Origin of the sequence: Streptomyces sp. Ru62 (assembly GCF_002920615.1) — a bacterium.
Taxonomy (GTDB): Bacteria; Actinomycetota; Actinomycetes; order Streptomycetales; family Streptomycetaceae; genus Streptomyces.
Window position 1 is genome coordinate 1 of record NZ_PQSU01000034.1, and the last position, 96,260, is coordinate 96,260.

The 96,260-nt window shown below is 73.1% G+C and carries 94 protein-coding genes and 1 pseudogene; 47 read left to right on the top strand and 48 right to left on the bottom strand.

What is annotated here, in order from left to right; all coding sequences use genetic code 11:
• The 4 genes from C3492_RS34835 to C3492_RS34850 all read left to right on the top strand — a co-directional run.
• Nucleotides 1–438: alpha-glucosidase C-terminal domain-containing protein (locus C3492_RS34835; protein WP_181140702.1), on the top strand; the 438-nt coding region annotated here is incomplete at its 5' end.
• A 31-nt stretch (nucleotides 439–469) separates the two neighbouring features.
• Complete coding sequence (locus C3492_RS34840) at nucleotides 470–1,834, top strand: maltokinase (protein WP_103816639.1); 1,365 nt, start codon at nucleotides 470–472, stop codon at nucleotides 1,832–1,834.
• A gap of 3 nt (nucleotides 1,835–1,837) precedes the next feature.
• Complete coding sequence (glgB, locus tag C3492_RS34845; RefSeq protein WP_103816640.1) at nucleotides 1,838–4,039, top strand: 1,4-alpha-glucan branching enzyme; 2,202 nt, start codon at nucleotides 1,838–1,840, stop codon at nucleotides 4,037–4,039.
• Between the two features lie 92 nt (nucleotides 4,040–4,131).
• Complete coding sequence (locus tag C3492_RS34850; protein ID WP_103816641.1) at nucleotides 4,132–5,220, top strand: glutamate--cysteine ligase; 1,089 nt, start codon at nucleotides 4,132–4,134, stop codon at nucleotides 5,218–5,220.
• Between the two features lie 9 nt (nucleotides 5,221–5,229).
• Here the strand turns inward: C3492_RS34850 and C3492_RS34855 are convergent, their stop codons facing one another.
• Nucleotides 5,230–5,463 carry a DUF6480 family protein gene (locus tag C3492_RS34855; protein ID WP_031099563.1) on the bottom strand — a complete coding sequence of 78 codons (234 nt, stop codon included), beginning with the start codon at nucleotides 5,461–5,463 and terminating at the stop codon, nucleotides 5,230–5,232.
• 149 nt (nucleotides 5,464–5,612) lie between these two features.
• Here C3492_RS34855 and C3492_RS34860 point away from each other — a divergent pair, with 149 nt between their 5' ends.
• The 5 genes from C3492_RS34860 (at nucleotide 5,613) to C3492_RS34880 (ending at nucleotide 12,326) form a co-directional block, all read left to right on the top strand.
• Entirely contained in the window at nucleotides 5,613–7,511 is a 1,899-nt protein-coding gene (locus tag C3492_RS34860) for a long-chain fatty acid--CoA ligase (protein WP_103816642.1), read from the top strand.
• A 163-nt stretch (nucleotides 7,512–7,674) separates the two neighbouring features.
• Nucleotides 7,675–8,109 carry an ATP-binding protein gene (locus C3492_RS34865; protein ID WP_103816643.1) on the top strand — a complete coding sequence of 145 codons (435 nt, stop codon included), beginning with the start codon at nucleotides 7,675–7,677 and terminating at the stop codon, nucleotides 8,107–8,109.
• A 216-nt stretch (nucleotides 8,110–8,325) separates the two neighbouring features.
• Nucleotides 8,326–9,702 (top strand): NAD(P)/FAD-dependent oxidoreductase, encoded by a 1,377-nt coding sequence (locus C3492_RS34870; protein ID WP_181140703.1) that lies wholly within the window; start codon nucleotides 8,326–8,328, stop codon nucleotides 9,700–9,702.
• A gap of 95 nt (nucleotides 9,703–9,797) precedes the next feature.
• Complete coding sequence (locus tag C3492_RS34875) at nucleotides 9,798–10,007, top strand: DUF4287 domain-containing protein (RefSeq protein ID WP_103816644.1); 210 nt, start codon at nucleotides 9,798–9,800, stop codon at nucleotides 10,005–10,007.
• 96 nt (nucleotides 10,008–10,103) lie between these two features.
• Entirely contained in the window at nucleotides 10,104–12,326 is a 2,223-nt protein-coding gene (locus C3492_RS34880) for an FUSC family protein (protein WP_103816645.1), read from the top strand.
• 7 nt (nucleotides 12,327–12,333) lie between these two features.
• Here the strand turns inward: C3492_RS34880 and C3492_RS34885 are convergent, their stop codons facing one another.
• Together C3492_RS34885 and C3492_RS34890 are read right to left on the bottom strand one after the other, a co-directional pair.
• On the bottom strand, nucleotides 12,334–13,194 hold the full coding sequence (locus C3492_RS34885; RefSeq protein WP_103816646.1) for a SigB/SigF/SigG family RNA polymerase sigma factor: 861 nt from the start codon (nucleotides 13,192–13,194) through the stop codon (nucleotides 12,334–12,336).
• A gap of 232 nt (nucleotides 13,195–13,426) precedes the next feature.
• On the bottom strand, nucleotides 13,427–13,861 hold the full coding sequence (locus tag C3492_RS34890) for an ATP-binding protein (protein ID WP_103816647.1): 435 nt from the start codon (nucleotides 13,859–13,861) through the stop codon (nucleotides 13,427–13,429).
• Nucleotides 13,862–13,992: 131 nt separating this feature from the next.
• On the opposite strand from C3492_RS34890, the gene C3492_RS34895 reads away from it, so the two are divergent.
• Nucleotides 13,993–14,235 carry a hypothetical protein gene (locus tag C3492_RS34895; RefSeq protein WP_103816648.1) on the top strand — a complete coding sequence of 81 codons (243 nt, stop codon included), beginning with the start codon at nucleotides 13,993–13,995 and terminating at the stop codon, nucleotides 14,233–14,235.
• A gap of 276 nt (nucleotides 14,236–14,511) precedes the next feature.
• On the top strand, nucleotides 14,512–14,970 hold the full coding sequence (locus C3492_RS34900; RefSeq protein WP_103816649.1) for a cyclic nucleotide-binding domain-containing protein: 459 nt from the start codon (nucleotides 14,512–14,514) through the stop codon (nucleotides 14,968–14,970).
• 37 nt (nucleotides 14,971–15,007) lie between these two features.
• Here the strand turns inward: C3492_RS34900 and C3492_RS34905 are convergent, their stop codons facing one another.
• Nucleotides 15,008–16,327 carry an MFS transporter gene (locus C3492_RS34905; RefSeq protein WP_374938409.1) on the bottom strand — a complete coding sequence of 440 codons (1,320 nt, stop codon included), beginning with the start codon at nucleotides 16,325–16,327 and terminating at the stop codon, nucleotides 15,008–15,010.
• An 83-nt stretch (nucleotides 16,328–16,410) separates the two neighbouring features.
• Nucleotides 16,411–17,025, bottom strand: a complete 615-nt coding sequence (locus C3492_RS34910; protein WP_103816651.1) for a LysE/ArgO family amino acid transporter — start codon at nucleotides 17,023–17,025, stop codon at nucleotides 16,411–16,413.
• 66 nt (nucleotides 17,026–17,091) lie between these two features.
• Between C3492_RS34910 and C3492_RS34915 the strand changes: the two genes are divergently transcribed.
• Both C3492_RS34915 and C3492_RS34920 read left to right on the top strand, forming a co-directional pair.
• Nucleotides 17,092–17,979, top strand: a complete 888-nt coding sequence (locus tag C3492_RS34915; RefSeq protein WP_181140704.1) for a LysR family transcriptional regulator ArgP — start codon at nucleotides 17,092–17,094, stop codon at nucleotides 17,977–17,979.
• Between the two features lie 453 nt (nucleotides 17,980–18,432).
• Nucleotides 18,433–18,684, top strand: coding sequence for a WhiB family transcriptional regulator (locus C3492_RS34920; RefSeq protein WP_103816653.1), 252 nt, complete (start codon nucleotides 18,433–18,435; stop codon nucleotides 18,682–18,684).
• A gap of 31 nt (nucleotides 18,685–18,715) precedes the next feature.
• Here C3492_RS34920 and C3492_RS34925 read toward each other — a convergent pair whose 3' ends face one another.
• The 5 genes from C3492_RS34925 to C3492_RS34945 all read right to left on the bottom strand — a co-directional run bounded on the left by C3492_RS34925 (nucleotide 18,716) and on the right by C3492_RS34945 (nucleotide 24,114).
• On the bottom strand, nucleotides 18,716–19,165 hold the full coding sequence (locus C3492_RS34925) for a DUF6098 family protein (RefSeq protein ID WP_103816654.1): 450 nt from the start codon (nucleotides 19,163–19,165) through the stop codon (nucleotides 18,716–18,718).
• Between the two features lie 175 nt (nucleotides 19,166–19,340).
• Entirely contained in the window at nucleotides 19,341–21,176 is a 1,836-nt protein-coding gene (locus tag C3492_RS34930; protein ID WP_103816655.1) for a cell wall metabolism sensor histidine kinase WalK, read from the bottom strand.
• A complete protein-coding gene (locus C3492_RS34935) occupies nucleotides 21,173–21,880 on the bottom strand; it encodes a response regulator transcription factor (RefSeq protein WP_103816656.1) in 708 nt (235 codons plus the stop codon). The genes C3492_RS34930 and C3492_RS34935 overlap by 4 nt, the downstream gene beginning before the upstream one ends.
• Nucleotides 21,881–21,900: 20 nt before the next feature.
• On the bottom strand, nucleotides 21,901–22,635 hold the full coding sequence (locus tag C3492_RS34940) for a L,D-transpeptidase family protein (protein ID WP_103816657.1): 735 nt from the start codon (nucleotides 22,633–22,635) through the stop codon (nucleotides 21,901–21,903).
• A 69-nt stretch (nucleotides 22,636–22,704) separates the two neighbouring features.
• The gene (locus tag C3492_RS34945) at nucleotides 22,705–24,114 is read right to left on the bottom strand and encodes a M1 family metallopeptidase (RefSeq protein WP_103816658.1); all 1,410 of its coding nucleotides are present in this window, start codon (nucleotides 24,112–24,114) and stop codon (nucleotides 22,705–22,707) included.
• Between the two features lie 166 nt (nucleotides 24,115–24,280).
• On the opposite strand from C3492_RS34945, the gene C3492_RS34950 reads away from it, so the two are divergent.
• Nucleotides 24,281–24,628: a DUF488 domain-containing protein gene (locus tag C3492_RS34950; RefSeq protein WP_181140705.1), complete on the top strand. Its 348-nt coding sequence runs from the start codon at nucleotides 24,281–24,283 to the stop codon at nucleotides 24,626–24,628.
• 2 nt (nucleotides 24,629–24,630) lie between these two features.
• Here the strand turns inward: C3492_RS34950 and C3492_RS34955 are convergent, their stop codons facing one another.
• Nucleotides 24,631–26,304: an FAD-binding dehydrogenase gene (locus C3492_RS34955; RefSeq protein WP_103816660.1), complete on the bottom strand. Its 1,674-nt coding sequence runs from the start codon at nucleotides 26,302–26,304 to the stop codon at nucleotides 24,631–24,633.
• A gap of 96 nt (nucleotides 26,305–26,400) precedes the next feature.
• Nucleotides 26,401–27,021 carry a TetR/AcrR family transcriptional regulator gene (locus C3492_RS34960; protein ID WP_103816661.1) on the bottom strand — a complete coding sequence of 207 codons (621 nt, stop codon included), beginning with the start codon at nucleotides 27,019–27,021 and terminating at the stop codon, nucleotides 26,401–26,403.
• Nucleotides 27,022–27,138: 117 nt separating this feature from the next.
• Between C3492_RS34960 and C3492_RS34965 the strand changes: the two genes are divergently transcribed.
• The 3 genes from C3492_RS34965 to C3492_RS34975 all read left to right on the top strand — a co-directional run bounded on the left by C3492_RS34965 (nucleotide 27,139) and on the right by C3492_RS34975 (nucleotide 30,127).
• On the top strand, nucleotides 27,139–27,768 hold the full coding sequence (locus C3492_RS34965) for an alpha-ketoglutarate-dependent dioxygenase AlkB (protein ID WP_103816662.1): 630 nt from the start codon (nucleotides 27,139–27,141) through the stop codon (nucleotides 27,766–27,768).
• An 81-nt stretch (nucleotides 27,769–27,849) separates the two neighbouring features.
• Nucleotides 27,850–28,596: an MBL fold metallo-hydrolase gene (locus C3492_RS34970; protein WP_103816663.1), complete on the top strand. Its 747-nt coding sequence runs from the start codon at nucleotides 27,850–27,852 to the stop codon at nucleotides 28,594–28,596.
• Nucleotides 28,597–28,891: 295 nt separating this feature from the next.
• Nucleotides 28,892–30,127, top strand: a complete 1,236-nt coding sequence (locus C3492_RS34975; RefSeq protein ID WP_103816664.1) for a DUF4032 domain-containing protein — start codon at nucleotides 28,892–28,894, stop codon at nucleotides 30,125–30,127.
• Nucleotide 30,128: 1 nt separating this feature from the next.
• On the opposite strand, the gene C3492_RS34980 is transcribed toward C3492_RS34975, so the two are convergent.
• A complete protein-coding gene (locus C3492_RS34980) occupies nucleotides 30,129–30,995 on the bottom strand; it encodes a universal stress protein (RefSeq protein WP_103816665.1) in 867 nt (288 codons plus the stop codon).
• Nucleotides 30,996–31,255: 260 nt separating this feature from the next.
• Here C3492_RS34980 and C3492_RS34990 point away from each other — a divergent pair, with 260 nt between their 5' ends.
• Genes C3492_RS34990 through C3492_RS35000 form a run of 3 tightly spaced genes read left to right on the top strand, consistent with a single transcriptional unit; the run spans nucleotide 31,256 to nucleotide 34,727 of the window.
• Nucleotides 31,256–32,932 (top strand): FAD-dependent oxidoreductase, encoded by a 1,677-nt coding sequence (locus C3492_RS34990; protein ID WP_103816666.1) that lies wholly within the window; start codon nucleotides 31,256–31,258, stop codon nucleotides 32,930–32,932.
• Nucleotides 32,929–34,380, top strand: coding sequence for an ATP-binding protein (locus C3492_RS34995; RefSeq protein WP_103816667.1), 1,452 nt, complete (start codon nucleotides 32,929–32,931; stop codon nucleotides 34,378–34,380). The genes C3492_RS34990 and C3492_RS34995 overlap by 4 nt, the downstream gene beginning before the upstream one ends.
• Nucleotides 34,377–34,727 carry a UBP-type zinc finger domain-containing protein gene (locus tag C3492_RS35000; protein WP_103816668.1) on the top strand — a complete coding sequence of 117 codons (351 nt, stop codon included), beginning with the start codon at nucleotides 34,377–34,379 and terminating at the stop codon, nucleotides 34,725–34,727. Before C3492_RS34995 ends, C3492_RS35000 begins: the two co-directional genes overlap by 4 nt.
• A gap of 115 nt (nucleotides 34,728–34,842) precedes the next feature.
• Here C3492_RS35000 and C3492_RS35005 read toward each other — a convergent pair whose 3' ends face one another.
• Nucleotides 34,843–36,606 (bottom strand): M4 family metallopeptidase, encoded by a 1,764-nt coding sequence (locus tag C3492_RS35005; RefSeq protein ID WP_308461171.1) that lies wholly within the window; start codon nucleotides 36,604–36,606, stop codon nucleotides 34,843–34,845.
• A 334-nt stretch (nucleotides 36,607–36,940) separates the two neighbouring features.
• Here C3492_RS35005 and C3492_RS35010 point away from each other — a divergent pair, with 334 nt between their 5' ends.
• From C3492_RS35010 to C3492_RS35055, 10 genes are all read left to right on the top strand, one after another.
• On the top strand, nucleotides 36,941–38,092 hold the full coding sequence (locus C3492_RS35010) for a serine hydrolase (RefSeq protein ID WP_103816670.1): 1,152 nt from the start codon (nucleotides 36,941–36,943) through the stop codon (nucleotides 38,090–38,092).
• A gap of 90 nt (nucleotides 38,093–38,182) precedes the next feature.
• On the top strand, nucleotides 38,183–39,496 hold the full coding sequence (locus C3492_RS35015) for a CAP domain-containing protein (RefSeq protein ID WP_103816671.1): 1,314 nt from the start codon (nucleotides 38,183–38,185) through the stop codon (nucleotides 39,494–39,496).
• A gap of 56 nt (nucleotides 39,497–39,552) precedes the next feature.
• A complete protein-coding gene (locus tag C3492_RS35020) occupies nucleotides 39,553–40,227 on the top strand; it encodes an AIM24 family protein (protein ID WP_103816672.1) in 675 nt (224 codons plus the stop codon).
• 152 nt (nucleotides 40,228–40,379) lie between these two features.
• Entirely contained in the window at nucleotides 40,380–41,420 is a 1,041-nt protein-coding gene (locus C3492_RS35025) for a tetratricopeptide repeat protein (protein WP_103816673.1), read from the top strand.
• A complete protein-coding gene (locus tag C3492_RS35030; protein ID WP_103816674.1) occupies nucleotides 41,417–42,442 on the top strand; it encodes a polyprenyl synthetase family protein in 1,026 nt (341 codons plus the stop codon). Before C3492_RS35025 ends, C3492_RS35030 begins: the two co-directional genes overlap by 4 nt.
• 90 nt (nucleotides 42,443–42,532) lie before the next feature.
• Nucleotides 42,533–43,492: a threonine/serine dehydratase gene (locus C3492_RS35035; RefSeq protein WP_103816675.1), complete on the top strand. Its 960-nt coding sequence runs from the start codon at nucleotides 42,533–42,535 to the stop codon at nucleotides 43,490–43,492.
• A 124-nt stretch (nucleotides 43,493–43,616) separates the two neighbouring features.
• Complete coding sequence (locus C3492_RS35040) at nucleotides 43,617–45,197, top strand: protein kinase (RefSeq protein ID WP_103816676.1); 1,581 nt, start codon at nucleotides 43,617–43,619, stop codon at nucleotides 45,195–45,197.
• 50 nt (nucleotides 45,198–45,247) lie between these two features.
• A complete protein-coding gene (locus tag C3492_RS35045) occupies nucleotides 45,248–46,219 on the top strand; it encodes an LLM class F420-dependent oxidoreductase (RefSeq protein WP_103816677.1) in 972 nt (323 codons plus the stop codon).
• A 168-nt stretch (nucleotides 46,220–46,387) separates the two neighbouring features.
• The gene (locus tag C3492_RS35050; protein ID WP_103816678.1) at nucleotides 46,388–46,816 is read left to right on the top strand and encodes an SsgA family sporulation/cell division regulator; all 429 of its coding nucleotides are present in this window, start codon (nucleotides 46,388–46,390) and stop codon (nucleotides 46,814–46,816) included.
• A gap of 144 nt (nucleotides 46,817–46,960) precedes the next feature.
• Complete coding sequence (locus C3492_RS35055; RefSeq protein ID WP_103816722.1) at nucleotides 46,961–47,599, top strand: DUF2238 domain-containing protein; 639 nt, start codon at nucleotides 46,961–46,963, stop codon at nucleotides 47,597–47,599.
• On the opposite strand, the gene C3492_RS35060 is transcribed toward C3492_RS35055, so the two are convergent.
• From C3492_RS35060 to C3492_RS35085, 6 genes are all read right to left on the bottom strand, one after another.
• Complete coding sequence (locus tag C3492_RS35060; RefSeq protein WP_103816679.1) at nucleotides 47,596–48,090, bottom strand: DUF6328 family protein; 495 nt, start codon at nucleotides 48,088–48,090, stop codon at nucleotides 47,596–47,598. The genes C3492_RS35055 and C3492_RS35060 overlap by 4 nt on opposite strands.
• Nucleotides 48,091–48,143: 53 nt before the next feature.
• Complete coding sequence (locus tag C3492_RS35065) at nucleotides 48,144–49,127, bottom strand: aldo/keto reductase (protein WP_103816680.1); 984 nt, start codon at nucleotides 49,125–49,127, stop codon at nucleotides 48,144–48,146.
• Entirely contained in the window at nucleotides 49,112–49,759 is a 648-nt protein-coding gene (locus tag C3492_RS35070) for a TetR family transcriptional regulator (protein ID WP_103816681.1), read from the bottom strand. Before C3492_RS35070 ends, C3492_RS35065 begins: the two co-directional genes overlap by 16 nt.
• Complete coding sequence (locus tag C3492_RS35075; RefSeq protein ID WP_103816682.1) at nucleotides 49,756–51,225, bottom strand: MFS transporter; 1,470 nt, start codon at nucleotides 51,223–51,225, stop codon at nucleotides 49,756–49,758. Before C3492_RS35075 ends, C3492_RS35070 begins: the two co-directional genes overlap by 4 nt.
• Nucleotides 51,226–51,352: 127 nt before the next feature.
• Complete coding sequence (locus tag C3492_RS35080) at nucleotides 51,353–52,174, bottom strand: lipase family protein (RefSeq protein WP_181140706.1); 822 nt, start codon at nucleotides 52,172–52,174, stop codon at nucleotides 51,353–51,355.
• Between the two features lie 31 nt (nucleotides 52,175–52,205).
• Nucleotides 52,206–53,408 (bottom strand): FAD-dependent monooxygenase, encoded by a 1,203-nt coding sequence (locus tag C3492_RS35085; protein WP_103816683.1) that lies wholly within the window; start codon nucleotides 53,406–53,408, stop codon nucleotides 52,206–52,208.
• Nucleotides 53,409–53,741: 333 nt separating this feature from the next.
• On the opposite strand from C3492_RS35085, the gene C3492_RS35090 reads away from it, so the two are divergent.
• Nucleotides 53,742–54,119, top strand: a complete 378-nt coding sequence (locus C3492_RS35090; protein ID WP_103816684.1) for a tyrosinase cofactor — start codon at nucleotides 53,742–53,744, stop codon at nucleotides 54,117–54,119.
• A 35-nt stretch (nucleotides 54,120–54,154) separates the two neighbouring features.
• The gene (locus C3492_RS35095; RefSeq protein ID WP_103816685.1) at nucleotides 54,155–54,976 is read left to right on the top strand and encodes a tyrosinase family protein; all 822 of its coding nucleotides are present in this window, start codon (nucleotides 54,155–54,157) and stop codon (nucleotides 54,974–54,976) included.
• On the opposite strand, the gene C3492_RS35100 is transcribed toward C3492_RS35095, so the two are convergent.
• Nucleotides 54,977–55,699 (bottom strand): ribonuclease H, encoded by a 723-nt coding sequence (locus C3492_RS35100; protein ID WP_103816686.1) that lies wholly within the window; start codon nucleotides 55,697–55,699, stop codon nucleotides 54,977–54,979.
• Between the two features lie 34 nt (nucleotides 55,700–55,733).
• A complete protein-coding gene (locus C3492_RS35105; protein ID WP_103816687.1) occupies nucleotides 55,734–56,528 on the bottom strand; it encodes a VOC family protein in 795 nt (264 codons plus the stop codon).
• Nucleotides 56,529–56,647: 119 nt separating this feature from the next.
• On the opposite strand from C3492_RS35105, the gene C3492_RS35110 reads away from it, so the two are divergent.
• On the top strand, nucleotides 56,648–57,562 hold the full coding sequence (locus C3492_RS35110; protein WP_374938410.1) for an aminoglycoside phosphotransferase family protein: 915 nt from the start codon (nucleotides 56,648–56,650) through the stop codon (nucleotides 57,560–57,562).
• Nucleotides 57,563–57,583: 21 nt separating this feature from the next.
• Here the strand turns inward: C3492_RS35110 and C3492_RS35115 are convergent, their stop codons facing one another.
• Together C3492_RS35115 and C3492_RS35120 are read right to left on the bottom strand one after the other, a co-directional pair.
• Nucleotides 57,584–58,066 (bottom strand): VOC family protein, encoded by a 483-nt coding sequence (locus C3492_RS35115; RefSeq protein WP_103816688.1) that lies wholly within the window; start codon nucleotides 58,064–58,066, stop codon nucleotides 57,584–57,586.
• Between the two features lie 255 nt (nucleotides 58,067–58,321).
• Nucleotides 58,322–58,756 carry a helix-turn-helix domain-containing protein gene (locus C3492_RS35120; RefSeq protein ID WP_258056068.1) on the bottom strand — a complete coding sequence of 145 codons (435 nt, stop codon included), beginning with the start codon at nucleotides 58,754–58,756 and terminating at the stop codon, nucleotides 58,322–58,324.
• Between the two features lie 263 nt (nucleotides 58,757–59,019).
• Between C3492_RS35120 and C3492_RS35125 the strand changes: the two genes are divergently transcribed.
• Nucleotides 59,020–59,910 (top strand): RNA polymerase sigma factor SigF, encoded by an 891-nt coding sequence (locus C3492_RS35125; protein ID WP_103816690.1) that lies wholly within the window; start codon nucleotides 59,020–59,022, stop codon nucleotides 59,908–59,910.
• 49 nt (nucleotides 59,911–59,959) lie between these two features.
• Here the strand turns inward: C3492_RS35125 and C3492_RS35130 are convergent, their stop codons facing one another.
• Together C3492_RS35130 and C3492_RS35135 are read right to left on the bottom strand one after the other, a co-directional pair.
• Entirely contained in the window at nucleotides 59,960–60,439 is a 480-nt protein-coding gene (locus tag C3492_RS35130) for an ATP-binding protein (RefSeq protein WP_103816691.1), read from the bottom strand.
• 196 nt (nucleotides 60,440–60,635) lie between these two features.
• Nucleotides 60,636–61,046 (bottom strand): hypothetical protein, encoded by a 411-nt coding sequence (locus C3492_RS35135; protein ID WP_103816692.1) that lies wholly within the window; start codon nucleotides 61,044–61,046, stop codon nucleotides 60,636–60,638.
• Between the two features lie 350 nt (nucleotides 61,047–61,396).
• On the opposite strand from C3492_RS35135, the gene C3492_RS35140 reads away from it, so the two are divergent.
• Nucleotides 61,397–61,780: a nuclear transport factor 2 family protein gene (locus C3492_RS35140; RefSeq protein ID WP_103816693.1), complete on the top strand. Its 384-nt coding sequence runs from the start codon at nucleotides 61,397–61,399 to the stop codon at nucleotides 61,778–61,780.
• Nucleotides 61,781–61,898: 118 nt separating this feature from the next.
• On the opposite strand, the gene mgrA is transcribed toward C3492_RS35140, so the two are convergent.
• On the bottom strand, nucleotides 61,899–62,891 hold the full coding sequence (gene mgrA, locus C3492_RS35145) for an L-glyceraldehyde 3-phosphate reductase (RefSeq protein ID WP_103816694.1): 993 nt from the start codon (nucleotides 62,889–62,891) through the stop codon (nucleotides 61,899–61,901).
• Between the two features lie 111 nt (nucleotides 62,892–63,002).
• Between mgrA and C3492_RS35150 the strand changes: the two genes are divergently transcribed.
• Both C3492_RS35150 and C3492_RS35155 read left to right on the top strand, forming a co-directional pair.
• Nucleotides 63,003–63,911, top strand: coding sequence for a LysR substrate-binding domain-containing protein (locus tag C3492_RS35150; RefSeq protein ID WP_103816695.1), 909 nt, complete (start codon nucleotides 63,003–63,005; stop codon nucleotides 63,909–63,911).
• A gap of 158 nt (nucleotides 63,912–64,069) precedes the next feature.
• Nucleotides 64,070–64,570 carry a DUF664 domain-containing protein gene (locus C3492_RS35155; RefSeq protein WP_146075742.1) on the top strand — a complete coding sequence of 167 codons (501 nt, stop codon included), beginning with the start codon at nucleotides 64,070–64,072 and terminating at the stop codon, nucleotides 64,568–64,570.
• A 16-nt stretch (nucleotides 64,571–64,586) separates the two neighbouring features.
• On the opposite strand, the gene C3492_RS35160 is transcribed toward C3492_RS35155, so the two are convergent.
• The 9 genes from C3492_RS35160 to C3492_RS35200 all read right to left on the bottom strand — a co-directional run bounded on the left by C3492_RS35160 (nucleotide 64,587) and on the right by C3492_RS35200 (nucleotide 72,869).
• Nucleotides 64,587–65,666 (bottom strand): adenosine deaminase, encoded by a 1,080-nt coding sequence (locus C3492_RS35160; RefSeq protein WP_103816697.1) that lies wholly within the window; start codon nucleotides 65,664–65,666, stop codon nucleotides 64,587–64,589.
• Nucleotides 65,667–65,713: 47 nt separating this feature from the next.
• On the bottom strand, nucleotides 65,714–66,103 hold the full coding sequence (locus C3492_RS35165) for a VOC family protein (protein WP_103816698.1): 390 nt from the start codon (nucleotides 66,101–66,103) through the stop codon (nucleotides 65,714–65,716).
• A gap of 186 nt (nucleotides 66,104–66,289) precedes the next feature.
• The gene (locus C3492_RS35170; protein ID WP_103816699.1) at nucleotides 66,290–67,219 is read right to left on the bottom strand and encodes a M48 family metalloprotease; all 930 of its coding nucleotides are present in this window, start codon (nucleotides 67,217–67,219) and stop codon (nucleotides 66,290–66,292) included.
• Nucleotides 67,216–67,596 (bottom strand): BlaI/MecI/CopY family transcriptional regulator, encoded by a 381-nt coding sequence (locus C3492_RS35175; protein ID WP_103816725.1) that lies wholly within the window; start codon nucleotides 67,594–67,596, stop codon nucleotides 67,216–67,218. The genes C3492_RS35170 and C3492_RS35175 overlap by 4 nt, the downstream gene beginning before the upstream one ends.
• A 356-nt stretch (nucleotides 67,597–67,952) precedes the next feature.
• A complete protein-coding gene (locus C3492_RS35180) occupies nucleotides 67,953–68,861 on the bottom strand; it encodes an aldo/keto reductase (RefSeq protein ID WP_181140707.1) in 909 nt (302 codons plus the stop codon).
• 45 nt (nucleotides 68,862–68,906) lie between these two features.
• On the bottom strand, nucleotides 68,907–69,617 hold the full coding sequence (locus C3492_RS35185; protein ID WP_103816701.1) for a chitinase: 711 nt from the start codon (nucleotides 69,615–69,617) through the stop codon (nucleotides 68,907–68,909).
• A 222-nt stretch (nucleotides 69,618–69,839) separates the two neighbouring features.
• The gene (locus tag C3492_RS35190; RefSeq protein ID WP_103816702.1) at nucleotides 69,840–71,162 is read right to left on the bottom strand and encodes an aldehyde dehydrogenase family protein; all 1,323 of its coding nucleotides are present in this window, start codon (nucleotides 71,160–71,162) and stop codon (nucleotides 69,840–69,842) included.
• A gap of 122 nt (nucleotides 71,163–71,284) precedes the next feature.
• Nucleotides 71,285–72,502, bottom strand: a complete 1,218-nt coding sequence (locus C3492_RS35195) for an RNA polymerase sigma factor (protein ID WP_103816703.1) — start codon at nucleotides 72,500–72,502, stop codon at nucleotides 71,285–71,287.
• A 16-nt stretch (nucleotides 72,503–72,518) separates the two neighbouring features.
• Nucleotides 72,519–72,869, bottom strand: a complete 351-nt coding sequence (locus C3492_RS35200) for a YciI family protein (RefSeq protein ID WP_103816726.1) — start codon at nucleotides 72,867–72,869, stop codon at nucleotides 72,519–72,521.
• A 241-nt stretch (nucleotides 72,870–73,110) separates the two neighbouring features.
• Here C3492_RS35200 and C3492_RS35205 point away from each other — a divergent pair.
• Nucleotides 73,111–74,347: pseudogene (locus C3492_RS35205) on the top strand (acyl-CoA dehydrogenase family protein).
• A 164-nt stretch (nucleotides 74,348–74,511) separates the two neighbouring features.
• On the opposite strand, the gene C3492_RS35210 reads toward C3492_RS35205, so the two are convergent.
• From C3492_RS35210 to C3492_RS44905, 4 genes are all read right to left on the bottom strand, one after another.
• A complete protein-coding gene (locus tag C3492_RS35210; RefSeq protein ID WP_103816704.1) occupies nucleotides 74,512–75,651 on the bottom strand; it encodes an LLM class flavin-dependent oxidoreductase in 1,140 nt (379 codons plus the stop codon).
• 118 nt (nucleotides 75,652–75,769) lie between these two features.
• Nucleotides 75,770–76,324 (bottom strand): NADPH-dependent FMN reductase, encoded by a 555-nt coding sequence (gene ssuE, locus C3492_RS35215; RefSeq protein WP_103816705.1) that lies wholly within the window; start codon nucleotides 76,322–76,324, stop codon nucleotides 75,770–75,772.
• A gap of 345 nt (nucleotides 76,325–76,669) precedes the next feature.
• Entirely contained in the window at nucleotides 76,670–76,753 is an 84-nt protein-coding gene (locus C3492_RS47020; protein WP_355075612.1) for a putative leader peptide, read from the bottom strand.
• Between the two features lie 127 nt (nucleotides 76,754–76,880).
• Nucleotides 76,881–77,057 carry a hypothetical protein gene (locus C3492_RS44905; protein WP_181140708.1) on the bottom strand — a complete coding sequence of 59 codons (177 nt, stop codon included), beginning with the start codon at nucleotides 77,055–77,057 and terminating at the stop codon, nucleotides 76,881–76,883.
• A 257-nt stretch (nucleotides 77,058–77,314) separates the two neighbouring features.
• On the opposite strand from C3492_RS44905, the gene C3492_RS35220 reads away from it, so the two are divergent.
• Entirely contained in the window at nucleotides 77,315–78,826 is a 1,512-nt protein-coding gene (locus tag C3492_RS35220) for an SDR family oxidoreductase (RefSeq protein WP_103816706.1), read from the top strand.
• A gap of 94 nt (nucleotides 78,827–78,920) precedes the next feature.
• Complete coding sequence (locus tag C3492_RS35225) at nucleotides 78,921–80,297, top strand: deoxyribodipyrimidine photo-lyase (RefSeq protein WP_103816707.1); 1,377 nt, start codon at nucleotides 78,921–78,923, stop codon at nucleotides 80,295–80,297.
• Here C3492_RS35225 and C3492_RS35230 read toward each other — a convergent pair.
• The gene (locus C3492_RS35230) at nucleotides 80,272–81,387 is read right to left on the bottom strand and encodes a cobalamin B12-binding domain-containing protein (RefSeq protein WP_258056069.1); all 1,116 of its coding nucleotides are present in this window, start codon (nucleotides 81,385–81,387) and stop codon (nucleotides 80,272–80,274) included. The two genes, C3492_RS35225 and C3492_RS35230, sit on opposite strands and share 26 nt — an antisense overlap.
• A 157-nt stretch (nucleotides 81,388–81,544) precedes the next feature.
• On the opposite strand from C3492_RS35230, the gene C3492_RS35235 reads away from it, so the two are divergent.
• Both C3492_RS35235 and C3492_RS35240 read left to right on the top strand, forming a co-directional pair.
• The gene (locus tag C3492_RS35235) at nucleotides 81,545–82,141 is read left to right on the top strand and encodes a sigma-70 family RNA polymerase sigma factor (protein WP_103816727.1); all 597 of its coding nucleotides are present in this window, start codon (nucleotides 81,545–81,547) and stop codon (nucleotides 82,139–82,141) included.
• A 116-nt stretch (nucleotides 82,142–82,257) separates the two neighbouring features.
• Entirely contained in the window at nucleotides 82,258–82,692 is a 435-nt protein-coding gene (locus C3492_RS35240; RefSeq protein WP_103816709.1) for an SPW repeat protein, read from the top strand.
• A 155-nt stretch (nucleotides 82,693–82,847) separates the two neighbouring features.
• Here C3492_RS35240 and C3492_RS35245 read toward each other — a convergent pair whose 3' ends face one another.
• The 3 genes from C3492_RS35245 to C3492_RS35255 all read right to left on the bottom strand — a co-directional run bounded on the left by C3492_RS35245 (nucleotide 82,848) and on the right by C3492_RS35255 (nucleotide 85,739).
• Complete coding sequence (locus C3492_RS35245; protein WP_103816710.1) at nucleotides 82,848–83,615, bottom strand: metalloregulator ArsR/SmtB family transcription factor; 768 nt, start codon at nucleotides 83,613–83,615, stop codon at nucleotides 82,848–82,850.
• Between the two features lie 85 nt (nucleotides 83,616–83,700).
• Nucleotides 83,701–84,213, bottom strand: coding sequence for a GNAT family N-acetyltransferase (locus tag C3492_RS35250; protein ID WP_103816711.1), 513 nt, complete (start codon nucleotides 84,211–84,213; stop codon nucleotides 83,701–83,703).
• Between the two features lie 68 nt (nucleotides 84,214–84,281).
• Complete coding sequence (locus C3492_RS35255; protein ID WP_103816712.1) at nucleotides 84,282–85,739, bottom strand: APC family permease; 1,458 nt, start codon at nucleotides 85,737–85,739, stop codon at nucleotides 84,282–84,284.
• Nucleotides 85,740–85,855: 116 nt separating this feature from the next.
• On the opposite strand from C3492_RS35255, the gene C3492_RS35260 reads away from it, so the two are divergent.
• Together C3492_RS35260 and C3492_RS35265 are read left to right on the top strand one after the other, a co-directional pair.
• The gene (locus C3492_RS35260) at nucleotides 85,856–87,040 is read left to right on the top strand and encodes an ROK family protein (protein ID WP_103816713.1); all 1,185 of its coding nucleotides are present in this window, start codon (nucleotides 85,856–85,858) and stop codon (nucleotides 87,038–87,040) included.
• Nucleotides 87,041–87,146: 106 nt separating this feature from the next.
• On the top strand, nucleotides 87,147–89,861 hold the full coding sequence (locus C3492_RS35265; RefSeq protein WP_103816714.1) for a sugar-binding domain-containing protein: 2,715 nt from the start codon (nucleotides 87,147–87,149) through the stop codon (nucleotides 89,859–89,861).
• Between the two features lie 42 nt (nucleotides 89,862–89,903).
• Here C3492_RS35265 and C3492_RS35270 read toward each other — a convergent pair whose 3' ends face one another.
• Complete coding sequence (locus tag C3492_RS35270; RefSeq protein ID WP_103816715.1) at nucleotides 89,904–91,346, bottom strand: hydrolase; 1,443 nt, start codon at nucleotides 91,344–91,346, stop codon at nucleotides 89,904–89,906.
• 230 nt (nucleotides 91,347–91,576) lie between these two features.
• On the opposite strand from C3492_RS35270, the gene C3492_RS35275 reads away from it, so the two are divergent.
• The gene (locus tag C3492_RS35275) at nucleotides 91,577–91,840 is read left to right on the top strand and encodes a GlsB/YeaQ/YmgE family stress response membrane protein (protein WP_103816716.1); all 264 of its coding nucleotides are present in this window, start codon (nucleotides 91,577–91,579) and stop codon (nucleotides 91,838–91,840) included.
• A 1-nt stretch (nucleotide 91,841) separates the two neighbouring features.
• Here the strand turns inward: C3492_RS35275 and C3492_RS35280 are convergent, their stop codons facing one another.
• Both C3492_RS35280 and C3492_RS35285 read right to left on the bottom strand, forming a co-directional pair.
• Entirely contained in the window at nucleotides 91,842–92,618 is a 777-nt protein-coding gene (locus C3492_RS35280; protein WP_181140709.1) for a GNAT family N-acetyltransferase, read from the bottom strand.
• A 73-nt stretch (nucleotides 92,619–92,691) separates the two neighbouring features.
• Nucleotides 92,692–93,063, bottom strand: a complete 372-nt coding sequence (locus C3492_RS35285) for a MerR family transcriptional regulator (RefSeq protein ID WP_103816717.1) — start codon at nucleotides 93,061–93,063, stop codon at nucleotides 92,692–92,694.
• A gap of 60 nt (nucleotides 93,064–93,123) precedes the next feature.
• Between C3492_RS35285 and C3492_RS35290 the strand changes: the two genes are divergently transcribed.
• Together C3492_RS35290 and C3492_RS35295 are read left to right on the top strand one after the other, a co-directional pair.
• A complete protein-coding gene (locus tag C3492_RS35290; protein ID WP_103816718.1) occupies nucleotides 93,124–94,410 on the top strand; it encodes an MFS transporter in 1,287 nt (428 codons plus the stop codon).
• Nucleotides 94,394–94,885, top strand: coding sequence for a nucleoside deaminase (locus C3492_RS35295; RefSeq protein WP_103816719.1), 492 nt, complete (start codon nucleotides 94,394–94,396; stop codon nucleotides 94,883–94,885). The genes C3492_RS35290 and C3492_RS35295 overlap by 17 nt, the downstream gene beginning before the upstream one ends.
• 3 nt (nucleotides 94,886–94,888) lie before the next feature.
• On the opposite strand, the gene C3492_RS35300 is transcribed toward C3492_RS35295, so the two are convergent.
• A complete protein-coding gene (locus C3492_RS35300) occupies nucleotides 94,889–95,743 on the bottom strand; it encodes a GNAT family N-acetyltransferase (RefSeq protein WP_103816720.1) in 855 nt (284 codons plus the stop codon).
• Nucleotides 95,744–96,260 lie beyond the last annotated feature (517 nt).

Sequence of the window (96,260 nt, forward strand, 5' to 3'; positions counted from 1 at the left end):
ACGTGCGACCCCGGCCGGCTCTACCTCCCCACGATCATGGACCCGGTCTACGGCTACCAGGTCACCAACGTCGAAGCCTCCATGTCGTCCCCGTCCAGCCTGCTGCACTGGACCCGCCGCATGATCGAGATCCGCAAGCAGAACCCCGCCTTCGGACTCGGCTCGTTCACCGAACTCACGTCCTCCAACCCGGCGGTCCTGGCGTTCCTGCGCGAGTACGGCGACGACCTGGTGCTGTGCGTGAACAACTTCTCCCGCTTCGCCCAGCCCACCGAACTCGACCTGCGGGCCTACGACGGACGGCACCCGGTCGAGCTGATCGGCGGGGTGCGCTTCCCGGCCATCGGTGAACTGCCCTACCTGCTCACCCTGCAAGGCCACGGCTTCTACTGGTTCCGGCTCACCCGAGTCGCATCCCGCATCGGCCGCCGCCGCTGAACGGCCGGCGCCGAGGAAAGGACGCGTCACCATGCCGAAGACCATCACCCCCCGACCGCGCACCGCGGCCGGGCCCGACGGGCCACTGGCCTCGTTGGGCGGGCTGCTGCGCGACTGGCTGCCGAGGCAACGCTGGTTCGCGGGCAAGGACCGGCCGGTCACCGATCTGTCGGTGCTGTCCGTGACGGAGCTGTTCCCGGGGTGTCTGCACCTGCTGGTGCACGCCTCCCACGTGCCGGTGCCCACCCCCGGCGGCACTCCCCCGCCCGGAGACTGCTACCAGCTCCTGCTGGGCCTGCGCCAGCACCTCGCCCCGCGGCTGGAGCGGGCGTTCATCGGGCGTGCCGTGGACGGCCCGCTGGCCGGGTTCGCGGTGTACGACGCCCTGCACGACCCGCGCTCGGCCCATCTGCTGCTGGAGCGGCTGCGGCAGCCCGGCACGGCGGGCCCGCTGCGGTTCGAGAGGGACCCGGCTGCCCATGTGCCCGGCGGTCTGCCGCCGCGACTGCTGGACGCCGAGCAGTCCAACTCCTCGATCGTGTACGGCGACGCCTACATCCTGAAGGTGTTCCGCCGCATCCAGCCGGGTGTCAACCCTGACCTGGAGGTGCCGGCGGCGCTGACCGCGCAGGGCTGCACCCGGGTGCCCGCGCCGGTGGCGTGGTTCACCACGACCGCCCCGCGCCCGGCCACCCTCGGGGTGCTGCAGCCGTTCCTGCCGGACGCCGCCGACGGCTGGACGCTGGCACTGCGCGCGCTCGCCGCGGGCGACCACTTCACCGCCGAGGCCCGCGCGCTGGGCCGGGCCATGGCCGAGGTGCACCTGGCGCTGGCCGAGGCCTTCCCGCCGGCCGGGCCGGGCGAGAACGGCCGTACGGCCGAGGCGATGTGCGCGCGGCTCGACGCCGCCGCGCACGCCGTCCCCGGGCTGCTGCCCTACGTGCCCGGCCTCAAGGCCGCGTTCGGGGCGCTCGCCACGTGCGACACCGGGCCGCCCGCCCAGCGCATCCACGGCGATCTGCACCTCGGGCAGGTGCTGCGGGCCGGCCGCGACTGGTTCGTCATCGACTTCGAGGGCGAGCCGTCCCGTCCGCTCGCCGAGCGGCGGGCCCCGCAGTCCCCGGTGCGGGACGTCGCCGGGATGCTCCGCTCCTTCGACTACGCGGCCCAGCAGCGCCGCCCCTGGCGACCCGAGTGGGCGCGCCGCTGCCGGGAGGCGTTCTGCGCGGGCTACGCGGCCCGCGCCGGCTGGGACCCACGCAAGAAGCACGCGCTGCTGCGCGCGCACGAGACGGACAGGGCGGTCTACGAGGTGCTCTACGAGGCGCGACACCGGCCCGACTGGCTGCCGGTACCGATGGCGGCGATCAAGCGGCTCGCCGTGTGGGGAGGCTGACCCATGGCACTGAAGGACACCACGCGCCCCGAGACCGCCGGGCCCAGGCCGCCCGCGGCCGTGGCCCTGGACCCCGACGACCGCGGCCGGCTGCTGGCCGGCGCGCATCACGATCCGCACGCCCTGCTGGGCGCCCACCCGGTGCCGGACGGCATCCTGTTCCGGGCGCTGCGGCCGAACGCCCGTGCGGTGAGCGTCGTGATCGACGGCACGCGCACCGCGCTGCGGTCGGAGGGCGACGGTCTGTTCGCCGCCGTCCTGCCCTGCGCGGAGGTCCCGTCGTACACGCTGCTCGTCGCGTACGACGACACCGAGCAGGAGGTGCACGACCCGTACCGCTTCCTGCCCGCCCTCGGCGAACTGGACCTGCACCTGATCCGGGAGGGCCGGCACGAGCAGCTGTGGCGGGCGCTCGGGGCCGAGCCGATGGTCCACCAGGGAGTGCCCGGCACCCGCTTCACCGTCTGGGCGCCGAACGCCCAGGGGGTGCGGGTGGCCGGGGACTTCACGTACTGGGACGGCACGCAGTACCCGATGCGGTCGCTCGGCGCGTCCGGGGTGTGGGAGCTGTTCCTGCCCGGGATCGGCGAGGGCACCCGGTACAAGTTCGAGATCACCTCGCGGTACGGGCACCGGTTCCTGAAGGCGGACCCGATGGCGCGGGGCACGGAGGTGCCGCCGGACACGGCGTCGGTCGTGACGTCCTCGCACTACGAGTGGGGTGACGCGCAGTGGATGGCGCACCGCGGTGACACGCCCGTGCACCAGGCGCCGTTCTCGGTGTACGAGGTGCATCTCCCGTCGTGGCGGCCGGGGCTCACCTACCGTCAGCTCGCGGAGGAACTCCCGCCGTACGTCAAGGAGATGGGCTTCACCCATGTGGAGCTGATGCCGGTGGCGGGGTACCCGTTCAGCGGTTCCTGGGGCTACCAGGTCACCTCCTACTACGCGCCGACGCCCCGGCTCGGCTCGCCGGACGACTTCCGGTACTTCGTGGACGCCTGTCACCGGGCCGGCCTCGGCGTGATCATGGACTGGGTGCCCGCGCACTTCCCGAAGGACGACTGGGCGCTGGCCCGGTTCGACGGGGACCCGCTGTACGAGCCCGGGAACGCGCTGCGGGCGGAGCACCCGGACTGGGGGACGTACGAGTTCGACTACGGCCGCACCGAGGTGCGCAACTTCCTCGTGGCGAACGCCGTGTACTGGTGCGAGGAGTTCCACATCGACGGGCTGCGCGTGGACGCCGTCGCCTCGATGCTCTACCTGGACTACTCGCGGGACTCCGGGCAGTGGGAACCCAACGTCTTCGGCGGCCGGGAGGACCTGGACGCCGTGGCCTTCCTCCAGGAGATGAACGCCACCGTGTACCGGCGCTGCCCGGGCGTGGTGACCATCGCCGAGGAGTCCACCGCGTGGGACGGGGTGACCCGGCCGACGGACAGCGGCGGGCTCGGGTTCGGGCTGAAGTGGAACATGGGCTGGATGCACGACTCGCTGGAGTACATCCAGAAGGAGCCGGTGCACCGCAAGTACCACCACGACGAGATGACCTTCTCGATGGTGTACGCCTACAGCGAGAACTACGTCCTGCCGATCTCCCACGACGAGGTGGTGCACGGCAAGCAGGCGCTGGTGTCGAAGATGCCCGGAGACTGGTGGCAGCGGCGCGCCAACCACCGGGCCTACCTCGGCTTCATGTGGGCCCACCCCGGTAAACAGCTGTTGTTCATGGGGCAGGAGTTCGCCCAGGGGGCCGAGTGGTCGCACACCCACGGTCCCGAGTGGTGGCTGCTCTCCGACGACTACCACTCCGCCGGCGACCACCGGGGCGTGCAGGCCCTGGTGCGGGACCTCAACGCGGTGTACCGGGCGACGCCGGCGCTGTGGCAGCGGGACACCGACCCGGGCGGCTTCCGGTGGGTGCTGTGCGACGCGGCGGACGACAACGTACTGGCGTTCCTGCGCTTCGCCGCCGACGGCGGCCCGCTGCTGGCGGTGTCGAACTTCTCCCCGGTCGTCCGGCACGACTACCGCCTGTGGACCCCCGACGGGTTCCCCGCCTGGCGCGAGGCGCTGAACACCGACGACACCCGGTACGGCGGCAGCGGCGTCCGCACCGGGGGGCCCGTCAAGCCCGAGGAGGGGTTCCTGAAGCTGACGCTGCCCCCGCTCGCCACCGTCTGGCTGACGCCGGAGGGCTGAAAGCCGCAGGTGTCGGCGGCCGTACGAGGGGGCAGTCGGGGTCGTACAGACAGCGACTGCCCTCGTGGCACGGACAAGAAGGGCGGCACCACGTGCGCACCGTCGGAGTGGAGGAGGAACTCCTTCTGGTCGATCCGGACAGCGGCGACCCGAAGGCGCTGGCGGCGGCCGTACTCGCCCATGCCGCCCAGGACGATCCCGAACAGGACATCTTCGAGAAGGAGCTGTTCGGGCAGATGCTGGAGTTCGCCACGCATCCGCAGTCGGACATGGCGGACCTCGGCGACGAGATCGTCCGCTGCCGCAAGGAGGCGGCCCGGCACGCGGGACAGATCGGCTGCGCGGTCGCCGCGCTGGCCACCTCCCCGCTGCCGGTCAGCCCCTCCCTCAGCGTGAACGACCGGTACCAGTGGCTGGCCGAGCGGTTCGGCGTACCCACCTGGGAGCAATTGGTCTGCGGCTGCCACGTCCATGTGTCGGTGGAGTCCGACGAGGAGGGCGTCGCGGTCCTCGACCGGATCCGTCCGTGGCTGCCGGTGCTGCGGGCGATCAGCGGGAACTCCCCGTTCTGGCGGGGCCGGAACACCGGGTACGCCAGCTACCGCAGCCGGGTGTGGAACCGGTGGCCGTCGGCCGGCCCGACGGAGCCGTTCGGGTCCGCCGAGCGGTACCACCGCAGGGTGGCCGACATGGTGGCGACCGGGGTCATCCTCGACGAGGCGATGGCGTACTTCGACGCGCGGCTGTCCGCCCGTTACCCCACGGTGGAGATCCGGGTGGCGGACGTGTGCCTGAGCGCGGAGAGCGCCGTGCTGATCGCGACGCTCTGCCGCGCCCTGGTGGAGACGACCGCCCGGGAGTGGCGGGCGGGCCGGCCGGCGCCCGACCCCGGGGTGAGCCTGCTCCGGCTGGCCGACTGGCAGGCCGCCCGCTACGGCCTGGAGGAGGATCTGCTCGACCCGGTGACCATGCGGCCCCGGCGCGCGCCCCGGGTGCTGCGCTCCCTGCTGGAGTACACGGGGGACGCGCTCACCGGGAGCGGCGACGCGGCCCGTGCCGAGCGGGCCGTCGAGGAGCTGCTGCGCACGGGCAACGGCGCGCAGGAGCAGCGCAGGCTGCTGGAGCACACCGGCAGCCTGCGGGACGTCGTCACCGAGTGCGTGCGGCGCACACAGCACTGAGCGGGCCGGTCAGAGGATCAGCACCAGGGCGTACACCAGGAAGAAGGCCGCGATCAGCACGACCAGCAGCAGGATCAGGGTCAGCGGCGCCTTGGCCCAGCCCCTTTGCTGGACGTGCGGCTCGCGGGGGCCGGCCTCGGGCATGCTGCTCTCGGCCGGCGGGGTCTCGCCGGGCGGAACTCCGCCACCTGGTTCCAGACCGGTCGTGCGCTCGGGTTCCGGATCGGGGTTCACATGACTCATGTGTCCCGAGTCCCCAGGACACGCCCACATCATCAACCGATCACGACTTCCCCGTTCCCGTCACCGAACGCGCTTGCCTGGGCTACATTCGAGCACCGCCGACACAGAGCCGATCGGCGGAGTGACCGTCCGTACACCAGGAGCAGCGCATGCGGAACCTCGCCCCCGGTCCCGCCGTCGCCCCGCCGCTCACCGGCGGCCTCGCCGACAGCGTGTTCGCCACGGCGGAACGGAATCCGACGCTGCCGGTCCTCGCGCGCCGGGCCGGTCCCGCCGCCGCGGGCTGGCAGGAGGTGACGGCGGTCGAGCTGCGGGACGAGGTGGTCGACCTGGCCAAGGGCCTGATCGCCGCCGGGATCTCGCCCGGCCACCGGGTGGCCCTGATGGCCCGCACCCGCTACGAGTGGACGGTGCTCGCCCACGCGCTGTGGGCGGTGGGCGCCGAGATCGTGCCGGTCCATCCGGCTTCCTCACGGGAGCAGGTGGAGTGGATCCTGCGCGACGCGGGCTGTGTGGCCGTGGTCGTGGAGGACGAGCAGGGCGTCATGACCGTCGGTACCGTGTGCACCCGGCTGCCGCGGCTGCGGCACGTCTGGCAGCTCGACGCGGGCGCCCTGCCGGACCTCGTCGAGCGGGGCACGGCCGTCCCGTACACCACGGTGGAGTCGCTGCGCCGGATCGTGCTGCCGGACTCCACGGCCGCCATCGTCTACACCTCCGGCACCTCGGGCCGTCCGATGGGCTGCGCGCTCAGCCACCGCGGTCTGGCCTACCCCTGCGACACGCTGCTGGCCGGCTGGGCGCACACCGCCGCACCGCCGGGCGAACAGCCGTCCGTGCTGGCGTTCCTGCCGTTCTCGCACGTCTACGGCATCATGATCATGCTGATGTGTGTGCGCGGCGGGGTCCTGATGGCGCACGAGCCGGAGCTGACCGGGCCGGCCCTGTCGTCGGCCCTGAGCACGTTCCGGCCGACGTACCTGTACGGCGTGCCGTCGGTGTTCGAGAAGCTCTACAAGACCTTTCTGCGCACCGCCCGACAAGCGGGCCGGGGCGCCCTGTTCGAGCGGGCCGCGCAGACCGCGCGGGACTTCGCCGCGGCCGAGGAGCGCCGGCGGCTGGGCACGGGGCCGGGCCCCGGGCTCGAACTGAGGCTGCAACACGCCCTGTACGAGCGGACGGTGTACCGCAGGCTGCGGGCCGCGCTCGGCGGCCGGGTGGTGCGCGGGACCTCCGGCGGCAGCGCGCTCGACCGCGAACTGTGCCTGTTCTACGAGGGCATCGGCGTGTACCTCCACGACGGGTACGGGCTCACGGAGGCCTCCGGCGGGATCACCATGCAGCCGCTCGGCCGGGAGAAGTCCGGGACCGTGGGCCTGCCGCTGCCCGGCACCGAGATCCAGGTGGCCGACGACGGGGAGATCCTGGTGCGCGGACCCTCGGTGTTCCAGGGCTACATCAGCGACGAGCACGCGACGCGGGCCGCGCTGCGCGGCGGCTGGCTGGCCACCGGGGACATCGGCCGGCTGGACTCCGAGGGCTACCTGACGATCACCGGGCGCAAGAAGGACATCATCGTCACCAGCGGCGGCAAGAGCGTGGCCCCGGCCCTGCTGGAGCAGCGGCTGCGGATGCACCCGCTGGTCCACCAGGCGGTGGTGATCGGCGACGACCGGCCCTGTGTCGGTGCCCTGATCACCCTGGACCCGGAGTTCCTCGCGGACTGGCGGGCCGCCCTGGCGCTGCAGGGTGACGCCCAGGGACGGGAGACCCGGGAGGAGAACGCGCTGCGGGAGGAGATCGCGCGGGCGGTGGCCTCCGCCAACAGTGCGGTGTCCCGCGCGGAGTCGATCAGGGTCTACCGTGTCCTCCAGGAACCGTTCGCACCGGACAACGGGCTGCTGACGCCGTCCATGAAGCTGCGCCGGGACGCCGTCGTGCGGCACTACGCGGCCGAGATCGAGGCGATGTACCAGGCGCGCTCCCGGTCGCGGCCGGGTCCGCCGGAGCCGGCCGAGTGGGACGAACCGGACGATGTCTTCCGCTGACGAGGGCCGCGGGAGTACGGCGTACGGGCGGTGGGTCCGAGGGGGGACGGATAGCCTGCGCGGCTGGGGGAACCCGCAGCGCAGCGAGAGATCAGCAACGACGACCGTTCCGGTCGGAAGGGGCCGAGCCGGCCCGTTCCGGGCCGGGGCCGGGGAATGCGAGATGGTGACGGAGCCGCGCTGGGACGACACACCGCCCTCGGAGGAGAGGTACGAGCGTACGTTCTCCTTCCCTGGTGAGCTGCGCAACGTCACGGGCGCGCGGCTCGCGGCGGAGGAGTTCCTGTGCGCCCTCGCCCGGGACGCGCCGCCGGGCGCGCACGAGTACTGGGACGACATCCTGCTGGTCGTGACCGAACTGGCCGCGAACGCGATCCAGTACGCGCCCGGTCCGTTCGACCTGCGGATGCGCCGCACCTTCGACGGGGTGCACGTGACGATGCGGGACACCAGCACGACCAAGCCGGAGCCACGGCCGTTCCACCCGCGCACGGGCGGTGGCGGCATCGGCTGGCACCTGGTGCACACGCTGTGCACCCAGGTCAGCGTGGTGGTGCACGACCGTGGCAAGGACATCCACGCATTCCTGCCCTGGTGACGTGTGACAGGCGTGCGAACGTGCAGGTGTGCGACGTGTAGGTGTGCGCCGGGCGGTTACTCCGCCCCACAGTGGGGCATGCGGTCCCCACGCGTTCGTCTGCCTGCCGCACCCGGCTGGCGGAACGGCTGGAGGCACGGTGGGATCGGAGTCGGCGCAAGCGATCCAGGGCATGCGAACGGCGTCGAGTCGGACCACCCGGAGCCGCAGAAAGGGATGAACACCGTGACACGACCCAGGATCCTGGTGGTTGGCGCAGGCTTCGCCGGAGTCGACTGCGTCCGCCGCCTGGAGCGGAAACTCGCCCCGGACGAGGCCGACGTCACCCTGGTGACGCCGTTCGCCTACCAGCTCTATCTGCCGCTGCTGCCCCAGGTCGCCTCCGGCGTGCTGACGCCGCAGTCGATCGCCCTGTCGTTGCGCCGCAGCAAGAAGTACCGCACCCGGATCATTCCCGGCGGCGCGATCGGGGTGGACCTGAAGGCCAAGGTGTGCGTCATCCGCACCATCACCGACAAGATCGTCAACGAGCCTTACGACTACATCGTGCTGGCGCCGGGCAGCGTGACCCGCACCTTCGACATCCCGGGCCTGACCGAGCACGCCTTCGGGATGAAGACCCTCGCCGAGGCCGCCTACATCCGCGACCACGTCATCTCGCAGCTCGACCTGGCGGACGCCAGCGACGACCCTGCCGAGCGGGCCGCGCGGCTGCAGTTCGTGGTGGTCGGCGGCGGCTACGCGGGCACCGAGACCGCGGCCTGCCTCCAGCGGCTGACGCACGCGGCCGTGCAGCGCTACCCGCGGCTGGACCCGGGCCTGATCAAGTGGCATCTGATCGACATCGCGCCCAAGCTGATGCCCGAGCTGGGCGACAAGCTCGGCCGCAGCGCGCAGGAGATCCTCAAGCGGCGCGGCGTCGAGGTCTCGCTGGGCGTGTCGATCGACAAGGCCGGCCCGGAGGAGGTGACCTTCACCGACGGCCGGGTGGTGCCGACGCACACCCTGATCTGGACGGCCGGGGTGGTCGCCAGCCCGCTCATCGCCACGCTCGGGGCGGAGACCGTCAAGGGCCGGCTGGCCGTCACCCCGGAGATGTGCCTGCCGGGCCACGACGGGGTGTTCGCGCTCGGTGACTCGGCGGCCGTGCCGGACCTGGCCAAGGGCCAGGAGGGCGCGGTCTGCCCGCCCACCGCGCAGCACGCCATGCGGCAGGGCAGGAAGGTCGCCGACAACGTCATCGCGACGCTGCGCGGGCAGCAGATGCAGCCGTACGTCCACAAGGACCTGGGCCTCGTCGTCGACCTCGGCGGCAAGGACGCGGTGTCCAAGCCGCTGGGGGTCGAACTGCGCGGGATCCCGGCGCAGGCGGTGGCGCGCGGTTACCACTGGTCGGCGCTGCGCACCAACGTCGCCAAGACCCGGGTGATGACCAACTGGCTGCTGAACGCGGTCGCGGGCGACGATTTCGTCCGCACCGGCTTCCAGGCCCGCAAGCCCGCCCGGCTGAAGGACTTCGAGTTCACCGACTCCTACCTGACACCGGACGAGGTCCGGGCCCGGGTCGAGGGCGCGGGCATCGACCATCCGTGAGGTGACGTGGATCACCTGCGACCGCCGGTCACTTCGCCTGTGACCGGCGGTCTTCTCACGTGAACGGAAACGTCACACGGAGGGGACACCCCGGCATGAGCGAGAAGACCGTCAAGGGCCCGGCGAGCTACTTCCCGTCGATCGAGAAGAAGTACGGCCGCCCGGTCGGCGAGTGGCAGGAGCTGATCCGCTCCTCTCCGCTGACGAAGCACATGGAGCTGGTCGGCTGGCTCAAGTCCGAGCACGGTATGGGGCACGGGCATGCCAACGCGCTGGTGGCCGCCACCCTGGTCGCAGAGAGCTGATCCGGGGCCGCGTGCGATGCTGGGTCGGAGATCGATTTCCGGCACGGGAGAGAGCGCGGCGGCGTGAGGGCAGTGGCACGGTCGGGACGGGTACGGATGTGGGACCGGCTCGCGGCGTCGGATCCCGGACTGCTCCGCCTGACCGCCGGACTGCGCACGGTCACCGCGATCGCCCTCACCCTCGCCGTCCTCGCCGCGCTGCGCGTCCCGGTGCCCCAACTGGTCGCCGGGGCGATCGCGGCGATGGTCGCCACCTTCGCCATCCGGGAGAAGCAGCGCGCCCAGCAGGCCGTGACGCTGGCGGCCGGCCTGCCGGTGGCACTGGCCTCGGTGTCGCTGGGCGCGCTGCTCAACCAACGGGTCGTCGCCGGCGACCTGTTCTTCGTCGTCCTCATCTTCTGCGCCGTCTACGGCCGCCGGTTCGGCGACCGGGGCACGGCACTGGGGCTGATCGGCTTCCAGGTCTACTTCCTGTCGCTGTTCGTGGGCGCGACGGCGTCCGTGCTGCCCGCGCTGTACGGCGTCATCTGCGTGGCGTTCGCGTGCAGCGCCACCGCGCGGTTCGTGCTGCTGCCGCAGACCCCGGCGGGCACCCTGGACCGGCTGCGGCGGGCCTTCCGCGCCCGGCTCGCCCAGCTCCTCGCCACCCAGGCCGCATTGCTGGACGCCGGTCCCGACGAGGCCGAGAAGGTGCTCGGGGACCTGCGCACCGGCACCGCGCGCCTGCACGAGACGGCGTTGCTGATCCAGGGCCGGCTGGAGGACGGCACCTCGGACCCGGCGGTGGCCCGGCTGCTCCAGCGACGGATCGCGGACGCGGAGATCGCCGCCGAGCGGCTCGGCCTGCTGCTGCTCACCGCGCGCAGCGCGCAGCGGACCGACACCCTCACCCTGCACCTGCCGGGCGCCCCGCTGCCCTCCGGCGGTGAGCTGCCGGTGCGGGACGAGGCGACGGCCGCGCTGCGCCGCGATCTGCAGGCCCTGCGGCTGCTGATGCTGCGGCCGGCCGGGGAGGCGTCGGGGACGGCGCTCGCCCAGGTGCGCAACCGGCTGCTCGGCTACCGGGAGGAGGAGAACCTGCCCCCGGCCTCCCCGGCCGTGCAGGACGTCTTCCGCGGCCTCGGCGAGGCCGCGCGGGCCGCGCTGGGCCTGCGGGTCGCCCTGGACGGGCCGCAGGACGAGTCCGACGACACCCCGGCGACCGCCCGGTCACGCGAGGAGCTGGACGCGGAGGACGCCGCGATCGAGATCAGCGAGGAGAACGAACCGGAGGAGCCGCGGCCGACCGGCCTGAAGCGGCCCACCACCCGGGCCGCCGTCCAGGTGGCCGTCGGCTCCTCGCTGGCCATCGCGGGCGGTGAGCTGCTGTCCACCCAGCGCTGGTACTGGGCGGTGCTGACCTGCTGGATCGTCTTCCTGAACACCTCCTCCACCGGCGAGATCCTGGTGAAGGGCTACCGGCGGCTGCTGGGCACGGTGCTCGGCGTGGTGGCCGGCATCGGGCTCGCCGCCCTGGTGGGACACCACACGTGGACGGCGTTCGCGCTGGTGCTGCTGTTCATCTTCGCGATGTTCTACACCGCGCCCCTGTCGTACACGCTGATGTCGTTCTTCGTGACGGCCATGCTGGGGCTGCTGTACACCTTGCTGCACACCTACAGCATGTCGGTGCTGGTGCTGCGGATCGAGGAGACGGCGCTCGGCGCGGCCTGCGGGGTGATCGCGGCGGCCTTGGTGCTGCCGGTCCACACCGACCGCCGTACCAACGAGCTCCTGGTCGCGGTGCTGGACCGGCTCGCCGACGTCACCCGCGGCGCCGTCGACCAGCTCAGCGGTGGGGCGGGCGGCGACCTGGTGGAGCAGGCGCGCGAGCTGGACCAGGCGCTGGCCGACCTGCGCGCGGCCACCCAGCCGCTCACGCATCCGATCACCCCGCTGCGCGCGCGCCGGAACACGGCGCGCTATGTCGTGGCGCTGCTGGAGACCTGCGCGTACCACGGGCGGTCCCTCGCGGCCACGGCCGAACTGCTGCCGACGCACCCGTCGATCGCGGCGGACCCCCGGCTGCGCGGGGCGGGCGCACGGATCGTGCACAACATCGAGGCGATCGCCGCACACGTCACGGACCCGAGGTCGCCCGCACAGATCGAAACCGGCCCCAGCATCGCGTCGCTGCTGGAGCCGGGCACCCTGCGCACCCCGCGCTACGGCCGTGTGACCGACCGCGTGCTGCGCCATCTGCAACGCCTGGACGAGGCCGTCTCCGGCCTCGCCCGGCCGCTCGGCCTGACCGGCGGACGGGCCCAGCCGCGGAAGTGAGCGGCGCTCACCTCGGGTCGGCACCGGGACGGCGGCTGCCCAGCACCTCGTCGCGGACGCGGGCGCAGCTGCGGCTGATCAGCCGGGAGACGTGCATCTGGGAGATGCCGAGCCGGTCGGCGATGCGGCTCTGGGTCATGTCCTCGAAGAAGCGCATGTAGAGGATGGCCCGCTCGCGCTCGGGCAGTCGGCGCAGCCCCTCCTTGGCGGCCTCGCGGTCGACCACGACGTCGTAGGAGGTGTCCGTGGCACCGAGGGTGTCGGCGAGGCTGTAGCCGTCGTCGCCGCTGGAGAGTTCGGCGTCCAGCGACAGGGTGCTGAAGCTCTCCAGCGCCTCCATGCCGGCGGTGACGTCCTCCTCGCTGAGCCCGGTGTGGGCGGCGATGTCGGCGACGGTGGGTTCGGGGCTGCCGGGGTTCTGGGTGAGTTCCCGCCGGGCGACCCGCACCCGGTTGCGCAGTTCCTGCACCCGGCGCGGCACCCTGAGGGCCCACATCCGGTCACGGAAGTGCCGCTTGACCTCGCCGGTGATGGTCGGCACGGCGTAGCTCTCGAAGGCGCCGCGCGAGGGGTCGAAACGGTCGATGGCCTTTACCAGGCCCAGGGCCGCCACCTGGCGCAGGTCCTCGACGGACTCGCCCCGGTCGCGGAACCGGCCGGCGATCCGGTGGGCCATGGGGAGCCAGGCGGTGACGAGTTCGTCGCGTACGGCGTTCCGCTCGGGTCCGTCCTCCAGTTCCGCCATCCGGACGAACAGCTCCGCGGTGTCCGGGGCGTCGTCATGGTTCCGCCGGGCGGGCGCCGCGGCGGCGGTGTCGCTGGTGGTGGCGGTCGCGCCGGGACGGCTTGTCGACATGTCGGTCAGCATGCGGAATCGCTCCTGAACGGGGTTTCAGGGCACATGACCGGAACTGCGGTTCCGGGTCCTGGCCCGAACGGTGGTGTCAGGGTTCTCCGCGGGTGAGCCACCGGGCCGCCGGAAGGGGGCCCAGGCAGCGGGATCGTCCCCGCGGGGCAGGCGCCTCCGGTCCGAAGCACGAAATTCCGTCTGCCCCTCGCCCCCACGCGCAAACGCGGTGAGCGGAACTTCCCGGACCGCTTCAGCGCAGCGGTACGACGGCCGTGATGCACTTGCCGCCGCGAGGCAGCTCCGCGACCCGGATGTCCCGGGCCAGCCGGCACACGATGGGCCAGCCACGGCCGCCCGGGTGGGCGTGGCCGGGGTCGTCGTCGGCCGGATCGGTGACCGGGAGGTCGTCGCTGTTGTCGCTCACCGAGACGCGGACGCCACCACCGTCGACGTCCACGTCGAAGCCGGTGATGCCGCCGCCGTGCAGCAAGGCGTTGGTGGTGAGTTCCGAAGTGACCAGCAGTGCGTCATCGACGGCCTCGGGCCGGCACGGCAGGGCGCGGGCCCGGCACCGCTCCGCCATGACGCGCTCCACCGTTCTGCGGGCCTCGGCCGGCCGGCACGGCACCCGGTCGTGCGTCTCCGGCACGGTCGCGAGGGAACTGGTCCGGTGCTTGTCGAGCATCCCTTCCTCCACTCCCTGAGCGGTGCCCGGATTGCAAGGTTCTTTCCCTCTTTCGGCTGACCCGTCAGAGCACTGTCAAACACCCTCGGTGCCCGTGTCATCACGGCGGACCGAGCGGGTACCCGGCGGACATGACCGATGTGGTGGACGCGGACGAGTTGTTGCGGCGGATCCGGCGGGGCCAGGAGCGCGCGGCCGAGGAGGAACGGGCCTGGCGGGAGCGGGCGCAGAGCCTGACGGCGACGGATCCGGAGGGCGCGCGGGAGGCGGCGGACCGGGCCCGGGCGTTCGAGGCGGTGCTACGGGTGCTGGAGGAGATCGTCCGTCCGGGCGGGGGCCCGGTGCGGGCGGAAGGAGTGAAACAGGTCACCTGACCCGCTTCCGGTTACCCAAAAGTACGGCAGATGGTTTATGGTTCATCCATAGCTGACGCGGGAGCGGCGCGGAAGCCGTTCTTCCCCGCTCCTTGTGTCACCGCATACGGCCCTGGCTGGTTTCCCCCGTCCAGCCAGGGCTTTTCGCTGCCCTGAGCGCGACACGCGGACGGAGATCCGCCTCCCTCGACGTGCTCCGGGCGGTCACAGCGGCTGAAATGGGCTTGAGAGCACATCACCCGGACCGCGACCGCCGCCGGCGAGGAGCCATGCGCCATGACCAAAGCGATCAAACTGCTGACCGCCCTCCCCCAGGCGCAGCGCGAGCGCCTGATGGAGCTGGCGAAGGAGGTGTCCTTCCCGGAGGACACCCACATCTTCGAGGCCGGCGGCACCGCCGACCGGTTCTGGGTGATCCGCTCGGGTGCGGTTCACCTGGACCAGCAGGTCACCTCGCGGCAGCGGGTGACCGTGGCCACGCTGGGCGCGGGCGACATGCTCGGCTGGTCCTGGCTCTTCCCGCCGTACCAGTGGGACTTCGGCGCGGTGGCCTTCAGCAACGTACGCGCCTACGAGTTCGACGGGCCGTCGGTGCTCGGGCTGTGCGTGGAGGATCCACTGCTCGGGCTCTCGCTGGTGCGCACGGTGGCCGAGATCCTCGCCCACCGGCTGGAGACGACCCGGGGAAAGCTGATGGAGCAGTACACGATGCGGCGGCGCAGCAGCCCTATCTAGGCCGCCGGGGTCGCCGGGTCCCGGGCGCGCCGGGCCCTCAGATGCGGTAGCGGCGCAGGGCCGGGACGGCGGCGGCCAGAGCCAGCATCACCACGACCACCAGGGCGCCGCCGCCCGCGACGGCGGCCCGCGGGCCGAACGCCGAACCGGCGGTGCCGTGCAGCACGTCGGCCAGGCGCGGACCGCCCGCGACGACCACCGTGAACACCCCCTGCATCCGGCCGCGCATCTCGTCGGTCGCGGCAGACAGCAGGATGGCGCCGCGGAACACCATCGAGACCATGTCGGCGACACCGGCCACGGCGAGGAAGGCCACGGCCACCCAGAGGTTCGCGCTCAGCCCGGACCCGGCGACGGCCGCGCCCCAGGCGACGACCGCCCCGATGACCATCCAGCCGTGCCGGCGGGCCCGCGAGAACACCCCGGAGAACAGGCCGCCGAGCACCGCGCCGACCGGGATGCCGGCGAACAGCACACCGAGCGCGAGACCCTCGCCGTACGAGCCGTACGTGTGCGCGGCCAGTTCCGGGAACAGGGCACGGGGCATGCCGAACACCATGGCGACGATGTCGGCGAGGAAGGACAGCAGCAGCACCTTGTGCCGGGAGATGTAACGGAAGCCCGCCGCTATCTCGCGCAGTCCGGCCCGGCGGGCGGTGGCACCGAGCGGCGGCAGCGCGGGCAGCCGGAAGACGGCCCACACCGTCACGCACAGGGCCAGCGCGTCGATCAGATACAGCTCGGGCAGCCCGATGACCGGGATGAGCACACCGGCGAGCAGCGGACCGGCCACCAGGCCGGTCTGCATCACCGTCGAGCCGAGCGCGTTCGCGGCCGGCAGCTGCTCCGCGGGGACCAGGCGGGCTATGGAGGCCGTGCGGGCGGGCGAGTTGAGCCCGAAGAACGCCTGTTGCAGCGCGAGCAGGACCATGAGGACGACGACCGAGTCCACACCGGTGACGGCCTGCGCCCAGAACAGCAGCGAGGTCACCGCGATACCGATGTTGGTGACCAGCAGCAGCTTGCGCCGGTCCACGGTGTCGGCAACCGCCCCGCCCCACAGCGCGAAGGCCACCATGGGCACGAGGCCCGCGAGGCTCGCGTAGCCGACCCAGGCCGAGGAGTGGGTGATGTCGTAGATCTGCTTGGGTACGGCGACGGCGGTGAGCTGGCTGCCGACGGCGGTGACGACCGTCGACGACCACAGGCGCCGGTAGGCGGGGATGCGCAGCGGGCGGGTGTCCATCGCCCAGCGGCGCCAGCCGCGCCGGGGCGGGTCCTCGACCGCCGGCGCGTCGGTGTCGGACCGGCTCTCGGGCCGGTCGGCCTTGGTGCTGCTGCTCTCGCTGGTGTTCACGGATGTCCTGGTTGCTCGATACATCTTTTACTTCGAGAGCCTAACTGTCCCAGGAACTCCCCTGCGCGACGAACCGGTTCGTCTCAGGATCCGGCCACCAGGGTCGCGCCGAGGACCAGCATGGTGAGGGCCACCAGGCCGTCCAGGAGCCGCCAGGCGCCGGGACGGGCCAGGAACCTGCCGAGCAGCCGGGCACCGAAGCCGAGCGCGGCGAACCAGCACAGGCTGGCGAGCGCGGCGCCGAGCCCGAACGTCCAGCGCAGCGGGCCCCGGTCGGCGGCCAGGGAGCCCAGCAGGAACACGGTGTCCAGGTAGACGTGCGGGTTCAGCCAGGTCATCGCCAGGCAGGTGAGCACGGCCCGGCGGCGCGAGCCGGCCGCCTCGCCCTCCGCGCGCAGTCCGGTGCCGGGCCTGAGCACCCGGCGGGCGGCCAGGGCGCCGTAGCAGAGCAGGAACACACCGCCGACGATCCCGATCGCCCGCAGCGCGCCGGGCCAGGCGACCACGACCGCGCCGACCCCACCGACGCCGAGCGCGATGAGCGCCGCGTCGGACAGGGCGCAGATGCCGACGACGGCGAGGACGGCGTCCCGGCGCACCCCCTGCCGCAGGACGAAGGCGTTCTGGGCGCCGATGGCGACGATCAGGGAGAGGCCGGTGCCGAAGCCGGCGGCCGCGGCGGTCAGGGCGTGGTTCATGCCGTCGACGCTAGGAAACTCCCGGTCACAAGTACAGCTAAAGATTTTTACGTACCATTAGCGCTCGTGATGACCGATCTGCCTCTGGAACAGGTGCGGACGCTGCTGGCCGTGGTGGACGAGGGCACCTTCGACGCGGCCGCGGCGGCGCTGCACGTGACGCCGTCGGCGGTCAGCCAGCGGGTCAAGGCCCTCGAACAGCGCACCGGCCGGGTGCTGCTCCAGCGCAGCAAACCGGTACGGCCCACGGAGTCCGGCGCGGTGCTCGTGCGGTTCGCCCGGCAGCTCGCCCGGCTGGAGCGGGACGCCTGGGGAGAGCTGGGGCTGAACGGCACCGGGGAGCCGACACGGGTGTCGGTCGCGGTGAACGCGGACTCGCTGGCGACCTGGTTCCTGCCGGCCCTGACCCGGGTGGCGGGCCTCTGCTACGAGCTGCACCGGGAGGACGAGGACCACACGGCGGCACTGCTGCGCGAGGGTTTGGTGATGGCGGCGGTGACCTCCTCGCCCGACCCGGTGCCCGGCTGCACGGTCCGTCCACTGGGCCGGATGCGCTATCTGCCGGTGGCCGCCCCCGAGTTCACCGCGGCCCACCTCGACGGGCGGCCCCTGCCGGAGGCGCTGTCCCGGGCGCCCGTCGTGGTCTTCGACCGCAAGGACGACTTCCAGGACGCCTTCGCCCGCCGGCTCGGCCGCGCGTCCGCCGGCCCGTTCCGGCACCACGTGCCCACCTCGGAGGGGTTCCTGGACGCGGTCGCCGCGGGGCTCGGCTGGGGCATGGTCCCGGAGGTGCAGGCCGGTCCGCTGCTCGACCGGGGGCGGCTGGTCGTGCTCGCCCCCGGCGAGTGGATGGACGTCAGGCTGTACTGGCAGCAGTGGAAGCTCGACTCGCCCGCACTGGCGTCCCTCGCCGAGGCGGTGACGACGACGGCATCGCACACGCTGCGCGGCTGACCACCGAAGCCCGACAGGACCGACGCACCGGCGCTGAAGGCCGGCGGGGCCGGTGCACCGGGCCGGTCCGGTTCTGGACTCCCGTCCCCTCTCCGTTGCCAGGCGGTCCGTCACCTCACCGGTGCCGGACGGGTGCTGACGGAGCAGCGTGGCCCCTCGGTGGCGGGGCGGGGCGGTCGGCTGGTTCGAACCCCTCTTCGGCGGTGCGCGGTCGGGTGGTCCGGTGGCCTCCGGTCCCCGCTGCCCGGCTTGTTGACCGCGTACGGTCCCGCCGGGCCGGCGCCGCCCGGGGCGACCGCCGCGCGTCCGTCACCCGATCTCCGCCCGTTGCGCCGTTTCACACCCTCCCGACCGGTCACCCGAGACCGGAGAACGCGTGCGGAACGCCTGCACGCCCCATGGGCGACGCACGCGACAGGCACGGACGACTTCGATCCGAACCAGGAGATTCCGATGGACAACTGGCGCGAGCATGCCGCGTGCCGTCACGAGGACCCCGATCTGTTCTTCCCGATCGGCACCACCGGACCCGCGCAGGTACAGGCACAGCAGGCCAAGGCGGTGTGCGGGCGCTGCCCGGTCCGGGAGCAGTGCCTGGAGTGGGCGCTGGACACGGGCCAGAGCATCGGTGTCTGGGGCGGTACGACGGAGCTGGAACGCCGGGCGCTGCGGCGCCGCGCCCGCTCCCGGCAGCGCTCCGGCTGACCGGCGGCCCGGCGGGCGGCGCGGCGGGGGCTCAGCGGCCACCTCGGCGCAGGGTCCCCCACTCCCGCTCCTGCCGGGCCACCTCGTCCCGGGCCGCGTCGATCACCTCGTCGGCGATCCAGCACAGCGGCTCGACGTCGGCCACGAGCGGCTCGTTGTCAGGGCCCCGGCCCGTCTCCCGGCCCCGCAGGACCCAGGGGCGCACGCCGGGGCCCTTGTCGTGCGGCAGGTGCGCGTAGTCGTAGAGGCGGCGCGCCACCCACAGCTCCACCGAGCGGTCCTCCCACCAGCTCTCCACGTCGAGCGGGTTGGCGGACAGCCCCGGCATGGGGACGCCGGTCAGTTCGTCGGTGCTGGAGACGTCGTCGAGGTCGGTGCCCGGCCCTTTGGACCAGCGCACGTACAGACCCTGGTGCCGTTCCACCAGGCGGGCCACTTCGGCCAGCGTGGACATGACCGGCAGGTCGTCCGGTCCACTCATGGCATGACCTCCCTCTGCCTCCCTGTGCTGCGCTTGCGCGACCGGAGTACCCCCGGCGCGCGCCGGAAATCGGATTCCGTTGCTCCGCTCTCCGGACCCGCATGCTCCGCTCGCGGCGCCCCTACACGCCACTCTCACGACCCGTCCGCGCCGCTCACAGGGCTCGCCCGCGCTCTCAGGGCTCGTCGCCGGGCGGCGGCGCGGCCGGCAGCCGCAACGTGAACACCGTTCCCGACCCCGGCTCGCTCGCGACCCCGGCCGTGCCGCCGTGGGCGGCCACCAGGTGGCGGACGATCGGCAGACCGAGCCCGCTGCCCCCGGTACGACGGCTGCGGGACTTCTCCGCGCGCCAGAACCGCTCGAAGACGAGCGGCAGGTCCTCCGGTGCGATACCCGAGCCGGTGTCGGCGACGGTGAGCACGGCCTCGTCGCCGTCCCTGCGGGCGGCGAGCGTGACGGTGCCGTCGGCAGGGGTGTGCCGCAGCGCGTTGGAGACCAGGTTCCCGAGGGCCTGCCGCATCCGCACCGGGTCGGCGTCCAGCCAGGCGGCGGCGTCGGCCTCGGTGCGCAGGGCGACCCCGGCGGCGTCGGCGGCGACGCGGTGGGCGGCGGCGACCTGGTCGAGCAGGTCACCGGCCCGCAGCGGCTCCCGGTGCAGGCGCAGCGTGCCGGCGTCGGCCGCGGCGAGGTCCTGGAGGTCGTCGATGATCCGCTGGAGGACGAGCGCCTCCTCGTGCAGCGAGTCCAGCAGTGCCGGATCGGGCTCGACGACGCCGTCCCGGACGACCTCCAGCCAGCCCCGGATGTTGGTGAGCGGGCTGCGCAGCTCGTGCGCGATGTCGCTGACCATGGCCTTGCGCTGTGCCTCCAGACGGGCGCGGCGCTCGGTGAGGTCGTTGAAGGCCTCGGCGAGGATGCCGGTCTCGTCCCGGGTGGTCACCGGCACGCGCACGTGCAGTTCGGGCGGCTGCTGCGCGGCGAGGGTGAGCGCGCGCAGCGGCCGTACCAGCCGGACGGCGACGACGGCGGTCACGGCGACGGTGACGGCGAGGACCAGACCCGCCACGCCGACCACCTTGGCCTTGTTGGCCGGTGACATGTCGAAGCGGGCCGGGTTCTGGTCGCCGATGCCGAGAAACAGCTCGGCCACCGGGGCGACATAGGGCTGGAGCTGGGTACGGCGGGCGGCCTGGACACAGCGCTGGGCGATCCGCGCGGCCTCGCCGGTACCGAGCTTGGCGTACTTGCCGACGAGGTAGCCGCCGCCGAAGGGGTCCTTGCCGCTGGGGTCGAAGGTGAGGAACAGCCGTCCCCCGAGGTCGATCCCGTCCTTGCTCAGGCAGGGCCGGATCAGGTCGGACAGGGCGTCCAGGGCCTTCTGCTCGGTGGCGGTGGGGGTGTTGAGCCGCCCGTCCTCGCACACGTCGGCGCCGTAGGCGGTGGGGTCGGCGCCGTCCGGCAGGGTGACCACCGGCCGGCCGCTCTCGGTCCGTTCGACGGTCGCCTGGAGGCCGTAGCGTTCGTAGCACTGTTCGCGGCGCGCGGCCAGCGTGTCCAGCTTGGCGCGTTCCGCGGCCGGCAGCAGGTACGGGCCCACCACGCGCGGGTCGATGCCGCTGAGCTGGGCGCCGGTCTCGGTGTAGGTGTCGGTGCGCAGGGGGTCGACGGTGGCGGCGGGCCGGGGCGGCAGCGGGGTGCCGCGGGGCGCGGAGTCGGCGACCGGAGTGCGGTCGGCGGTGGTGAGGGCGATCCGGCGGCCGGTGCGGGCGGCCAGCTCCCGCAGGGTGGGCCGGATCCCCGACCAGTCGGAGTGCGTGGCGGCATAGCCGCTGAGCTGGGCGAGGATGCGGTTGTCGGCGGCGAGGTCCTGCCCCTGCTCCTCCTTCAGGGCGCTGGTGGTGGTGGTCACGGCGAGCCAGGCGGTGGCCGCCACGGAGCAGACGGCGATGAGCGCGGAGACGAACAGCAGCCGCACGACCAGCCGTTTGCGCACCGGGATCCGGCGCCTCATCGCCGGGCGCCGCTCAGCTTGTAGCCGACGCCGAACACGGTCAGCAGCCGCGCCGGCCGCCGCGGGTCGGCCTCGATCTTCCGGCGCAGGTTCATGATGTGCACGTCGACGGCCCGCTCGGTGGAGGCCCGGTCGAAGCCGCGGGTGCAGTGCAGCAGTTGCCGCCGGGTGAACACCCGCTCCGGCTCCCCCGCCATGGCCAGCAGGATCTGGAACTCGGCCGGTGTGCACTCCACCGGCGCGCCGTCGCAGCGCACCTCGTGCCGTACCGGGTCGACGCTGATCCCGGCGGCCCGCACGACCGGGTCGTCGTCCCGGGCACCTACGCCCCGCCCACTGCGCCTGAGGACCGTACGGATACGGGCCATCAGCTCGCGAGGGCTGTACGGCTTGGTCAGGTAGTCGTCGGCGCCGACGTCGAGGCCGAGCAGTACGTCGTCCTCGGCGGAGCGGGCGGTGAGCATGACCACCGGGATGTCCGGCTGCTCCGGGCCCGCGCGCAGCGCCCGGCACACGCCGAAGCCGTCGAGGACCGGGAGCATCAGGTCCAGGACCACGAGGTCGGGCCGCAGCCGGCGGGCGGCGTCGAGCGCCGCCGCGCCGTCGTGCACGACGGTGGCGGTGTGGCCCTCGGCCAGCAGGGAGCGGCGGAGCAGTTCGGCCTGTTTCTCGTCGTCCTCGGCGACCAGCACATGTGCGCACACGAGTTCGGATCCTAAGCGGCTCAGTGTGCGAGCCAGTCGGCGAACCCCATGACGACGACCGGGTGCCGGTTGGGGTCGAGGGTGCGCAGGAGGTCCTTCATGTGCGCCTTGGCGACGCTGACGCAGCCGTGGGTGGGCCCGCCGTGGTCGACGTGCAGCCACACTCCCCCGCCGCGTCCCGGGCCGAGGGGCCGGGTCCAGTCCAGGGGCGAGGTGCCACGCCTGCGGTTGTAGTCGATGGCGATGACGTAGTCGAAGGAGCCTTCCAGGGGTTCGCCCTCGAAGCCGGTGCCGGGCGAGTGGAATCCGCTGGAGCGGTGGTACGGGAGCTTGCCCCCGGGGTCCGGGAGCAGTCCGCCGGCGTCGGAGAGGGTGTAGACGCCGAGCGGGGAGCGCAGGTCGCCGAGCATGTGGTGGGCGCTCCAGCCACGCAGCGCGTTGTGGGCGGGCCAGGCGGGTCCGGACTGCCAGCCGGTGGGGGTGCGCTGGTGCAGGACGACGGTGCACAGCGGGGAGTTCGCGCCGCGCCCGGTGACGACGACGGCCTGCGTGCAGCGCTCGGGGATCGCCGCGGTCCGCTCGGGCCCGAGGCCGGGTATGCCGCGCGGGGCCGACGGCGTGGCGGTGCCGGGGGTGGGTGCCGGTGCCGGACGGCGGGCCGGGGTCCGGCGTTCGGTCGCCTCGGCTCCGCCGCCGCAGCCGGTGAGCAGCGACGGGGAGGCGAGGAGAGCGACGGCGGTTCTGCGTCGGATCATGAGTCGATCTTGACCGGCAGTTGTTTGGAACCGGTCAGTGTCGCAAGCGCGGGGGGAACCGGTCCGGGTTCAGGAGCGGTTCGGCTTGCCCGGCGTGTGGAGCCAGGTGCGGAACAGCCCGTCCAGCCGCTTCCCCGACGTCTTCTCGGCGAGCGCGACGAACTGTGCCGTGGTCCCGTGCCCGCCGCGGTGCCCGGTCGCCCAGGCGCGCAGGATCCGGAAGAAGTCCCGGTCGCCGACGGCCCTGCGCAGCTCGTGCAGGGCCATGGCGCCGCGGGCGTAGACGGGGGTGCCGAAGATGTTCTCGCCGCTGCCCGGGTCGCCGGGCGGGTAGGCCCACAACCCGTCGCTCGCGGGGCGGGCGTAGAGGGAGTCGAAGGCATGCTGGGCGCTGGGGCCGCCGTGCTGCTCGTCGTAGAGCCACTCGGCGTAGGTGGCGAAACCCTCGTTGAGCCAGATGTCCTTCCAGGCGGTGAGGGTGACGGAGTCGCCGAACCACTGGTGGGCGCTCTCGTGGACGAGAGTGCCGAGGTCGGGTGCGGAGTCGTAGACCGGCCGGGTCTGGGTCTCCAGGGCGTAGCCGACGTCCGGGGCGTGGTCGACGATGGCTCCGGCGGCCCGGAACGGGTACGGCCCGAACAGTTTGCTCTCCCACTCCAGCACGGAGGGCAGCTTCTTCAGCACGGGCGCCGCGGCGCGGGCCTCGCGGGCGTCCACGGCGTTGTACACCTGGACGCCGTCGCGGGTGGTGTACCGCTCGACCTGGAACCTGCCTATGGTCGCGGTCGCCAGGTAGGCGGCCATGGGCTGGGTCTCGCGCCAGCGGAAGGTCGTCCGCCCGCCGGCGGTGCGCTGTCCGAGCAGGACGCCGTTGGCGACGGCGGTGCGCCCCTCGGGCACGGTGATGGTGAAGTCGTACGACGCCTTGTCCTTGGGATGGGCGTTGGCCGGGAACCACGTCATCGCGCCCTGCGGCTCCCCGGCGACGAACGCGCCGTCGTCGGTGGGGATCCAGCCGTCCGCCGAGCCGTCGGGGTCGGTGACCGGCTTGGGGGTGCCGTGGTAGGCGACCGTGACGCGGAACTCCTGCCCGGCGCGCAGGGCGTGGCGCGGGGTGACGACGAGTTCCTGGCCGTCGCGCCGGAAGGCCGCCTTCGTGCGGCCGACGGTGACGGCGGTGACCTTCAGGCCCGTGAGGTCGAGGTCGAAGCGGGTGAGCCGCTGGGTGGCGCGGGCGGTGAGCACCGCGGTGGCGTCCAGGCGGCGCGCGGAGGTGTCGTAACGCAGTGTCAGGTCGTAGTGGCGGACGTCGTAGCCGCCGTTGCCGCTGAGCGGGAAGTACGGGTCGCCCGCGCCGGGCGCTCCGGTGGTGCCCGGGGCCGTGGGGCCGGCGGCGCCGAGGAGGGCGGCCACGGCGACAGGAACGGTGGCGAGGACGGCGGTACGACGACGGGCGGGCAGTCTGCGGGGTGGTGTCACATGCGCTCCTCGGAAGTGGCCGGTGATCGACTGGCCGTCAGAGTAGGCGGCGTACGGGCACGGTTTCCCCCTTGTTCCGGTCAAGTCGTGCCGCGTCGCCGCCGGGTGGGCGCGGGCCGGCGCAGTACGCTCGCACGACCGTCCACGACCCGAGAGGGGCCCGACCGTGAGCGTGCGTGTGCGCCGGATCTACGAACCGCCCGAGCCCGACGACGGCCTGCGCGTCCTGGTCGACCGGCTCTGGCCGCGCGGCCTCGCCAAGGACGCCGCGCACGTGGACGAGTGGCCGAAGGAACTCACCCCGTCGAGCGAGCTGCGCACGTGGTACCACGGCGGGGGCTCCTACGAGGAGTTCAGGAGCCGCTACGAGCAGGAGCTGGAGGCCCCCCGGGCCGCCGAACTGCTGGACCACCTGCGGGAGTCGGCCCGCAAGGGCACGGTGACCCTCCTCACGGCGTCCAAGAAGACCGAGGAGAGCCACGCGCACGTCCTGGCGGAGCTGGTGGCGGGCTGAGGTCAGCCGGTGTGCCGGGCCGCGTGCCGGCCCGCCGCGCGGCCGGAGAAGAGGCAGCCGCCGAGGAAGGTGCCCTCCAGGGCGTTGTAGCCGTGGACACCGCCGCCGCCGAACCCGGCGACCTCGCCGGCCGCGTACAGCCCCTCGATCGGTGTGCCGTCGGCGCCGAGCGCCCGGGAGTCCAGGTCGGTCTGGATGCCGCCGAGGGTCTTGCGGGTCAGCACGTGCATCCGGACTCCGATGAGGGGGCCCGCGGCCGGGTCGAGGAGGCGGTGCGGGGCGGCGACGCGGCCGAGGCGGTCGCCGATGTAGCGGCGGGCGTTGCGGATGCCCTGGACCTGGGCGTCCTTGCTGTAGGGGTTGGCGATCTGGAGGTCGCGGGCCTCGATCTGGCGGCGCACCTCGGCGGCGTCCAGCAGCGGCTTCCCGGTCAGGCCGTTCATCTTCTCGACGAGCTGCTCCAGGCTCCCGGCGGTGACGAAGTCGGCACCGTGGTCGAGGAAGGCCCGCACCGGCGCGGGGGCGCCCTTGCCGAGCAGCCGGTCGCGCAGCACCGCCTTGCGGTCCTTGGCGGTGATGTCGGGGTTCTGCTCGGAGCCGGAGAGCGCGAACTCCTTCTCGATGATCTTGCGGGTGAGGATGAACCAGGAGTGGTCGTACCCGGCGATGTCCTCGGTGGTGCGCAGGTACCTGAGGGTGCTGAGGGTGTCGTAGCCGGGCAGGCAGGGGTCGGGCAGCCGGCGGCCGAGGGCGTCGAGCCATATGGAGGACGGGCCGGGCAGGATGCGGATGCCGTGGCCGGGCCATATCGGGTCCCAGTTCCGCAGGCCCTCGGTGTAGTGCCACATGCGGTCGCGGTTCACCAGGCGTACGCCGGCCTCGGCGCTGATGTCGAGCATGCGGCCGTCGACGTAGGCGGGGACGCCGGTGACCATCTCGGCGGGAGGTGTGCCGAGCCGCTCGGGCCAGTACCGGCGGACGATGTCGTGATCGGCGCCGATGCCGCCGGTGGTGACGACCACGGCCTGGGCGGTGAGGTGGAAGTCGCCCGCGCGGTCGCGGCTGGAGGCGACGCCGCGCGGGGAGTCGTCGGGGGCGAGGACGGTGCCGCGCACCCCGCGTGCCGTGCCGCCCTCGACGACCAGTTCGTCCACCCGGTGGCGGTGGTGGAAGGTCAGCAGCCCGTCCCGGGCGGCCTGCCGGGCGTACCGCACGAAGGGCTCGACCACGCCGGTGCCGGTGCCCCAGGCGATGTGGAAGCGGGGCACGGAGTTGCCGTGCCCGTCCGCCCGCAGGTCGCCGCGCTCGGCCCAGCCGACCGTGGGCAGCAGCTCGATGCCGTGCCCCTGGAGCCAGGACCGCTTCTCGCCGGCCGCGAACTCGACGTAGGCGCGGGCCCAGCGCACCGCCCAGGAGTCCTCGTCGGCGAGCCGGTCGAACTGCGCGCTGCCCTGCCAGTCGTTCCAGGCGAGAGCGAGGGAGTCCTTGATGCCGAGGCGGCGCTGCTCGGGCGAGTCGACGAGGAAGAGCCCGCCGAGGGACCAGAACGCCTGGCCGCCGAGGTTGGCGGCGTTCTCCTGGTCGACCAGGGCCACCCGGCGGCCCCGGCTGGTGAGTTCGTGTGCCGCGACCAGGCCGGCGAGACCCGCTCCGACGACGATGACGTCCGCGTCCATGACGACTGTGTCCTTCCTGACGGTGCTCGGTACGGTGCTCGGTCCGGCCCCTGCGGGTGCGCGTGCGCTCGTACGACGGTGCCGTGCCGGCTGTGCTCATGCGGCGGGGGTGCGGCTGCCGTCCGTGAGCAGCGCGGTGAGCAGCTGCCCCAGCCAGGCCCGGGCGGCCTCGACGTCCCGGTCCAGCAGCAGTTGGGTGGTGACTCCGTCGTACGCGGCGACCACGGCGTGGGCGGCGCCGTCGGCGTCGCCGAGCACGGCGGGCAGTGCGGTGTGGCCCCGGGCCCGGGAGAGCCGGTCGGCGATGGCCTGCCGGAGCCGGGCGCGGTGGTCGAGGAGGGCCCGGGCGACGTCCGGGTTCCGGGCCGCGTGCACCAGGAAGTCGGTCTTCACCAGCAGCCAGTCGACGTCGAGCAGCAGCACCTCGGTGACCCGGTCCGCGGAGGCGGGCACGTCGAGGTCGGGTCCGTCCTGGGCGAGGGCGTCGGCCACCTGGGCGGCGATGAGGTCGGCGCGCTCCTGGTAGAGGGCGAAGAACAGCTCGTCCAGGGTGGCGAAGTTCGAGTAGAAGGCACCCCGGCTGAACCCGGCCGCCTCGCAGACCTCCTCGATGGAGACGCGCCCGTAGCCCTTGGCCGCGAACACCGCGAAGGCGGCGTCGAGCAGCCGGGCGCGGGTGCGGATCCGGCGCCGGGTGACGCGTCCGGCCGTCTCCATGGCTGCCTCCTCGTCGAGTCGATACGCGAATGTATCGGATACACCGATGCATCGAAAGCCTCCGGACGCCCGTTGATCAAATGGAACGGATTTTCGATTAAGGAGTACGCTGGACCCATGTCCACGCACCTCCAGGGCTCCCTGTTCGACCAGACCGACGAGCTGAGGCTCGGCCCGCTCGACGGGCTGCGCCGGACCGAGCTGGGCTCGGGCGCCTGGATCGATGTCCTGCCGGGCTGGCTGAGCGGCGCCGACGACCTGTTCGAACACCTGGCGGCGGAGGTCCCCTGGCGGGCCGAGCAGCGCAAGATGTACGACAACGTGGTGGCGGTGCCGCGCCTGCTCGCCTTCTACCAGGCCGAGGACCCGCTGCCCCACCCGATCCTCGACGAGGCCCGCACCGCCCTGTCCCGGCACTACGCCGACGAACTGGGCGAGCCGTTCACCACCGCCGGGCTGTGCTACTACCGCGACGGCCGGGACAGCGTCGCCTGGCACGGCGACCGGATCGGCCGGGGTTCCCGGGAGGACACGATGGTCGCGATCCTCTCCGTCGGCGAGCCCCGCGACCTGCTGCTGCGGCCGGCCGGCGGGGGCGGTGCGGCGGTCCGGCGCCCGCTCGGCCACGGCGACCTCATCGTGATGGGCGGTTCCTGCCAGCGCACCTGGGAGCACTGCGTCCCCAAGACCAGCAGGGCCACGGGACCGCGCATCAGCATCCAGTTCCGCCCGCGCGGTGTGCACTGACGACCGGGCCCCCTCGCGCGGGACGAACGCCCGTCTGGTTGGCTGTCCCCGACGATCCGCCGCTGAGGGCTCGGAGAGATCATGCGGGCAGAGGTAAGACAAGTCGCCGACGGCACCTATCTGGTGCACGGCCACAACACCAACTGGGTGATCCTCAAGGACGGCGACGCCGTCACGCTGGTGGACACCGGCTATCCCGGGGACCGGCCCGGGCTGCTGGAGTCCCTCGCGGAGGTGGGGAGTTCACCGGACGCGGTCGCCGCCGTCCTCATCACCCACGCACACAACGACCACCTGGGCTCCGCCGAGTACCTGCGCGCCGCCCACGGCACCCCGGTCTATCTCCACCCGGCCGAGGTCCCGCACGCCCGGCGCGACTTCCTCCAGCAGGCGACCATCGCCGACGTGGTGCGCAACGCCTGGCGGCCCGGCGTGCTGCCCTGGGCGGTGCACGTGATCCGCGTGGGCGGCACGGAGCAGCACCCCGTCACGGCACCCGAGCCGTTCCCCGCCGAGGGAGCGCTCGACCTGCCGGGGCGGCCGGTCCCCGTGCACACCCCCGGCCACACGGACGGCCACTGCGTCTACCACCTGCCCGACGCCGGCATCGTGATCTCCGGGGACGCCCTGGTCAGCGGGCACGCCACCTCCCGGGTCAAGGGCCCGCAGCTCCTGCCCGACTTCTTCCACCACGACCGCGCGCGGACCCTGGCCTCCCTGGACGTGGTCGCCGCGCTCGACGGCGACACCCTGCTGCCCGGCCACGGACCACTCCACCACGGTTCGGTACGGGCCGCGGCCGAACAGGCCCGGGAACGAGCGTCCTAGCCGGACGAGCCGCCGGGGCTACCGGTCCGCCGAAGCGCGCCGAATCTCCCGGAGGGACGGACCGCGCGGAGGGCCGGGGCCGCGCGGAGGGGCCGGGCCGCGCGGAGGGCCGGGCCGCGCGGAACGCCGGACCGCGCAGAGGCCGACCCCGCCCGAAGCCCGGCCGGCCTCCCACAGGGACCGGGCCGCCCGGAGAACGGGGGCGCCCGGAGAACGGGGGTCGCCCGAAGCCCGCTCAGCCTCCCGCAGGGACCTGTCTCCTCGAACAGGAGCGCGGGGCCTTAGGGTTCGTGCCATGGCCTTGCAGATCAGCGCCACGAACCCGGAGCACCCCGCGCTCCTGCTCGCGCTCCCCTGGGACACCCCGCTGGAGGAGTGGCCCGAGGAGTACCTCGTGCCGCTCCCCCGCGGCATCTCCCGGCACGTGGTGCGCTACGCCCACGCCGGGGACGAGGTGATCGCCGTCAAGGAGCTGGCCGAACGGCCCGCGCTGCGCGAGTACGAGCTGCTGCGCGACCTGGACCGGCTCGGCATCCCCGCCGTCGACCCACTCGCCGTGGTCACCGGTCGCACCGATCCCTCCGGCGCCCCGCTGGAGCCGGTGCTCGTCACCCGGCATCTGCGCGGCTCGATGCCGTACCGGTCGATGTTCGAGACGACGATGCGCCCGGCGACCATGCACCGGCTCATGGACGCCCTCGCGGTGCTGCTGGTCCGCCTCCACCTGGCGGGGTTCGCCTGGGGCGACTGCTCGCTGTCCAACACCCTGTTCCGGCGGGACGCGGGCGCCTACGCGGCCTATCTGGTCGACGCCGAGACCGGCGACCTGCACCCCCGGCTCAGCCCCGGACAGCGGGACTACGACCTGGACCTGGCCCGCGTGAACATCAGCGGCGAGCTGCTGGACCTGGAGGCGTCCGGCGCGCTGCACCCGTCCGTCGACCCGGTCGAGTTCGGCCACGAGATCTGCACCCGCTACCACGGTCTGTGGCAGGAGCTGACCCGCACCTCGGTGTACCCGGCGGGCAAGTACCACTACATCGAGCGCCGGATCCGCCGCCTGAACGACCTCGGCTTCGACGTCGCCGAGATGCAGATCGAGCACTCCTCCAACGGGGACACCGTCACCTTCGTGCCGAAGGTCGTCGACGCCGGCCACCACCAGCGGCAGCTGCTCCGGCTGACCGGTCTGGACGCCGAGGAGAACCAGGCCCGGCGGCTGCTGAACGACCTGGAGAGCTGGATGGCCACCCAGGACGACTACGCGCCCGGCGACCCCCTCGCCGCCCGCCCGGAGGTGCTCGCCCACCGCTGGGTGCGGGACGTGTTCCGGCCCACCGTGCGGGCGGTGCCGCCGGAGCTGCGCGGCTCCATGGACCCGGCCGAGATCTACCACGAGCTCCTCGAACACCGCTGGTACCTGTCCGAGCGCGCGCAGCACGACATAGGCCTCGACACCGCCGTCAAGGACTACATCGACAACGTCCTGCCCAAGGCCCGGGCCGGCCTGGAGACGGCCGACCCGGAGTAGGTCACTCGTGCGGGACCACGGCCACCGGGCACTCGGCGTGGTGCAGCACCCCGTGCGCGACCGAGCCGATCCGGGCGCCGACGGCCGTGCGGCGCGCCCGGCGTCCGACGACCATCAGCTGGGCCCGGCCGGTCATCGACAGCAGCACCTGGCCGGCGCTGCCCATCTCGACGTGCTCGGCCACGGGCACCTCGGGGAACCGCTCGCGCCACGGCCCGAGGGCATCGGCCAGTGCCTGCTTCTCGTACGGTTCGAGGCCGCCCGCGTCGTCCAGCAGCTTGAGCGAACCGGGGCTGTAGGCGAAGACCGGCGGCAGGGTCCAGGCCCGGACGGCCCGGACGGCGGCGCCACGGGCCGCCGCCGTCTCGAAGGCGAACCGCAGCGCCGCCGCGCTGTCCTCGGGGCCGCCGTGCTGGCCGACCACGACGTCCCGGCCGGCCACCTCCGCCGCGGGCTGGTCCCCGGCGCGCACCAGGACCACGGGCCGGGTCGCCTCGGCGATCACCTGCTGGCCGACCGAGCCCAGCAGGAACCCGACGACGGGTCCGTGGCCGCGCGAGCCGAGCACCATCATCTCGGCCCCGGCCGCCGCGTCGGCCAGCGCGTGCGCGGCCGCGCCCTCCACCACGTCGGTGGTCACCGTCAGCCCGGGGTGCCGCTCGGAGACGGTGCGCACGGCCGCCGTGACGCCCTCCGACACCCACCCGCGCTGGGTGTCCCGGTCGGCGGTGGCGAGCGCCTCGGCGTACCGCCAGGCATGGACCACCCGTAGCGGCAGCCCCCGGCGCACGGCCTCCCGGGCCGCCCAGTCCAGCGCGGCCAGGCTCTCCTGCGTACCGTCCACCCCTGCCGTGATCGGGCGTGTCATCCGTGGGCCTCCTCGTCGTCGCGTCCTCGGGTTCCGGATGCCCGCTGCCGGGCGCCGGTGCGCACCGTCATGATGATCTCTCCCCCGGGCCGGCGCACCGGTTCCCGGGCAGCGGGCGCGCTGGATGGTCGCTGTCGGGCAAGTACCGGTCTCCGTCGGACAAGCGGAACCGGGGACATCGAACATACGATGGCCTGAAACCGGGGCGGTGGTCCGCACGACACCGACCGAGGGGGATCCGACACTCGGGTGGGAGACGTATGGCACAGGCCGCCGACACCGCGCGGACCGTCATCCTGACCGTGGACGACGACCCGGGGGTCTCCCGTGCCGTCGCCCGCGATCTCAGACGGCGCTACGGCGAGTCGTACCGGATCGTGCGCGCGGAGTCCGGTGAGTCCGCGCTGGACGCGCTGCGCGAGCTGAAGCTGCGCGGCGACCTCGTGGCGGTGATCCTGGCCGACTACCGCATGCCGCAGATGAACGGCATCGAGTTCCTTGAGCAGGCGCTCGACGTGTACCCGGGGGCGCGCCGGGTGCTGCTGACCGCGTACGCGGACACCAACGCGGCGATCGACGCGATCAACGTGGTCGACCTGGACCACTATCTACTCAAGCCCTGGGACCCGCCGGAGGAGAAGCTCTACCCGGTCCTGGACGATCTGCTGGACGCGTGGCGCAACAGCGCCTACAAGCCGGTGCCCAGCACCAAGGTCGTCGGGCACCGCTGGTCGGCGCGCTCCTCGGACGTGCGGGAGTTCCTGGCCCGCAACCAGGTGCCGTACCGCTGGTACTCGGTGGAGGAGCCGGAGGGGCAGCGGCTGCTGGCGGCGGCCGGGCAGGACGGGCAGCGGCTGCCGCTGGTGATCACCCCGGACTGCACGGTCCTGGTGGAACCCGAGGCGCCCGAGCTGGCCGCGCACGTGGGCCTGGCGACGACGCCCACGGCCGACTTCTACGACCTCGTCGTGATCGGCGGCGGCCCGGCCGGGCTCGGCGCGGCCGTGTACGGGGCCTCCGAGGGACTGCGGACCGTGCTGGTCGAGCGCTCGGCGACCGGCGGGCAGGCCGGGCAGAGCTCCCGGATCGAGAACTACCTCGGCTTCCCCGACGGGGTCTCCGGCGCCCAGCTCACCGACCGGGCACGGCGGCAGGCCGCCAAGTTCGGCGCGGAGATCCTGACCGCCCGTGAGGTGACGGGCCTGGAGGTCAACGGCGCCGCACGGGTCGTACGGTTCGCGGACGGCTCGGCGATCGCGGCGCACAGCGTGATCCTCGCGACGGGGGTGCAGTACCGCCAGCTTGAGGCGGCGGGCTGCACCGACCTGACCGGCTGCGGGGTGTTCTACGGCTCGGCGCTGACCGAGGCCGCCTCCTGCCAGGGCCAGGACGTGTACATCGTCGGCGGCGCCAACTCGGCGGGCCAGGCGGCCATGTACCTCTCCCGGGGCGCGAAGTCGGTGACGTTGCTGGTGCGCGGCCCGGACCTGTCGGCGTCCATGTCGCACTACCTGATCCAGCAGATCGGCGAGGCCCCGAACATATCGGTGCGCTGCCACACGGTCGTCGAGGAGGCGCACGGCGCCGAGCACCTGGAGCAGCTCACGCTGCGGAACACGGTGACCGGGGAGCGGGAACGGGTCGACGCGCAGTGGATGTTCGTGTTCATCGGCGCCGCCCCGCTGACCGACTGGCTGGGCGACACGGTGCTGCGCGACGGGCGCGGGTTCATCCTGGCCGGGCCCGACCTGACCGCCGACGGGCGGCCGCCGGCCGGCTGGGAGCTGGACCGGCCGCCGTACCACCTGGAGACCAGCATCCCCGGGGTGTTCGTGGCGGGTGACGCGCGGTCCGAGTCCGCCAAGCGTGTCGCGTCCGCCGTCGGAGAGGGAGCCATGGCCGTGATGCTCGTCCACCGGTACCTGGAGCAGTCGTGAGCGGGCAGGTCGTGGCGTGCAGCCCGCAGGAGGTCGGCTCGCTGTTCCTCTTCGAGAAGCTCAGCGACGAGCAGCTGGGCCGGCTGTGCGCCCAGGGACGGGTGGAGCTGTTCCAGCCCGGCCCGGTCTACGCCGAGGGCGAGCCGGCCACCTGCTTCTTCGTGATGATCGAGGGCACGGTCGTGCTGTCCCGCCGGGTCGGCGGCGACGACGTGGAGGTCATCCGGACCTCGCAGCCCGGGGTGTACGCGGGCGCGATGCAGGCGTACCTCGGCGACCGGGTGCGGCAGGTCTACAACAACTCCATGCGGGTCACCGAGCCGACGCGGTTCTTCGTGCTGCCGGCGGAGCTCTTCTCCGAGGTCGTGCACGAGTGGTTCCCGATGGCCGTGCACCTGCTGGAGGGCCTGTTCTTCGGGACGAAGAACACCCAGGCGATGATCGGGCAGCGGGAGCGGCTGCTGGCGCTGGGCTCGCTGTCGGCGGGGCTCACGCACGAGCTGAACAACCCCGCCGCGGCGGCGGTCCGGGCCACCGCGACCCTGCGGGAGCGGGTCGCGAAGATGCGGCGCAAGCTCGGCCTGATCGCCGAGGGCCCGTTCTCCCGCGAGGTGCTGGCGCGTCTGGTGGAGATCCAGGAGCGCACCGCGGAGCGGGTGGCGAAGGCCCCGGTGCTCAGCCCGCTCGAAGCCAGCGACCGGGAGGACACGCTCACCGACTGGCTGGAGGACCACGGCGTCGAACAGGGCTGGCAGCTCGCGCCCACGTTCGTGCAGGCCGGGGTCGACGTGGACTGGCTGGAGCAGGTCGCGGCGGCGGTGGACGAGGAGATCCTGCCGAACGCGGTCGGCTGGCTCAACTACACCATCGAGACCGAGCTGTTGATGAACGAGATCGAGGACTCCACCACCCGTATCTCGCACCTCGTCGACGCGGCCAAGCAGTACTCGCAGCTCGACCGGGCGCCGTACCGGGTGGTGGACGTGCACGAACTCCTCGACAGCACGCTGCTGATGCTCTCCGGGAAGATCGGGCGGGGCATCGGGGTCGTCAAGGAGTACGACCGCACGCTCCCGCCGGTGCCCGCCTACCCGGCCGAGCTGAACCAGGTGTGGACGAACCTGGTGGACAACGCCGTCTCGGCCATGAACAGCGCGGGCGGCCAGGGCACGCTGACCGTGCGGACGGCGCTCCACAACGAGCGGCTGCTGGTCGAGTTCCGGGACACCGGCCCCGGTGTGCCGCCGGAGATCAAGGACCGGATCTTCGACCCGTTCTTCACCACCAAACCGGTCGGCGAGGGCACCGGGCTCGGCCTGGACATCTCCTGGCGGATCGTCGTCAACAAGCACCACGGCGCCCTGCGGGTGGAGTCGGTGCCCGGCGACACCCGCTTCCAGGTGCTGCTCCCCCTGACCGCCGAGACGCCCGACGAGGAGACGGTATGAACGACATCGACGGAATCGACCCCAGCGTCCCGCCGAGCGGCACGGGCTGTGTGGAGTGCGAGGAGGCGGGCGGCTGGTGGTTCCACCTCCGCCGGTGCGCACAGTGCGGGCACGTCGGCTGCTGCGACGACTCCCCCTCGAAGCACGCCACCGCCCACTACCGCGAGACGGGACACCCGATCATCCAGAGCTTCGAGCCGGGCGAGGACTGGTTCTGGGACTTCACCACCGACCAGCTGTACGGCTCCGGGCCCGAGCTCACTCCCCCGGACTGCCATCCCGTCGACCAGCCGGTGCCGGGCCCGGCGGGCCGGGTGCCTGCGGACTGGGCGCGGACGCTGCGTTGAGCAACGCGACGGCCGGGCCGGGGCTCTCCCCCGGCCCGGCCGTCGCGGTCCCCGGACGCGCGGATGCCCCGCACGGGGCGGGGCATCCGGTGGTGCCGGTGTGGTCCGGTGTCCGTCAGTGACGGGCGCTCGGCGTGTTGGCGGCGGTGACGTTGACCGCGGCCCACGACTTGTCCACGGTCTTGTACTCGGTGCTGCTCGCGCCGTACAGGTCCTTGGCCGCCTTCAGCGTCGCGGTGCGCGCCTGGTGGAAGTCGGTCGTGGAGACCATGTAGCGGGTCAGCGCACGGTAGTAGATGGCCGTCGCCTTGGTGCGGCCGATGCCCTTGACCGCGATGTTGTGGTACGTCGGCGAGTTGTAGTTGACGCCGTTGATCGTCTTCTTGCCGCTGCCCTCGGCGAGGAGGTAGTAGGCGTGCGAGGAGACACCCGAACCGGCGTGCACCTCGGTGTAGTAGGTGTCCGGTGACCAGTAGTCGATCGTGCCTTCGAGCTTGTCGAGGGACGGGTGGTCCAGGCGGCGCAGGAACTTCTGCGCGAGGCCCAGCTTCTCACCGACCAGGTAGTCCGGCGTGTCCTTCGTGTTCTTGGCGTAGAACTCGACGTTCGAGCCGAAGATGTCCGCGAGCGACTCGTTCAGCGAGCCCGGCTCGCCGTACTGGTTGCCGTCGGAGTCGACGAAGGTCGGCTGCAGGTTGGCGGTCGCCTCCACCACGCCGTGGGTCAGCTCGTGACCCGTGACGTCGAGCACGACGAGCGGCTTCTTGAACATCTGGCCGTCGCCGTCGCCGTACAGCATGCAGTTGCAGGCCGGGTCCCAGAAGGCGTTGGCGACCTTCTTGCCCCAGTGGACCATCGCCTGCGCGGGCTTGCTGTTGTTGGCGATGCCCTTGCGCTTGAACGTGGACTTGTAGAAGTCCAGCGTCTTGGTGATGCCGTACTGGGCGTCCGCGGCGGCGCTGACCCGGCTGCTGGTCGTGCCGTTGCCCCACACGTTGGTGGTGTTGGTGAACTTCGTGCCGGCGCTGAACTTCTCCGTGTACGAGCCCTTGGCGTCCCGCGTCTCGGTGCCGTACCGGTTCGGGTCCTTGAGCTGGTAGTGACCGCGCGAGGTCTGCGTGGTGGTCAGGGAGACGGTGCCCACGAAGAGGGTCTTGCCGGTGCCCTTGGCGGCCGACGGGTAGGCCGCGGCGCCGGCGCCGCGGGAGCCGACCAGGCCGGAGACGGCGGCGGCGGAGCCGCTGCCGCTGGCCGGGTCGAGGGTCTCGCCGCGCTCGCGCAGGGCGTCGAGCAGCTTCGGCGACAGGAACTCGTCCCTGGTCGGCGTGTTGCTGCGCACCTTGCCGGTGACGGCGTCCACGACGACCGTGCGGGCGCTGTCCTTGTCGGTGACGGTGACCTGGTAGGCGAGCGCGGAGGCACCGCCGCGGGCGTCGACGACGAGCTGCGCACTGCCGGCGTCGCCCTTCGCGGCCTGGGCGGCCTTGGCGGCGGCCTGACCCGCGGTCAGCTTGGCCTTGGCGACGGTCGGCTTGACGGCGTGGTCGGCGGCACGTGTCACGCCCGTGTAGCCGAGCCTGCGGTCGAGGTGGACGATGAGGTCGCCACCGAGCACCGGCAGGTCGTCGTGGGTGCGGACGAAACGGACGTGCCGCGCACCCTCGGGGTCGATCATGACGTCCTGCGCGTGCAGTTCGTCGCCCTGGGAGACACCGGTCGCCGAGGCGTGCGCGAAGGCCGCGGTGCGCGCCGCCTCCACCACCACCGTGGCGTTCGGGGCGGCGGAGGCGGCGGACCGCTCCACCCCAGTGGAAGGAGCCGCGAAGGCCGTACCGGCCAGGCCCGTGGCAGCGGTCGTCACCGCGACGGCGACGGCCACGGTGCGTATGTGCGGTCTACGCAATCTGATCAGGGTTCCTCCGTTCGAAGGCGGCGGGACAGCCCAACCGCCTTGAGGCATGGCGCGGTTGGGCGCCACGGGGGCCGGTCAGGCCCCGAGGGGCCACCCTTGCTGATCAGTCATGGGCACGTAAAGCCGGAATGATCCATTTCGCGAACTTCTATGGCAATCCTTTACGAATGGCCGCCGCAGAGTGATCACCAGATGACCAACTGTGTGTCGGCTGTGGAGACGTGGCCCCGATCCCCTAGGTTCCCAGGGCGGAATGTGACCGATATCGCATCAGGAACCGACCGATGGGAGTGGGCAGGGGATGGTCTCAGCAACGGTGGGGCGGGGAGCGGTCCTCGGAGCGGTCGCGCTGTCGCTGCTCGCGGTTCCGGCGCGGGCCGCGACCGGGGGCCCGGGCACGCCGGTGCCGGCGGCGCTGCCGGCACCTGACACCGCGGGACTGGCCGCGGTGCTGCGGTCGGCGGTGACGCAGGGCGCGCCGGGCGCGCTGGCCCGGATCGACGACCGGGGCAGGACGTACCGGGTCACCCAGGGCGTCGCCGACCGCGCCACCCGACGGGCCATCAGCACCGACGACCGCTTCCGGATCGGCAGCGTCACCAAGACCTTCTCGGCCGTCGTGCTGCTCCAGCTCGTGGACGAACACCGGCTCTCGCTCGACGCGCCGGTCAACCGCTACCTGCCGAACCTGCTGCCGGACGACCGGATCACGGTCCGTCATGTGCTCGGCCACCGCAGTGGGCTGTACGACTACACCGAGGACATGTTCGCGGACAGTGTCTCCGGCTTCGAGGCGGTCCGGAAGAAGGTCTTCACCTACCGGCAGCTGGTCGCCCTCTCCCTGAAGAAGCCCCGCACCAACGCGCCGGGCGCCGCGTACGCGTACTCCAACACCAACTTCGTCGTCGCCGGGCTGCTCATCGAGAAGCTCACCGGGCAGTCCGTGCGGACGGCGTACGAGAACCGCGTCATCGAGCCGCTGAAACTGAGGGACACGTTCTACGTCCATCCGGACACCGCGATCCCGGGCCGGTACGCCCGCGGGTACCTGACGCCGGACACGGCGGGCGCCCCGCTGGTCGACGCGACCGCGCAGACCGTGTCCTGGGCGCAGAGCGCGGGGGCGATCATCTCCAGCGCGCGGGACCTCGACGTCTTCTACAGCGCGCTGCTCAAGGGGAAGCTGATGTCCGCCGCGCGGCTCGCCGAGATGGAGCGGTTCACCCAGGTGACCAGCACGACGGCGTACGGGCTCGGGCTGCGGCGGCGGGACCTGTCCTGCGGGGTGTCGGTGTACGGGCACACGGGGGCGGTGCAGGGGTACTACACGTACGCGTTCGGCACCAAGGACGGGACGCGGAGTCTCACGGCCGTGGCCAACACGTCGAACAACGCGAAGGTGTTGGACACGTTGGCCGGTGCGCTGGAGTCCGCTTTCTGCGGGAAGCGGTAGGGGCGGGCGGCGCCGTCGCCGAGTGCGCGTGCCGCGCCCCTGCCCCGGCGAGCGGGAACCCGCCGGCGCCCGGCCCGCGTCGTACCGGACATGGGGGAACTCGTTCCCGGGGGCACCGTGCCCTTGCCGGGAGGTCCGGTACGGCTTCGGGTGGCCGGTGCCTTCGACGTGTCCGCTCTTGTCACCGGGGCCGACGGGAAGGTCGCCGGCGACGGTGACTTCGTGTTCTACAACCAGCCCCACGCGCCCGGTGTCCGGCTGCGCGGGGACACGCTGGCCGTCGATCCGGCGCGGTTGCGCAGGGGGGCGTGCCGGGTCACGGTCGTGGTCAGCGCGGCCGAGCCCGGCACCCCGCTCGGGCGGCTGCCCGCGCCCCGGCTCGCCGTCACCGACCGCTCCGGGCGTGCGGTGGCCGGGTTCGCGCCGCCCCGGCCCGGGCCGGAGACCGTACTGCTGCTCGCCGAGCTCTATCACCGTCCGGGCTCCGGCTGGAAGCTGCGGGCGATCGGGCAGGGGTACACCGACGGGCCGGCGGGGCTCGCCCGGGACTTCGGGGTGGACGTCGCAGACGACGGCGGACAGTCGGCGACGGCGGCGGCCGCACCACGGCGTCCGCCCGGCCCCGGGGCCTCCCCCGTGTCCGACGAGTTCATCCGCCTGGTCAACTCCGCCCGGGCTCGCGCCGGTCGTCCACCCGTCGTACCGGATCCGCGCCTGCTCTCCGCCGCGCGGGCGCACGCCCGGGCCATGGCGGACGGAGGGCGGCTCGGCGCGGAGGGGCGGGACGGGGTGTCGGTGTACCAGCGGATCTCGGCCGCCGGGTACGGGTACGTGACCGTCGGCGAGCACCTCGTCTCGGGGCCGCGCACCCCGGCCGAGTTCGTGGACCACTGCCTGGGTTCGACGCGGGCCCGGCGCACCCTGCTCGACCCGGCGTTCCGGCATGCCGGGCTCGCCCACGCGGACGCGGGCGACCGGTACTGGACCGCGCTGTGGGCGGCACCGCTGACACCGGACGGGCTGGCGCGCCGGGTGGGCGAGGTCGTCGCCCGCACCAACGCCGAGCGTGCGCGGACCGGGCTGCCCCCGCTGGCCGTCGACCCGCTGCTCACCACCGCGGCGCAGGCGCACTGCGCCGACATGGTGGCCCGGGACTTCTACGCGCACACCTCCCCCGGCGGCGCCCAGCCCTGGGACCGGGCCGCGGCCGCGGGGTCCCGGCGGCGTCTGATCGGCGAGAACATCGCCTGCGGGCAGCGTTCCCCCGCCGAGGTCGTGGACGGCTGGATGAACAGTCCTGGCCATCGCGCCAACATCCTCAAGCCGGAGTTCACCCACATCGGTGCCGGCTTCTCCGGCGGCGGCCGGGCGGGCACGTACTGGACGCAGCTGTTCGGTGGCTGAACCGGTACGTTCCGTGATCTTGGCGGAATGACATCGTCCGGGACACCATGCCCCGCATGAAGGGTGATCTCTTTTCCAGTCAGCACGTGGTGCAGCCGGCCGTGGAGCCGGGAATGTCCGTCGAGAACGCCAAGTGCATCAAGTACGCGGTGAGCGGCGAGATGTACGCCCGGCAGGGCGCGATGGTGGCCTACCGCGGCAGCCTCAAGTTCGAACGCAAGGGGCAGGGTGTCGGCGGCATGCTCAAGCGTGCGGTCACCGGTGAGGGTCTGCCCCTCATGACGGTGAGCGGGCAGGGCGAGGCCTGGTTCGCGCACGAGGCGCAGAACTGCTTCATCGTCGAGGTCGAGGCCGGTGACCAGTTCACCGTCAACGGCCGCAACGTCCTGTGTTTCGACGCCTCGCTCTCGTACGAGATCAAGACGGTGAAGGGCTCCGGCATCGCCGGCGGCGGCCTGTTCAACAGCGTCTTCAGCGGGCAGGGCCGGCTCGGCCTGGTCTGCGACGGCAACCCGCTGGTCATCCCGGTGTCGGCGCAGGCGCCGGTGTACGTCGACACGGACGCCGTGGTCGGCTGGACCGCGCACCTGGAGACCTCGCTGCACCGCTCGCAGTCCATCGGCTCGATGCTGCGCGGCGGTTCGGGCGAGGCCGTGCAGCTGATGCTCCGGGGCGAGGGCTTCGTCGTGGTGCGGCCGAGCGAGGTGACGCCCCAGAAGGACCAGCACTGAACCTTCACGGGTGATCCTGTAGGGCGGGCAACCCCCGCCGCCGTACCCACGTCTTGACCATCGGCAGACCGAGCCCCGGCCCCCTCGGGCCGGGGCGATTTTCCGAGACGCTATACACGCCATGTATACACTCCGTGTATAGAGAGGGACGCATGTACGGCAAGGCTTTCGCCCCGGAGTACCAGGGCACCCTGACCACCCTGTCCGTGAACTCCTCGCTGGTCGACGTGCTGGCCGCCGGCACCGAGCGACTGCGCGAGGCCCAGCACGCCGGACGCCCCGGCGAGGCGGCGCGCTGCGGGCTCGCCGTCGCCGAGGCACACCGGCGGCTCGGGCAGGTGCGGGACGCCGACCGGGCCTGGAAGGCGAGCTACCGCGCCGCCCGGGAGGCCGGTGACACCGCCGCGATGGCCTGGGCGCTGTGGAGCGGGGGCACGCTCGCCCGGCAGCGCGGGGCCTTCCCGCTGGCCTGGCGGCTGCTGGGGCTCGCGGCCGAACTCGGCGAGCGCGGCGGGGACGTCGTCGTACGCGGTTACTCGCTGGCCGGCCTCGCCGAGACCGGCCGCATCCAGGGCGACTACGCGGCGGCCGGCCGGCTGCACGAGCAACTGCTGGCGGAGGCTCGCCGGCGGGGCGAGGCCCGGCACACGGTGTGGGCCCTGGAGGGCATCGCCCAGATGCACCGCAACACCGGCGACCACGACAGGGCGTACGCCCTGTTCGAGGAGGCGGCGGAGATAGCCGGCCGGGCCGGCGACCGGCGTGGGCACGCCTGGGCGCTGCGCGGGCTCGCGGACGTGCTCTCGGTGCGCGACGGCGCCACCGAGCGGGCGCTGGAGCTGCTGGCCGAGGCGGAGGCGACCTGCCGGGAGATGAACCTCTCCAGCGCGCTCGCCTACAACCACAAGATGCAGGGCAACGTCCTGTACCGCGCGGGCCGGAACGCCGAGGCCCGCGAGCGCTACGAGCTGGCGCTGACCGAGTTCCGGGCGATGAGCGAGCCGCGCGGCGAGGCGCTGTCCCGGCTGGGCCTGGCCAAGTCCCTCGCCCGGCTCGGGCGCGACCGTGCCGAGACCGCCGCCGAACTCGCCGACCTCGCCCGGACCCTGGAGCGCAGCGGGCTGCGGCACGCCCAGGAGATGGTGGCCCGGGCCCAGCGGGAGTTCGGGCTCGACGCGGAGGAGGCGCGATGACGGCGCCCGTCTCGCCGGTGCGGCAGTCCGCCGGGCACGTCCTCGCCCGCTGCCGGGACCTGGTCGGGCCGGAGCTGCGGGACGCGGTGGGCCGGCTGCACCCGTGGGTCGCCGAGATGGCCGCGTACTCCTTCGGCTGGTGCGAGGTCGGCGGGGCGCCCGTCACCGCGCCGGGCGGCAAGGGCGTACGGCAGGCACTGGCGGTGCTCGGGGCCGAGGCGGCGGGCGCCGACGGCCGGGCCGGGGTCCCGGCGGCGGTCGCGGTCGAGCTGGTGCACGCCTTCTCGCTGCTGCACGACGACATCATGGACGGCGACGCGACCCGGCGGCGCCGCCCCGCCGTCTGGCAGGCCTACGGCACGGGTCCGGCCGTGCTGGCCGGGGACGCCCTGTTCGCGTTGGCGGTCGACATCCTCGCCGCCACGCCGGAGGGCGCCGGCGCGGTACGGCTGCTGTCGGCGGCCCTCGCCGATCTGGTGCGCGGGCAGGCCGACGACCTGCTGTTCGCCACCCGGCCCTGGACCGGCCCGGACCGGGTGACACCCGAGGAGTACCGGGCGATGGCGGAGGGCAAGACCGGCGCGCTGCTGGGCTGTGCCGTCGCGCTGGGCGCCACGCTCGGCGGGGCGCCCCGGGACACGGCCGACGCGTTCGACCGGGCCGGCCGCCACCTCGGCGTCGCCTTCCAGCTCGTGGACGACGTGCTCGGCATCTGGGGCGATCCGGCCGTCACCGGCAAGCCCGTGGGCGGCGATCTGCGGGAGCGGAAGAAGACGTTCCCGGTGCTGGCCGCGCTCGGCTCCCCGGCGGCCCGGCGGCTGCCCGCGCTGCTCGGCCCGGACGGGCACGCCGAGGAGGCCGCTGCGCTGGTCGAGGCGGTGGGGGGCCGTACGGCGGCCCTGGCCGAGGCCCGGGCCCACACGGCCGCGGCGCGGGAGCTGCTCACCACCGCGCCCCTGGCCGCCGGGGCCGCCGAGGAGCTGACCGAGCTGCTGGAGTCCCTGGTGGGCCGCGCGCTGTAGCCATGATCCGGAACGGCGTTGACCTCAGGACTCCCGGCGGGTCAAGGTGCGAGCGGCGCGGTCCGACCCGCGCCGGAAGGGTGGAGCACCGTGATCGAGATCTCGGACATCGAAACCGCCGCCCGGCGGATCGCCGGGCACGTCGTCCGCACGCCGACGGTACCGAGCCCCGGCCTCGGCGCGCTGCTCGGCGTCCCCGTCACCGCCAAGCTCGAACTGCTCCAGCGCACCGGCTCGTTCAAGGCCCGCGGGGCCACGGCGAAGCTGCTGTCGCTGAGCGAGGCCGAGCGGGCGGCGGGCGTCGTCGCGGTGAGCGGCGGCAACCACGGGATCGCGCTCGCCGTGATGGCCGCGGCCCTCGATGTGAAGGCGACCGTGGTCATGCCGCGCACCGCGCCCGCGCGGTCCCTCGCGCTCGCCGAGGAGGCCGGGGCGGTGGTGCGGCTGACCGACGGCATGGACAGCGCCTTCGAGCTGGTGACGCGGCTGCGGGACGAGGGCCTGACCCTGGTCCACCCGTTCGACGACCCGGTCGTGATCGCCGGACAGGGCACCGTGGGTCTTGAGCTGGCCGAGGACGCCGGGGAGCTGACGGACGTCGTCGTCAGCGTGGGCGGCGGCGGTCTGATCGCCGGGGTCGCGGCGGCCCTGCGCGCCCGCCGGCCCGGGGTGCGGGTGTGGGGCGTGGAGACCGGGGGCGCGGAGGCGATGTCCGGCGCGCTGCAGGCCGGCGGTCCGGTGCCCGTCCCGCTGTCCTCACTGGTCACCACCTTGAGCGCGCCCTCGGTGTCGCAATTGACGTACGACCATGTGTCCGCGCTGGTCGAGGAGGTGCTGGTGGTCCCGGACCGGGACGCGGTGCGGGGCTGTCTGGAGCTCGCCGAGCACGCCAAGGTGTGGGCCGAGCCGGCCGCGGGCTGTCTGCTGCCGGCGGCCCGGCAGGTGGTGGAGCGGGTCGGCGACGGGGCCCGGATCGGGCTCGTGGTGTGCGGGGGCAACACGACACCCCGGGAACTCACCGACTGGGCGGGCCGCTTCGGGCTGCTCTGACAGCGCTGCTGCGCGAACTCCGCCGTCACGACCGCGCTGTGGGAGCTTTTGGGCGCGCCCCTGAACGCACCCCCGCCCGCCCCGCGTACCTCTGGGAAAGACGAGGCAGGGGTTTCAGCGAGGGATGACCATGGTCAAGGCGCACGTCTTCGCACACGAGTTGGTCGCCGGACGGTACCGGCTCCTGGAGGTCTTCTCCCGCGAGACGAACCGCCTGTGGTGGTACGCCGAGGACGTGGCGGCGGAGCAGCCCCGTCTGGTGGCGCAGACGGCCCTGCCGGAGCCCGTCGACCAGGACACCGCGCGGCGCGTCACCGCCCGGGTGGTGCGCACCTCGGAGACCATGCGGCTGCTGCGCCCCGGCCAGGTGGCAGCGGTCGTCGACGCCGTGGTGGAGGCGGGCGCCCTGTGGACGGTCACCGAGTGGGTCGACGGCACGCCCCTGGGCGAACTCCTCGCCCGGGAGGGCTCGTTCCACCCGGTGCGGGCGGCCCGGCTCGGCCTGGAGCTGCTGGACGTGCTCCAGGCCGCGCACGACGAGGGCGTCACGCACGGCGAGCTGAGCCCCGGCCAGGTCTTCGTGCGGGACGACGGCCCGGTCGTCGTCACCGGTTTCGGGCTGGCGGGCGCGACGCTCGTGCCGAGGCTGACGGCACCGTCGTACGCCTCGCCGGAGCAGGCCCGCGACGAGCGCATCGGCCCGGCCGCCGACCTGTGGGCGCTGGGCGCGCTGCTCTACACGATGGTCGAGGGCCGGCCGCCGTTCCGGGACCGCGGCCGGCTCGACGCCACGCTGAAGGCGGTGGACCGGCTGCCGCTGCGCACCCCGCTGCGCGCCGGGCCGCTCACCCAGGCCGTGCAGGGCCTGCTGCGCAAGAACGCGCGGGAGCGGCTGACCCGGCCGGTGGTCCGCGAGGCGCTGACCCGGGCGCTGCGCGAGGACACGGACGCGGAGCGGCCACCGGCCCCCGAGCCCCGGCTGCGCGGCGCGTACCGGGCCGTGCGCCACGCCGGACCGCCGCGAGGCAGACGGGCCCTGGCCGCCGGCACCGCGCTGGCCGTGGTCACCGTGGCCGCGGCGGTACTGGCCGCGTCCGGCGCGCTGTCGTCCGGCACGGACTCGGCGGGGGCGCCGCCCCGGGCCACCCCGTCCAGCCCCGCCGCCCGGCAACCGGGTGGCGGGGCCACACCCGCCTCGACACCCACCTCGGCCCCCTCCTCGAAGCCGGTCCCCGCCCTGCCGGCCGGCTACCGCCGGTACACCGCCCCGGAGGGGTTCTCGGTGGCACTGCCCGGCGGCTGGAAGCGGCTGACCACCTCCCGGGTGTCCGATCTGGCCTATCGCGTCACCTTCGGCCGGGGCGGCGACTCGCCCACGCTCGCCGTGACCTACAGCGAGCGCGTCGGCCCCGACCCGGTCGCCGTCTGGCGGGACGACGTCGAGCCCGGGTTGAGGGAGCTGCCCGGTTACGCCCGCGTCGGCGCCGTGCGGGCGACCACGTACCAGGGCCGCAGGGCCGCCGACCTGGAGTGGCTGGCGGGGTCCGGGGACGCCCGGGCGCACACCTTCGGGCGGGGCTTCCTGCTGGGCGGGACGCGGGGCTTCTCGCTGCGCTTCACCACCCCGGCCGCGGCCTGGGACGACGCGGCCAACCGACTGGCGCTGAAGACGTTCCTGGGGACCTTCCGCACGCCGGAGGAGTGACCCGGGCACCTCGGCCGTTTTCCGGGCGCCGACCCGGGGACCCGCCACCTATGGTGCAAATCGGATACACGATGATGACCGAGCAGGCAGGTCCCCGGGATCTGGTGGACCACGTGGTGAAGGCCGAGGAGGCGGGTTTCGACTTCTCGGTGATCTCGGACCACTACTTCCCGTGGCTGCGCTCGCAGGGGCACGCCTCGTACGCGTGGAGCGTGCTGGGCGCCGCCGCCCAGGCGACCTCGCGGATCCCCCTGATGACCTATGTCACCTGCCCCATCCTGCGCTACCACCCGGCGATCGTGGCGCAGAAGGCCGCGACCGTGCAGCTGCTGTCCGAGGGCAGGTTCCGGCTCGGCCTCGGCGCCGGCGAAAACCTCAACGAGCATGTCGTGGGCGGCGGCTGGCCACCGGTGGACGTGCGCCACGAGATGCTCGAAGAGGCGGTGGAGATCATCCGTGCGCTGTTCGAGGGCGGCCATGTCACGCATCACGGGCAGCACTACGACGTGGAGTCGGCCCGGCTGTGGGACCTGCCGGAGCAGGCGCCGCCGATCGGCATCGCCGTCTCCGGTGACCAGTCCTGCAAGCTGGCCGGGCGCCTCGCCGACCTGGTGATCGCCACCGAGCCGAAGGCGGGCCTGCTGGAGGCGTTCGACCGGCACGGCGGCACCGGCAAGCCCCGGGTCGGCCAGCTGCCGGTGTGCTACGACCCGGACCGGGAGACGGCGGTCAAGCGCGCCCACTCCCAGTTCCGCTGGTTCGGGCTGGGCTGGAAGGTGAACGCCGAACTGCCGCACCCGGACTCCTTCGAGGCCGCGACCCAGTTCGTGACCGAGGACGACGTCGCCTCCTCCATCCCGTGCGGTGACGACCCGGACGCGTTCGTGGAGGCCGTACGGCCGTATGCGGAGGCCGGGTTCGGGGAGGTCGCCCTGGTGCAGATCGGCGGCGACACGCAGCCCGAGTTCCTGGACTGGTCGGCGAAGACCCTGCTGCCGGCCCTGCGGGAGGCGTTCGCCTGACGCCGTGCCACCCCGTGGCGCGCCGCCGGGCGTACCTTCCCGGTCCGGGCGGTCCCGGCGGCTGCCCGGCCATGGCGCGCGTCTTTTGGATTCAGTCACACGGGTGAGCATTCCGGGCGCTGCGGGGGTACTAGAGGGCTCTACGCCCATCGTCCCGGAGGCCCCCGCGTGAAGTCGTTCGTGCACAAGACCCTGGTGGTGCAGCTCCTCGCGCACGGCACCGGCAGGTGTCCGGTGCTGGCCCACCTCAGCTACGACGCCGACGACCCGTTCGCCGTCAGCGCCGTCTTCGCCCACGACGGCCGGGTGCTGGCCTGCTGGCGGCTGGACCGGCAGATGCTCGCCGACGGACTGGCCGGGCCGGTCGGCGTCGGTGACGTCCGGATGCGCCCGGAGGCCACCGGCCCGTGGCACGAGCTGCGCCTGGAGTTCCTCGGGGACACCCGGCCGGACGGCGGCCGGCACCACGCGGTGGTGTTCGCGTGGGCGCCCGCCATCGCCGCGTTCCTGCGCGAGACCCACCAGATCGTCCCCCCGGGCCGGGAGCGCATCCCGGTGGACGAGCTGCTGGCGGAGATCCTCTCCGCGGCTGAGTAGCAGTACTCCGGCTGAGTAGCCGTACTCATGCCGCCGGTCCCGGCCGGGCGCCACGATGGGGCTCTACGACCCCGAGGCCGCCCTCAGGCAAGGAGCCCCGCCGTGACCGCAGTGCACCCCGCCCCGCTCCGCGCGCCGCGCCGCGTGCCGCCCGTCCTCTTCGCCGGCGTGGTGGCCGTGGGGCTGGCCGTGTCGGCGTGGGACGCGCGCGACCGCACCACCTGGTTCCTGGAGACGGTATGGGCGCTCGCCGGGCTGCCCCTGGTGGTACTGCTCTGGCGGCGCTTCCCCCTGACCGGACTGCTGTGCGCACTGCTGACCGCGCACGCGCTGGTCCTCGCGGTCGGCGGGCACTACACCTACGCGCAGGTCCCGGTGGGCGACTGGGTGCGCGACACCTTCGGCCTGGAGCGCAATCCGTACGACCGGTTCGGCCACCTGATGCAGGGCTTCGTCCCGGCGGTGCTGGTCCGTGAACTGCTCAGCCGTACCTCGCCGTTGCGCGGCAGCCGCTGGCTGGCGCCGCTCACCGTGTGCGCCTGCCTGGCCTTCAGCGCCTGCTTCGAGCTGCTGGAGTGGCTGGCGGCCGAGATCGGCGGGCACGGCGCGGACGCGTTCCTCGCCACGCAGGGCGATGTGTGGGACACCCAGTGGGACATGTTCTGCGCCCTGATCGGCTCGGTCCTGGCCGTGTTGCTGCTCGGCCGGGTCCACGACCGTCACCTGCGCGCGCTGGAGAGCACCGACCCGGTCCGCGCCGAGCGGCAGGGGCGCCCCGGCTAGTCGCCGGAGCGGGCCGTGTGCCTGCGGCGGGCCCACAGGGGCAGGCCGTACCAGCACGCGAGGTACCAGGCGACGACGGCCGCCACCAGGTACGGGACATAGCCGTCGTGCGTGGCCACCCGGAGGATCAGCAGCAGGGAGGACGTCATCGTGGCGAGCAGCAGGACCAGGCCGACGAACGTCATCCGGGAGGCCAGCCGTACCGCCTGCGGCTTGACCCGGCGGCCGGAGACCAGGCGGTGCAGGGAGACCGGTCCGATGAGGGCGCCGGTCGCGCAGGCGCCCAGGACGACGGTCACGATGTAGATCACCTGGTCGACGGTGGCGAGCTTCTCGTACTTCGGCTGGAAGACGACGGTCAGCAGGAAGCCGAACAGGATCTGCACGCCCGTCTGGGCCACCCGCACCTCTTGGATGAGCTCGCCCCACATCCGGTCGGCCCGCTCTTCCTCTGTCTCGTCGCGCCCCCTGCGCCGTCCTGCCTCCGTCATGCGGTTGCGTGTAACCGCCCTGCCGTCCCTTCAAACGGTCCGCATGCCCGCGGCTACCAGCGGTGCTCGACCTGGTCCTTGATCCGGCGGTCGTACAGATCGCGGATCGCGGCGGACGTCTGCGGCGGCAGCGGCGGCAGCTTGGCGGCGGCGGCGTTGGCGCGGGCCTGCTCGGGGTTGCGGGCACCCGGGATCACCGTGGTCACGCCGTCCTGCTCGATGATCCAGCGCAGCGCCAGCTGGGCCGGGGTGTACCCCTGCGGGGCGAGCGCGGCGAACTCGGCGGCGGCCTCGACGCCCGTCGCGTAGTCGACGCCGGAGAAGGTCTCGCCCTGGTCGAAGGCCTCGCCGTGCCGGTTGTAGGTGCGGTGGTCGTTGGCCGCGAACACCGTGTCCTTCGTGTACTTGCCGGACAGCAGCCCGGAGGCGAGCGGCACGCGCGCGATGATGCCGACGCCGGCCGCGCGGGCGGCGGGCAGCACCTCACGCAGGGGCTTCATCCGGAACGGGTTGAGGATGATCTGCACGCTCGCCACGTTCGGCCGGGCGATGGCGGTGAGCGCCTCGGCACAGGTCTCCACGCTCACGCCGTAGGCGGCGATCCGTTCCTCCTCGACCAGGGTGTCCAGGGCGTCGAACACCGCGTCCGAGGAGTAGACGGGGGTGGGCGGGCAGTGCAGCTGCACCAGGTCGATGCGGTCGACGCCGAGGTTGCGGCGCGAGCGGTCGTTCCAGGCGCGGAAGTTGTCCAGGACGTAGTTCTCCGGGACCTGTTCGACCCGGCGGCCCATCTTGGTGGCCACCAGCACGTGCAGATCGGGCCGGCTGCGCAGGAACGAGGCGATGGTGGCCTCGCTGCGCCCGTCGCCGTACACGTCGGCGGTGTCGAAGAAGGTCACACCGGCCTCGGCCGCCGCCTCCAGGACGGACAGCGCCTCCTTGTCGTCCACGTCACCCCAGTCGGCGCCCAGCTGCCATGTGCCGAGCCCGACCACCGATGCCCACTGACCCGACCTGCCGATCACGCGTTCGTCCATGGCGTCAGTCTGTCATCCGGCCGGGGTCCCGCGGAACCGGCCGCTTTACCTGTCAGCTGCGCCTGGACGGCGGGCCCGTAGCGGTCGGCGAGGGCGTCGGCGTCGGTCTCGCGCAGATAGGGGCCGCGGGCGATGCCGTACATGACGCCGAGGCCGATCAGGGCGGCGACGGCGAGTTCGGCGCGCAGGCCCGCGTCGGGGCCGGTGAGCCGGGCGGCGAGGCGTTCGGTGACCTGGGCGCGGAAGTTGGCGCGCAGGACGTCACCGTGGTCGCCGTGCAGCGGGGCGAAGGCGATGCGCAGCAGCGGGTCGGCGCCCCGCTCGCGCTGGCTGGACACGACGTGCCGGACCATGTGCCGGCCGAGTGCGTCCAGCGGCGCGTCCAGCAGGGCGTCGGCGTCGGTGTCGAAGGACATCACGCGGGCGAACAGGGTGTCCTTGTTGCCGAAGTACTTCAGGATCAGCGGCGGGCTCACCCCGGCGCGCTCGGCGACGGCCCTGAGGGTGATGTCGGCGTGCGCGTGCCGGGCCAGGAGGTGGCGGGCTGCCTTCAGGATGGCGGCCTTGGTGGCCTCGGCGTCCCGGCGTGCGGGGGCGGGCGCCTGACCGGGTGGCGTGGTCATGGTCCTCATGCTCCCTCCATGGCCTCGTCGCGGGCGCCCCGGGTGCCGCTCCGGGCCCGCCGCGTGCGCGGCGCGGAGTCGTCGCCGGGGATGGTCAGGGCCGCCGCGCAGGCCGCGAGGGCGACGGTGCCCGCCATGGCGAAGGCGAGCTGGTAGCCGTGGAGGCTGGGCACGGGGACGCCGCCGAGGGGGCTGCTGTGGTGGACGAGGACGGCGGCGACGGCCGCGCTGGAGACGGCCTGGCCGATGGTGCGCATGAGGACGTTGACGCCGTTGGCGGAGGCGGTCTGGGCGGCCGGTACGGCGCGCAGGATGAGGGTGGGCAGCGCGGAGTAGGCGAGCGTGGTGCCGGTCGCCACCACGGTGGCGCCCAGGATGATCATCCACAGGTCGCGGCTGTCGGCGATGCGGAGCGCGTACCCGCAGGCGATGACTGCGGCGCCCAGCGCGAGCGTGATCCGGGGGCCGCGCGCGGCCGAGATACGGGCCGACAGCGGGGAGAACAGCAGCATGGTGACGCCGCCCGGCAGCAGGCACAGGCCGGTGGCGACGATGGACAGGCCGAGGCCGTACCCGGTCGCCTTCGGCGCCTGCACCAGCTGGGCGGTGACCAGGGAGTTGGCGTAGAAGGCGAACCCGGTCAGCAGGGCCGCCACATGGGACAGGCCCACCCGTGGCCGGGTGACCAGCCGCAGGTCGACCAGGGGCCGGGCGGTGCGGAGCTGCTGCCGGCACCACAGGGCGAGCACGACGGCCGCCCCGAGGAACAGCCCGAGCACCCGTGCGCTCCCCCAGCCCCAGGTCCCGCCCTGGGAGACGCCCAGCAGCAGGCAGACCAGTCCGGCGGCGAGGCCGAGGGCGCCGAGGACGTCGAACCGGCCGGGTTCCCGCACCGGGGACTCCTTGACCGCCCACCAGGTCGCCGTGACGCCCGCCGCGCCGAGGGCGCTGGTCAGCCAGAACATGGTGTGCCAGTCGGCGTACTGCACGACCAGCGCGGCGAGCGGCAGGCCGAGCGCGGCGCCGATGCCGACGGTGGAACTCATCAGCGCCACCGCCGAGCCACGGCGTTCCGGCGGGAGTTCGTCGCGCAGGATGCTGATGGACAGCGGGACCACGGAGGCGGCGGCGCCCTGGAGCGCGCGGGCGGCGATGAGCACGCCGATGTCGGAGGAGAGCGCGCACATCACGGAGCCGACGGTCATCAGGGCGAGCGCGGCGGTGAGCACCCGGCGCTTGCCGTACATGTCGCCGGCCCGGCCGAGGACGGGGGTGAGGACGGCGCCGGAGAGCAGGGTCGCGGTGACCGTCCAGGAGACGGCGGCGGCGGATGCGCCGGTGAGCCGGGGCAGGTCGGGCAGGAGCGGGACGACCACGGTCTGCATGACCGCCATCAGGATGCCGCCGGACGCCAGTACCGGAATGGTGAGCCGGTCGCGCAGCCGGGGCGGGGATATCGGGGCGGGCTGGTCCATCGGCGCTCCTGCGGGCGGCACGGTGACGAGGTGAATACTCATTCACCTTATCGAGTGAATGGGCATTCACCAACGTTTCCTGGTCCGAACGGGGAGGCCAGGCGGCCGGACACGGGGAGACCGGGTGTCAGGCGAGGTTCTGCTCCAGGACCGCCAGATAGGTGTGCATGGAGTGGTCGCGGACGCCGTCGGAGGCGGGCGCGAACGGGTCCGCGGTGCCGCCCCTGGCCCGGTCGCCCAGCACCGAGAGCATGGGCATGGACTCGTGCAGCCGGCCCTTGGAGTCGAAATAACGCAGGGACCGTACGTGGGTGTAGGCGGGCTCCGGCGGGAGCTGGGCGACGATGTCGTTGCTGTTGACGAAGCGGTACATCCGGCCGCCGAATCCCTCGTGGAACGCCTCGGCCAGCAGCCGGTCGCAGGTGCGGGGCTGGCCGTAGGTGTAGACGCCGTCCGCGGCCAGGTGCGGCTCCTCCAGGTAGAGGCGGGCGCCGGCCAGCATCGCGAGCGCTCCGCCGAGACTGTGCCCGGTGAAGTAGACGGCATGGTCGTCGGTGCGCAGCTCGGTGAGGGTGTCGTGGACCGCCGGGTAAACCGATGCGAGGGCCTCGGCGAAACCGTGGTGGACGTAGCCGTGGCCACCGGGGCCGGGCCGGGGCGGTGTGGTGGCGTCGGAGAGCCAGTCCTTGATCCGGTCGGGTTCGGTGCCGCGGAACGCGGTGACGATCGTCCGGTCGCTCGCCAGGGTGTACGCCTGGGTGTCCTGGAGCGGGAAGGGCGGGGTGAACCGGGTGTGGTGGTGCCGCACCTCCTCGAAGCCCCACCGGGCGGCCTGTTCCTCGATGGCGGCCCGGTCCCGGTAGGCCAGGTCGGCCGCGCGGGCCAGCCAGTAGGCGCGCTGGAGGCTGTAGCCGGTGGAGGTGTGGTCGAACGCGACGGGTACGGCCATGCGGGCTCCTCGGGTGGGGCTTCAGAGGCGGCTAGCCCCGGCGGGCCGTGGTGCGGGCGTGCAGGGCGCGGGCGGCGCGGGGGCCGAGCCAGCGCTTGAGCCGGCGCAGCGCCTCCAGTCGTCCGGCCGCCTTGTCCAGACCGTAGTAGAGCTGGGGCGGGACGTACGGCAGCAGGGGCGAGTGGCGCTGGCCGAGCAGGGCGAACATCCGGTGCGGGGGCAGGTGGATGTAGCGGGGCAGGTTCTCGTACCACTGGGCGCTGTGGCGGGCCGCGCTCTGCACGGACAGCAGTTCGGCCTGGCGCCGGCGCTGGTAGGCGGCGAGCGCGTCGGGCAGGGCGGAATGCGCCCGCAGGGCGTCGGCGAGGCACATGGCGTCCTCCAGGGCGAGGGTGGTGCCGGCGCCGATGGAGTAGTGGGTGGTGTGGGCCGCGTCGCCCAGCAGGACCAGGTTGCCGTCGTGCCAGGTCTCGTTGGTGAGGGTGCGGAAGGTCTGCCAGGAGGCGCCGGAGCGGGCGGTCAGGGGGTGGCCGTCGAGGACGCCGGCGAAGAGTTTCTCCAGCAGGGCGAGACCCTCGCCCTCGTCGGTCCGGTCCAGGCCGAGCCCGGTGAAGGTCTCCGGGGAGCACTCGACGACACAGGTGCTGTGCTCGCCGCTGTAGCCGTAGCCGTAGGCCCAGATCCAGCCGTGCTCGGTCTCGGTGAAGGCGAAGGTGAAGGCGTCGAAGACCTTGCTGGTGCCGAGCCAGATGTACGGGTTGCGGCCGGAGGTGGTCCGGGTGCCGAAGTGGCCGGCCCGGCGGGTGCGCAGGGCGCTGTGCACGCCGTCGGCCGCGACGACGAGGTCCGCGTCGGCGGGCGGGTCGGTGAGTTCGCTCTCGTACTCCAGCCGGACGCCCAGGGCGCGGGCCCGGGTGGCGAGCAGGTCGAGCAGGCGGTGGCGGCCGATGCCGAAGCCCTCGTCGCCGTGGTGCCGGGTCGTCAGGTCCCCTACGTGGGCGACGCCGTCGCTCCAGCGGACGGAGTGCTCCTCGATCGCCCTTGCCGACGCGGGGTCGTGGGCCCGGAGCTTGTCGAGGAGACCGCTCCAGTACGTCACGCCCCAGCCGTAGGTGGAGCCCTGCGGGTTGCGTTCGTGGACGGTGATGTCACGGGACGGGTCCTGCTGCTTGAGCAGGATGGCGAGGTACAGACCGGCGGGCCCGCCTCCGACACAGACGACCTTCACGCGCACACCCCTGACAGTCACCGAAAGTGGTCGATCGGAACCGGAGGGTAGCAGGGTGTGGGCGCGCCCGATCGCGTCAGCCTGGCGCGGTGAGCCGCGCCACTCGGACGGACGGCGGTCGGAAAGGATCACCGGAAATCCGGTCCGCCCGGCAAGGAATTCCCCGTTCCGGGGCGAATGGGACCGTCGCCACGACAAGATCATCTTAGTTCAACCCTGTACGACATGTAACTAATTGTCCTGATCACAGCCAACCGGTTCCGACCGATTTCTTCCGCTCCCCGACATCCCGATAGGCATGCGTCGTCACCACCGGACCACTCCTCAGGAGGACCCCGCATGCCCGACATCAGCCGGCGCCGCGCGCTCACCGCGGCAGCCGCCGTCGCCGCGACGGCCACGGTCGCCACCCTCGCCGCGCCCGCCGCGTCGGCCGCCGGCCACCACGCACCCGCCACGCCCGATTCCTTCGACGAGGTCTACAAGGGCCGCCGGATACAGGGCCGTCCGGCGAGCGACGGCGGACACCACCACGAACACGGCGGCGGATACGCGGTGTTCGTCGACGGCGTGCGGCTGCACGTGATGCGGAACGCCGACGGGAGCTGGATCAGCGTGGTCAGCCACTACGACCCGGTGGCCACCCCGCGCGCCGCCGCCCGTGCCGCGGTGGACGAGCTGCAGGGCTCACCGCTGCTGCCGTTCCCCGCCAACTGACCGCCCCCGCAAGGACTTCCGGAGCACCGCGCACCATGACCGTACGCAAGAACCAGGCCACCCTGACCGCCGACGAGAAGCGCCGGTTCGTCGCCGCCGTCCTCGAACTCAAGCGCGGCGGACGCTACGACGACTTCGTCCGCACGCACAACGAGTTCATCATGGCGGACACCGACAGCGGCGAGCGGACCGGCCACCGCTCCCCCTCCTTCCTGCCCTGGCACCGCAGATTCCTGCTCGACTTCGAGCAGGCGCTGCAGTCGGTGGACGCCTCGGTCGCGCTGCCGTACTGGGACTGGAGCACCGACCGCACGGTGCGGGCCTCGCTGTGGGCGCCGGACTTCCTCGGCGGCACCGGGCGGAGCACCGACGGCCGGGTGATGGACGGCCCGTTCGCCGCGTCCACGGGCAACTGGCCGGTGAACGTGCGCGTCGACGGCCGTACGTTCCTGCGCCGTTCGCTCGGCACGAGCGTGCGCGAGCTGCCGACGCGTGCCGAGGTGGAGTCGGTGCTGTCGATCGCGACGTACGACACGGCGCCGTACAACAGCGCCTCGGACGGCTTCCGCAACCACCTGGAGGGCTGGCGCGGGGTCAACCTGCACAACAGGGTGCACGTGTGGGTCGGCGGGCAGATGGCCACCGGCGTCTCCCCCAACGACCCGGTGTTCTGGCTGCACCACGCCTATGTCGACAAGCTGTGGGCGGAGTGGCAGCGGCGGCACCCGGGCGCCGCGTACGCGCCGACGGGCGGCACGCCGGACGTGGTGGACCTGAACGACACGATGAAGCCGTGGAACACGGTGCGTCCGGCGGACCTGCTGGACCACACCGGGTTCTACACGTTCGACGCCTGATCAGGCCTCGGCGGTACGGCACTCCGGGTGGCCCCAGCCCTGCGCGTTCTTGGCGATCTTCTCGCCGGCCGCGTAGGACCGGCCGCACAGGCAGCGGCCGGGGAACTTCGCCTTGATGGTGCGGGCGGACGCGGCCCCGGTGGTACGCGTGGACGCGGCACCGCCGGTGCGGCGGGGCGCCTTCCTGCGCGCCGCCCCGCCGCCCGCCGGGGTGTCGGGCGACGGCGGGGGCTCCGGCGAGCCGAGCGCGCTGCCGGCCGCCTCCTGGACGGAGGCCGCCTGGCTGGCGGCGCGGTCGGCGAAGTCGTTCAGCGGGTCGCCGTCGACCTGGTGGGCGGGGACGTAGCGGAACTCCACGGACCGGCCGCCGAGCAGTTCGTCGATGCGGACCACCAGGTCCTGGTTGGCCACGGGCTTGCCGGCGGCGGTCTTCCAGCCGTTGCGCTTCCAGCCGGGCAGCCAGCTGGTGACGGCCTTCATCGCGTACTGGGAGTCCATCCGGATCTCCAGCGGAACGTCCGGGTCGACGGCCGTGAGCAGCCGCTCCAGGGCCGTCAGCTCGGCGACGTTGTTGGTCGCCCGGCCGAGCGGGCCCGCCTCCCAGCGGGCGGGGGTCCGCTCGTCGTCGTCCGAGACCACCCACGCCCATCCGGCCGGTCCGGGGTTCCCCTTCGAAGCCCCGTCGCACGCGGCCACCACACGTTCACGCATGTGCCCGATCATGCCATGGCCGTGCGGAGCGCTGTTCCGGGCCCGGTCAGACGTCCTTGACCTTCGGCATCTCGCCCTCGGTGGTGGTGATGTCGATCACCGAGAAGTTGGCCCCCTGCGGGTCGCTGAGCGCCGCGAACCGGCCGAAGGGGCTGCTCATCGGGCCGAAGCGGAGGATCCCGCCGAGCTTGACGGCCCGGTCGACGGCCGCGTCGCAGTCGTCGACGGTGAAGTAGACGTTGATGTACGACGGCACCTCGGGCGGGAAGTCGTCGGTCATCCGCATCCGGCCGAGGACGGTGTCCTCGCCGACGTCGAACATCCGGAAGTCCACCGCGTCGTCCTCGATCTCCTTCATCCGGTACGGGAAGACCGCGGCGAGGAAGGCGTCCGCCTGTTCCGGCTCCCTGGTGAAGACCTCGGCCCAGCAGTAGGCGCCGGGCGTGGCCGTCGCCTCGAAGCCCTCGTGGGTGCCCGCCTGCCACACGCCGAACACGGCTCCGCTGGGCTCCCGGGCCAGACACATCGTGCCGAAATCACCGACCTGCATCGGCTCCATCAGCACCTCGCCGCCGTTCTCGCGGATCTTCTCCGCGGTGGCCGCGGCGTCCGGCGAGGCGAAGTACAGGCACCACTGCGACTGGCCCTCCTGACCGGGCATGGGCGGGACGACCGCCGCGACGGCCTTGCCGTTCACGTAGGCCTGGGTGTAGTTGCCGTACTCCGACGACGACTCGCCGAAGGTCCAGCCGAGGACGTCGCCGTAGAAGCGCTTGGCTCCCTCGACGTCACTGAACATCGCATCGGCCCAACAGGGCGTTCCTTCGGGTTGCACGGCCATGCTGGCGGCCCTCCTGAGGTGATGTGTCCCGTTTGTTCACGCTAGCGATCCGGGGTTCGAGCCGCGCGCCGAGCCGGGAGCCGCAATTCGGTCGACAGCGGGGTGCGCGTCCGGCTGTGATGGGCCCGATGAATACGGTCAGGATGCGTGAGGGCGAGGTCGACATCGACCCGCCGCTGGTCGGCCGGCTGGTCGCCCGGCAGTTTCCCGAGTGGGCGGCGCTGCCCGTACGGCGCGTGGAATCCTCCGGTACGGAGAACGTCATGTTCCGCCTGGGCACCGGCCTGGTGGTACGGCTGCCCCGGCACCCCGGCGCCGTCGCCGACGTGACGCACGAGCAGCGCTGGCTGCCCCGTCTCGGCCCGCTGCTGCCGGTGGCCACGCCGGAGCCGGCCGGGCTCGGCGTGCCCGACGAGGACTTCCCGTGGCCCTGGTCGGTGTACCGCTGGCTGGACGGCCGGAACCCGGTCGCCGGTGCCGTCGCGGAGCCGGAGCGCCTCGCCGCGCGGCTCGGGGCGTGCGTGGCGGCGCTGCGCCGGATCGACCCGTACGACGGGCCGCCCGCCCCCCGCGGCGTGCCGCTCGCCACCCGGGACGAGCCCACCCGCGCCGCGCTGGCGCGGCTCCCCGCCCTCACCGACCGGATCGACACGGCGGCCGTGACGGCCCTGTGGGAGGAGGCGCTGTGGGCCCCGGCCCACTCCGGTCCGCCGGCCTGGGCCCACGGGGATCTCTCCCCGGGGAACGTGCTGGTCGACGGGGACCGGCTGAGCGCGGTCATCGACTTCGGCTGTGCCGGCGTCGGCGACCCGGCCGTGGACCTGATCGTGGCCTGGAACCTGCTGCCCGCGTCCGCCCGGGACACCTTCCGCAAGGCCGTCGGCGCCGACGACGCCGAGTGGGCGCGCGGGCGGGGCTGGGCGCTGTCGATCTCGCTGATCCAGCTGCCGTACTACTGGCACACCAACCCGGCCCTGGCGGAGAACTCCCGGCGTGTGATCGCCGAGATCCTCGCCGAGGCCGGGCGACGGTGACGGCGGCCGGCCGGACATCCGCTACTCGCCCGCGTACGCCTTCTCCAGCGCGGCGGCGTCCAGCTTGCCCATGCCCATCATGGCCCTGGTGGCGCGCGTCGCCCTCTCGGGGTCGGGGTCGGCGACCATGTCGAGCAGCGGGGCGTAGACGACCTGCCAGGAGACGCCGTACCTGTCCTTGAGCCAGCCGCAGGGGCCGCCCTCTCCGTCGTTCTCGGTGAGCTTCGTCCAGTAGTGGTCGATCTCCTGCTGGTCGGAGCAGAGGATCTGGAAGGAGATCGCCTCGTTGAAGGTGAACTCGGGGCCGCCGTTGAGCGCGACGAACTTCTGGCCGTTGGCCGTGAACTCCGCGGTCAGCACGGAGCCGGCCGGTCCGGGGCCGCCCTCGGGCCAGCGGACGACGCGCCCGAGGGCGGCGTCCTTGAAGACGGACACGTAGTGGTGCGCGGCCTCCTCCGCCTGGCCGTCGAACCAGAGACACGTGGTGAATCCGGCGGTGGTCATGAGCGCCTCCTGGGGCGTGAACGTGGGGGTCCAACCGGGCGTGGAACGCCGTCGTGAAGGGAGACCGCTCCCCCGCGCGAAACTCATCGGTCCGTTCCACAGCTTCCGGAACAACTCTCCGGACGTCTCGGCCCGGCGGGTCCGGCTCCGGCTCCTCCGCCCGCGAAGTCACCGCCCCGATTCCTTGGCCGCGAAGTGGCCGCCCCCGGCGAACCCCGCCCGGCGCACCGGTCGAGGTGACCGGCGGGCAGCCGGTCAGGCAGCCAGGCAGAGCCCCTGGTACGGCCGGTCCGGTGTGGCGACGGCCCGGCTCGGCGCGGTGGCGGACCGGTGCGGTACGGCGGCGGGCCGGTGCCGCTCGGCCGTGCGCCGGGTCAGCTCGCCGTGCACCAGCGACAGCAGGTCGCCGAGGTCCAGGCCGAGCGCGTGGGCCGCGGCGGCCAGCACCTCCGACGATGCCTCCTTGCGGCCCCGCTCGACCTCGGACAGATAGGGGAGCGAGATCCGGGCCGCGTCGGCCACGTCCTTGAGGGTGCGCTCCTGCGCCCGCCGCTCCCGGCGCAGCACCTCGCCGACCAGATCCCGCCACAGGGGCTCCCGGGCCGCGGGCTCGCCGGCCGGCGCGTCGGGGCGGACGGGCGCCGGCCGCAGGGGGATCACTCGGGCTTCCTCGCTCAGCGGGTTGCTCATCCCGTCAGCCTAGGAGCGCTACGGTGCGGGACAAGGGCGCGGCGTTCCGCCCTCAGAAAAACGCGTGCCGGAGCGTTCAATTCACGCCACTGCGGCGTGGCGGACGCATGCGCGCCGTCACCGGGGGTACCCGCGCCGTGAGCGGCTCTGCGGGAGGAATGACCCGCCGCACATCGGGTACCCGCAGGAACGCCACCTGTGTCCGGAGCCGACGGAGCTGCCGTACAGGGAGAGGTCGAACCGTGACTTTCGTGGGAGAGGCAATGAACACCGCCGCCGGGATCCGGTCGGAAGCAGAGGTCGTCGAGCAGACCGAGCAGGACAGGACGGGCGAGGGATCACTGCCTGGCATCGTGGACCCCGCGTCCGTCGCCCCGCGGGACGCGCGGGAGCTGTCCCGCCAGTTCTTCCGCCGGCTGACCGAGCTGGAGGAGGGGACGCACGAGTACCAGTACGCGCGCAACACCCTCATCGAGATGAACATGTCGCTGGTGCGGTTCGCGGCCGGACGGTTCCGGGGCCGTGGCGACGACATGGAGGACATCGTCCAGACCGGCATGATCGGCCTGATCAAGGCCATCGACCGGTTCGAACTGGCGCGCGAGGTCGAGTTCACCTCCTTCGCGCTGCCATACATCGTCGGCGAGATCAAGCGGTTCTTCCGGGACACCACCTGGGCCGTCCATGTGCCGCGCCGGCTCCAGGAGCTGCGGGTGGAGCTGGCCAAGGCGCGCGAGGAGCTGTCCAGCCGCCTGGACCGGGATCCGACCGTCGCCGAGCTGGCCACGCTGATGAACCTCTCCGAGAACGAGGTGATCGAGGCCCAGCTCGCCTCCAACGGCTACAACTCCGCCTCCCTGGACGCCGCGCTCACCGGCGACGGGCCCGAGGACGGCGAAGCCGTGCTCGCCGACTTCATCGGTGTGGAGGAGGAGGGGCTGCGGCTCGTCGAGGACTTCCACGCCCTCGCCCCGCTCATGGCGGAGCTGAGCGACCGTGACCGGCAGATCATCCACATGCGGTTCGTGGAGGAGGCCACCCAGGCCGAGATCGGGGAGCGGCTGGGGTGCTCCCAGATGCACGTCTCCCGGCTGATCAAGCGGATCATCACCCGGCTGCGGCAGGGGATGCTGGGCGAACTCGGCTGCGCCTGACACCTCGGTCGGGCCGACGCCCGGCGTCGGCCCGATGTCTCAGTCGGTCTCAGTCGGTCCGGGACGGGCCGTCGCCGTTCTGCCCGAGCGGGAAGACGGCCCGCACGCGTTTGCCCACGGGCACCCGCTCGACGGTGACCTCCGAGGCCAGGGCGTGCACGATCTCCAGTCCGTGCCGTCCGACGCGCTTCGGGTCCTTCGGGTAGCGGCGGGGCAGGGCGGTGCTGCTGTCGTACACGGACACCACGACCGAAGCGGCCGTGCCCTCCAGTTCCAGGATGTACGGGCCGTTGCTGTGCTGGTCGGCGTTGGTGACCAGCTCGCTCACCATCAGCAGCAGCTCGCCGTCGGCCCGGCCGTCGGCGGTGGCGCACCATTCGGTGCGCAGCTGCTGGAGGAACTGGGACGCGAAGGCACGTGCTTCGGCGATGCATCCGGGTTCGCCGGTGTAGTGCGCCGCACGCCGCAGCGGCTCCACGGGTACGTCGAAACCAGTCGGTATCACTGCCCCGCCCAGGTGCTTGATCATGCTGTCTCTCTCGGAAAACCCGGTCCGGCCGGTCGCTGTTGCACCAGTCCTCGTACCCCGAGCCCGGCCCGCCAGTCCACCGGATGCGTTCGCCCACCGCGCACAGTGGCGAGGCTCACGGCCCACACCGGTCACAGGAGGCCGGAGGGGGCTCCGGGCCGGACGGGCGGGGACGGCCGCTCGGTACGGCGGCCGGTCAGCCGACCGGCACGACCAGGGCCGGGATGGTCCGCTGCATGCGCAGGGCGTCGACGGACTCCGCGAGCAGCTCGTACTCGGTCGTGTCGTCGCCGGTCGCGATCCGCACCAGCCTCCCCGCGGCCAGCTCGTCGGCGACCATCTCCTGCTGGGCAGGGTCGCCGCACCAGGCGCGCAGCACGGCCGGCACGTCGGGCACGGTGTCGGCGACCGGGACGAGCGCGCTCGGCGGGAAGTGCCCGGCCTCGGGACGGGGGTCGAGGCGGTCGGCGATCCAGTTGGCGCGGTCGCGCAGCCACCACAGGGCGAGGGCCAGGGTGGGCGCCCGATAGGTGCCCAGGGGCACTCCGATGCGCTGCCCACCGCAGGTGCCGTACGCGGTGACATGGCACAGGAACTCGTCGTGCATGCGCACTCCCCCGTCGCGTCGTTCGCCTGCCGGCTGGCCTCGCTTTCGGTGCGGCTCGTCTGTGGTGCGGCCGTGTGCGGTGCGTGATCGGAGCCTCGCTGGAAGTGAAGTCCTCACAGTCGAGTATGTTCACTACTGAACCACTGTCACCATGACTTTCCGGCCAGTCTCCTGGCATATTCAGCGCCTGTTCTGGCCGAAATGAGGCGGACCCTCCCGCCCCCCGGCCATGACCTTGGAGGTAATCGACCCGGCACCCGCTCCTCCCGCATGGTGGTCACACCGGATCGGCGAACCCCGCATCCGGGATGCTGACCAGCAGAGACGACCTCGATGGAGGATGCTTCGCCATGGCCGTGCACACCGACCGTCACGAGAACGCCGCCGCCCGTTACTTCGAGGCCTGGAACGCCACCCGGCCGGAGGACATCGAGAAGGCCGTCGCCGCCGCCTGGACGGAGGACGGCGGCTACACCGACCCGCTCGTGGACGTGCGCGGGCACGAGCAGATCGCGGCCGTGATCGCGGCGGCCCACGAGCAGTTCCCCGGCTTCGTGTTCCGTCCGCTCGGCGCGGTCGACGGCCACCACGACACCGCGCGCTTCGGCTGGGAGCTGGTGAACGAGCAGGACGGCTCGGCGCCGGTGGCCGGGTTCGACGTGGTCACGCTGGACGGCGAGGGCCGCATCCGGCAGGTGCTGGGGTTCCTGGACCGGGTTCCGGCGGGCGCCTGACGGGGCCGGCGCCGACGCCTCCGGCGGGGCGACGGGGTGGCGGTACGACGAAGGGAGCGGCCGCGGTTGTCGCGGCCGCTCCCCCGGCATGTCCGTCCGGCGCTACGGCGCTACGGCGCTACGGCCGGACGATCGCGTCGATCCGCGCCAGTTCGTCGGCGTCGAAGTCGAGGTTGCCGATGGCCGCGACGCTGTCCTCGATCTGCCGCGGGCTGCTCGCGCCGACCAGGGCGGACGTCACCCGGCCGCCGCGCAGCACCCAGGCGAGGGCGAGCTGGGCCAGGGTCTGGCCGCGGGACTTGGCGATCTCGTCCAGCGCGCGCAGCCGGGCGACCAGGTCCTCGGTGACCGCGTCCGAGTTCAGGAACGGGCTGTCGCTCGCGGCCCGGGAGTCCTCCGGGATGCCGTCGAGGTAGCGGCCCGTGAGCAGGCCCTGCTCCAGCGGGGAGTACACGATGGAGCCGACCTGGAGCTCGTCCAGGGCGTCGAGCAGGCCCTCGTCCTCGGGGCGCCGGTCGAGCATCGAGTAGCGCGGCTGGTGGATGAGGAGCGGCGTGCCCAGCTCGCCGAGGATGCGGGCGGCCTCGCGGGTCTGCTCGGCGGAGTAGTTGGAAACGCCGACGTAGAGGGCCTTGCCCTGCTGCACCGCCGTGTGCAGGGCGCCCATCGTCTCCTCCAGGGGAGTGTCCGGGTCGAAGCGGTGCGAGTAGAAGATGTCGACGTGGTCCAGACCCATCCGGCTCAGGCTCTGGTCCAGCGAGGACAGCAGGTACTTGCGCGAGCCCCACTCGCCGTACGGGCCGGGCCACATCAGATAGCCGGCCTTCGTGGAGATCACCAGTTCGTCGCGGTAACGGGCGAAGTCCGCCTTCAGCGCCTCCCCGAAGGCGGACTCGGCGGCGCCGGGCGGCGGGCCATAGTTGTTCGCGAGGTCGAAGTGGGTGACGCCGAGGTCGAAGGCGCGGCGGAGGATGGCCCGCTGGGTCTCCACCGGCCGGTCGGGCCCGAAGTTGTGCCACAGGCCGAGCGACAGGGCGGGGAGCTTCAGGCCGCTGCGTCCGGTGCGCCGGTAGGGCATGTCGGCGTAGCGGTCGGGGTGTGCGGTGTACAACGCGACTCCAGAGGGGTTGGCACACGATCTACCGGTGCCACTCTTCCCCGGGCGGCGGGCAGTGGTCCAACAGAAGAATCCGATGGAATTCAGCGGATATGCTTCTCAATCATGGAACTGCGCCATCTCCAGCACTTCGTCGCGGTCGCCGAGGACCAGCACTTCACCCGGGCCGCCGAACGCCTGATGGTGTCCCAGTCGGGCCTGTCGGCGTCCATCCGGGCATTGGAGCGCGAGCTGCGGGCGCCGCTGTTCGTGCGGACGACCCGCCGGGTGACGCTCACCGAGGCCGGGCGCGCGCTGCTGGCGGAGGCCGAACGGATCCTGGCGCAGGTGCGCTCCGCGCACGAGGCGGTGGCCGCGGTGCAGGGTGTCCTGCGGGGCACGCTGGCCCTGGGCACCGAGCAGTGCATCGCCGGTGTGAACGTGGCCCGGCTGCTGGCGGCCTTCCGGCGCCGGCACCCGGACGTGGAGATCCGGCTGCGGCAGGCCGGCTCCGGAGCGCTGGCTGAGGAGGTCGCGGCCGGACGGCTCGACCTGGCCTTCGCCTACCGCACCCAGGCCGACACCGACCAGCTCCGCTCGGTGTCGCTGACCAGCGAGTCCATGACCGTGCTGTGCCATCCGAGCCACCGCCTGGCCTCCGCCCCGGCCGTGCTCGGCCCGGCGGACCTCGCCGGGGAGGTCTTCGTCGACTTCCACCCCGACTGGGGTCCGCGCCGCACCACCGACGCCGCGTTCGCCACGGCCGGCGTCCGGCGCACGGTCGCGCTGGAGGTCAACGACGTGCACAGCCTGCTGGACCTGGTGGACGAGAACCTGGGGATCGCCGTCGTACCCCGGCACTTCCGGCACAAGCGGCCGTCGCTCACGGCGCTCCCGCTGAAGGGCGCGGGCGAGCCGGAGTACGAGACGGTCGCCCTGCTGCCGCCGGAACGGGCCACGAGCCCGGCCGCGCGGGCGCTGGTCACACTGCTTGAGACGGGGGTCGTGGCCGCGCCCGCCGACGAGGTGCGGTGACGGCGGCCGGGAGCCGGTCACGTCCGGCCGACGCGGCGTCAGCTCCCGGCGGCCGAGGCCGGTGACGCGGGCACGGCCGCCGGGGCGGGTGCCGACGGGCCTGTGCGGAAGCCGGGTTCCGGGCGCGTGCGCGCCGCTGATGCGCGATGGTGGACGGTATGCATGCGAAGGACATCCTCATCGACGGCTACGGCCGCATCCAGGAAGAAGTCCATGCCGCCCTCGACGGCCTCGGCCCGGACGAGCTGCACCACCGCCCGGCCGCCGGCGCCAACTCCATCGCCTGGCTGGTCTGGCACCTCACGCGGGTGCAGGACGACCACGTCGCCGACGCCTTCGACCTGGACCAGGTGTGGCTCGCGCAGGGCTGGGAGAAGCGTTTCGGCCTCGATCTGCCACAGCACGACATCGGGTACGGGCACACCCCCGCCAAGGTCGCGAAGGTGCGGGTGGAGTCGGCGGACCTGCTGACCGGGTACTACGACGCCGTCCACGAACAGACCCTCGGCTGTCTGCGCGGGCTGGCCGCCAAGGACCTGGAACGCATCGTGGACGAGCGCTGGGACCCCCCGGTGTCGCTGGGGGTGCGCCTGGTCAGCGTCCTGTCCGACGACCTCCAGCACGTCGGACAGGCCGCCTACCTCAGGGGGCTCCTCTAGACCTCAGGGGGCTCCTCTAGAGCGCGGACGCGTAAGCCGGCAGGACCACGTCCTCGATGAGGGCGTTGCGCTCGTCGAACGGGATGAACGCGCTCTTGAGGGCGTTCACCGTGACCGTGCGCAGGTCCTCGACCGTCCAGCCGGCCTCCTCGACCAGCAGGGACATCTCCCGGGTCATCGTCGTCCCCGAGACCAGACGGTTGTCGGTGTTCAGGGTGACCCGGAAGCCCAGATCCTTCAGGGCGGTGATCGGGTGTTCGGCGATCGAGGTCGCGCAGCCCGTCTGGAGGTTGGAGGTCGGGCACATCTCCAGGGCGATGCGGCGGTCGCGCACCCAGGAGGCGAGCCGGCCGAGCTTCCCGGCCGCGAGGTCGGGGATGTCCTCGGTGATGCGGACGCCGTGGCCGATGCGCTGGGCGCCGCAGACCTGGAGGGCCTGGTGGATGCTGGGCAGGCCGTGCGCCTCGCCGGCGTGGATGGTGAACGGCACGCTCTCGCGACGCAGGTGCTCGAAGGCGTCGAGGTGGTCGGCGGGCGGGAAGCCGTCCTCGGCACCGGCGATGTCGAAGCCGACGACGCCCGCGTCGCGGTAGGCGACGGCCAGGTCGGCGGCCTCGCGGACGCGGTCGAACATGCGCATGCCGCACAGCAGGGTGCCGACGCGGACGGGGGTGCCGGCGGCGGCCGCCTTGGCCATACCGACGGCGAGACCTTCCTGCACGGTCTCCACGACCTCGCTCATCGTGAGCCCGCCCCTCGTGTTCAGCTCGGGGGCGTAGCGGACCTCGGCGTAGACGACACCGTCGGCGGCGAGGTCGAGGACGTACTCCTCTGCCGTGCGCAGCAGGCCCTCGCGGGTCTGCATGACGGCGAGGGTGTGCTCGAAGGTGGCTATGTAACGGACCAGGTCACCGGAGTTGGCGGCCTCGACGTACCAGGCGGCCAGCTCGTCCGGGTCGCTGGTGGGCAGGGTGTGGCCGACCGCGGCCGCGAGTTCGACGACGGTGGCGGGGCGCAGACCGCCGTCGAGGTGGTCGTGCAGGACGGCCTTGGGGAGCCGGCGGAGGGTCTCGGTGTCGATGCGGGACGCGGTCATGGGCGTTTCGTTTCCTCGGGTCCTGGGACAGGTGGTGCGGTGGTGGGTCAGTGACCGGCGGGCTGGAGCAGGTCCCAGCGGTTGCCGTACAGGTCCTGGAAGACGGCGACCGTGCCGTACGGCTCGTGGCGCGGCTCCTCCAGGAAGGTCACGCCGGCCGCGGTCATCCGGGTGTGGTCGCGGGCGAAGTCGTCGGTGTGCAGGAAGAAGCCGACGCGCCCGCCGGTCTGGTCGCCGACGCGGGCCCGCTGCTCGTCGCTCTTCGCGCGGGCCAGCACCAGTCCGGGTCCGTCGCCCCCGGGCTCCACGACGACCCAGCGCGAGCCGTCGGGACGCGGGGCGTCCTCGACGAGGCGGAACCCGAGGGCTTCGGTGTAGAAGCGGACGGCCTCGTCGTAGTCGTGCACGACGAGGGTGACAAGGGCGACGCGACGCATGGCGACCTTCCGGCGGGGGCGGTTAGCCGGTGAGGTTATACGTAAAACCTCCGGGACGCCAGTCTTCGTCTACGCGCGTTGCGCTGTGGGGTCGGCGGGGGTGGCGGGCGGAAGGACGGGACGCTGTGCGGGGCCGCACGGGAGGGCGTGCGTGGTGTGGGTTCCGCACGGGCGTCGCCCGGCGGGTCAGGGGCTCTGCTCGCCCTGTGCGATCTCCACGCGGTGATGGACGTCGGCCGTCGCGGTGGCCGAGGCCACGCAGGAGAGGGCGGTGCAGGCGATGAGGAGCGCGCAGATCGCGCGGGCGGTGCGGGCGCGGGGGGCGGTCAGCAGGGCCTGGACGCGTTGGGGGACGGGCCCCGTGGCCGCGCCGGGCGCGAAGCCGGGGCGTGCGGACCGGGCGGCCTGCCCGGCGAGGGCGGCGCGGGCGATGGCTCGTGCGGTCAGGCGCCGGTCGCCGACCGAAACGGCGGCGGCCTCGTCGGCGGCGCGCTCGGCGGCCAGCCGGATCGTCGCGCGGACCCGGCGCAGCGCGGGGTGGCAGTGCGCCGCGAGTTCGGCGGCGGCGAGGGCGTAGTGGTGGCGGCCCGCGGTGTGCGCCCGTTCGTGGGCGAGCAGCGCCTCCCGCTCGGGACCGTCCAGGCTGCGCAGCATCGCCGTGGTGACGACGACCCGGTGCGGGCGGCCCGGCAGGGCGTAGGCGTCGGGGCGGGACGACTCGATCACGCACAGATCACCGGCGACGGCTCCGCACGCGGCCTCCGCACGGGCCGCCCGGAAGGCACGGGCCTGGCCCAGCGCCGAGCGGACGAGGCTCCAGCCGCACCCGGCCAGCGCGCAGGCCGAGGCGATGGCGGCCGGGACGACGAAGGCGTCGGAGGCGGTGCGCAACGGATGGACCAGTTCGCCGAGCGCGGCGAAGAGCGGCAGCTTCAGCAGCCCGGTCAGGACGGAGGTGCCGAGCGCCAGCGCCGCACAGCCGGCGAGGAGCACCGCGCAGCCGGTGACGGACCACAGCGCGGCGACCGGGGTCAGCCGGTCCAGGGCCCGGCGGGCCAGGGGCGGCAGGGCGCACGGCAGCAGCAGCGGCAGGAGCAGCAGGAGCGGGGCGGTCATCGGCCGTCGGATTCGAGCAGATCGCGCAGGATGCGTTCGTCGTCCGGGCTGAGCTGGGCCACGAAGCGGGCGAGGACCGTCTCACGGTCGCTGTCCCGGTCCAGTTCGCTGTGCATCCGGCGGGCGGTGAGGCCGTGGGCGTCCTGGACGTCCTGGGCGGGGAAGTAGGCGTACCCGCGGCCCTGGCGCCGCCGGTGGACGACGCCCTTGTCGTGCAGGCGGCTGAGGATCGTCGTCACCGTCGTACGGGCGAGGTCCGCGCCCAGGCTCAGCTGGACCTGGCCGGGGGTCTGGGGTGCGCCGGCGGCCCAGAGCGCCGCCAGGACGCTCGCTTCGAGCTCGCCGGCCGGCCGGCGTTCGTCCTTGGCGTCGGTCATGGGGAGGTTCTTCACCCGTCTTCGTGTGCGGTCGTCTTCGCGTGCGGTCGTCTTCGCGTGCCGTCCAGCAGGGCGTCTACGCCATCGTAGTCAGCCCGGCGCAGGTCCTCACCGCACGCCGTCGTGATCAAGGGTCCCGGATGCGGGCCGCGTACGGCTCGCTCCGGACGCGCCCACGACACGCGCCCCTGCGTGGGGACGCCCCCGGTACACGGTGCCGATCACACGCCCACGGCCGCGCCACCGACCCGTTCACCGCCTGCCGCAGACCGCCGGTCAGCCGGCCTGCGAGCGGTCAGCCCCCACGAGCTTCGGCCAGGCGCGCACCGCGTACTGCGGTCAGCCCACCCGCGCGGTCAGCCCGCCTGCGCGCGGGCCTCGTCGAGCCGTGCGAGCTCCTCCCCGGTCAGCCGCAGCGCGCCGGCCGCGACGTTCTCTACCAGGTGGCCGGGGTTGCCGGTGCCGGGGATGGCGAGCACGTGCGGGCCCTGGTGCAGGGTCCAGGCGATGCGGACCTGCGCGGGGCTGACGCCGTGGGCCCGGGCGACGGAGAGCACCGCGTCGTCGTGCGCGGTCGTCGCGCCGCGCTCTCCGGTCTGCCCGGCCACCGCGTAGAAGGGCACGAAGGCGATGCCGTGCTCGCCGCACAGCCGCAGCACCTCGTCGTCCTCGGGATCGGGCCGGTCCACCGCGTACCGGTTCTGCACGGACACCACCGGCGCGATCCCCAGCGCCTCGGCGAGGTGCCGGGGTTCGACGCCGGAGATCCCGAGGTGCCGGATCAGGCCGGCCTCGCGCAGCTCGGCGAGGGCACCGAAGTGCTCGGCGATGGAGTCCTGGTGCATCCGGCGGAGATAGACCATGTCGAGATGGTCCCGCCCGAGCTGGCGCAGGTTCTCCTCGACGTGCCCGCGCAACTGGTCGGGCCGGGCGGAGGTGCCCCACTCGCCCTGGTGGTCGCGGTAGGGGCCGACCTTGGCGGCGATGACCAGGTCGTCGGGGTACGGGGACAGCGCGGTGTTGATGAGTTCGTTGGCGGAACGCAGCGACGAGAAGTAGAAGGCCGCCGTGTCGATGTGGTTCACGCCCAGCTCGACCGCCTTGCGCAGGACGGCGAGGGACCGTCCCCGGTCGCTCGGCGTGCCGAGGTGGAAGGCGGCGCTGCCCGTCAGCCGCATCGCGCCGAAGCCGACGCGGTGGACGGGCAGGTCGCCGAGTTTCCAGGTGCCGGACGCGTCCGCGGTGATCGTGTCGTCTGCAGTCATCGGCGGAGTCTCGCACACGTCACCCGGCCGGTCCCCGGCGGTGCGTCAGCAGTACAGGTTGGCGCCCGGCGGGACCCCGAGGATCTGGGCGAACCGCTGGTAGGCGGAGACCCGGCTCTGCACCTGGGCGGGGTTCTTGCCGTCGCACTCCAGGGAGCCGTTGATGCTGCGTATGGTCTGCCCGAAGCCGGCGCCGTTCACCATGGCGCTGTGCGGGGTCATGGTGCCGGGTCCGGACTGGGTGTTCCAGTACCACAGGCCGGTCTTCCAGGCCACGGACGCGTTGTTCTGCACCAGGGAGGGGTTGTTGAGCAGGTCGATGCCGAGCGCGTCGCCGGCGGCCTTGTAGTTGAAGTTCCAGGAGAGCTGGATGGGGCCGCGCCCGTAGTAGGCGGCCTGGCCCGCCGGACAGCCGTACGGCCGGCTCCAGTCGCAGTAGTGCGGGTAGTTGGCGGTGTTCTGCTCGACGACGTACACCAGGCCGCCGGTCTCGTGGCTGACGTTGGCGAGGAAGGCGGCGGCCTCCTGCTTCTTCACGGTGTCGCTGCCGGAGTTCGCGAAGGCGGGGTAGGCGCCGAGGGCGGCGGTCAGACCGCTGTACGTGTAGAAGGAATTCCGGTTCGGGAACATCTGGTTGAACTGCGCCTCGCTGACCACGAAACCGGCGGCCGAGGCCGTGGGCGCCGCCTGGAGCACCAGGGCGGACGCGCCCAGGGCGAGCGAGGCCAGAAGCGCGGCGATACGGTGCCTCACCATGGACCAACTCCTTTGCGCGGCACGGCCGCACCCACGAGGTGGGAGCGGCCGCGGTGGGGGGTTGGACACACTCAACCGCCTTGGTCTGTACCAGTCAAGGGTGTAGACCAGTCAATCGTTGATCGGTTGCGTCGGCGAACACCGGTCGTCCATGGAGGAGTTGTCCGGACAGCGGTCGGGCCCGGCCGTGCGCACGCGGCCGGGCCCGGACTGCGGAGGACGTCAGCGCAGCGGCTTGGACAGCACCGCCTTGCGGTGGCTGAACGTCTCGATGGAGTAGCGGCCGTGGTAGCTGCCCATGCCGCTCTCCCCCACTCCGCCGAACGGCAGGTCGGAGACGGTGAGATGGGCGAGGGGCAGGCCGTGGCCGAGGCCGCCCGAGGACGTCTCGGCGGCGATGCGGTCACGGGTCTCGCCGGACTCGCTGAACACGTACAGGGCGAGCGGCTTGTCGCGGTCGTTGATGAAGCCGATCGCCTCGTCGAGGCCGGGCACGGTGACGATCGGCAGGATCGGGCCGAAGATCTCCTCCCGCATGACGGGTGACTCCGGGTCGACGTCCGCGAGGACGGTGGGCGCGAGGTACTTCGCGGCCCGGTCGCCGACCCCGCCGACGGCGACGCGGCCCGAGTCGAGCAAGGCGGAAAGCCGGTCGAAATGGCGCTCGTTGACGATCCGGCCGTACTCCTCGGAACGCCGCGGGTCCGCACCGAACAGGCCCTCGATCGCGCGGACCAGCGCGGCTTCCAGGGCGGTCGCGGTCCGCGGGTCGGTCAGGACGTAGTCCGGGGCGACACAGGTCTGGCCCGCGTTGAGGAACTTGCCGCGGGCGAGCCGGTCCGCGACCGTCTCCAGGTCGGTGCCGCGGTCCACGAACACCGGTGACTTGCCGCCCAGTTCCAGGGTGACCGGGGTGAGGTGCTCGGCGGCGGCCCGCATGACGACGCGGCCGACGGTGCCGTTGCCGGTGTAGAAGATGTGGTCGAAGCGCTCGGCCAGCAGGGCCGTGGTCTCCGGGACGCCACCCTCGACGACGGCGACCGCGTCCGTGTCCAGGTAGGCCGGGATCAGCTCGGCCAGGGCGGCGGAAGTGGCCGGCGCCAGTTCGCTCGGCTTGGCGACGACCGCGTTGCCCGAGGCCAGCGCGCCGACCATGGGGGCGAGCAGCAGTTGCGCCGGGTAGTTCCAGGGCGCGATGACGAGGACGACACCCAGGGGGTCGTACTGCGTCCAGGCCGTGGCGTCGGCACCGAGGTGCGCCGGGACGGGCGCGGGCTCGGGGCGCAGCCAGTCCGCCAGGTGCTCCAGGGTGTGGTCGATCTCCCGGACCGTGAAGTCGATCTCGGTGCGGTAGGCCTCCGTGCGGCTCTTGCCGAGGTCGGCGTGGAGGGCGGCGGCGAGGTCGGCGCCGCGTTCCGTGAGCATCTCGCGCAGCCGGCCCAGCTGGCCGGTGCGCCACTCGACGGGCCTGGTCCGGCCGGCGGCGTAAGTGGCGCGCAGCCGGGCCACGACGTCGGCGGGCCGCTCGGGCGGGGAGTCGTTCACGGGTGCCTCACTGGGTGCGTAGGCCGGTGCGGGCCCGGCCCGGGGTTTCCGGTCGATCAGGTGTAGATACCAACCTTTCATATCCTGAAGTTCATTCCGAAGCCGCGTCGGCGTGAGGAGGGTCACGTCCCCGTACGGCCCGACGCTCGCTGTTCCGTCTCCCGTCGCCGGCGCTCCAGGTACGCCCGTTCGGCCTCGCTCGGCGTCAGCTCGGCCGCGCGGCCGTACTCCGCCGCCGCCTCGGCGGACCGGCCCAGTCGGCGCAGCAGGTCGGCGCGGACGGCGTGCAGCACGTGGTACCGGCCGAGGCCGAGCGCGTCGACCAGCTCCAGGGCCGCCGCCGGCCCCTCGGTCCCGGCGACCGCGACGGCCCGGTTCAGGGCGACGACCGGGGACGGCGCCACGGCCATGAGCTGGTCGTAGAGAGCGAGGATCTGCCGCCAGTCGGTGTCGGCGCCGGTGAGCGCGTCGCTGTGCACCGCGTTGACGGCGGCCTGGATCTGGTACGGCCCCGGCCGGTTGCGGCGCAGGCAGCGGCGGACCAGTTCCTGACCCTCGGCGATCAGCGTCCGGTCCCACCGGGCGCGGTCCTGCTCGGGCAGCGGGACGAGAACGCCGTCCGCGTCCCTCCGGGCCGGCCGCCGGGCCTCCACGAGCAGCATCAGCGCGAGCAGCCCCGTGACCTCGGGTTCGTCCGGCATCAGCTCGGCGAGCAGCCGGCCGAGGCGCAGCGCCTCCGCGCACAGGGCGGGATCGCCGGTGTAGCCCTCGTTGAAGATCAGGTAGACGACGGCGAGGACGGCGGAGAGCCGGTCGGGCAGGTCGGCGTCCCGGGGCACACGGTACGGGATGCCCGCCGCCCGGATCTTGGCCTTGGCCCGCACCAGCCGCTGGGCCAGGGTCGCCTCCGGCACCAGGAAGGCCCGGGCGATCTGCGCGGTGCTCAGGCCGCCGAGCAGCCGCAGGGTGAGCGCGACCCGGGACTGCGGGGCGAGCGCGGGGTGGCAGCAGGTGAAGATCAGTCGGAGCCGGTCGTCACGCACGGGGCCCTCCTCGGGCGGTGCGTCGGGGGCGTGCAGCCGGGCGGCCTCGGCGTGCCGGGTGTCCCGGGAGGACTCCCGGCGCAGCCGGTCGACGGCCCGGTTGCGGGCGGTCGTGATGATCCAGCCGGCCGGGCTCGGCGGCACACCGGTCTCCGGCCACCGGGTCACCGCCGTGGCGAAGGCGTCCTGGACCGCTTCCTCGGCGAGGTCGATGTCGCCGAGGAAGCGGACGAGGACGGCGACCGCGCGCCCGTACTCGGCGCGGAAGACGGCCTCGATGTCGGGGGCCTCGGCCATCGGTGCCGCTCCGCCGTCAGTGCTGGTCCACGAAGGGCCGTACCTCGATGGGCAAGGTGGTCGCGAGGGCGGCCTTGCGGCCCCACTCCAGAGCCTCGTCCAGGTCGGCGGCCCGGATGAGGCACAGGCCGCCCAGGTACTCCTTGCCCTCGGCGTACGGGCCGTCGGTGACGAGCACGTCACCGTCCTGGGGGCGGAGCATGGTCGCGGTCTCCGGACCGTGCAGACCGCCGGCGAAGACCCAGGCGCCGGCGGTGCGCAGCTCGTCGTTGAAGGCCTCGACGTTCCGCATGATCGCGGCGAGGGCTTCGGGGTCGGGCGGGGTGGCGCCGGCCGGCTGGACCACGCTGAGCAGGTAGTGCTTCATGACGTCCTCCAAGGCGTCGGGCCCGGGGCGGGCTCTGTGTCACCTCCTACACGAACGGCGGGGCCCCGGATCGACACCGCGCGCCACGGTCGCGGAAAAATCTCCGGAGCGCCGGAATCCCGGAAGTCGGGAAGCCGGGAAGCCGGGAAGTCGGGAAGTCCGGAAGTCGGGAAGTCCGGAATGCCGCATTGCCGGAAGATCCGGTGACCGGGTGGAGGGGAAGAGCGGAAGAATCTCCCGCATGGACCTCACCTCGCACCCGCTCGTCGTCCGCGCCCGCCGGCTCGCCACGGACCTGCTGATCCCCGAGGCCGAGCGGGTCGACCAGGAATGGGTGCCCGCGAGCCACATCGAGGCGGTGAAGCGGTCGGGGCTGCTCGGAGTGGCCGCGCCGGCGGAGTACGGCGGTGCGGGGGCGCCTCCGGCCGTGCTGCGGGCGACCGCGGAGATCCTGTCCGGCGCGTGCTGTGCGACCTGGTTCGTGCAGACCCAGCACCACACGCCCGTGCAGACGCTGGCGCGCAGCGAACTCCCGGTGCGGGAGAGGCTGTTGGGCCCGCTGTCCCGTGGGGAGCTGCTGTCCGGGGTGGCGTACGCGCACCTGCGGTCGTATCCGCGCCGCCCGGTGCGGGTCCGCCGGGAGGGTGCCGGCTGGCGGTTCGACGGGACCGTCCCCTGGTACACCGGGTGGGGCCTGAACGACGTGATGCTGCTGGCCGGGGTGACCGACTCCGACGAGGTGCTGTTCGCCTTCGCCGAGGCGCGCGAACAGCCCGGGCTGCGGGCGTCGGCGCCGATGCGGCTGGCGGCCCTCACCGCCGCGCGCACGGTGTCGCTGGAACTGGACGGCCTGTGGCTGCCCGCTGAGGCGGTGGCCCTGCACACGCCGTACGCCCGGTGGGCCGCCGGCGACCGGGTCAAGACGCTGACCACCAACCCGGCGGTCTTCGGCGTGGCGGAGGCGGCGCTGTCCCTCCTGGACGACGAAACGGCCACCCCACTCCGCTCCCGCCTGGCCCACCTCCGCGAACGGGCCTACACCCTGGCCGACGCTCCGGTTCCCGAGGCGCGGGGCGAGGCGCCGGGGATGGTGGTGGCCGAGGGGGCTGGCGGCGGGCCGACGGCACGGGGGAGAGGGGGACGGGGAGGGCAAGGGAGGCGGGGGCGGCTGGGACGGGGAAGGCGGGGCCGGCGGGACCGCGGAGCGGCTGGCCGTGCGCGCGGAGGCGTACGACCTGCTGCGTGCGGCCACCACCGCGGCGGTGGTGGCCGGCGGCGGACGTGCGATGGCCCTCACCAGCCGCGCCCAGCGCCTGGCCCGGGAAGGCTTGTTTCTGCTGGTGCAGGGCCAGACGACGGAATCGCGCGCGGCGCATCTGCGGGCGTTGAGCGGCGCGCCCACCGCCACCGGGGAACGGAACCGGACCGACGAGCCCGGCCGGTCCCGGCAGCAGGGCCGGCCCGGAGAACGGGACTGAGCCCGACAGCAGGACCGGACCCGAGAACGGGACGATCCCGACAGCAGGACCGGACCCGAGACCAGGACCGAGACAGGAGCAGCCGCTGTCGGCCGACGCCCTACGCCCAGGTCCTCTCTCCCACGTCACCGGGCCGGACGGCCGCCCGACCGCCCGCCGCCCGCTCAGCCCGCGAACGGCACCTCCGCCGATGCGGCAGCCCTGCGATCAGGGTGGGTCCACAGCCCTTGGGCGGCGAGTCGGGGCAGGACACCCTCGCCGAACCAGTAGGCCTCCTCCAGGTGCGGATACCCGGAGAGGACGAACTCGTCGATGCCGAGGGCGTGGTACTCCTTGATGCGCTCGGCGACCTCCTCGTGACTGCCGACCAGCGCGGTGCCCGCACCACCGCGCACCAGCCCGATGCCGGCCCAGAGGTTGGGATGGATCTCCAGGCTCTCCCGGCCGCCGCCGTGCAGCGCGAGCATCCGCCGCTGGCCTTCCGACTCGCTGCGCGCGAGGCCCGACTGGACGGCCCGTACGGTCTCCGGGTCGAAGCCGTCGAGCAGCCGGTCCGCCTCCGCCCACGCCTGCGCGGCGGTGTCCCGGGTGATGACGTGCAGCCGGATCCCGAAGCGCGGGGTACGGCCGTGCTCCGCGGCGAGCTGCCGGATCCAGGCGATCTTCTCGGCGACCTGCGCGGGCGGTTCGCCCCAGGTGAGGTAGACGTCGGCGTACCGGGCCGCGACCTGTCCGGCGGCGGGCGAGGAGCCGCCGAAGTACACCTCGGGGACCGGGTCGGGCAGCCGGCTGAGCCTCGCCTCCTCTACCCGCAGGTGCTCACCGTGCAGGTCGACGCTCTTGCCGTCCCACAACTGCCGCACGATGTGGAGGAACTCACCGGTACGGCGGTAGCGGGCGTCCTTGTCGAGGAAGTCGCCGTAGGCGCGCTGTTCGTGGCTCTCGCCGCCGGTGACGACGTTGAGCAGCAGCCGGCCGCCGGTCTGCCGCTGGAAGGTCGACGCCATCTGCGCGGCGAGCGTGGGGGAGACGAAGCCGGGCCGGAAGGCGACCAGGAACTTCAGCCGCTCGGTGTGCCGGCTGACCATCGCGGTGGTCAGCCACGCGTCCTCGCACCAGGCGCCGGTCGGGGTGAGCGCGCCGACGAAGCCAAGGTCCTCGGCGGCCCGGGCGATCTGGCTCAGATAGGCGACCGTGGGCGGCCGGTCCCTGCCGGAGGCGGTCGCCGGGGTGCCGTGGCCGCCGCCCACGACGTGACGGCTGTCGCCGTTGGTGGGCAGGAACCAGTGGAAGGTGAGGGACACGTGGGGTCTCCGATCAGAGCAGGCCGTGCCGGGGCGGCCGAGTCGAGCGGTGCGATGCGATGCGCGTCGCCGGGGGTGGGACGGGCGGGGCGGGTGTGGGCACCCGGCAGCAGGGCCGTCAGCTCGCCGCCGCCAGCAGCGGGGTGCGGTCCAGGGCAGCGGCGAACTGGTCCACCACGTGCCCCAGGGCCTCGGCGGTGGTGGGCGTGAGGGACACCGAGCCGTCCTCCCGGACCGTGATGTCCTTGTCGAGGGTGAACCAGCCCTGGACTATGTGCGCGGCACCCATGGAGTTCAGCACCGGGCGCAGGGCGTAGTCGATGGCGAGGACATGGGCGGTGGAGCCGCCGGTGGCGAGCGGCAGCACGGTCTTGCCGGTGAGCGCGTACTGCGGGAGCAGGTCCAGGAGCGCCTTCAGGACACCGGAGTACGACGCCTTGTAGACGGGGGTGCCGACCACGACGCCGTCGGCGCGGGCGAACAGTTCGGTGGCCTCCACGACGGCGGGGTGCCGGAAGTCCGCGCCGAGCAGGGCCTCGGCCGGGACGGTACGGACGTCGAGCGGGACCACCTCGTGGCCCTGGGCGATGAGCCGCTGGTCCAGGTGGCGCAGCAGACGGCCGGTGCGCGAGGAGGCGGAGGGGCTGCCGGAGACGGACAGGACGGTGGCCATGGGTGCCTCGTTTCTGGGGTGCGCCGGGCACGCGCACGGGGACGGGCGCCCGGTGAAGTCGAAGGGGAGCGGATTCCGGCTCGGCGGTCAGGCGGGGACCCGGCAGGCGGATGTCACAGGCGCTCCGGGCACGCGGAACTCGATGACTCCAGGAACTCCACGGACCCGCGAACTCCACGGACCCGCGAAATCCGCGGACTGGAGAACCCGCAGGGCTGCGGGTTCATGCTGCGCACTTGCGGGGCGGGATGTCCGGGCACGCCGGATTCCGGTTCCGACGGGGCGGAAAGGGCAGGCTCGTCAGGCGTGCAGGAGGCCCGACGGGACCGGCGGGGAAGGCGCGGATCAGGCCGTGGGGCGACAGGAGGCGCTGGAGACGCGAGCGAGGTCGACATGGCGTCGCCGCGTGAGGTCCAGTCGCATCGTCATGCCGTGATCGTGGCAGCAGCCGGCGACGGCCGTCAAGGAAATCCCGACCGGTCTCGTATGGCGGACCCTGGAAGGGAACGAAGAGGTGGCGGGGGATCAGGGACGCCTTCCCGCGGGGCCGGACGGCTCAGGCCCGGCCGTCCTCCTCGTGTGCCTCGACCACGACGAGGAACGCGTCCGACTTCAAGTCCATGACCACGGTCGCCGGTTCACCCTCGGCACGCCGGGCGGCGGCGTACTCCTCCGCGGGCCACGATCCACGCGGAGCCCCGGCGGGAAATCGCTCCAGCACCTTGGCACTCATGGCGGCGGACACCTCCTGCGTCGCTGACCGAACGGAATGTACAGCTTGTACCGGTCCGGCTGCCCCCGATCGGTGAGGACATGCCACTGCGTACGCTCCACACGGCACACGCGGGAGAGGCGGCCGACCGGTGGCGGCCGACCGGCCGACACGCGGACGCGCCCGGACGTTCGGCCGATGGGACGACGCGCATCCGTCCGCCGGGCCGGGCGGGAAGTGATTCCCGGGGGACCACCGACGCGGAGGGCCTGTGCGGCATGAAACACGACGACTCCACGGACCGGCTCCGCTGCCTGGTGACGGGAGCCACGGGCTACATCGGCGGCCGGCTCGTGCCCGAGCTGCTGGCCGCCGGGCACCGGGTGCGCTGTCTGGCCCGCTCCCCCGAGAAGCTGCGCGACCATCCGTGGGCGGGTGAGGCGGAGGTGGTGCGGGGGGACGTCACGGACGCGGACTCGGTCGCCCGGGCGATGCGGGACGTCGACGTGGCGTACTACCTGGTGCACGCGCTCGGCAGCGGCAAGGACTTCGAGGACACCGACCGCCGCGCGGCCCGCGTCTTCGGGGAAAGGGCGAAGGCGGCCGGTGTGCGGCGCATCGTGTACCTGGGCGGTCTCACGCCGTCCGGGGTGCCCGCGGACCGGCTCTCCCCGCATCTGAGATCCCGGGCTGAAGTGGGCCGCATCCTGCTGGCCTCCGGTGTGCCGACCGCCGTGCTGCGTGCCGCCGTGATCATCGGCTCGGGCTCGGCCTCCTTCGAGATGCTGCGCTACCTCACCGAACGGCTGCCGGTGATGGTCACGCCGAGCTGGGTGCGCACCCGTATCCAGCCCATCGCCGTGCGGGACGTGCTGCGGCTGCTGGTCGGCGGCGCGGGCCTGCCGGACGACGTGAACCGGGCCTTCGACATCGGCGGGCCGGACATCCTCACGTACCGGGACATGATGGTCCGCTACGCGCGCGTCGCGGGGCTCCCGCCGCGTGTCATCGTGCCGGTGCCGGTCCTCACCCCCGGCCTGTCCAGCCACTGGGTGGGACTCGTCACGCCCGTCCCCGCGTCCATCGCCCGGCCGCTGACCGAGTCGCTGCGGCACGAGGTGATCTGCCGCGAGCACGACATCACCCGGTACCTCCCCGACCCGCCGGGGCATCCGCTCGGCTTCGACCAGGCCGTACGACTGGCCCTGCGCCGGGTGCGCGAGGCGCGCGTGACCACCCGCTGGTCGTCCGCCGCGGTACCCGGCGCGCCCAGCGATCCGCTGCCCACCGACCCCGACTGGGCCGGCGGCACCCTGTACACGGACCGTCGCGAGGCGGTGGTGGACGCCCCGGCGGACCAACTGTGGCGGGTGATCGAGGGCGTGGGCGGAGAGCACGGCTGGTACTCCTTCCCGCTGGCGTGGAGCCTGCGTGGGTGGCTGGACCGGCTGGTCGGCGGGGTGGGCCTGCGCCGGGGCCGGCGGGACGCGGAGCGGCTGCGGGCGGGTGACTCGCTGGACTTCTGGCGGGTGGAGGAGATCGAGCGGGGTCACCTGCTGCGGCTGCGGGCGGAGATGCGACTGCCCGGGCCGGCCTGGCTGGAGATGTGCGCCGAACCGGCCGGCGACGGTCGCAGCCGGTACCGGCAGCGGGCCCTGTTCCACCCGCGCGGGCTGCTGGGCCACGCCTACTGGTTTGGGGTCTCACCGTTTCACGCCGTGGTCTTCGGCGGGATGGCCCGCAACATCGCGCGGGCAGCGGCCCGGCAGGGCCCCGAGGTCGCGCGTTGACACCGCATCCACCGGGCCCGCCGGACCGGAAGTGCCCGGTTGTCCCCCTCCTTCGCTCTCCCTCCTTCGCTCTTCCTCGTTCCGGAGCCGCGCCATGGATGTCTCGGTCGTCCTGTTCACCGCCGACCTGCGCCTGTACGACCACCCACCGCTCCGGGCCGCGCTGGAGGGCCCCCGTCAGGTGGTCCCGCTGTTCGTCCGCGACCGGGGTGTGGCCGACGCGGGCTTCGCGGCGCCCAATCGGCTGGCGTTCCTCGCCGACTGCCTGCGGGACCTGGACGCCGGCCTCCGTGAGCGTGGCGGGCGGCTGGTGGTGCGCTCCGGCGACGTCGTGGAGGAGGTCTGCGCGGTGGCCGCGCAGGCGGACGCCGACGAGGTGCACGTGGCGGCCGACGCGAGTGCCTACGCCCGGTCCCGGGAGCGGCGGCTGCGGCGCGCCCTGGAGGCCGAAGGGCGGCGGCTGCACGTCCACGAGGCCGTGACCACGGTGGTGCCGCCCGGCGAGGTGACCCCCGCCTCATCGGACCACTTCGCGGTGTTCACGCCGTACTTCCGGCAGTGGTCCCGGCAGCGGCCGCGGGACGTGCTGGGTGCGCCCCGCTCGGTCCCCGTGCCGCCCGGCATCGGTTCCGAGGAGCTGCCGTCCCGGGCCTCGCTGCCGGGAACCTCGCCGGGACTGCCGGAGGGCGGCGAGGTGGCCGGCCGGAAGCGGCTCACCACCTGGCTCCGCTCCGGCCTGGCGGTCTACGCGGACCGGCACGACGACCTGGCCGGGGACGCGACCTCCCGGCTCTCCCCGCACCTGCACTTCGGAACGGTGTCCCCCGTCGAGCTGGTCCACCGGGCGCGCCGCGCGGGCGGCCCGGGAGCGGACGCGTTCGTTCGGCAGATCGCCTGGCGGGACTTCCACCGTCAGGTGCTGGCGGCCCGGCCCGGCGCGGCCGTCACCGACTACCGCACCCGGCACGACAGCTGGCGGTCCGAGCGGACGGCCCGGGACGACATCGAGGCGTGGCGGGAGGGCCGTACCGGCTGGCCGGTGATCGACGCGGCGATGCGCCAGCTCCGCCACGAGGGATGGATGCACAACCGGGCCCGGCTGCTCACGGCGAGCTTCCTGGCGAAGACGCTGTACGTCGACTGGCGCGTCGGGGCCCGGCACTTCCTGGAGTGGCTGGTCGACGGTGACCTGGCCAACAACCAGCTGAACTGGCAGTGGGTCGCGGGCACGGGCACGGACACCCGCCCCAACCGGGTCCTCAACCCGCTGACCCAGGCCAGGCGGTACGACCCCGACGGGGTGTACGTCCGGCGGTGGGTCCCGGAGCTGAAGGCGGTGGCGGGCCCGGCGGTGCACGAGCCGTGGAAGCCGGGGGGTCCGGACCGCGGGCTCGTCGCCGCGTACCCGGAGCCGATCGTCGACCTCGCCGACGGGCTGGCCCGGTTCAGACGGGCGCGGAGCCGCGGTTGAACGGGCGGGCCGGCGGCCTGTCGGCGTAGCGGGCCGCCAGGGTGTCCAGTGCCTCGGTCAGGGTGGCCGGGCGGAGCATGCCGCGAGCGGGCCGGCCGGCCCAGCCGGGGCCGCCGAGCATCACCAGTGGTTTCGTGCGGGCGCCCCGGGTGCCCCGTTCCATGGCGGCGAGGTGCTCCGCCAGCGGCAGGCTCGCGGTGGAACGGGCCTGCGCCCACAACACCACGACGGCCGGGCCGAGCCGCCGCACCGCCGCCACCAGTGCCTCCGCCGGGACCGCGGCGCCGAACATCCGCACGGGGAGGCCGGCGTGGCTCAGTGCGGCGTTGAGGGCCTCCAGCGGGAGGGTGTGCTGCTCGCCGGGGACGCAGGCCAGGAGCACGGGGCCCGCTGCCGCCGGGCCCCCGGGCCGCAGGGTGTGCCGTCGAAGAGTGGTGGACACATGCCAGGACAACAGGTGCTCGACCTCGACGTACCGGTCCCCCGCCGAGGCCCATCTGCGGCCCACGGCGTGCAGGGTCGGCACCATCACGTCCTGCCACGCGGTCACGACGCCGTACCCGGTGACGGCGGCCTCCAGCCGCTCCTCGACGGTTGCGGCGTCGAGCCGGACAGCGGCCCGGGCCAGACCGCGACCCTCCTGTCGGACACCGTCGGGCGACGGCGCCCGGAGGGTGGACCGCGCCGGGGCGCCGACGGGTCCGGCCGACGCGGCGGGACCCGGCACGGCAGGACCCGGCGCGGCGGGACCCGGCGCGGCGGGACCCGGCGCGGGTCCGGACGGACTGCGGGCGGCCGCCGGCGCGGCCCGCTCCCTGGCCGCGCGGGCGGCCTCGGCGGGTGGCACCCCGGACGCGGTCAGCCGGCACATCGTCTCCAGTGTCGCGACGTCCTCGGTCGTCCAGCGCCGGTGCCGGCCATCGGTGCGGGTGGCGGGGCCGAGGCCGTAACGGCGGTCCCAGGAGCGCAGGGTGGTCGGGGAGACGCCGAGCCGGCGGGCCAGGGCTCCGGTCGTCAGCGCGGGCTGCGCGGTGCCGGCCGGACCGGCCCGTCCGCTCCGCGGTGTCCCCGCTGCTTCGACCGCGTCCATACGACCGACCATACGACGCAGAAGCGATGCGCGTTGTCCGCCGTGCGCACCGGTGCACAGGATGAACGCACGGGCCCCGTACCGCCCGGTCGGCCGCGCCGCCGGTGTCCGCCCGGCCCGCTCCGGCCACTGCGTCCCGCGCGAAGGAGCCGTCGTCATGAGCCCGTCCGGAAGGTCCGCCCAGGTACCGGCGCCGCCGCCCGCCGGGGAGCCGCCCACCGACGCGGACCTCGTACGGGGACTGGTCGCCGGCGACGACGGCTGTCTCGCCGCCGTCCACCGCCGCTGGTCCCCGATGGTGCACGCCCTCGCGTGGCGCGCGCTGGGCGACGTGCGGGAGGCCGAGGACGTCACGCAGCAGGTGTTCCTGGCCGTCTGGCGCGGCCGCGCCGGCTACCGGCCCGAGCGCGGCTCGGTGGCGGGGTGGATCGTCGGCATCACCCGCCGCAGGGTCGCCGACGCCCTCTCCGCGCGGACACGCCGTGGTGAACTGGTCGCGGCCGCCGCGGCCGCCGTGGCCGCCCTGCCGGACGAGTCCGCCGCCGGGCGGCCCGAGGCGGTCCTGGACCGCCTCCTGGTCAGCCGCGAACTGTCCCGGCTCCCGGCGCCCCAGCGGCGCGTGCTCCGCCTGGCCTACTACGAGGACCTCACCCAGTCCCAGATCGCGGAACGCACCGGGTGGCCGCTGGGCACGGTCAAGAGCCACGCCCGGCGGGGCCTGCGCCGGTTGCGCCACAACCTCCAGCGGCAGTGACCCGGGACCGCCCAGATCTACACATAAGGAAGAAATAAGGGCACACTGGAGTATGCGGCGCTTGACGCATGCCGCACCAGACGCGGTCTGGCCTGCAAAGTCAAAGGAGACGACTCATGGCCAACTTGCACAGGGGTGACATATCCAGCCACCCCGATGTCTCCGAAATGCGGGACCGTTACGCCCGCATGCTCGGCGGTCGTGATGTGGCGCTCGTGGACGGGCCGGTGTTCCTGCTCGGCCTGTACTGCGCCGCCTCCCCGTGGATCCTGCACTACACGGCCAGCCAGCCCGCCCTCATGACCCACAACCTGATCATGGGCATCGCGATAGGCCTGCTGGCACTGGGATTCACCCGGGCACCCGAGCGCATGTACGGCCTGAGCTGGGCCATGTGCGCCCTGGGCATCTGGATGATCATCGCTCCGTGGATCGTGGGCAGCAGCCCGGACACGGGTGTCATCGTCAACAACATCGTCATCGGAGCCCTGGCCCTCGTCCTCGGACTGATCTGCGCCGGTACGGCGGCGAAGAGCGCCCCCAGGCCGTAGAAGAGTCGCGAAAGCTTTGAAAGAGGAGACCGAGGAAAGGAAGGAATGAACGCGGGCCGGTCCGCCCCGGGCGGACCGGCCTCCGCGTTTCCGGACCGGCCTGCGCGTTCCCCCGTCCGCTCGCCCGTCCGTGCAGCGGACGGTCACGGGGACGGTCAGCGGGACGGCATCAGCCACGGCTCCTGCGGCAGGGTCCGGCCGGTCTCCAGCAGCGACTTCAGGTTGGACAGCACGGCAGGCCAGCCCGACGCGACGTCCGCGCGCTCACCCTCGTCGTCGAGGTCCTCGTGGGTGACGGTCAGGCGGACGATGTCCTCGTGCGGCCGGATCTCGAAGGTGACCTGGGAGTGCCGGTCCTCCTGCCCCTCCTGGTCCGGCGCGGCCCATGTGGTCACCAGCCGGGTCGGCGGCTCGCTCGCCACGACCCGGCCGACCACGTCGGCGATGCCGGAGCCGTCGGTGCGCACGTGCTCCCAGCGGGAACCGGGCCGCCAGTCGGAGACGTTGCGGTGTCCCCAGTAGGCGGCCGTCAGGTCGGCGTCGGTGAGCGCCTCCCAGACCTTCTCGGGCGTGCTCGCGATGTAGGTGACGTACACGAAACGGGGCTTGTCGGTCATGGCTTCCTCGGCTCGTCGCTTCACGGCGCCGAGCGCGGCGAGGCGCGGGCGCTCGAACTTGTCGATCCACCGCTCCTGGATCTCGTGGAGCGGCACGGGGTTGAGGTAGTGCAGCTTCTCCCGCCCCCGCCGCACCGTGCTGATCAGGTTGGCGGCCTCCAGGACGGCCAGGTGCTGGGTCACCGACTGGCGCGTCATGGCGATGCGCTCGCACAGCTCGCCCAGGGTCTGGCCGTTGTTCTCGTGGAGCCGGTCGAGCAGGCGCCGACGGGTGTCGTCGGCCAGCGCCTTGAAGACCTCGTCCATCCCGGTGTCGTCCTCCGATCGCACGCTTCACGTTATGCAGGCAATTACCTGCATGTCAAGGAAGCCCGTCTCCGGTCCGGCACGGTCAGCCGGTCACCGTGAAGGAGATCCACACGTCCGGAGGCAGATCGGGCCGTCCGGGCACCGGCCGTGGCTCGCGGGTCCACGCGTCGCCGGCCAGCTCCTCGGCGACGCGCGGCCAGAAGCTCACCGCGGCCGGGTTGTCCTGCTGGAAGGCGATCTCCCACGGCCCGGGGTGCCGGGTGAGCACCTCGCGCACGGCCCGCAGCCCGATGCCCCGGCGCCGGACGCCGCGCGCCACGAAGAAGCTGTTCAGCACGCGGACCGGACCGTCCAGCCCACGGACGAAGGCGAACCCGGCGGGGCGTTCTTCGCGGGTCAGCAGATACGGCGCCCAGCCCGGCTCCGTGAAGGCGTACGCCACGCGGTCACTGCGGAAGGTGCCGTCGGCGGCGGGCAGGAGGCCGGTGAACTCGGACAGATCGTGGCGGAACATCAGCCACAGCCGCTCCACGGCGGGCCGGTCCTCGGGGGTCGCGGGGCGGACGGTGACGTCCGCGGTCATGATGTCGGTCATGAACCGAAGCCTCCCCGGCGGACTGCGGTCCGGCCGGGGAGGTGCGTTTCGATGAAGGTAACGCTGGCTCACGCCAAGGGCGTTGCCGTGACCACCCCCGCGGATTCCGCGCCGGTCTCCTCGCTGATCTCCTTCGGGCCGAACGGCCACACCTTCTCCAGCCGGGCCCAGACCACGAAGGCCACGCCGCCCAGCGCCAGCCAGGCCAGGGACCACTCGATGGGATGACGGCCCGGGGAGTTCTTGTCGGCGTAGCCGTAGATCACGCACCAGCCGACGAAGGCGACGACGCTCGGCAGCGGGTACAGCCACATCCGGTACGGGCGGGGCAGGTCCGGCCGGCGTCGGCGCAGCACCGTCAGCGCGACGATCTGGGCCAGTGCCTGCACGATGACCATCACCGTGGTGAGCAACTGGATCAGGGTCGCGAGGTCGGTGTGGCGGCCGATCAGGAAGCCGACGGCGGTGATCACGCCCATGGTGGCGAGGCCGAGCATCGGGAAGCGGTGTCTCGGGTGCAGCTTCGCGTACGGGCGGAAGAAGACCCGGTCGCGAGCGGCGTCGTAGGGGACCCGGGAGCCGCCGAGCAGGCCGGCGAAGACGGAGGCGAACGCGGTGATGAGGATCAGCACGGTCACCGTGTCGGCCGCGCCCTTGCCCCAGGTCTCCTCCAGCACGGCGGAGGCCACCGAGGAGGAGGCGATGTCGTGCGGGTCGGTCATCCGGTGCCAGTCGACGACACCCAGGGTGCCGATCTGCAGCAGCAGGTAGATCGCCATGATGCCGAGGATGGAGAAGAGGATGGAGCGCGGCAGCGTACGTCCTGGCTCCTTGATCTCGGCGCCCATGTAGGCGGTGGTGTTGTAGCCGAGGTAGTCGTAGATGCCGATGGTCAGGCCCGCCGCGAAGCCGAGCCAGAAGTGGTTGCTCATCACATTGAAGGCCCCCGCCGGGTAGGTGAAGGCCATGTGTGGGCTGAAGTGAGTGGCGGCGGCGACGATGACCAGCAGCACGGAGGCGATCATCACGGTCCACATCACGGCGGTGATCCGGGCGATGTGCTCGATGCCGCGCCAGAGCAGCAGCACCACCAGGGCGATCACGCCGAGGCCGATCAGGTCGCCGGCGGTCTGCCCGAGGCCGGGGGCGAGATAGCCCAGGTACTGGACGAAGCCGACCACGCCCGTGGACATGATCAGCGGGATGAAGAGCATCGCCGTCCACACGAACAGGAAGGGCATCAGACGGCCGGTGCGGTACTGGAAGGCCTGGCGCAGGTAGAGGTAACTGCCGCCGGAGCCGGGCAGCGAGGCGCCCAGCTCGGCCCAGACCAGGCCGTCGCACAGCGCCAGGACCGCGCCGGCGACGAATCCGATGACCGCCTGGGGGCCGCCGAACGCGGCGACCATCAGCGGGATCGTCACGAACGGCCCGATGCCGCACATCTGGCTCATGTTGATCGCCGTGGCCTGGAACAGGCCGACACGGCGGACGAAGCCACCCGGGGGTGGCGGGCTACCGGACATGGGGGACTCCTGACGCGACGGGCGTGCGACGCCCGGCGGAGGGTGACTGGCGGATAAAGTTAAGGAGCCTTACTAGAGGCGTCAAGTGTGCGACAGGAATGCACGAGAATGGTGCGATGCCCGCCAGCGACGTCGTAGAGCAGCCGGAACAGCCCTGGAGCCGCCGGCGGCTGCGCAGTACCAACGAGCGGCTGCTGCTGGACCGGCTGCGGGCGCTCGGCGCCGCCTCGCGTGCCCAACTGGCCCGGGAGACGGGCCTTTCGAAGCCGACGGTCTCCAGCGCACTGGCCTCACTGGCGGCGGCCGGCCTGGTGCACGAGGTAGGCACGCAGGCCCCGGAACGCGGGCGCACCGCCGTGCTCTACGCCCCGGACCCCGCCGCCGGGTACGCGCTCGGCGTGGACATCGGCCGGGGCTGGCTGCGCGTGGCGGTGGTCGACCTGGACGGCACGGTCGTGGCCCGGGCCGACATACGCAACCGGGCCCGCGCCTCGGCCGCCCTCACCGACCTGGTGGTGAGCACCGCCCGTCAGGTGATCGCCAACTCGGGCGTGGACCCGGCGGAGGTGGTGCACGGGGTGGTGGGCACTCCGGGGGTGTACGACGAGAGGCAGCGGCGGGTGCGCTACGCGATGCACCTGCCCGGCTGGGGACGGGCAGGGCTGGTGGACGGCATACGCACGGAGCTGGGCGTGCCGCTGGAGGTGCACAACGACGCCAATCTGGCGGCGCTCGGCGAGTACACCTACGGCGTCGGCGCGGGCAGCCGGCTGTTCGCGTACATCCTGATCGGCACCGGCCTGGGGATGGGGGTGGTCAGCGAGGGGCGGCTGTTCACGGGCGCGCGCGGACTGGCCGGGGAGATCGGCTTCCTGCCGTGGCACGGGAGGCAGAAGCCGGAGCGGCTGGAGGACGCGGTGTCGGGGGTGGCGGTGGTGGAGTCCGCCCGGCAGTTCGGGATGCGCGGGCAGCTCACGGCCAAGGCCGTGTTCGACGCGGCCCGGCAGGGGCATCCGGGCGCCGTGCGGGCCGTGGAACTGGAGGGCGAGCGGATAGCGCACACCGTGGCGGCGGCCGCCGCCGTGCTCGACCCGGACCTCGTGGTGCTCGGCGGCGGTGTCGGGCACAGTGTCGATCTGCTGCTGCGGCCCGTGCGGGAGCGGTTGCGGGCGCTGACCCCGTTGCGGCCCCGGATCGCGCCGAGCCGGCTCGGTGAGGACGCCGTCCTGCTGGGTGCGGTGGCCACGGCCCTGGACACGGCCCGCGACCTGGTGTTCGAACGCCGTACGGCCGGAACCTGACCCGTTCAACAGCCACCACGGCGGGGTTCGTTGACACGGCCCGTGGCGCGCCCTAGCGTGGCCCAGGTTAGTAAAGTTTCCTAACTTTACGAGGCTGGAGACCGCCGTGTTCCCTCGCCCCGCCCGCCGGCTCCCCATGACCGCCGCGCTCCTCGCCCTGGTCGGCTCCCTGGCCACCGGCGCCTGGGCCGGCCCCCGGGACACGGCAGAGCCCCACCGGCCCGCCCGGATCACCCACGTCCCCTCGGCCGCCGGCAGCAGCACCCCGCTGTCCGGCTACGCCGTCCAGTCCACGGCGAAAGTGGGCGACTCGGCAGCGGCCGTGTCCACCCCCGGCTATCCGGCGCGGGGCTGGTACCCGGCGGGCCCGCGCTCCACGGTGCTGGCCGCACTGCTGGCGAACGGTGTGTACGCCGACCCGTTCCACTCCACCGACCAGCAGAAGATCCCCCGGGCCGACTTCGAGGTGCCCTGGTGGTACCGCGCCGACTTCACCGTCCGGGACACCCGGCAGCGCACCTCCCTCGACTTCAGCGGGGTCGTCTCGGCGGCGGACGTCTACGTGAACGGCCGGCAGGTGGCGAAGGCCGCCGAGGTGACCGGCGCCTACACCCGTCACGAGCTGGACATCACCTCGCTGGTCAGGTCCGGCACCAACACGGTCGCCTTCCGCATCCGGCCCAACGACCCGCTCAAGGACCTGACCATGGGCTGGATCGACTGGATCCAGCCGCCGCCCGACCAGAACATGGGAATCGTCCGGGACGTCCTGGTCCGCAGGGGCGGCCCGATCACGCTGCGCGACGCGCACGTGGTCACGAAGCTGGCGGTGCCGTCGCTCGCCACGGCCGACCTGACGGTCAAGGCCGAGGCCCGCAACGACACGGACGCGCCGGTCACCGCCGAGGTCGGCGGCAGCGTCGACGGGACGGAGTTCCGCACGACGGTCTCGCTGGCGGCGCACGAGACGAAGACCGTCACCTTCTCCCCCGCCGACACCCCCGGCCTGCACCTCACCGACCCGAAGGTGTGGTGGCCGGCCGGCATGGGCGGACAGCCGCTGTACGACCTCGACCTCACCGCCACCGTGGCCGGTACGACGTCGGACACCGCGCACGAGACCTTCGGCATCCGGGACGTGCGGGCCCCGCTGAACTCCGACGGCGCCCGGCAGTACCGGATCAACGGCCGCAAGCTGCTGATCAAGGGCGGCGGCTGGTCCCCGGACGAGTTCCTGCGCTGGGACCCCGCCTATGTCGAGGACCGCTTGAAGTACGCCCTGGACCTGGGTCTGAACACCCTGCGCCTGGAAGGCCACCTGGAACCGGACGAGTTCTTCGACCTGGCCGACCGCTACGGCGTGCTCACCCTGCCGGGCTGGGAGTGCTGCGACAAATGGGAGGGCGAGTTCAACGGCGACGAGAAGGGCGACCGGTGGAGCGACGCCGACTACCCGGTCGCCAGGGCGTCCATGGCCGCCGAGGCCGCGCGGCTGCGTGACCACCCGAGCGTCATCTCCTTCCTGATCGGCAGCGACTTCGCCCCCGACGCGACGATCGAGAAGGGCTACCTGGACGCCCTGGAGTCCGCCGACTGGCCCACCCCCGTCGTCTCCTCCGCCTCCGACCGGTCCTCCCCACGGCTGGGCAGCTCGGGCATGAAGATGACCGGCCCCTACGACTGGGTGCCGCCCGGCTACTGGTACGCCAAGCGGGAAGGCGGGGCGACCGGGTTCAACTCCGAGACCAGCGCGGGCCCCAGCATCCCCACCCTCGACACCCTGCGCCGGATGATGACGCCCGCCGAACTCGACACCCTGTGGAAGGACCCGGACGCCAGGCAGTACCACCGCTCGCCGTCCCCCGTCTTCGGCACCCTGAAGATCTACGACGACGCCCTCGCCGGCCGCTACGGCGCCCCGACCGGTCTCACCGACTACGTCCGCAAGGCCCAGCTGGCCCAGTACGAGAACGTCCGCGCCCAGTTCGAGGCGTACGGACGCAACGCGACCGACGGCGACCGGCCCGCCACCGGGGTGATCCACTGGATGTTCAACAGCGGCTGGACGTCCCTGCACTGGCAGCTCACCGACCGCTATCTCGACCAGAACGGCTCCTACTTCGGGGCGAAGAAGGCGAACGAGCCGCTGCACATCCAGTACTCCTACGACGACCGCTCGGTCGTGGTGGTGAACAACCGGCCCGCCGCCGCCAGGGGCCTCACGGCGCGGGCCACGCTGTACGACCCCGACGGCACGCAGAAGTACGACAGGACCGTCACCGGCGTGGCGGTGGACGGGGACGGGGCGCACGGCACACCGCTGACCCTGCCATCCTCGGTGAGCGGGCTGTCGCGGACGTATCTGCTCCGGCTGGTGCTGACGGACGCGGACGGCACGGAGGTGAGCCGGAACGTGTACTGGCTCTCCACCCGGCCCGACACCCTCGACTGGAACGGCACCACCTGGTACCACACGCCGACGACGAGCTACGCCGACATGAAGGGGCTCACCTCGATGGCGCGGGTCCCGGTGACGGCGACGGCGGCCACGCGTGCGTCGGACGGCATGTCGACCACGACGGTGACCCTGCGCCACAGCGGGAGCGGGAAGACCCCGGCACTGCTGACGGACGTGCACCTCGTGGACGAGCGGGGCAGGCCCGTGCTGCCGGTGCGCTGGTCGGACAACGAGGTGAGCCTGTGGCCGGGCGAGTCGGTGACGCTGACCGCCACCTACCGGACGGCCGACCTGCGCGGCTCGGCACCGGGTGTGCGGGTGTCCGGGTGGAACACGCCGGAGCGGACGGTGCCGGCGGCCTGACGCCCCAGGGGGTGGACCTCGCGGCCCACCCCCTGTCCCGGCTCAGCTCACGGTGAGCGCGGTGTCGTCGAGGACGAACGACGTCTGGAGGGTGGAGCCCTCGGTGCCGGTGAACTTGATCGTCACGGTCTGGCCCGCGTAGCTCGCGAGGCTGAAGCTGCGCTGGGTGTAGCCGCTCGCCGCGTTCAGGTTCGAGTAGGTCGCGAGGGTGGACAGCACCGTTCCGCTGCTGCCCAGCACCTGCGCCTTGAGGGTGTCGTAGGCCGTCGAGGTGGTCGTCTCGGCGGTGTCGACGTGGAGGTGGAAGCTCAGGGTGGCGCTCGTGCAGCCGGCGGGGATGGTCACCGACTGCGCAAGGGTGTCGGTGTGGGCGGAGCCGTAGCCGTTCAGCCAGGCCTTGTAGGAGCCGGTGCGGGCCGCCTCGCCGGTGTCGTTGGTGATCACACCGCTGGAGGCGGTCCAGGAGGTGGCGCCGGACTCGAAGCCGGGGTTGGCCAGGAGCTGGGCGGCCGTGCAGGTGCCGCCACCGCCGCCGCTGCTGCCGCCCGCGCCGGACAGCCACTCGGTGGCGTTGAGGGCGAGGGCCGCGTCGGTGGCGGTGGAGTCGTTCCAGCCGTCGTACAGGGTGTTGCCGGACTGGCCGGTGCCGTCGTCGATCGGGGAGCTGTCGCCCCAGAACGCGACCCGGCCGCTGCCGAAGGTGCTGGTGGCGAAGAAGGCACCGGTGTTGCCGGAGTAACCGGTGCGGTAGAGCAGGCCCTTGACGGCCGGGTTGTCGGCGGGCTTGAGGGTGGCGGTCGTACCGCTGGCGATCAGGCTCTTGGTGACGGTGCCGAAGGAGCCGTGGAGCACCGGGTCGGTGCTGTCACTGATCGCGGCGGGGTGGTCGGAGCTGATGCTCAGCGAGTCGACGGAGAAGCCGAACGGGTCGGTGGAGTCGACGCTGTTGTTCGTCATCAGGTCGTTGAAGATCTCGACCGCGTCGTAGCCGTCGTTGTTGCGGTCGGCGCCGGTGTGGTCGGAGATCATGAACAGACCGCCGCCGTTCTTGACGAAGGTCATGATGGCGGTCTTCTCGGCGCTGGTGAACAGCGTGTTGGGTTCCGGCAGGACCAGCGTGTCGAAGTTCGACAGGTCGGTCGCGGACGTGCCGCCGTAGCCGAGGCTGGAGCCCGAGGGCAGGGTCTTCAGGCTGTAGTCGCCGGTCTTCTGCAGCGCCACGCCCCAGGAGGACAGGGCGCCGGTCCAGTCCGTCTCGGCGGACGGGGTGGAGTCCTGGCCGAGCGGGTCGGGCTGGCTGGTGGAGATGATCCAGTCGGCGTTGCCGGCCGTCTCGGCGTGGGCGTTGTCGAACAGGACGCGGTGCGCGGTCGCCGCGTGGGCGGGGGTGCCGGTGCCGACCTGGAACGCGGCTGCGGTGACCAACAGGCCCAGGCCGGCCAGGGCGGTGGTGAATCTGCGGCGGGATCTCCCGGATCCGGGCATCCGTCGAACCTCCGTGAAGGGGTGGGGAAGAGGGCGGTGCGGGCGCCAAGTCTGCGCGCGTAGAACCCGCTTGAGGGTTCTACACGCGTCGAACGGTTGAAAGGTACATGGCATGAAGGGGCGGTGAACAGAGGCTTCCGGGGGCAACCGGACCGGAGTGGCTCCGCTTTCAGCGGGCACATGCCACATCAGCGGGGGATCGTTGACAAGACCGTCAAGGAGGGTCGGCCATGGAGGTCTCAGGCATCATCAGCGCCATCGTCATCGGCCTCATCATCGGTGTGCTGGGGCGGCTGGTCGTCCCCGGGCGGCAGCACATCGGAGTCCTGTGGACCATCGTCGTCGGCATCGTGGCCGCGCTGGTGGGCTCGGCGATCGCCGCCGGGATCGGGGTCGCCGACACGAAGGGGCCCGACTGGATCGAGTGGCTCATCCAGATAGCCCTGGCGGCCGTCGGGGTGGCCGCGCTGGACCGGAGCCGGGCCCGTCGCTGAGTCAGTTCTCGTAGACGTGGGGCGTCGTGGTGCTCAGCGCGTGGAAGCCGAGACGGGCCAGGATCGGGCGGCTCATGGACGAGGCGTCGACATGGACGTAGCGGTAGCCCTGGGCGGCGGCGACACGGGCGCGGTGGGCGATCAGGGCGCGGTAGATGCCCCGGCCCCGCCAGGCCTCGACCGTGCCGCCGCCCCACAGCCCGGCGAACCGGGTGCCGGGCACCAGCTCCATGCGGGCGGCGGCGACGGGTTCGCCGTCGGCGAGGGCGGCCACGGCGACGACCGTGCCGGGGTCGGCGGCCAGGCGGGCGAGCAACCGGTGCCGCAGCCCGCTGCCGTCGGTACCGAAGACCCTCTCGTGCACATCCACGACGAGGTCGACGCCGGCCGGATCGGTGGCCTCGACGAAGCGGACACCGGCCGGCGGCGCGGTGTCCAGCGGGAGCCCGCCCACCTCGGCCACCATCAGCGTCTCCGCGGGCTCGGCCCGGAATCCGGCGGCGAGCAACCGGTCACCGAGATCGGCCGGCTCGTCATGGGCGTAGAGCTTCCACTCGAAGTCCAGGCCCAGGCCGCCGAAGTAGGCGATCTGCTCGCGGACGGTCCGGTCCACGTCCGCCGCGCCCAGGCCGGACCAGAGCACGCCGTTCCAGCCGTGCGCGTCCGCGACCTGGCGCACCACCCCGCCGACCCGCTCGATCCGGGCCCCGGGTCCGTCGGGCCGGGCACCCTCGCGCAGATCCCGGTCGTACACGGCGAGTACTGAGGCATGATCCATGGCCTCACCTCACCATGCCGACCGCGCAGACACAAAGGATTTACCGGGCACGCTCGGGAGCTCTGACAGGGCGTCAGCGGCCCTGCGGCCGTACCGCCGCCAGATAGGCGGTGAGGCGGTCCCGGTTGCGGGCCAGGCAGTCGATGCGGGCCTGGATGCGGTCGATGTGCTCCTGGAGCAGGGCGGCCGTCTCCGGCGGCACGTCCTCGGGGGCCGGCACCAGATGACCCGGACCGCAGAGGTACGGCAGGAGCGCGCGGATCATCCCGGTGGTCAGACCCGACTCCAGCAGGCCGCGGATCTGCCCCACGCGCGCTACCGCGGACTCGGGATAGCTGCGGTAGCCGTTGGCGGCGCGTTCCGGGTGGAGCAGGTGCTGTTCCTCGTAGTACCGCAGCAGCCGGGTGGGGACGCCCGTACGGCGGGACAGCTCACCGATCCGCATGCCGGCCTCCCGGACCCAGGCTTGACCTTCACACTGATGTGAGGCTTCGACCATGGTCGCATGACCCTGTCCTCCCAGGTCGAGGGCGGCCGCCTGCCGTGGTCGGGGCTGCTCGCCCTGTCCTGCGCCGCGTTCACCGCCGTACTGACCGAACTCCTCCCGGCGGGCCTGCTGCCCGCGATGGCGCCCCCGCTGGGGGTGGCCGAGTCCCGGATCGGTTTCCTCGTCACCGCGTACGCCGCCGCCTCCTTCGTGGCCGCGATCCCGGTGACCGCGGCCCTGCGGGGACTCCCCCGGCGCCCGGTGCTGTGCGGCACGCTGCTGGGGTTCGCCGTCAGCGACGCGCTGGTGGCGGTGTCGTCGTCGTACCCGCTCACCGTCGCGGCCCGGCTGCTGGCCGGAGCGATGGGCGGCACGCTGTGGGCGATGCTCGCCGGGTACGCGGCCCGGACGGTGCCGGCCGAGCGGCGCGGCCGGGCCATCGCGGTGGTGCTGGCCGGGATCACACTGGCCCTGGCGCTCGGCGTGCCCGCCGGTACCGCGCTGGCCGGAGCGGTGGGCTGGCGGGCCGCGTTCGGCACCCTCGCCGTGCTCGCCGTGCTGCTCGTGGGCTGGGTACGGCTGCGGGTGCCCGGCTTCCCGGGTGAGCCGCCGCACGCGCGCGTGCCCCTGGTCCGGGTCGCCGTACGCCCCGGCATCCGCCCGGTGCTGTCCGTGACGCTGTTCCTGCTGCTGGGGCACCAGGTGATGTACACGTACGTCGCCCCGTTCGCCGCGCACGCGGGGTACGGCCGTACGGGCGTGCTGCTCGCGGTGTTCGGGTCCGCCACGGTGGCCGGCGTCTGGCTCACCGGTGTGCTGGTCGACAGCAGGCCGCGCCCCACCCTGCTCACGGCGCTCGCCCTGGTCGCGGCCGTGCTGCTGGTGCTGGGCCTGGGCGCCCGGGTGCCCGGCCTGCTGGTCGGTGCGGTGGCGCTGTGGGGCGTGGCCTTCGGCGGGGCGCCCACGCTGATCCAGACCGCGCTGGTCGACGCGTCGGGGCCGGCCGACGCCGATGTGGCGACCTCGTTGCAGACCACGCTGTACAACGCGGGCATCGCCGCCGGTTCGCTCACCGGCGGTCTCGCGCTGGACGCGGCGGGCGCCGGGGCGCTGCCCTGGACCGCGCTGCCGCCGGTCCTGGTGGCGCTCGCGACGGTCGCGGCCGGGCGCCGGTACGCCTTCCCGGCCCGGCGACGGGCCGTCGCCCCCGCGGCGGACGCACTGGCCGGGTCGGCCGCGGTGGCCGTAGCGTGCCCTGCCGGAGATCATGCCGTGAGGAGGTGGGCCGATGGTCCGGAACAGTGAGCTGCGGCATCTGCGCCGCTGTGTGGAGCTGGCGACAGAGGCGCTGGACGCCGGTGACGAGCCCTTCGGGTCGGTGCTCGTGGCCGGGGACGGGACCGTGCTGGCGGAGGACCGCAACCGGGTGGCGGACGGGGACCGCACCCGGCACCCCGAGTTCGAGCTGGCCCGCTGGTCGGCCGCGCACCTGACGCCCGAGGAGCGCGCGGCGGCGACCGTCTACACCTCCGGGGAGCACTGCCCGATGTGCGCGGCGGCGCACGCCTGGGTGGGGCTGGGCCGGATCGTGTACATCGTCTCCTCAGTCCAGCTCTCCGGCCTGCTGGCCGAGTTGGGCGTGCCCGCGCCACCGGTGCGCACGCTGCCCGTGCGGGACGTCGCGCCCGACGTGGTTGTGGAGGGGCCGGTGCCGGAACTGGTGGATGAGGTACGGGAGTTGCACCGCCGCCACCACGCCGGGCGCTCCGAAGGCGCGTGAGGCTCAGCCGAGTTCGAGCGTGGTGACGCCGAACACCCGCTCGCGGGCGTACGGGCGCACGGGTCCCGTGTACATGCGGGCGGTCTCGAACGACGGGCGCAGGCCCGCCCCTTCGGCGAGGGCGACGCCGGCCGCGTTCGGCTCGGGGACGTCGATCGCCACCTCGCTGCCGGCCGCCTCGGCGGTGAGGGCGGCGAACAGGGCCCGGGCGTCGTCGGCGGTGTCCGCGAAGAGGGGGCCGATGCGCAGGGTGTCGTGGCCGGGGCGGAGCACGCCGTAGCCGGCCGGGCGACCGCCCTCCTCGCGGACGACGGCACGGTGGCCGGGCGCGCGGAGCCACTCGGCGAGGAAGCGGGGGCGGTCGGCGGGGTGGCAGGCGCTGTCGTAGGCGGTGAGCGCGGCCAGGTCGGCGGGCCCGGCCGGGCGGACACCGGTGGGCGTGCCGCTCTCGCGGGCGGTGCCGGTGAAGCGGATGGTGCGGTAGGCGGAACGGAAGCCGGACTGGCGGTAGTTGCCCTGCTGGGCGACGACTCCGTCCAGGCCGACGGTCCGGTTCCCGGCGTGGGCCAGCGCGGTCTTCCACGTGGTGAGCCCGTGTCCCCGGCCGCGCAGGTCGGGACGGACCAGGTAGCAGCCGAGGAAGGCGTAGTCGGGGCCGTGGTTGACGACGGAGACGGCCGACACCGGCTCCCCGTCGATCCGGCCCAGGAAGAACCCCTCGGGGTCCTGCGCGAAGAACGCGGGCCCGTCGGACAGCCCGGGATTCCAGCCCTCCGCGGCCGCCCACCCGCTGATCACCGGCCAGTCGTCGAGAGTGGCCCGTGTGACGACGAGGTCGTGGGGGGTCGCAGAGGTCATCGATGCGCTCCGTTTCCGTCGGGATGGGGCTGCCGGTACGGCACGGCCGTCGGCCGGCCGCCCGCAGCATCCTTCCGAATCGAGCAAGGCCGCGCCATGGGGAGATCGGCCGATACGGCTGGACTCCGTCCACGGGACGCGGGAGAGTTCGGCGACGCCTGGATACGGGATACCGGCCAGCTTGCGGGAGGGCCCCGGGGACGCGGTGATCGGCCGGATCGGCTTCACGGTGCCGTCAGCCGCTCCGCGGGGGCGGTACGGCATCGGGTGAGGGACACACATGAGGCCGGACGCACCACAACGGGAACCGACGGATGCGGCCCTTCCCGGCTGCCCGCTCCGGGCGTCACTCAGCTTTCACGGCCCCGCGAGGGAGCGCACGGCCCCGCCGGGGCGGGGTCTGATGGGGCCGCGCCGCCCTGACCGGAAACCGGCGGATGCGGTCCTTCCTCGGCGGCCGGCTGACCGGGCCCGGCATCCGGTGTCGGTCGCGCCTCGCACTGCCCCACACGGCCCG

Bases quoted from the DNA above. Each gene is read 5' to 3' on its own strand.
- C3492_RS34840 (WP_103816639.1), top strand. From the start codon at position 470: ATGCCGAAGACCATCACCCCCCGACCGCGCACCGCGGCCGGGCCCGAC.
- glgB (WP_103816640.1), top strand. From the start codon at position 1,838: ATGGCACTGAAGGACACCACGCGCCCCGAGACCGCCGGGCCCAGGCCG.
- C3492_RS34855 (WP_031099563.1), bottom strand. From the start codon at position 5,463: ATGAGTCATGTGAACCCCGATCCGGAACCCGAGCGCACGACCGGTCTG.
- C3492_RS34860 (WP_103816642.1), top strand. From the start codon at position 5,613: ATGCGGAACCTCGCCCCCGGTCCCGCCGTCGCCCCGCCGCTCACCGGC.
- C3492_RS34865 (WP_103816643.1), top strand. From the start codon at position 7,675: ATGGTGACGGAGCCGCGCTGGGACGACACACCGCCCTCGGAGGAGAGG.
- C3492_RS34870 (WP_181140703.1), top strand. From the start codon at position 8,326: ATGAACACCGTGACACGACCCAGGATCCTGGTGGTTGGCGCAGGCTTC.
- C3492_RS34875 (WP_103816644.1), top strand. From the start codon at position 9,798: ATGAGCGAGAAGACCGTCAAGGGCCCGGCGAGCTACTTCCCGTCGATC.
- C3492_RS34880 (WP_103816645.1), top strand. From the start codon at position 10,104: ATGTGGGACCGGCTCGCGGCGTCGGATCCCGGACTGCTCCGCCTGACC.
- C3492_RS34885 (WP_103816646.1), bottom strand. From the start codon at position 13,194: ATGCTGACCGACATGTCGACAAGCCGTCCCGGCGCGACCGCCACCACC.
- C3492_RS34890 (WP_103816647.1), bottom strand. From the start codon at position 13,861: ATGCTCGACAAGCACCGGACCAGTTCCCTCGCGACCGTGCCGGAGACG.
- C3492_RS34895 (WP_103816648.1), top strand. From the start codon at position 13,993: ATGACCGATGTGGTGGACGCGGACGAGTTGTTGCGGCGGATCCGGCGG.
- C3492_RS34900 (WP_103816649.1), top strand. From the start codon at position 14,512: ATGACCAAAGCGATCAAACTGCTGACCGCCCTCCCCCAGGCGCAGCGC.
- C3492_RS34910 (WP_103816651.1), bottom strand. From the start codon at position 17,025: ATGAACCACGCCCTGACCGCCGCGGCCGCCGGCTTCGGCACCGGCCTC.
- C3492_RS34920 (WP_103816653.1), top strand. From the start codon at position 18,433: ATGGACAACTGGCGCGAGCATGCCGCGTGCCGTCACGAGGACCCCGAT.
- C3492_RS34925 (WP_103816654.1), bottom strand. From the start codon at position 19,165: ATGAGTGGACCGGACGACCTGCCGGTCATGTCCACGCTGGCCGAAGTG.
- C3492_RS34930 (WP_103816655.1), bottom strand. From the start codon at position 21,176: ATGAGGCGCCGGATCCCGGTGCGCAAACGGCTGGTCGTGCGGCTGCTG.
- C3492_RS34940 (WP_103816657.1), bottom strand. From the start codon at position 22,635: ATGATCCGACGCAGAACCGCCGTCGCTCTCCTCGCCTCCCCGTCGCTG.
- C3492_RS34955 (WP_103816660.1), bottom strand. From the start codon at position 26,304: ATGGACGCGGACGTCATCGTCGTCGGAGCGGGTCTCGCCGGCCTGGTC.
- C3492_RS34960 (WP_103816661.1), bottom strand. From the start codon at position 27,021: ATGGAGACGGCCGGACGCGTCACCCGGCGCCGGATCCGCACCCGCGCC.
- C3492_RS34965 (WP_103816662.1), top strand. From the start codon at position 27,139: ATGTCCACGCACCTCCAGGGCTCCCTGTTCGACCAGACCGACGAGCTG.
- C3492_RS34970 (WP_103816663.1), top strand. From the start codon at position 27,850: ATGCGGGCAGAGGTAAGACAAGTCGCCGACGGCACCTATCTGGTGCAC.
- C3492_RS34975 (WP_103816664.1), top strand. From the start codon at position 28,892: ATGGCCTTGCAGATCAGCGCCACGAACCCGGAGCACCCCGCGCTCCTG.
- C3492_RS34980 (WP_103816665.1), bottom strand. From the start codon at position 30,995: ATGACACGCCCGATCACGGCAGGGGTGGACGGTACGCAGGAGAGCCTG.
- C3492_RS34990 (WP_103816666.1), top strand. From the start codon at position 31,256: ATGGCACAGGCCGCCGACACCGCGCGGACCGTCATCCTGACCGTGGAC.
- C3492_RS35000 (WP_103816668.1), top strand. From the start codon at position 34,377: ATGAACGACATCGACGGAATCGACCCCAGCGTCCCGCCGAGCGGCACG.
- C3492_RS35010 (WP_103816670.1), top strand. From the start codon at position 36,941: ATGGTCTCAGCAACGGTGGGGCGGGGAGCGGTCCTCGGAGCGGTCGCG.
- C3492_RS35015 (WP_103816671.1), top strand. From the start codon at position 38,183: ATGGGGGAACTCGTTCCCGGGGGCACCGTGCCCTTGCCGGGAGGTCCG.
- C3492_RS35020 (WP_103816672.1), top strand. From the start codon at position 39,553: ATGAAGGGTGATCTCTTTTCCAGTCAGCACGTGGTGCAGCCGGCCGTG.
- C3492_RS35025 (WP_103816673.1), top strand. From the start codon at position 40,380: ATGTACGGCAAGGCTTTCGCCCCGGAGTACCAGGGCACCCTGACCACC.
- C3492_RS35030 (WP_103816674.1), top strand. From the start codon at position 41,417: ATGACGGCGCCCGTCTCGCCGGTGCGGCAGTCCGCCGGGCACGTCCTC.
- C3492_RS35040 (WP_103816676.1), top strand. From the start codon at position 43,617: ATGACCATGGTCAAGGCGCACGTCTTCGCACACGAGTTGGTCGCCGGA.
- C3492_RS35045 (WP_103816677.1), top strand. From the start codon at position 45,248: ATGGTGCAAATCGGATACACGATGATGACCGAGCAGGCAGGTCCCCGG.
- C3492_RS35060 (WP_103816679.1), bottom strand. From the start codon at position 48,090: ATGACGGAGGCAGGACGGCGCAGGGGGCGCGACGAGACAGAGGAAGAG.
- C3492_RS35065 (WP_103816680.1), bottom strand. From the start codon at position 49,127: ATGGACGAACGCGTGATCGGCAGGTCGGGTCAGTGGGCATCGGTGGTC.
- C3492_RS35070 (WP_103816681.1), bottom strand. From the start codon at position 49,759: ATGAGGACCATGACCACGCCACCCGGTCAGGCGCCCGCCCCCGCACGC.
- C3492_RS35075 (WP_103816682.1), bottom strand. From the start codon at position 51,225: ATGGACCAGCCCGCCCCGATATCCCCGCCCCGGCTGCGCGACCGGCTC.
- C3492_RS35080 (WP_181140706.1), bottom strand. From the start codon at position 52,174: ATGGCCGTACCCGTCGCGTTCGACCACACCTCCACCGGCTACAGCCTC.
- C3492_RS35090 (WP_103816684.1), top strand. From the start codon at position 53,742: ATGCCCGACATCAGCCGGCGCCGCGCGCTCACCGCGGCAGCCGCCGTC.
- C3492_RS35095 (WP_103816685.1), top strand. From the start codon at position 54,155: ATGACCGTACGCAAGAACCAGGCCACCCTGACCGCCGACGAGAAGCGC.
- C3492_RS35100 (WP_103816686.1), bottom strand. From the start codon at position 55,699: ATGATCGGGCACATGCGTGAACGTGTGGTGGCCGCGTGCGACGGGGCT.
- C3492_RS35105 (WP_103816687.1), bottom strand. From the start codon at position 56,528: ATGGCCGTGCAACCCGAAGGAACGCCCTGTTGGGCCGATGCGATGTTC.
- C3492_RS35110 (WP_374938410.1), top strand. From the start codon at position 56,648: ATGGGCCCGATGAATACGGTCAGGATGCGTGAGGGCGAGGTCGACATC.
- C3492_RS35115 (WP_103816688.1), bottom strand. From the start codon at position 58,066: ATGACCACCGCCGGATTCACCACGTGTCTCTGGTTCGACGGCCAGGCG.
- C3492_RS35120 (WP_258056068.1), bottom strand. From the start codon at position 58,756: ATGAGCAACCCGCTGAGCGAGGAAGCCCGAGTGATCCCCCTGCGGCCG.
- C3492_RS35125 (WP_103816690.1), top strand. From the start codon at position 59,020: ATGAACACCGCCGCCGGGATCCGGTCGGAAGCAGAGGTCGTCGAGCAG.
- C3492_RS35130 (WP_103816691.1), bottom strand. From the start codon at position 60,439: ATGATCAAGCACCTGGGCGGGGCAGTGATACCGACTGGTTTCGACGTA.
- C3492_RS35135 (WP_103816692.1), bottom strand. From the start codon at position 61,046: ATGCACGACGAGTTCCTGTGCCATGTCACCGCGTACGGCACCTGCGGT.
- C3492_RS35140 (WP_103816693.1), top strand. From the start codon at position 61,397: ATGGCCGTGCACACCGACCGTCACGAGAACGCCGCCGCCCGTTACTTC.
- C3492_RS35150 (WP_103816695.1), top strand. From the start codon at position 63,003: ATGGAACTGCGCCATCTCCAGCACTTCGTCGCGGTCGCCGAGGACCAG.
- C3492_RS35155 (WP_146075742.1), top strand. From the start codon at position 64,070: ATGCATGCGAAGGACATCCTCATCGACGGCTACGGCCGCATCCAGGAA.
- C3492_RS35160 (WP_103816697.1), bottom strand. From the start codon at position 65,666: ATGACCGCGTCCCGCATCGACACCGAGACCCTCCGCCGGCTCCCCAAG.
- C3492_RS35165 (WP_103816698.1), bottom strand. From the start codon at position 66,103: ATGCGTCGCGTCGCCCTTGTCACCCTCGTCGTGCACGACTACGACGAG.
- C3492_RS35170 (WP_103816699.1), bottom strand. From the start codon at position 67,219: ATGACCGCCCCGCTCCTGCTGCTCCTGCCGCTGCTGCTGCCGTGCGCC.
- C3492_RS35175 (WP_103816725.1), bottom strand. From the start codon at position 67,596: ATGACCGACGCCAAGGACGAACGCCGGCCGGCCGGCGAGCTCGAAGCG.
- C3492_RS35180 (WP_181140707.1), bottom strand. From the start codon at position 68,861: ATGACTGCAGACGACACGATCACCGCGGACGCGTCCGGCACCTGGAAA.
- C3492_RS35185 (WP_103816701.1), bottom strand. From the start codon at position 69,617: ATGGTGAGGCACCGTATCGCCGCGCTTCTGGCCTCGCTCGCCCTGGGC.
- C3492_RS35195 (WP_103816703.1), bottom strand. From the start codon at position 72,502: ATGGCCGAGGCCCCCGACATCGAGGCCGTCTTCCGCGCCGAGTACGGG.
- C3492_RS35200 (WP_103816726.1), bottom strand. From the start codon at position 72,869: ATGAAGCACTACCTGCTCAGCGTGGTCCAGCCGGCCGGCGCCACCCCG.
- ssuE (WP_103816705.1), bottom strand. From the start codon at position 76,324: ATGGCCACCGTCCTGTCCGTCTCCGGCAGCCCCTCCGCCTCCTCGCGC.
- C3492_RS47020 (WP_355075612.1), bottom strand. From the start codon at position 76,753: ATGACGATGCGACTGGACCTCACGCGGCGACGCCATGTCGACCTCGCT.
- C3492_RS44905 (WP_181140708.1), bottom strand. From the start codon at position 77,057: ATGAGTGCCAAGGTGCTGGAGCGATTTCCCGCCGGGGCTCCGCGTGGA.
- C3492_RS35220 (WP_103816706.1), top strand. From the start codon at position 77,315: ATGAAACACGACGACTCCACGGACCGGCTCCGCTGCCTGGTGACGGGA.
- C3492_RS35225 (WP_103816707.1), top strand. From the start codon at position 78,921: ATGGATGTCTCGGTCGTCCTGTTCACCGCCGACCTGCGCCTGTACGAC.
- C3492_RS35230 (WP_258056069.1), bottom strand. From the start codon at position 81,387: ATGGACGCGGTCGAAGCAGCGGGGACACCGCGGAGCGGACGGGCCGGT.
- C3492_RS35235 (WP_103816727.1), top strand. From the start codon at position 81,545: ATGAGCCCGTCCGGAAGGTCCGCCCAGGTACCGGCGCCGCCGCCCGCC.
- C3492_RS35240 (WP_103816709.1), top strand. From the start codon at position 82,258: ATGGCCAACTTGCACAGGGGTGACATATCCAGCCACCCCGATGTCTCC.
- C3492_RS35245 (WP_103816710.1), bottom strand. From the start codon at position 83,615: ATGGACGAGGTCTTCAAGGCGCTGGCCGACGACACCCGTCGGCGCCTG.
- C3492_RS35250 (WP_103816711.1), bottom strand. From the start codon at position 84,213: ATGACCGACATCATGACCGCGGACGTCACCGTCCGCCCCGCGACCCCC.
- C3492_RS35255 (WP_103816712.1), bottom strand. From the start codon at position 85,739: ATGTCCGGTAGCCCGCCACCCCCGGGTGGCTTCGTCCGCCGTGTCGGC.
- C3492_RS35260 (WP_103816713.1), top strand. From the start codon at position 85,856: ATGCCCGCCAGCGACGTCGTAGAGCAGCCGGAACAGCCCTGGAGCCGC.
- C3492_RS35270 (WP_103816715.1), bottom strand. From the start codon at position 91,346: ATGCCCGGATCCGGGAGATCCCGCCGCAGATTCACCACCGCCCTGGCC.
- C3492_RS35275 (WP_103816716.1), top strand. From the start codon at position 91,577: ATGGAGGTCTCAGGCATCATCAGCGCCATCGTCATCGGCCTCATCATC.
- C3492_RS35280 (WP_181140709.1), bottom strand. From the start codon at position 92,618: ATGGATCATGCCTCAGTACTCGCCGTGTACGACCGGGATCTGCGCGAG.
- C3492_RS35285 (WP_103816717.1), bottom strand. From the start codon at position 93,063: ATGCGGATCGGTGAGCTGTCCCGCCGTACGGGCGTCCCCACCCGGCTG.
- C3492_RS35290 (WP_103816718.1), top strand. From the start codon at position 93,124: ATGACCCTGTCCTCCCAGGTCGAGGGCGGCCGCCTGCCGTGGTCGGGG.
- C3492_RS35295 (WP_103816719.1), top strand. From the start codon at position 94,394: ATGGTCCGGAACAGTGAGCTGCGGCATCTGCGCCGCTGTGTGGAGCTG.
- C3492_RS35300 (WP_103816720.1), bottom strand. From the start codon at position 95,743: ATGACCTCTGCGACCCCCCACGACCTCGTCGTCACACGGGCCACTCTC.